At 48.5% G+C, this 115,343-nt stretch carries 104 protein-coding genes and 2 tRNA genes (1 of these 106 cut by a window edge); 58 read left to right on the forward strand and 48 right to left on the reverse strand.

Annotated elements, in window-relative coordinates:
• The 4 genes in view from MJX74_RS16160 to MJX74_RS16175 are tightly spaced (at most 26 nt apart) and all read left to right on the forward strand, a layout consistent with a single transcriptional unit that may run on beyond the window.
• Positions 1–549: the 3' end of an outer membrane beta-barrel protein gene (locus MJX74_RS16160; RefSeq protein ID WP_240224014.1), read on the forward strand. It extends 651 nt beyond the left edge of the window; only the last 549 of its 1,200 coding nucleotides appear in the window; its start codon lies beyond the left edge, outside the window; it ends in the stop codon at positions 547–549.
• Between the two features lie 8 nt (positions 550–557).
• Complete coding sequence (locus MJX74_RS16165) at positions 558–1,079, forward strand: polysaccharide biosynthesis/export family protein (RefSeq protein ID WP_240224016.1); 522 nt, start codon at positions 558–560, stop codon at positions 1,077–1,079.
• A 2-nt stretch (positions 1,080–1,081) separates the two neighbouring features.
• Positions 1,082–3,244 carry a GumC family protein gene (locus MJX74_RS16170; protein ID WP_240224018.1) on the forward strand — a complete coding sequence of 721 codons (2,163 nt, stop codon included), beginning with the start codon at positions 1,082–1,084 and terminating at the stop codon, positions 3,242–3,244.
• Positions 3,245–3,270: 26 nt separating this feature from the next.
• Positions 3,271–4,014 (forward strand): tyrosine-protein phosphatase, encoded by a 744-nt coding sequence (locus MJX74_RS16175; RefSeq protein ID WP_240224020.1) that lies wholly within the window; start codon positions 3,271–3,273, stop codon positions 4,012–4,014.
• Here MJX74_RS16175 and MJX74_RS16180 read toward each other — a convergent pair.
• Entirely contained in the window at positions 4,007–4,837 is an 831-nt protein-coding gene (locus tag MJX74_RS16180; protein ID WP_240224022.1) for a CLCA_X family protein, read from the reverse strand. The two genes, MJX74_RS16175 and MJX74_RS16180, sit on opposite strands and share 8 nt — an antisense overlap.
• Before the next feature lie 164 nt (positions 4,838–5,001).
• Between MJX74_RS16180 and MJX74_RS16185 the strand changes: the two genes are divergently transcribed.
• Positions 5,002–7,683, forward strand: a complete 2,682-nt coding sequence (locus MJX74_RS16185; protein ID WP_240224024.1) for a M14 family metallopeptidase — start codon at positions 5,002–5,004, stop codon at positions 7,681–7,683.
• A 26-nt stretch (positions 7,684–7,709) separates the two neighbouring features.
• Here the strand turns inward: MJX74_RS16185 and MJX74_RS16190 are convergent, their stop codons facing one another.
• Together MJX74_RS16190 and MJX74_RS16195 are read right to left on the reverse strand one after the other, a co-directional pair.
• Positions 7,710–8,231, reverse strand: a complete 522-nt coding sequence (locus MJX74_RS16190; protein ID WP_240224025.1) for a YgjV family protein — start codon at positions 8,229–8,231, stop codon at positions 7,710–7,712.
• A gap of 85 nt (positions 8,232–8,316) precedes the next feature.
• Positions 8,317–9,786 carry a protein adenylyltransferase SelO gene (locus MJX74_RS16195; RefSeq protein ID WP_240224027.1) on the reverse strand — a complete coding sequence of 490 codons (1,470 nt, stop codon included), beginning with the start codon at positions 9,784–9,786 and terminating at the stop codon, positions 8,317–8,319.
• 131 nt (positions 9,787–9,917) lie between these two features.
• Between MJX74_RS16195 and MJX74_RS16200 the strand changes: the two genes are divergently transcribed.
• From MJX74_RS16200 to MJX74_RS16245, 10 genes are all read left to right on the forward strand, one after another.
• Positions 9,918–10,430: a Na+/H+ antiporter subunit E gene (locus MJX74_RS16200; protein ID WP_240224029.1), complete on the forward strand. Its 513-nt coding sequence runs from the start codon at positions 9,918–9,920 to the stop codon at positions 10,428–10,430.
• Positions 10,427–10,708, forward strand: a complete 282-nt coding sequence (locus MJX74_RS16205) for an MrpF/PhaF family protein (RefSeq protein WP_240224031.1) — start codon at positions 10,427–10,429, stop codon at positions 10,706–10,708. Before MJX74_RS16200 ends, MJX74_RS16205 begins: the two co-directional genes overlap by 4 nt.
• A complete protein-coding gene (locus MJX74_RS16210; protein ID WP_240224032.1) occupies positions 10,701–11,012 on the forward strand; it encodes a cation:proton antiporter in 312 nt (103 codons plus the stop codon). Before MJX74_RS16205 ends, MJX74_RS16210 begins: the two co-directional genes overlap by 8 nt.
• Positions 11,009–11,944, forward strand: a complete 936-nt coding sequence (locus MJX74_RS16215; RefSeq protein ID WP_240224033.1) for a hydrogenase subunit MbhD domain-containing protein — start codon at positions 11,009–11,011, stop codon at positions 11,942–11,944. The genes MJX74_RS16210 and MJX74_RS16215 overlap by 4 nt, the downstream gene beginning before the upstream one ends.
• Entirely contained in the window at positions 11,941–12,279 is a 339-nt protein-coding gene (locus tag MJX74_RS16220; protein ID WP_240224035.1) for an NADH-quinone oxidoreductase subunit K, read from the forward strand. Before MJX74_RS16215 ends, MJX74_RS16220 begins: the two co-directional genes overlap by 4 nt.
• Positions 12,276–13,694, forward strand: coding sequence for a complex I subunit 5 family protein (locus tag MJX74_RS16225; RefSeq protein WP_240224037.1), 1,419 nt, complete (start codon positions 12,276–12,278; stop codon positions 13,692–13,694). The genes MJX74_RS16220 and MJX74_RS16225 overlap by 4 nt, the downstream gene beginning before the upstream one ends.
• The gene (locus MJX74_RS16230) at positions 13,691–15,199 is read left to right on the forward strand and encodes a complex I subunit 5 family protein (RefSeq protein ID WP_240224039.1); all 1,509 of its coding nucleotides are present in this window, start codon (positions 13,691–13,693) and stop codon (positions 15,197–15,199) included. The genes MJX74_RS16225 and MJX74_RS16230 overlap by 4 nt, the downstream gene beginning before the upstream one ends.
• Complete coding sequence (locus MJX74_RS16235; protein WP_240224041.1) at positions 15,192–16,727, forward strand: complex I subunit 5 family protein; 1,536 nt, start codon at positions 15,192–15,194, stop codon at positions 16,725–16,727. Before MJX74_RS16230 ends, MJX74_RS16235 begins: the two co-directional genes overlap by 8 nt.
• Before the next feature lie 108 nt (positions 16,728–16,835).
• Positions 16,836–17,102 (forward strand): type II toxin-antitoxin system TacA family antitoxin, encoded by a 267-nt coding sequence (locus MJX74_RS16240; protein ID WP_240224042.1) that lies wholly within the window; start codon positions 16,836–16,838, stop codon positions 17,100–17,102.
• Positions 17,099–17,593: a GNAT family N-acetyltransferase gene (locus MJX74_RS16245; protein WP_240224043.1), complete on the forward strand. Its 495-nt coding sequence runs from the start codon at positions 17,099–17,101 to the stop codon at positions 17,591–17,593. The genes MJX74_RS16240 and MJX74_RS16245 overlap by 4 nt, the downstream gene beginning before the upstream one ends.
• 288 nt (positions 17,594–17,881) lie before the next feature.
• Here the strand turns inward: MJX74_RS16245 and MJX74_RS16250 are convergent.
• Both MJX74_RS16250 and MJX74_RS16255 read right to left on the reverse strand, forming a co-directional pair.
• Positions 17,882–17,958 (reverse strand) — tRNA-Met (locus MJX74_RS16250).
• 53 nt (positions 17,959–18,011) lie between these two features.
• A tRNA-Met gene (locus tag MJX74_RS16255) sits at positions 18,012–18,088 on the reverse strand.
• A 205-nt stretch (positions 18,089–18,293) separates the two neighbouring features.
• On the opposite strand from MJX74_RS16255, the gene rlmKL reads away from it, so the two are divergent.
• From rlmKL to rmf, 5 genes are all read left to right on the forward strand, one after another.
• Positions 18,294–20,408: a bifunctional 23S rRNA (guanine(2069)-N(7))-methyltransferase RlmK/23S rRNA (guanine(2445)-N(2))-methyltransferase RlmL gene (gene rlmKL, locus MJX74_RS16260; protein ID WP_240224044.1), complete on the forward strand. Its 2,115-nt coding sequence runs from the start codon at positions 18,294–18,296 to the stop codon at positions 20,406–20,408.
• Positions 20,409–20,412: 4 nt separating this feature from the next.
• Positions 20,413–20,658 (forward strand): glutaredoxin family protein, encoded by a 246-nt coding sequence (locus MJX74_RS16265; protein ID WP_240224046.1) that lies wholly within the window; start codon positions 20,413–20,415, stop codon positions 20,656–20,658.
• Positions 20,658–22,559 (forward strand): ATP-binding cassette ATPase Uup, encoded by a 1,902-nt coding sequence (gene uup, locus MJX74_RS16270; protein ID WP_240224047.1) that lies wholly within the window; start codon positions 20,658–20,660, stop codon positions 22,557–22,559. The genes MJX74_RS16265 and uup overlap by 1 nt, the downstream gene beginning before the upstream one ends.
• Positions 22,560–22,586: 27 nt before the next feature.
• Positions 22,587–24,335, forward strand: coding sequence for a DUF3466 family protein (locus tag MJX74_RS16275; RefSeq protein WP_240224048.1), 1,749 nt, complete (start codon positions 22,587–22,589; stop codon positions 24,333–24,335).
• 267 nt (positions 24,336–24,602) lie between these two features.
• Positions 24,603–24,785 (forward strand): ribosome modulation factor, encoded by a 183-nt coding sequence (rmf, locus tag MJX74_RS16280; protein WP_068238104.1) that lies wholly within the window; start codon positions 24,603–24,605, stop codon positions 24,783–24,785.
• 80 nt (positions 24,786–24,865) lie between these two features.
• Here the strand turns inward: rmf and fabA are convergent, their stop codons facing one another.
• Positions 24,866–25,378 (reverse strand): bifunctional 3-hydroxydecanoyl-ACP dehydratase/trans-2-decenoyl-ACP isomerase, encoded by a 513-nt coding sequence (gene fabA, locus MJX74_RS16285; protein WP_068238076.1) that lies wholly within the window; start codon positions 25,376–25,378, stop codon positions 24,866–24,868.
• Positions 25,379–25,523: 145 nt separating this feature from the next.
• Between fabA and MJX74_RS16290 the strand changes: the two genes are divergently transcribed.
• The 3 genes from MJX74_RS16290 (at position 25,524) to MJX74_RS16300 (ending at position 27,497) form a co-directional block, all read left to right on the forward strand.
• Positions 25,524–25,781 carry a hypothetical protein gene (locus MJX74_RS16290; RefSeq protein ID WP_068238070.1) on the forward strand — a complete coding sequence of 86 codons (258 nt, stop codon included), beginning with the start codon at positions 25,524–25,526 and terminating at the stop codon, positions 25,779–25,781.
• 83 nt (positions 25,782–25,864) lie between these two features.
• On the forward strand, positions 25,865–26,722 hold the full coding sequence (locus tag MJX74_RS16295) for a 6-carboxytetrahydropterin synthase (protein WP_240224050.1): 858 nt from the start codon (positions 25,865–25,867) through the stop codon (positions 26,720–26,722).
• Complete coding sequence (locus MJX74_RS16300; protein WP_240224051.1) at positions 26,685–27,497, forward strand: M23 family metallopeptidase; 813 nt, start codon at positions 26,685–26,687, stop codon at positions 27,495–27,497. The genes MJX74_RS16295 and MJX74_RS16300 overlap by 38 nt, the downstream gene beginning before the upstream one ends.
• A gap of 9 nt (positions 27,498–27,506) precedes the next feature.
• Here MJX74_RS16300 and MJX74_RS16305 read toward each other — a convergent pair whose 3' ends face one another.
• Positions 27,507–29,279 carry a M61 family metallopeptidase gene (locus MJX74_RS16305; protein ID WP_240224052.1) on the reverse strand — a complete coding sequence of 591 codons (1,773 nt, stop codon included), beginning with the start codon at positions 29,277–29,279 and terminating at the stop codon, positions 27,507–27,509.
• Between the two features lie 102 nt (positions 29,280–29,381).
• Between MJX74_RS16305 and MJX74_RS16310 the strand changes: the two genes are divergently transcribed.
• The 4 genes from MJX74_RS16310 to MJX74_RS16325 all read left to right on the forward strand — a co-directional run bounded on the left by MJX74_RS16310 (position 29,382) and on the right by MJX74_RS16325 (position 32,247).
• A complete protein-coding gene (locus MJX74_RS16310; protein WP_068238102.1) occupies positions 29,382–29,732 on the forward strand; it encodes an HIT domain-containing protein in 351 nt (116 codons plus the stop codon).
• A gap of 110 nt (positions 29,733–29,842) precedes the next feature.
• Complete coding sequence (locus tag MJX74_RS16315; protein WP_068238060.1) at positions 29,843–30,241, forward strand: acyl-CoA thioesterase; 399 nt, start codon at positions 29,843–29,845, stop codon at positions 30,239–30,241.
• 112 nt (positions 30,242–30,353) lie between these two features.
• Positions 30,354–31,436, forward strand: coding sequence for a sensor histidine kinase (locus MJX74_RS16320; RefSeq protein WP_240224054.1), 1,083 nt, complete (start codon positions 30,354–30,356; stop codon positions 31,434–31,436).
• Positions 31,429–32,247: a LytR/AlgR family response regulator transcription factor gene (locus MJX74_RS16325; RefSeq protein WP_068238054.1), complete on the forward strand. Its 819-nt coding sequence runs from the start codon at positions 31,429–31,431 to the stop codon at positions 32,245–32,247. Before MJX74_RS16320 ends, MJX74_RS16325 begins: the two co-directional genes overlap by 8 nt.
• 14 nt (positions 32,248–32,261) lie before the next feature.
• On the opposite strand, the gene MJX74_RS16330 is transcribed toward MJX74_RS16325, so the two are convergent.
• A complete protein-coding gene (locus MJX74_RS16330) occupies positions 32,262–33,251 on the reverse strand; it encodes a 6-phosphofructokinase (RefSeq protein WP_240224056.1) in 990 nt (329 codons plus the stop codon).
• A gap of 207 nt (positions 33,252–33,458) precedes the next feature.
• Here MJX74_RS16330 and MJX74_RS16335 point away from each other — a divergent pair, with 207 nt between their 5' ends.
• The gene (locus MJX74_RS16335; RefSeq protein ID WP_240224057.1) at positions 33,459–34,430 is read left to right on the forward strand and encodes a DMT family transporter; all 972 of its coding nucleotides are present in this window, start codon (positions 33,459–33,461) and stop codon (positions 34,428–34,430) included.
• A 72-nt stretch (positions 34,431–34,502) separates the two neighbouring features.
• Here MJX74_RS16335 and pyk read toward each other — a convergent pair whose 3' ends face one another.
• Both pyk and MJX74_RS16345 read right to left on the reverse strand, forming a co-directional pair.
• Positions 34,503–35,939, reverse strand: a complete 1,437-nt coding sequence (gene pyk, locus MJX74_RS16340; protein WP_240224059.1) for a pyruvate kinase — start codon at positions 35,937–35,939, stop codon at positions 34,503–34,505.
• A gap of 134 nt (positions 35,940–36,073) precedes the next feature.
• Positions 36,074–36,931: a MurR/RpiR family transcriptional regulator gene (locus MJX74_RS16345; protein ID WP_068238042.1), complete on the reverse strand. Its 858-nt coding sequence runs from the start codon at positions 36,929–36,931 to the stop codon at positions 36,074–36,076.
• A gap of 255 nt (positions 36,932–37,186) precedes the next feature.
• On the opposite strand from MJX74_RS16345, the gene zwf reads away from it, so the two are divergent.
• The 14 genes from zwf (at position 37,187) to MJX74_RS16415 (ending at position 53,561) form a co-directional block, all read left to right on the forward strand.
• A complete protein-coding gene (gene zwf, locus MJX74_RS16350) occupies positions 37,187–38,656 on the forward strand; it encodes a glucose-6-phosphate dehydrogenase (RefSeq protein ID WP_240224061.1) in 1,470 nt (489 codons plus the stop codon).
• Positions 38,657–38,659: 3 nt separating this feature from the next.
• Positions 38,660–39,352: a 6-phosphogluconolactonase gene (pgl, locus tag MJX74_RS16355; RefSeq protein WP_240224063.1), complete on the forward strand. Its 693-nt coding sequence runs from the start codon at positions 38,660–38,662 to the stop codon at positions 39,350–39,352.
• 9 nt (positions 39,353–39,361) lie between these two features.
• On the forward strand, positions 39,362–41,194 hold the full coding sequence (gene edd / locus MJX74_RS16360; RefSeq protein ID WP_240224069.1) for a phosphogluconate dehydratase: 1,833 nt from the start codon (positions 39,362–39,364) through the stop codon (positions 41,192–41,194).
• Positions 41,187–42,161 carry a glucokinase gene (locus tag MJX74_RS16365; protein WP_240224070.1) on the forward strand — a complete coding sequence of 325 codons (975 nt, stop codon included), beginning with the start codon at positions 41,187–41,189 and terminating at the stop codon, positions 42,159–42,161. Before edd ends, MJX74_RS16365 begins: the two co-directional genes overlap by 8 nt.
• 1 nt (position 42,162) lies before the next feature.
• Positions 42,163–42,810 (forward strand): bifunctional 4-hydroxy-2-oxoglutarate aldolase/2-dehydro-3-deoxy-phosphogluconate aldolase, encoded by a 648-nt coding sequence (locus MJX74_RS16370; protein WP_240224072.1) that lies wholly within the window; start codon positions 42,163–42,165, stop codon positions 42,808–42,810.
• 161 nt (positions 42,811–42,971) lie between these two features.
• Positions 42,972–44,564 carry an ABC-F family ATPase gene (locus MJX74_RS16375; RefSeq protein WP_240224074.1) on the forward strand — a complete coding sequence of 531 codons (1,593 nt, stop codon included), beginning with the start codon at positions 42,972–42,974 and terminating at the stop codon, positions 44,562–44,564.
• A gap of 190 nt (positions 44,565–44,754) precedes the next feature.
• Positions 44,755–45,222, forward strand: a complete 468-nt coding sequence (locus MJX74_RS16380; protein ID WP_240224076.1) for a Dps family protein — start codon at positions 44,755–44,757, stop codon at positions 45,220–45,222.
• A gap of 191 nt (positions 45,223–45,413) precedes the next feature.
• On the forward strand, positions 45,414–46,259 hold the full coding sequence (locus MJX74_RS16385) for an HDOD domain-containing protein (protein WP_240224078.1): 846 nt from the start codon (positions 45,414–45,416) through the stop codon (positions 46,257–46,259).
• 56 nt (positions 46,260–46,315) lie between these two features.
• Positions 46,316–48,010, forward strand: a complete 1,695-nt coding sequence (locus MJX74_RS16390; RefSeq protein WP_240224080.1) for an NAD-dependent malic enzyme — start codon at positions 46,316–46,318, stop codon at positions 48,008–48,010.
• Positions 48,011–48,106: 96 nt separating this feature from the next.
• Positions 48,107–49,966 carry a DUF885 domain-containing protein gene (locus MJX74_RS16395; protein ID WP_240224081.1) on the forward strand — a complete coding sequence of 620 codons (1,860 nt, stop codon included), beginning with the start codon at positions 48,107–48,109 and terminating at the stop codon, positions 49,964–49,966.
• 97 nt (positions 49,967–50,063) lie between these two features.
• Positions 50,064–50,522, forward strand: a complete 459-nt coding sequence (locus tag MJX74_RS16400) for an ATPase (RefSeq protein WP_240224083.1) — start codon at positions 50,064–50,066, stop codon at positions 50,520–50,522.
• Between the two features lie 81 nt (positions 50,523–50,603).
• On the forward strand, positions 50,604–51,170 hold the full coding sequence (locus MJX74_RS16405) for a type 1 glutamine amidotransferase domain-containing protein (protein WP_240224085.1): 567 nt from the start codon (positions 50,604–50,606) through the stop codon (positions 51,168–51,170).
• A gap of 202 nt (positions 51,171–51,372) precedes the next feature.
• Positions 51,373–52,674, forward strand: a complete 1,302-nt coding sequence (locus MJX74_RS16410; protein WP_240224087.1) for a ribonuclease J — start codon at positions 51,373–51,375, stop codon at positions 52,672–52,674.
• A 65-nt stretch (positions 52,675–52,739) separates the two neighbouring features.
• Positions 52,740–53,561 (forward strand): MipA/OmpV family protein, encoded by an 822-nt coding sequence (locus tag MJX74_RS16415; RefSeq protein ID WP_240224089.1) that lies wholly within the window; start codon positions 52,740–52,742, stop codon positions 53,559–53,561.
• Between the two features lie 54 nt (positions 53,562–53,615).
• On the opposite strand, the gene yghU is transcribed toward MJX74_RS16415, so the two are convergent.
• Positions 53,616–54,455 carry a glutathione-dependent disulfide-bond oxidoreductase gene (gene yghU / locus MJX74_RS16420; RefSeq protein WP_240224091.1) on the reverse strand — a complete coding sequence of 280 codons (840 nt, stop codon included), beginning with the start codon at positions 54,453–54,455 and terminating at the stop codon, positions 53,616–53,618.
• Between the two features lie 245 nt (positions 54,456–54,700).
• Here yghU and kynU point away from each other — a divergent pair, with 245 nt between their 5' ends.
• The 3 genes from kynU to MJX74_RS16435 all read left to right on the forward strand — a co-directional run bounded on the left by kynU (position 54,701) and on the right by MJX74_RS16435 (position 58,097).
• Positions 54,701–55,954, forward strand: a complete 1,254-nt coding sequence (kynU, locus tag MJX74_RS16425) for a kynureninase (protein WP_240224093.1) — start codon at positions 54,701–54,703, stop codon at positions 55,952–55,954.
• The gene (locus MJX74_RS16430) at positions 55,955–57,127 is read left to right on the forward strand and encodes a GNAT family N-acetyltransferase (RefSeq protein WP_240224095.1); all 1,173 of its coding nucleotides are present in this window, start codon (positions 55,955–55,957) and stop codon (positions 57,125–57,127) included.
• Positions 57,128–57,224: 97 nt separating this feature from the next.
• Positions 57,225–58,097: a transporter substrate-binding domain-containing protein gene (locus tag MJX74_RS16435; protein ID WP_240224097.1), complete on the forward strand. Its 873-nt coding sequence runs from the start codon at positions 57,225–57,227 to the stop codon at positions 58,095–58,097.
• An 11-nt stretch (positions 58,098–58,108) separates the two neighbouring features.
• On the opposite strand, the gene MJX74_RS16440 is transcribed toward MJX74_RS16435, so the two are convergent.
• Positions 58,109–58,714, reverse strand: coding sequence for a DUF938 domain-containing protein (locus tag MJX74_RS16440; RefSeq protein ID WP_240224098.1), 606 nt, complete (start codon positions 58,712–58,714; stop codon positions 58,109–58,111).
• Positions 58,715–58,730: 16 nt separating this feature from the next.
• Positions 58,731–59,372, reverse strand: coding sequence for a DUF481 domain-containing protein (locus tag MJX74_RS16445; protein WP_240224100.1), 642 nt, complete (start codon positions 59,370–59,372; stop codon positions 58,731–58,733).
• Between the two features lie 145 nt (positions 59,373–59,517).
• Between MJX74_RS16445 and MJX74_RS16450 the strand changes: the two genes are divergently transcribed.
• Both MJX74_RS16450 and MJX74_RS16455 read left to right on the forward strand, forming a co-directional pair.
• The gene (locus MJX74_RS16450) at positions 59,518–60,165 is read left to right on the forward strand and encodes a hypothetical protein (protein WP_240224102.1); all 648 of its coding nucleotides are present in this window, start codon (positions 59,518–59,520) and stop codon (positions 60,163–60,165) included.
• 204 nt (positions 60,166–60,369) lie between these two features.
• The gene (locus MJX74_RS16455; RefSeq protein WP_092793675.1) at positions 60,370–60,636 is read left to right on the forward strand and encodes a hypothetical protein; all 267 of its coding nucleotides are present in this window, start codon (positions 60,370–60,372) and stop codon (positions 60,634–60,636) included.
• 5 nt (positions 60,637–60,641) lie between these two features.
• Here the strand turns inward: MJX74_RS16455 and MJX74_RS16460 are convergent, their stop codons facing one another.
• From MJX74_RS16460 to gyrA, 10 genes are all read right to left on the reverse strand, one after another.
• Positions 60,642–62,366, reverse strand: a complete 1,725-nt coding sequence (locus MJX74_RS16460) for a potassium/proton antiporter (protein WP_240224103.1) — start codon at positions 62,364–62,366, stop codon at positions 60,642–60,644.
• A 17-nt stretch (positions 62,367–62,383) separates the two neighbouring features.
• Positions 62,384–63,088, reverse strand: a complete 705-nt coding sequence (gene pyrF / locus MJX74_RS16465) for an orotidine-5'-phosphate decarboxylase (protein WP_240224105.1) — start codon at positions 63,086–63,088, stop codon at positions 62,384–62,386.
• A 15-nt stretch (positions 63,089–63,103) separates the two neighbouring features.
• Complete coding sequence (locus MJX74_RS16470; RefSeq protein WP_240224107.1) at positions 63,104–64,240, reverse strand: N-acetylglucosaminyl transferase; 1,137 nt, start codon at positions 64,238–64,240, stop codon at positions 63,104–63,106.
• Positions 64,241–64,243: 3 nt separating this feature from the next.
• On the reverse strand, positions 64,244–64,486 hold the full coding sequence (locus MJX74_RS16475; protein WP_068237964.1) for a LapA family protein: 243 nt from the start codon (positions 64,484–64,486) through the stop codon (positions 64,244–64,246).
• 41 nt (positions 64,487–64,527) lie between these two features.
• Positions 64,528–64,812, reverse strand: coding sequence for an integration host factor subunit beta (ihfB, locus tag MJX74_RS16480; RefSeq protein WP_068237962.1), 285 nt, complete (start codon positions 64,810–64,812; stop codon positions 64,528–64,530).
• A 64-nt stretch (positions 64,813–64,876) separates the two neighbouring features.
• Entirely contained in the window at positions 64,877–66,553 is a 1,677-nt protein-coding gene (rpsA, locus tag MJX74_RS16485) for a 30S ribosomal protein S1 (RefSeq protein ID WP_156420357.1), read from the reverse strand.
• 110 nt (positions 66,554–66,663) lie between these two features.
• Positions 66,664–67,353: a (d)CMP kinase gene (gene cmk / locus MJX74_RS16490; protein WP_240224108.1), complete on the reverse strand. Its 690-nt coding sequence runs from the start codon at positions 67,351–67,353 to the stop codon at positions 66,664–66,666.
• 145 nt (positions 67,354–67,498) lie between these two features.
• Complete coding sequence (aroA, locus tag MJX74_RS16495; protein ID WP_240224110.1) at positions 67,499–68,779, reverse strand: 3-phosphoshikimate 1-carboxyvinyltransferase; 1,281 nt, start codon at positions 68,777–68,779, stop codon at positions 67,499–67,501.
• Positions 68,776–69,858, reverse strand: coding sequence for a 3-phosphoserine/phosphohydroxythreonine transaminase (gene serC / locus MJX74_RS16500; protein ID WP_240224112.1), 1,083 nt, complete (start codon positions 69,856–69,858; stop codon positions 68,776–68,778). The genes aroA and serC overlap by 4 nt, the downstream gene beginning before the upstream one ends.
• A gap of 145 nt (positions 69,859–70,003) precedes the next feature.
• A complete protein-coding gene (gyrA, locus tag MJX74_RS16505) occupies positions 70,004–72,622 on the reverse strand; it encodes a DNA topoisomerase (ATP-hydrolyzing) subunit A (protein ID WP_240224114.1) in 2,619 nt (872 codons plus the stop codon).
• A gap of 187 nt (positions 72,623–72,809) precedes the next feature.
• Here gyrA and ubiG point away from each other — a divergent pair, with 187 nt between their 5' ends.
• The 5 genes from ubiG (at position 72,810) to MJX74_RS16530 (ending at position 78,749) form a co-directional block, all read left to right on the forward strand.
• On the forward strand, positions 72,810–73,520 hold the full coding sequence (ubiG, locus tag MJX74_RS16510; RefSeq protein WP_240224116.1) for a bifunctional 2-polyprenyl-6-hydroxyphenol methylase/3-demethylubiquinol 3-O-methyltransferase UbiG: 711 nt from the start codon (positions 72,810–72,812) through the stop codon (positions 73,518–73,520).
• A 341-nt stretch (positions 73,521–73,861) separates the two neighbouring features.
• Positions 73,862–76,147 carry a class 1a ribonucleoside-diphosphate reductase subunit alpha gene (nrdA, locus tag MJX74_RS16515; protein ID WP_240224118.1) on the forward strand — a complete coding sequence of 762 codons (2,286 nt, stop codon included), beginning with the start codon at positions 73,862–73,864 and terminating at the stop codon, positions 76,145–76,147.
• Between the two features lie 70 nt (positions 76,148–76,217).
• Positions 76,218–77,348 carry a class Ia ribonucleoside-diphosphate reductase subunit beta gene (gene nrdB / locus MJX74_RS16520; RefSeq protein ID WP_240224120.1) on the forward strand — a complete coding sequence of 377 codons (1,131 nt, stop codon included), beginning with the start codon at positions 76,218–76,220 and terminating at the stop codon, positions 77,346–77,348.
• Between the two features lie 8 nt (positions 77,349–77,356).
• The gene (gene yfaE / locus MJX74_RS16525; protein ID WP_240224122.1) at positions 77,357–77,611 is read left to right on the forward strand and encodes a class I ribonucleotide reductase maintenance protein YfaE; all 255 of its coding nucleotides are present in this window, start codon (positions 77,357–77,359) and stop codon (positions 77,609–77,611) included.
• A 70-nt stretch (positions 77,612–77,681) separates the two neighbouring features.
• Positions 77,682–78,749, forward strand: coding sequence for a tetratricopeptide repeat protein (locus MJX74_RS16530; RefSeq protein ID WP_240224124.1), 1,068 nt, complete (start codon positions 77,682–77,684; stop codon positions 78,747–78,749).
• A 19-nt stretch (positions 78,750–78,768) separates the two neighbouring features.
• Here MJX74_RS16530 and MJX74_RS16535 read toward each other — a convergent pair whose 3' ends face one another.
• The 5 genes from MJX74_RS16535 to MJX74_RS16555 form a co-directional block, all read right to left on the reverse strand.
• Positions 78,769–79,338 carry a YceI family protein gene (locus MJX74_RS16535; protein ID WP_240224126.1) on the reverse strand — a complete coding sequence of 190 codons (570 nt, stop codon included), beginning with the start codon at positions 79,336–79,338 and terminating at the stop codon, positions 78,769–78,771.
• Positions 79,339–79,352: 14 nt separating this feature from the next.
• The gene (locus tag MJX74_RS16540) at positions 79,353–79,901 is read right to left on the reverse strand and encodes a cytochrome b (protein ID WP_240224128.1); all 549 of its coding nucleotides are present in this window, start codon (positions 79,899–79,901) and stop codon (positions 79,353–79,355) included.
• 166 nt (positions 79,902–80,067) lie between these two features.
• A complete protein-coding gene (gene trhO, locus MJX74_RS16545; RefSeq protein WP_240224129.1) occupies positions 80,068–80,982 on the reverse strand; it encodes an oxygen-dependent tRNA uridine(34) hydroxylase TrhO in 915 nt (304 codons plus the stop codon).
• 95 nt (positions 80,983–81,077) lie between these two features.
• Positions 81,078–81,608 carry a YaeQ family protein gene (locus tag MJX74_RS16550; RefSeq protein ID WP_240224131.1) on the reverse strand — a complete coding sequence of 177 codons (531 nt, stop codon included), beginning with the start codon at positions 81,606–81,608 and terminating at the stop codon, positions 81,078–81,080.
• 45 nt (positions 81,609–81,653) lie between these two features.
• Complete coding sequence (locus MJX74_RS16555; protein ID WP_240224133.1) at positions 81,654–82,250, reverse strand: LysE family translocator; 597 nt, start codon at positions 82,248–82,250, stop codon at positions 81,654–81,656.
• A 219-nt stretch (positions 82,251–82,469) separates the two neighbouring features.
• Here MJX74_RS16555 and MJX74_RS16560 point away from each other — a divergent pair, with 219 nt between their 5' ends.
• Complete coding sequence (locus tag MJX74_RS16560) at positions 82,470–84,836, forward strand: TonB-dependent receptor (RefSeq protein ID WP_240224135.1); 2,367 nt, start codon at positions 82,470–82,472, stop codon at positions 84,834–84,836.
• 40 nt (positions 84,837–84,876) lie between these two features.
• Here the strand turns inward: MJX74_RS16560 and MJX74_RS16565 are convergent, their stop codons facing one another.
• Positions 84,877–86,214, reverse strand: a complete 1,338-nt coding sequence (locus tag MJX74_RS16565) for an NAD(P)/FAD-dependent oxidoreductase (RefSeq protein WP_240224136.1) — start codon at positions 86,212–86,214, stop codon at positions 84,877–84,879.
• Between the two features lie 14 nt (positions 86,215–86,228).
• The gene (locus tag MJX74_RS16570) at positions 86,229–86,795 is read right to left on the reverse strand and encodes a GNAT family N-acetyltransferase (RefSeq protein ID WP_240224138.1); all 567 of its coding nucleotides are present in this window, start codon (positions 86,793–86,795) and stop codon (positions 86,229–86,231) included.
• A 219-nt stretch (positions 86,796–87,014) separates the two neighbouring features.
• On the opposite strand from MJX74_RS16570, the gene MJX74_RS16575 reads away from it, so the two are divergent.
• Entirely contained in the window at positions 87,015–89,591 is a 2,577-nt protein-coding gene (locus MJX74_RS16575; RefSeq protein WP_240224140.1) for a TonB-dependent receptor plug domain-containing protein, read from the forward strand.
• Positions 89,592–89,670: 79 nt separating this feature from the next.
• Here the strand turns inward: MJX74_RS16575 and ydiJ are convergent, their stop codons facing one another.
• From ydiJ to ribA, 3 genes are all read right to left on the reverse strand, one after another.
• Positions 89,671–92,709: a D-2-hydroxyglutarate dehydrogenase YdiJ gene (ydiJ, locus tag MJX74_RS16580; protein WP_240224142.1), complete on the reverse strand. Its 3,039-nt coding sequence runs from the start codon at positions 92,707–92,709 to the stop codon at positions 89,671–89,673.
• Positions 92,710–92,789: 80 nt separating this feature from the next.
• A complete protein-coding gene (locus tag MJX74_RS16585) occupies positions 92,790–93,257 on the reverse strand; it encodes a YehS family protein (RefSeq protein ID WP_240224144.1) in 468 nt (155 codons plus the stop codon).
• 93 nt (positions 93,258–93,350) lie between these two features.
• Positions 93,351–93,932 (reverse strand): GTP cyclohydrolase II, encoded by a 582-nt coding sequence (gene ribA, locus MJX74_RS16590; protein ID WP_240224146.1) that lies wholly within the window; start codon positions 93,930–93,932, stop codon positions 93,351–93,353.
• 296 nt (positions 93,933–94,228) lie between these two features.
• On the opposite strand from ribA, the gene MJX74_RS16595 reads away from it, so the two are divergent.
• On the forward strand, positions 94,229–96,076 hold the full coding sequence (locus tag MJX74_RS16595; RefSeq protein ID WP_240224148.1) for an ABC transporter ATP-binding protein: 1,848 nt from the start codon (positions 94,229–94,231) through the stop codon (positions 96,074–96,076).
• A gap of 103 nt (positions 96,077–96,179) precedes the next feature.
• Here MJX74_RS16595 and MJX74_RS16600 read toward each other — a convergent pair whose 3' ends face one another.
• From MJX74_RS16600 to ppsA, 7 genes are all read right to left on the reverse strand, one after another.
• Entirely contained in the window at positions 96,180–96,908 is a 729-nt protein-coding gene (locus tag MJX74_RS16600) for a carbonic anhydrase (protein WP_240224150.1), read from the reverse strand.
• A gap of 65 nt (positions 96,909–96,973) precedes the next feature.
• Positions 96,974–98,017 (reverse strand): sensor histidine kinase, encoded by a 1,044-nt coding sequence (locus tag MJX74_RS16605; RefSeq protein ID WP_240224153.1) that lies wholly within the window; start codon positions 98,015–98,017, stop codon positions 96,974–96,976.
• Positions 98,014–98,715 carry a response regulator transcription factor gene (locus MJX74_RS16610; RefSeq protein ID WP_240224252.1) on the reverse strand — a complete coding sequence of 234 codons (702 nt, stop codon included), beginning with the start codon at positions 98,713–98,715 and terminating at the stop codon, positions 98,014–98,016. Before MJX74_RS16610 ends, MJX74_RS16605 begins: the two co-directional genes overlap by 4 nt.
• 137 nt (positions 98,716–98,852) lie before the next feature.
• Positions 98,853–99,200 (reverse strand): BON domain-containing protein, encoded by a 348-nt coding sequence (locus MJX74_RS16615; protein WP_240224155.1) that lies wholly within the window; start codon positions 99,198–99,200, stop codon positions 98,853–98,855.
• A gap of 170 nt (positions 99,201–99,370) precedes the next feature.
• Complete coding sequence (locus MJX74_RS16620; protein ID WP_240224157.1) at positions 99,371–100,888, reverse strand: alanine/glycine:cation symporter family protein; 1,518 nt, start codon at positions 100,886–100,888, stop codon at positions 99,371–99,373.
• 82 nt (positions 100,889–100,970) lie between these two features.
• Positions 100,971–101,657, reverse strand: coding sequence for a glutathione S-transferase (locus MJX74_RS16625; protein ID WP_240224159.1), 687 nt, complete (start codon positions 101,655–101,657; stop codon positions 100,971–100,973).
• 144 nt (positions 101,658–101,801) lie between these two features.
• Positions 101,802–104,192 (reverse strand): phosphoenolpyruvate synthase, encoded by a 2,391-nt coding sequence (ppsA, locus tag MJX74_RS16630; protein ID WP_240224161.1) that lies wholly within the window; start codon positions 104,190–104,192, stop codon positions 101,802–101,804.
• Positions 104,193–104,329: 137 nt separating this feature from the next.
• Between ppsA and ppsR the strand changes: the two genes are divergently transcribed.
• Positions 104,330–105,139 carry a posphoenolpyruvate synthetase regulatory kinase/phosphorylase PpsR gene (ppsR, locus tag MJX74_RS16635; protein ID WP_240224163.1) on the forward strand — a complete coding sequence of 270 codons (810 nt, stop codon included), beginning with the start codon at positions 104,330–104,332 and terminating at the stop codon, positions 105,137–105,139.
• On the opposite strand, the gene MJX74_RS16640 is transcribed toward ppsR, so the two are convergent.
• The 3 genes from MJX74_RS16640 to MJX74_RS16650 all read right to left on the reverse strand — a co-directional run bounded on the left by MJX74_RS16640 (position 105,136) and on the right by MJX74_RS16650 (position 108,186).
• Positions 105,136–106,203, reverse strand: coding sequence for a 2-dehydropantoate 2-reductase (locus MJX74_RS16640; protein WP_240224165.1), 1,068 nt, complete (start codon positions 106,201–106,203; stop codon positions 105,136–105,138). The genes ppsR and MJX74_RS16640 overlap by 4 nt on opposite strands.
• A 22-nt stretch (positions 106,204–106,225) precedes the next feature.
• On the reverse strand, positions 106,226–107,575 hold the full coding sequence (locus tag MJX74_RS16645; RefSeq protein WP_068237865.1) for a class II 3-deoxy-7-phosphoheptulonate synthase: 1,350 nt from the start codon (positions 107,573–107,575) through the stop codon (positions 106,226–106,228).
• 146 nt (positions 107,576–107,721) lie between these two features.
• Positions 107,722–108,186 (reverse strand): low molecular weight protein-tyrosine-phosphatase, encoded by a 465-nt coding sequence (locus MJX74_RS16650; protein ID WP_275692814.1) that lies wholly within the window; start codon positions 108,184–108,186, stop codon positions 107,722–107,724.
• A 135-nt stretch (positions 108,187–108,321) separates the two neighbouring features.
• Between MJX74_RS16650 and MJX74_RS16655 the strand changes: the two genes are divergently transcribed.
• A complete protein-coding gene (locus MJX74_RS16655; RefSeq protein WP_240224169.1) occupies positions 108,322–108,999 on the forward strand; it encodes a helix-turn-helix transcriptional regulator in 678 nt (225 codons plus the stop codon).
• On the opposite strand, the gene MJX74_RS16660 is transcribed toward MJX74_RS16655, so the two are convergent.
• The 5 genes from MJX74_RS16660 to MJX74_RS16680 all read right to left on the reverse strand — a co-directional run bounded on the left by MJX74_RS16660 (position 108,972) and on the right by MJX74_RS16680 (position 112,539).
• Positions 108,972–109,748 (reverse strand): CsgG/HfaB family protein, encoded by a 777-nt coding sequence (locus MJX74_RS16660; protein ID WP_068237856.1) that lies wholly within the window; start codon positions 109,746–109,748, stop codon positions 108,972–108,974. The genes MJX74_RS16655 and MJX74_RS16660 overlap by 28 nt on opposite strands.
• Positions 109,749–110,132, reverse strand: coding sequence for a curli assembly protein CsgF (locus MJX74_RS16665; protein WP_240224170.1), 384 nt, complete (start codon positions 110,130–110,132; stop codon positions 109,749–109,751). It abuts the gene before it with no gap.
• A gap of 11 nt (positions 110,133–110,143) precedes the next feature.
• The gene (locus MJX74_RS16670) at positions 110,144–110,524 is read right to left on the reverse strand and encodes a curli production assembly/transport protein CsgE (protein WP_068237849.1); all 381 of its coding nucleotides are present in this window, start codon (positions 110,522–110,524) and stop codon (positions 110,144–110,146) included.
• A 51-nt stretch (positions 110,525–110,575) separates the two neighbouring features.
• Positions 110,576–112,054, reverse strand: a complete 1,479-nt coding sequence (locus MJX74_RS16675) for a hypothetical protein (RefSeq protein WP_240224171.1) — start codon at positions 112,052–112,054, stop codon at positions 110,576–110,578.
• Positions 112,055–112,137: 83 nt separating this feature from the next.
• Positions 112,138–112,539 carry a curlin subunit CsgB gene (locus tag MJX74_RS16680; RefSeq protein ID WP_240224172.1) on the reverse strand — a complete coding sequence of 134 codons (402 nt, stop codon included), beginning with the start codon at positions 112,537–112,539 and terminating at the stop codon, positions 112,138–112,140.
• 287 nt (positions 112,540–112,826) lie between these two features.
• Here MJX74_RS16680 and MJX74_RS16685 point away from each other — a divergent pair, with 287 nt between their 5' ends.
• Entirely contained in the window at positions 112,827–115,316 is a 2,490-nt protein-coding gene (locus MJX74_RS16685) for a S8 family serine peptidase (RefSeq protein WP_240224173.1), read from the forward strand.
• Positions 115,317–115,343 lie beyond the last annotated feature (27 nt).

The raw sequence follows: 115,343 nt of genomic DNA on the forward strand, positions 1-115,343 counted from the left end.
GAAATCAGCCGTTTACACACCCGGTACGATAATACCGATATCAGCGGCAGCCGGGATAGCGACACAATGAATTACCGTTTGGGCGCGCGCTGGCAACCCAGTGAGCTAACTTCCGCAGAGCTACGGCTTGGCTACCAGAACCGCCAGTTTGATAACCCGCAACGCCAGGATTTCTCTGGCCTGGCCTGGGAGATGGCCGTGCAGTGGGCGCCGCTGAGCTATTCACGTTTTAATCTTAGTACCGGCCGTCAGTCAAAAGAGCCTGATACTCAGGGTGATTTTGTCAAAGAAACCCATTACAGCCTGTTCTGGACTCACCAGTGGCAACCGTTGCTCAGCAGCAGTCTTGGCGTGAAACGGACAAACGACGACTATACCGGCTTTGACCGGCGTGACAGGCTAACCAGCTACCAATTAAGTGGCAAATACTCGCTGTTGCCGCAATTGCTGCTTAATGCCGGTATCCGGCTACACCGTAACAATTCTTCAGTGGCGAACATTGAATTTGATAAAAATGAAGTGTTTTTCGCTGTGCAGTTCGCGTTATGAGGATCAAGATGTCAAATCGTGTTATTGCCGCGGTATTACTGTGTTTGTTTATCGGCTGGCCGTTAAGTGCACAGGAGCAATATGTGTTGGGGCCTGGTGATCTTGTCGTCATTAAAGTGTACGGGCAGGATGATCTGGAGCTGGAAACCCGCTTAACCGACAGCGGCACAATAAACTATCCGTTTCTGGGTAAGTTGCAGCTAAGCGGAAAAAGCATCAAACAGGTTGAAACGTTAATTTATCAGGGCCTCAAAGGCGATTATCTGGTTGAACCTAATGTGTTTGTTGGCATGGTAGAGTACCGGCCGTTTTATATTCACGGTGAAGTAAAGCAGCCCGGCGCCTATCCGTACCAGCCGGGAATGACGGTAAACCAGGCCATTGCGCTGGCTGGCGGCATGACAGAGCGTGCATCCAAAGAAAAAATCCGCATTTCACGTGAAGGTGACAAAAACCAGCACGAAAGCGGCAGCCTGAGCAGCCGCATTCTGGCGGGTGATACTATTACTATCGAACAGAGATTTTTCTGATTATGGCTGTATATTCGAATGAAAAACCGCTGGCATCCGGTGAGCAACTGGTTGATGTCAGTAAGCTGTTTGGCGTAATTGGCCGCTTTAAATGGCGTATATTAATACTGGCCGTTAGCAGCGCAATTTTAGCCGCCAGCATTGCGCAAAATATGACACCAATATACCGCTCTACTGCCACCTTACTTATTGAGGCACAGCAGGCCAGAGCGATAAAAATTGAAGAAGTATACGGCTTTAACTCGGCGCAGCAGGAATATTACCTGACACAGTTTGAAATTCTAAAATCACGCTCTATAGCTGAACGGGTATTTGATGAGCTGTCACTGGCCGGACATCCTGCACTGCAGGGCAAACCGTCGTTGAGCAACAAAGCCAAAGCCTATATTACATCGCTGTTAAGCCCGCCAAAAGTAGCTCCGGTTGACAGTGAGCTCAGCAGCGCTTTAACGCATAAGCGCAGGCTGGACAAATTTAGCAGCGGTATTCAGATTAACCCGGTACGTAAAACCCAACTGGTAAACCTGAGTTATCAGTCGTCTGATCCACGCCTGGCGCAGGCTGTGGCCAATGCTATTGGCGATGCCTATATTGCCAGCCAGCTTGATGCCCGCCTGGGTATTACGCAAAAAGCCAGTAGTTGGCTGGGTGGCCGTATTGGTGAGCTGCGTGAGCGGTTAGAGCAATCAGAAACCCGGCTTGAAGCGTTTCGTGCACAACATAATCTGGTTGATGTAGAAGGCGTAACTGCGCTGGATGCCCGCGAGCTGGAGCGGCTAAACGAAGAGCTGACAGATGCGCGGTCAAAAAAAGCCAAAGCTGAAGGCTTTTTAGCGCTGGTGCGTCAGTTTGACCAACGCGATGTATCGGGCCTGGAAAGCCTGCCTGAGATCACCTCGCACCCGTCGGTACAAAACGTTAAGCGTGAGGTTATGGCGGTAGAGCGTAAGTATTCTGAGCTGAATAAGGTGTACGGGCCTAAACACCCGAAAATGATTGCCGTACAAGCCGAACTGCTAACGGTAAATAACAGCCTGCGCCAACAAATAAACCGCCTGATTGAAGGTATCGAGAAAGAAGCACAAAGCGCGGCGAGGCGTTTGTCTTCGCTGGAGCAGCAATTTAGCCGCACCAAAACGGCGTTTTCCAGCCTGGGCTCGGTGGAATCAGATTATCGCCGGTTACAGCGTGAAGTAGAAACCAATCAACTGCTGTTTGACAGCTTTTTCGCCCGGCAAAAAGAAACTGAAGTAACCGGCGATTTCGACGCGCCTATCGCCCGCTTTACTGACCGTGCCGTATTACCGTCTGAGCCGGTTAAGCCGAATAAAAAGCTGATAGTAATGCTAACTTTTATCACAACGTTATTGCTTGGCGCCATCATCGCTTTATTGCAGGATATGTTTAACGACACCATTAAAAATACTGCAGACGTAGAGCAAGCACTAGCCCAATGTGCGTTGGGTTACTTACCTAAAGGCCATAAAAAGAAAAATGTTCAACAGCGCAGCCTGGCGTATTTTGATCCGAAACAACGCCGTTACAGTGAATCGGTGCGTAATATCCGTACTGCCTTATCATTAATGGCCCTGGATAAACCTTTACAGGTGATTGAAATTACCTCGTCGCAGCCGCAGGAAGGTAAAACCACCGTGAGTATCAATCTGGCGTTTGCTTTTGCTGCGCTGGAGCGTGTGCTGTTAATTGATGCCGATTTGCGTAAGCCTTCAGTGGGATCACGGTTTAATTTACCACTATATCAAAGTGGTTTGGCGAATATATTGTCGCGCACCGCAACACTGGACGAATGTATTGTTAAAGATGTGCAGGAAGGCGTTGATGTTATGCCAGCTGGCGCCATACCGTTAAACCCAATGGAGCTACTGGCGGGAAATGGCTTGCAAAGCTTGCTGACAGAGCTAAAAGGGCGCTACGACAAAATTATTATTGATACCGCACCGGTTCAGGCAGTTAGCGATCCGCTGCTGGTTGCACCGCACGCTGATGCCGTGGTGCTCGTAGTCAAAGCAGATCATACCCGCATTCCGCTGGTGCAACATACGCTGGGACAATTACATCAGGCACATGCAAGGGTGTATGGTGTAGTGTTAAACCAGATGAAAATGAATAAAGCCGAGCCTTATTATGCAAACTATGGTGTCTAAACACCTTACCGGCAGGCGGTATGATTATGTTTGATCTGCATAACCATATATTGCCTGGCGTTGATGATGGTGCCAAAGATATGACAGAAGCGCTGGCTTTGCTGCAACTGGCACAGCAGCAGGGTATCAGTCATATGCTGGCGACTCCGCACCTGCATGCCGGGCGTTATAACAACAGTGCTGCCTCGATAAACGAAGCCATAGCCGCGCTGCAACAGGCTGCAAGTGAGGCAGGTATCGACATAACGCTGGCTGCTGCTGCCGAGGTTAGGATCGGTGCAGAAATATTGCCATTGATAGAACAGCAACAAATGCCTTTTATTGGCCGTTATCAGGGTAATAAGGTGCTGTTACTGGAGTTGCCGCACAGCCATATTCCGGCGGGGAGCGATAAACTTTTGGCATGGCTGGCACGGCACGATATTACAGTTATGCTGGCACACCCGGAACGAAACCGCGATTTGCTGGCCGCACCGGATAAAATTAAGCCCTTTATTAAAGCCGGTTGCCTGTTTCAGTTAACCGCGGCAGCGCTTGACGGTGATATGGGGCAGGATGTTAAAGCCTTAGCGCAGCAATGGCTAAAGCAGGGCATTTATCATGTTATTGCCAGCGACGCTCACTCTGTTAAACGCCGCCCGCCTAAACTACAGCAGGCATACCAGCACAGTTGTCAGCTGGTGGGTGAAGAACAAGCCCGGCAATTATGTATGCTTAACCCGGCACAACTGGCAGAGCCGGTATTTGCTGCCGGTATCTTGCTTAACTAAAATGTCCATCTGCACTAACTGTTGTTGCTGAGCTTTTCTGGCGCAGCCCTTGCCCCAACAACCGAAAGTATTGCAGCCATAAACTGGCAAGTTCAGTGCTAAGGGCATCGTCAGGATACACCCCCAGCTCTGCAGCTTTGCTTTTTAGCGTACCAGAAACCAGAAAACTGTTTTTCAGGCTTTGCATTTGCAGCATTTTTTCAAAGGCTCTGGCCGCCATTTCCTCCGGCATCGCCAGGTACAGGCGGTTGCGGCTGGAGTCCAGTTGCCGGCAATGGGCAAAAAATGTGCTTTCATTTTTACCGTCTGCCGATAAGAACAACATTTGGTAGGCTGAGCTTAGTAACTCATTGAGATAATGCGTAATTATAGGCTGGCTTTGCAGCCAGGCTGAACTGGAAAACTGGTTACGCGTAGCTGTCTTGTCAAACATTTTGCTGGCAATATAATGATCAAAGGCATGAAACCACTCGTGCGCCAGGCTGCCGCCACCGGCGTTTTTAGCTAAAGCCAGAATTCGGCCCTGCGGCTGATAATGCGCACAGACACCTGGCTGGCCACCAATGCCAAAAGTCAGCGCTAAGCTGCCGTTTAATGATATGACCTCTGGCGGTACCTGCAGTAATTGTTGTAAATCGCAAAAGGCATCGAAGAATAAATTAGCTGCCAGTTGCAGCTCTTCGGTGTTTACCCAGCGGCCAATATGAATACTGTTAAAACCAAAAATTTTTACCAAGTCAGCAAAGCTGACGTCGGCGCCACCGCGATGTGGCGGGCCATTACGATAGTATTGACGCTGAATACGTGGGACGGACATAGGCATTCGCCGATCATAACGATAATTACGTCCGGACGAAATAGCCGGTGGTAATCAAACCGGCGGTAAAAATCGGTGTTTAGTCGCAGCAATGTTGTCAGTACATTGCCAAGCTGGCAGAGCCGAGGTAGTTTGCCACTATAACAATATATAAAAATAATGGGAGCAACATGCGCAGTAATATCCATCGGACATTTATTCTCAGTACCATTTTTACCGCTTTAGGCAGCAGCTTTGCTGCTTCAGCATTGCCGGAATTTCCAGGCAGCCAGTACAACGCCAGCGTACCCGATACCCAGCAAGTGTTGGGTTATAAACTGGGTAGCCGTATCTCCGAGCCAGCGGCAATCCTGCAGTATTTTACCACCCTGGCAGCGCAATACCCGCAGCAGCTAAAGCTGGTGCCTTACGGTGAGAGCTGGCAGGGACGGCAGCTGTTTTATGTGGTTATAGGCTCAGAGCAAAATATCTCCCGCTTAGATCAGCTTGAACAGAATATGCGCAAACTGGCAAATCCGCTTAATACCAGCGAGGCAGACGCAAAAGCCCTGATTGAACAACAACCGGCATCGGTATGGATTGCTAATACCCTGCACGGTAATGAATTAAGCCCGGCAGAGTCCTCAATGGCGCTGGCCTGGCATTTACTGGCCGACCAAAGTGAGTTTACCCGCAATATTCTCTCTAATACGCTGGTATATATTGACCCGTTGCAAAACCCGGATGGCCATCATCGTTTTGTCAGCCGCTATTATGCTACTGCCGGTATGGAGCATTCAGATGATCGCTTATCAGCCGAGCAAAACGAGCCCTGGCCCAATGGTCGCAGTAATCATTATTTGTTTGATATGAACCGCGATTGGATCAGCTTAACCCAGCCGGAAAACCGCGGCCGTGTTAAAGCGCTGCAGAATACCTATCCGCTGTTGTACGTGGATTCGCATGAAATGGGCGGCGATATGACATACTATTTCAGCCCGGAAGCAGAGCCTTACAACCCACATATTCAGCAGGCACAGCGTGAAGTGTTAAACTGGGTGGGGCAAAACAATGCAAAATGGTTTGACCGCTTTGGCTACCACTATTTTACCCGCGAAATTTTTGATGCCTTTTATCCCGGCTACGGTGCCAGCTGGCCGTTGTATCAGGGCAGCATTGCCATGACCTATGAAATGGCCTCTGCCCGCGGCCATCATTACCGCCGCAGCGACGGCACAGTTGTCACTTTTTCCGATGGAATTCAGCGTAACTTTGTTGCCTTTATGGCTACACTGGAAACCGCCAGCCAGCGCGCCAAACCCTTGCTGCAGCGGTTTTATCAGTACCGTAAAGATGCCGTGGCACAAGGCAGCAAAGCCAAAACCCGCAGCTATATTTTCCCGGCCAGCCGCGATAAAGCCGGGCATCAGCGTTTAACCGCATTGTTAACAGAGCAGGGCATCAAGGTTACTCAGGCAACAAAAGCATTTAGTGCCTGTGGTACGGATTACCAAAGCGGGGCTTATGTTATCGACAGCGCTCAGAGCACCTACCATTTACTGCGCACTTTGCTGGATACCGACGTACCCATGGACCAGCCATTTATTAAGCAGCAGGAAGCATTGCGGGCAAATAACTTACCGGATCAGATATACGATGTAACGGCCTGGTCATTGCCTCTGATGTTTAATCTGGAGATGAACGAATGCCGCGCCAGTGTAAAAGTAGAAGGCGTAACAGTAACAGACCAACGCATTTTACCCGGTAGCCTGACACGACCTGATGCGACCTATGGCTTTATTCTGCCCTGGGATGGTATGGATGCCGCCCGGTTTGCTGCCGAAGCGTTAAAAGCCGGTGTAGTGATGCGCAGCAGTGACTTGCCTTTTACCCATCAAAACGGTACGCGTTACCCATCGGGCAGTTTAATTATTGCCAGAGCGGATAATAATAATGAGCTTAATCAAACGCTTGAAAAAGTTGCTACGCAAAGCGGTGCTGTGCTGCAAGGTGTAGACAGCAGCTGGCATACCGATGGGCCTAATGCCGGCTCTGCCAATATGGTGGCGCTGCAACCGGTAAAAGTGGCCATGTTATGGGATGAACCCGCCAGCAGCTTAAGTGCCGGTAGTGTGCGTTTTGTGCTGGAGCGTGAGCTTGGCCAACCGGTAACGGCTATCCGGCCGGCGCAGTTAAAGCAGGCCGATTTAAGCCGCTATCAGGTATTGCTATTGCCAGCGAGTGCTGGTGGCAGTTACCAGCAGGCGCTGGGGGAAGCTGGTTATAACAATATTCGCCACTGGACAGAGCGCGGCGGCGTATTAATTACGTTAGGTAACGCAACTAACTTTGTATTAAGCGGTGAAGCGCCAATGCTGGCCAGTAAGCGGGAATACAAAGCCGGCGATGAACCCGCCGCTGATGCCAGCGACAAAGAGCAGGTTGCCGGCACAGTACTCAATACTGAGCAGTATCAGCAAATGGTGAAAGCCAAGCAGGCACGGCCGGATTGGGTGCCGGGCTTTCTGGCAAAAGCAGAGGTGGATCAGTCGCACTGGTTAACAGCAGGCTTACCGGCCAGCGTGAATACGGTGTACGTTGGTAACGAGATTTATCAACCGCTGGCCATCAATCATGGCCGTAACCTGCTGAAATTTGCTGCAGCTGATGAGGTAAAAGCCAGTGGTTTTGTCTGGCAGGATAATCAGCAGCAGATAGCGCATAAGCCGCTGTTAATGTGGGCACCACAGGGGAATGGCATGGTAATAAGCTTTACGCAGGAGCCTAACTACCGCGCTTATGTGAACGGCCTGCATATCGCATTGGCCAACGCCGTATTACTGGCCCCGGCGCACAGTGGTGCTGTGCGCTAACATATTCAGTTAATGATTGTTGCCACTTAATGATTTGCCGCAGGTAAGCGTTGCCTGCGGCTTCTGATATAACCCACCAGATTACTGCTTAAAAATGCCAGTTCCATTAATACCGCCACCGGAGAGCCCACCAACAGATTATGCACAACCCAGGACGTAGCACCGACGGCCATCAGTGCCCGTACCAGTATTACGTTTTTCTGGAAACTGCCGATAGTCCCAACCACAGCGGCTAAGTAGGGTAACAAGTTAACCGGGCTGGTATAGCTAACTACAATTAACAGCGTTGATAGTGCCAGAAAACAATACATCCAGCGCTGACGCGGGCTTAGCGCTGCTACCAGAAAACGCACCGCAGTTAAGCCAACAAAGCATGCAGCTTCATACTGGCCTAACACAGCAAAATGGCTGGCATTGAGCAGGGCCGAAACAAACCAGAATTTCAGCATACTGGCCCTGTCATAGCGCTGAAAAGCCACAATGCCACTGATAAAGGCCATCGCAGCTAAACATTGAGACAAAGCAAAACTGAGGGTGATGTCAGGCAAGGAGCTGGCTCTGTGTTATCGAATAAGATGGCTAGTGTACCGAATTTAACTGCCATCTGCCTGTCGTAGATGGCATAAGTTATAATCAGGTGCCGCAAAAAGTATTCTTAATAAGCTGCTGTGGCTGCGGTGGCACGGCAAAATCAGCATTAGCTTCTGACAAGGTGTAAGGCGTTGCCAGTGCCTGGTGCAGGCGGTTAAACAGTGTTAAATCGGCTTGCTCTGTCGCCTGCGTAATAGCGGCAGCAACTAAGTGGTTGCGCGCTATAAGCGCCGGATTGGTATTATCCATTTGCTGGCTTACCTGTAGCGGATCAATACCCTGTGCAGCAAGGCGTTGTTGCCATTTTGCTGCCCAATCGGCCCAACCTTGTTTGTCTGCAAATAACGCTGCGGCACCGGCCGCTGTGTCGCTTACCGAGCGGCTAAGCAAACGAAAGCTCTGGCTAAAATCGGCCTTATTTGCGCTCATCAGGTTAAGCAAATCGCGGATTAACACTTCGTCAGGGTCGGTTGCAGTAACAATACCAATTTTCGCCGCCATCAGGCGCAGAAATTCGGCTTCGTTCTGGCCGTTAAAACCTTGCAGTACCTCTGTAGCAAGCTCTACCGCCTGTTCGGGTTGTTCAGTTAGCAGCGGCAGCAGGGTTTCAGCAAAACGTGCCAGGTTCCAGCTGGCAATGCGTGGCTGGTTGCCCCAGGCGTAACGGCCTTGCGTATCAATAAAGCTGTATACCTGCGCCGGGTTAAAGCTGTCCATAAAAGCGCAGGGGCCGTAATCGATAGTTTCGCCACTAATGCTCATATTGTCGGTATTCATTACGCCATGAATAAAACCCAGGCTCATCCACTTAGCAATCAGTTTTGCCTGTGCTGCAACCACAGCAGCAAGCAAAGCCAGATAAGGATTCGCTTCGCTGGCACACGCCGGGTAGTGTCGGCTAATTACATAGTCGGCAAAGGTTTTCAGCTGGCCATGATCACCTTTGGCTGCAAGGTACTGAAAACTGCCAATACGAATATGGCTGCTGGCCACCCGGGTAAGTATGGCTCCCGGCTCCGCGGTTTCGCGCTGTATCCAATCGCCGGTTAGTACTGCTGCCAAAGCGCGGGTAGTGGGCACACCCAACGCATGCATGGCTTCACTGACTAAATATTCACGCAGCACCGGCCCCAGTGGTGCGCGGCCATCGCCACGGCGGGAAAACGGCGTTTGGCCGGCGCCTTTAAGCTGAATATCAAAGCGCTGGTTATCTGCGCTGATAACTTCCGCCAGCAGCAAAGCCCGGCCATCGCCCAGTTGCGGTACAAAATGGCCAAACTGATGGCCGGCATAAGCATGCGCCACCGGATTTGCCCAATCCGGCACGGTATTGCCGCTAAACACCGCCAGACCGTCATCTGAGCGCCAATACTGCTGTGGTAAGCAAAGCTCTGCGGCCAGTTCAACATTAAACGCCAGCCACTGCGGCGCCGGCACTGGGGTAGGGGGGCAAGGCACAGAGAAAGGCGCACCTAAATCAGCCAGGCTGCGTTGTACGGTAAAATTGCTCATATCTCAGCTATTAGTAGAAGTGTTGTGTTAGCTTAGTGTACAGAGCTGCAACTGGAGATACAAAAACACTTTTTTGAAATTTTCAATACTATTCAATACTATTAACCCAGTGATTTAATTCAGGAGTTGCTATGGCAATGCCCACTCAGGGGGCAGTTTTTATCCGTTACGCTGCGCTTGGCGCAGCGTTTTCGCTATGCTGGGCGGCGCTGACCGGGGGGCGGGGCTGGTGGTTTTTTCTGCCTCTGTGTTTACTGCTACTGCTTTGGTGCTATTGGGATAAATTAAGCCTGCCGCCGGTTCGGTTTAAAGCCGTGCCGGGTTTTTTGCTGTTTTTTTGCAGGCAGTTAGTACTGGGGGCATGGGATGTTGCCTGGCGGGCGCTGGCACCAGGAAAAAAGTGGGCGCCACAATGGCAACGTTATGACGTAAGCATGACCCAACCCGCCAGCCAGCGTTTACTGGCCAGTATGGTGAGCCTGTTACCCGGAACCTGTGCGGTAAATATTGAAACTGGCCAGCCGGATGTTTTGCTGTTGCATGTGCTGGATGGCGATGCCGACTGGCGCAGTGGTGTAGCTGCATTGGAACAACAGCTGGTAAAACTGTTGTGCAATGAGCAAAGGCAGGGAAGCACACTATGATGATGTTAGCTGTTGCCTTGCTGTGTACCGTGTTATTGGGGCTGTGGCGGGTGATTAAAGGCCCTACCTTGTTAGACCGTTTATTGTCAGTGCAATTATTCGGCACCACTGGCGTAGCGCTGTGTTTGGTATTGGCTCAAGCGTTGGGCCAAAGTGCACTGCGTGATGTGGCACTGGTGCTGGCGGTATTGGCGGCAGCCGCCCCCGTTGCACTGGTTCAGCGTTTAATGCAGCAAAAAATAGTGTCACCGCAAACTTCAGAGGATAAGCATGACTAATAGTGCTGAGCAGTTGTCTGCTTTAAGTATTTTACTCAGTAGCCTGTTGTTACTGGTGGGCTTATTTTTCTTTATTGCCGGCAGTATTGGCATGCTGCGTTTTCCCGATAGCTTCAGTCGTTTGCATGCGGTTACTAAAGCGGACTCGTTAGGCTTGGGCTCAATCGTTGCCGGGCTGATGTTTTACGGTGATCTGTGGCAAAACCTGTTGCTGTTGCTGATCTGGTTATTGGTAATGGCTTCGGGCTCTGTATCCTGCCAATTGTTAGCCCGTTTTGCCAAAACACAGCAGGATAAAGCATGAGTTTACTGCTCTTTGATACAGCATTGTGCTTGCTGTTGTTAGCGTTAGCTCTGGCCAGTATGTTAAGCCGTCAGTTAGTCAATGCGGTAATGTTGTATATCGCCTTTGGTCTGATGATGGCGTTGGCTTGGGCCCGCTTGGCCGCACCTGACTTAGCCCTGGCCGAAGCAGCCATTGGTGCCGGGCTGACGGGGGCGTTGTGTTTCTCAGCGCTGGCAAGGCAGCAATTGGATATTACCGCTGCTGCACTAAGTTGGCCGCAGCGACTATGGCCTGCAACATTTGTGGTGTTGATGCTCGGTGGCATTCTGGCGGCTTTACTACAGTTACCGTCTGTTGCCAGCCCGCTGGTTGCTGTAGCGCAGGCTGAGCTTATCAACAGTGGTGTCAGTCACCCGGTTACAGCAGTACTGCTGAACTTTCGTAGCTGGGATACCTTACTGGAATTAGTGGTATTGTTGCTGGCACTATTAGGTGCTTTGCCGGTAGCCCCAGCAGAAAAATCAGCAACCAGTTGGTCGCTTGGCCTTAGCTGGAGCCGGTTACTGGCGCCTATGGTGATCTTATTGGCCGGTTATCTGCTATGGGCAGGGGCCAGCCAACCAGGTGGTGCTTTTCAGGCCGGTGTATTGCTGGCTGCCGGCGCTGTGGTGCTGCGGCTTAATCAACAACTTAACTGGTTAAGCTGGTGCAACTTTTGGGTAAGGCTGTTGGTGGTAGCCGGGATTGCTGTATTTGTGCTGGTGGCTTTGCTGGCACTGTGGCTTACGCCAGCTAATGTTGATGCAGTCTGGCTTAGCTGGCCGCCACTGCTCGCCGGCGGCATTATTTTGCTGATCGAAGTTTTTGCCACTTTGGCTATAGCCTCGACACTAACATTGTTAGTGGTGGGTGAGCCTGCTCCGCAGCATAACCGCACGGAGAGCGTATGACAGAGCTCAGCATGACAGAGCTTAGCCCGCAACTGCTACTGTATATCGCCACAGCAGCTTGCCTGTTTGCTATAGGTGTTTATGGTTTTATTGTCGGGCCGCAAACACTGCGGCGTATTTTGGCGCTGAATATTATAAGTGCCGGCATTTTTATGCTAATGGTTGTGCTGGCGTATCGCGGGCTTGCAAATGGCCAGGCCAGAGCATCGCCGGATCCGGTATTACATGCGCTGATCTTAACCGGGCTGGTAGTGGCGGTGAGTGCAACAGCTTTTGCGTTGGCATTATTGGGCCGGCTAAAGCAAACCCAGGCATCCCCGGAGCATCAACCATGATGGTATTGCTATTGGTGCTGCCGTTACTGGGCGCCTTACTGATGCTGCTTTGGCCAAAAGTTGCGCCGTTACTGACACTGCTCACAGCTGCTGTCTGCAGCCTGGTGGCGCTGCAGTTAGTGTCGCGGGTTAGTGAGCAGGGTAGCCTGCAGATATTACTAGCAGGCTGGCCCTCGGGGTTAGCTATCAGCCTTGAAGCTAACAGCTTAAGCAGCTTACTTATTTTACTGACCACGGTGTTGCAGTTGCTGGTGGCGTTATATGCCGTTGCAACTTACCGGCGCGATAAGCTGGGCGCCGGTTTTTGGCCGCTTAGCAGCCTGCTGCAACTGGGTTTAACCGCGTTATGGTTATCGCGTGACTTGTTTAACCTCTATGTGTGTCTGGAGTTACTTGGCATAGCAGCTGTAGCGCTGGTTAGCTTATCGGGTGATAAAGCGATTAAACCGGCGCTGAATTATCTGTTGTTATCTCTATTCGGTTCGCTGTGTTATTTGCTGGGTGTAGCAATGCTTTATGGCGCTTATGGAGTGCTGGATATCAGTGCTTTGGCGCTGCAGTGGCAAGCCAATTTACTCAGTAGCGCGGCACTGGTTTTGATGACTCTGGGTTTAATGCTAAAAGCAGCGCTGTGGCCACTGCACGCCTGGTTACCTGCGGCACATGCGGCAGCACCGGCCCCGGTAAGTGCGCTGTTATCCGCTTTGGTAGTAAAAGGCCCGTTATTTATTCTTTGTCTGTTATGGTTACAACTGGCTGCCACTACTCAGGCTCAGGCAATGGCACCGCTGTTTAGCTTCTGTGGTCTGGCGGCCTTGCTGCTGGGCGGCATTGCGGCGCTGCGTACGCCGTTGGCCAAAAACATGGTGGCGTATTCCACTGTCGCGCAACTGGGTTATGCCACGCTGGCGTTAGGGTTACTACTGCAGTTTAATCAGCCGCTATTTGCTGCAGCACTGTGGTTATTTGTCCTGGCACATGCGCTGGCCAAAGCCGCCTGTTTTCTGGCGATAGGTGAGATGACAGCAACCTTAGGTGGGAAGCGGTTAAACACATTAAAAGGTGCCAGCCAAACTATGCCACTGGCGATGTTTGCCTTTGCCGTGGCCGGTGGCAGTTTAATCGGTTTGCCACCCAGTGGCGGCTTTCTGGCCAAATGGGCGTTACTGCAAGGGCTGTGGTTACAAGGCGATCAACTGCTTTATCTGCTGGCAATAGTAGTGGTGACCTTACTGTCGGCCGCTTATGTTTTTCGAGTGGTAGCGCTGGCATTTGACCGTGCAAAACCGGTGAAGCCGGACTTTGCGCCGCATATAGTACCGCAGTGGCTGGCTTTACTACCGGCACTGGCCGTATGGGCCATGACGTTATACAGCGAGCCACTGTTGCGGCTGTTAAAGCAGGAGGGCTTATGAGCCCGTTTTGGCAGCAATATTTACCGCTGGCCATTATTCTCAGCTCATTATTACCGGGGCTGATTATTTTTACGCTGAAAGAAACTCAGGTAAAGCTGCGTATCAGCCTGAACCTGTTGGGCGTCAGTATAAAGTTGGTATTAGTACTGTTAATGTGGCAGGCAGTAAAAGCTGGCCAGCAGTTTTATTTTAGTCTGCCGTTTTTACCCGGTGCCGATTTGGTGCTGCAGGGCGATGCCTTATCGTTGCTGTTTGTCGTGTTATCGTCGGTATTGTGGTTAGCCACTACCATTTATGCCATCGGCTACCTTGAACATTCCCCGCTGCGCTCACGCTTTTTTGGCTACTTCAGCCTCTGTGTCAGTGCTACGGTCGGCCTGGCGCTGGCCGGTAATCTGGTTACTTTCCTGTTGTTTTATGAGCTGTTAACGCTGGCGACTTTTCCGCTGGTGGTGCATCGCGGCACGGCAGAGTCACTGGCAGCCGGGCGCAAATACCTGGCTTACACCCTCAGCGGCGGTGTGATTTTAATGCTGGGTGTGGCGCTGCTGCATTCGCTGGTGCAAAGCCCTTTATTTACGCCCGGCGGCTATGTGGCAGCAGTGTTAAGCGGCAATGAAGGGCTGTTAATGCTGGCTTTTGCGCTAATGATCACCGGTTTGGGGGTTAAAGCGGCCTTACTACCATTACATGGCTGGCTGCCGCAGGCGATGGTAGCACCGGCGCCGGTCAGCGCCTTATTGCATGCTGTGGCCGTAGTGAAAGCCGGTGCTTTTGGCATTATCCGCCTGGTGTACGATGTTTTCGGCGTAGAGAGCATGTATGCACTGCAGTTGGCGCAGCCGTTAATGCTGCTGGCGGCAGCGACTATTTTGTATGGCTCCTGGCGCGCGCTGGCGCAGCAGGACATCAAGCGGCGGTTGGCCTATTCGACTATCAGTCAGGTATCTTACATTACGCTGGGCGTGGCGATGCTGGGGCCATTGGCAGCAGTTGGCGGCCTGGTGCACCTGGTGCATCAGGGGGTGATGAAAATTACGTTGTTCTTTTGTGCCGGTAACTTTGCCGAAACGCTGGGCATTCATAAAATCCGTGAACTAAATGGTGTAGGGCGGCGCATGCCAATAACAGCCATGGCCTTTACGCTGGGAGCCTTAGGTATGATAGGCGTACCGCCCACTGCAGGGTTTATCAGCAAGTGGTATTTAGGGTTAGGCGCAGCCGAGGTGGAGCAACCCTGGCTTATTCTGGTATTCGCGCTGTCAGGTTTGATGAATGCAGCGTATTTTTTACCTGTGATATATCGCATGTGGTTTTTACCGCAAAGCGGGCCATGGCCGGCAGAGCAACGCTTATCCAACCGGTTTGAAACGCACTGGATGTTATTATTTCCCGTCATTTTTACCGCCATACTGCTGGTGTTAATGGGCGTGTTTGCCGGCACTGAACTGAGCCCGCTAAGCTGGGCACAGTTGATTGTTGAACGGGAGTTTCGCCATGATTGACCTTAGCAACTGGCTGTGGCCTGGTGCCGCTTTGGGCTTAGGTGATGAGTTTACCCGACCCTGGTGGTATTTCAGTTTACTGTTATGGTTGCTGTTTGGCGGGTTTAGCCTGTTGTCGCAGCGGCATGACCCGCGCGCCGTGCGCTATTGGCTGTTTTTTGTGCTGTGTTTTGCTGGCAATATGCTATTGATAGCTGCGCTGGACGCGGTGAGTTTTTATCTGGGTTTTAGTTTGCTGAGTTTATCGGCCTATGGCCTGGTGATCCACAGCAATACCGCTAAAGCCAGACGCGCAGGCCGACTTTACCTGCAATTGGCGGTGCTGGGCGAAATTCTACTTTTTAGTGGCTTAATACTGCGGGCATCGGCTGCTGACGGGCGGTTTGACTGGCACAGCTGGCAAACTGTGCCGCTGGAGCCATTAACATTAACGTTGTTACTGCTGGGGCTGGGTTTAAAAGCTGGCTTTTGGCCATTGCACTGGTGGTTGCCACAAGCTCACCCGGTAGCACCGGCACCGGCCAGTGCACTGTTATCCGGCGTAATGATTAAAGCCGGCCTGCTCGGCATGCTGATGTTTTTACCCGCTACTGATACGTTAATGCAGCAGTGGGCGCCATTGCTACTAGTTATTGGCCTGATCTCGGCCTTTTATGGCATATTAGCAGGCTTACTGTACACGCAGCCGAAAGTCATTCTGGCGTATTCCTCTGTTAGTCAAATGGGTTATTTATTGCTGTTGTTTGCGCTTTTGAGTTTAACCGGCGTAGCAGCATTGCCGGTATTGCTGGCCTATGTAGTACACCACGGCATGGCAAAAGGTAGTTTGTTTTTATATGCCGGTATGGCAGGTGAAGCGGCAGGGCGCATATGGCGCCAGGCGTTGTTTTGGTTGGCTGCACTATCTATGATGGCACTACCGCTAAGCAGTGGTGCTCTGGTAAAAACCGGCCTGAAAACCCAATTGGCAGCGGCCAATTTACCTGCCTGGTTAAATGGCGGTGCACTTAGCCAGTTATTAACCATGGGCGCTGTGCTTACGGCGTTACTGTTATTGCATTTGGCAGCACAGCTACGTGCACCTAATAACAAGCAAAGCAACCATACAGCTAAAGCTTCTGCTGTTAATAGTGCCGGGCGCTGGGCATTCCTTACGCTATTAGTCAGCGCGCTTTGGCTGCTGCCGTGGTTTATGGTGCAACAGTGGCAACTGGCTTGGCCAACACTGGCCCAATACGCCGGGTTGATATGGCCATTACTGCTGGCACTGCTGCTGCGGTGGCTGTGGTATAAACTTGGCTGGCAGTTACCGGCATACTGGTACAACCGTAATGCCGCGGTACTTTACTACTCGTTAAGGTTAAAGCGGTTATACCAACCGGTTAGCCAGCAGCAACGGCAGTGGCCTGCGTTTAGCCTGCGCCCGCTGGAGCGGCGGCTAAACCGCATGTTACAACTGCTGGTGGTAGCCACCACAGCGCTGCTATGTTGTCTGATGTTTGTAGCGTTGATATTTAGCGCTGTGTAGACTAGTTGCTACAGTTACATTCAGTAGCAATTAGAAGCTCGTGTTGACAATAGCTACACGCAGGCCTAGGATCTGTATAGCTATTGTATTTACATATAGGGTTTTATTATGCGTGACGCCGCCATTAATTTACGTGCCTTACCGGAGCAGCGTGATCTTATTGATCAGGCCGCTAAAGTGCTGGGCAAAAACCGCTCTGACTTTATGTTAGAAGCTGCCTGTGAGCGGGCGCAAAGCGTGATGTTAGATCAGTTGCATTTTGCCCTGGACCAGAGCAAGTTTAACGACTTTGTCGCCTTACTTGATGCGCAGCCGCAACACAATGCTGGTCTGGAACGTTTGCTGGCAGTGCAGGCGCCGTGGCATAAAGCATGAGTATTGAGCTTGTTGCACCGCAGCCGCTAAAAGCAAACCATCTGCTTGATAGCTTTAGTTGCGGCGAGGCGGAATTAGACAACTGGCTAAAGCGGCGGGCGATGACAAATCAGTTACGTGGTGCTAGCCGCACTTTTGTTGTTACCGACAGGCAAAATACTGTGCTGGGTTATTATGCGCTGGCGGCAGGAGCGGTGGCGTTGCAGGCGGCTAGTGCGAACGTACGGCGAAACATGCCAGACCCGATGCCGGTGTTAGTATTGGCTCGTTTAGCGGTCGACACCCGTGCTCAGGGCATGAAGGTAGGAGCGGGGTTGTTACAGGACGCTTTGCAGCGTGCGGTAAACGTATCGCACAACACTGGTGTCAGGGCCTTATTGGTGCATGCACTGAATGAACCGGCAAAGCAATTTTATCAGTATTATGGTTTTCAGCAGTCGCCTGTAAATCCTTTGGTGTTGATGCTGCGTTTAACCAGCGCAAAACCTTAATGTGTTGTAAAAAGAAAACCAACGACCTTTGGGATATTGAATTTTTGGCACAAAAAAAACTACATTAAAGTAGGCTTAGATGTTGGTTACGGGAGCCCTGTTCTTTATGAAGAGCGAACCGACGACCTTCGGGTTGTTGAATTTCGGGCACAAAAAAACCTACGTTAAAGTAGGCTTTTAAGTTGGTTGCGGGAGCCGGATTTGTGACCTTCGGCCCCGTGGTTATAAAGAGGAGCCCGACGGCGAATAACAGGCACAAAAAAACCAGCACTTGGCTGGTTAAGATGTTGGTTGCGGGAGCCGGATTTGAACCGACGACCTTCGGGTTATGAGCCCGACGAGCTACCAGGCTGCTCCATCCCGCGTCCGTGAATTATCCCCGAGCAGTAGAGATAACTATTTAATTTGCAATGAAAGTTGGTTGCGGGAGCCGGATTTGAACCGACGACCTTCGGGTTATGAGCCCGACGAGCTACCAGGCTGCTCCATCCCGCGTCCGTCATTGCGGGGCGCATCTTAGTGTTTTTAACAAAGCCATGCAAGCCTTTATCTGCTTTTATTTTAAAGACGTTGCTTAACTGCTGCTTTGTTAAACAAAGCGCTGTTTTAAGCGGCAATTTAGTGCTTTTACAAAAACTCAAACGGATAAATGCGACATTCTGCTATACTGACGGCCATTTTTGTTAGGGGTTTGGGTAGCATGCTGGAATTCTGGGCGTTAACGTCTAAAGGGGTAGAAGAGCTGTTGGCGGATGAAATTCGCCAGCAGGGTGGCGAAGTGTTGAAAGTGACCATGGGCGTGGTGCGCTTTAAAGCAGAACTGCGTACCGGGTATCAATTATGTTTATGGTCGCGCCTGGCTACCCGTATTTTGCGTTTAATACAGTCTGAGCCGGTTACGGCCGACAGTGATATTTATCAGATTGCGCAGAAAATTGACTGGCCACAGCAAATGTCACTACGTAATACACTGGCGGTAGACTGTGTGGGCAAGCACCCGAAAATCGACAACACCCAGTTTGGTGCTATCCGGTTAAAAGACGCCATTGTTGATCAGTTCCGCGAAGAAACCGGCCACCGCCCGGATGTTGACCGCATGGATCCCGATGTCCGCTTTCAGGTGCGGTTAGATAAAGCTCATTTCCACTTTTTACAGGACTTTTCCGGCCCGTCGTTACACCAGCGCGGTTATCGCGCCGGCCAGGGTGAAGCACCATTAAAAGAGCATTTAGCCGCGGCGTTGTTAAAGCGCTCCGGCTGGCAGGTAGAACAACCTTTATTTGACCCGTTTTGTGGCAGCGGCACTATAGTGCTTGAAGCTGCATTAATTGCCTTGAATAAAGCGCCGGGTTTAAGCCGCGAAAAGTTTGCTTTCGAAGGCTGGCCGGGCCATCGCGATGCTATTTGGCAGCAATTAAAGCAAGAAGCAAAAGCGGCTGAACGCAGTATAGTGCCGACGGTACAGTTTTGGGGCTCGGACTTTGATGAGCGCAATTTGGCCAAAGCGAAGCAAAATGCCGCCCGTGCCGGTGTTGCCGCTTATGTGCAGTTTGATTATGCCGATGCAACAGCGTTAAAAGCGCCGGTAACCAATGTGGCGGGTGTTATTGTTACCAACCCGCCTTATGGCGAGCGTTTGGGCGATTTACCCTCATTAATACCGCTGTACAGTAAGTTTTCCTTAGCGTTAAAGCAGCACTATCAGGGCTGGCGTTTAGCCATTATTACCTCAAACACCGATTTACTGCGGGCGCTGCGCTTATCTAAAAGCAAAAGCTATAAATTTACTAACGGCCCGCTGGATTGTGATTTCACTCTGTTTGATTTAACCGAAAAACAAGTGGCGGTAAGCTCTGATGCGCCGGCGCTGTTTTACAGTGAAAGCAGCTCTTTTGGTAACCGATTGGCGAAGAATCTAAAGCAGTTGCAAAAGTGGGCAAAGAAAGAGGGCCTTAGCTGCTACCGTTTATATGATGCCGATATTCCGGAATATAACGTGGCGGTAGATTGGTACGACGGTGAAGTGGTAGTGCATGAATATGCCGCGCCAGCGACGGTTGATGAGCAGGTATCGCAAAAACGCTTATTCGATGTGGTAAACCAGGTACCGCAGGTATTGGGCATCAGCTCCGATAAAATGATTTTAAAGGTACGCGAAAAGCAAAAGGGCACTTCACAGTATCAGGCGTTAAATAAAGCCGGCCAGTATAAAGAAGTCAGCGAGTACGGCGCTAAGTTTTTAGTTAACCTGCGTGATTATCTTGATACCGGTTTGTTTTTAGATCATCGCATTACCCGGCGGATGATCCAGCAGCAGGCCAAAGGTAAAACTGTATTAAACCTGTTTGCCTATACCGGCAGTGCTTCTGTGCATGCTGCTATTGGCGGTGCCGCCAGTGTTACTACGGTAGATATGTCAAATACCTATCTGGACTGGGCTAAGCGTAACTTTACCGTTAACGGTTTAACCGGTAAGCAATATCAGTTTGAGCAAGCAGATTGCTTACAATGGCTAAGCCGCTGCCGTGCTCAGTTCGATTTAATTTTTGTTGACCCGCCAACCTTTTCTAACTCGAAACGGATGCAGGACAGTTGGGATGTGCAGCGCGATCACGTTAATTTGTTAAACATGCTGACGCCACGCTTGGCACCGGGCGGCAAAGTAATTTTCTCTAACAATAAGCGCCGCTTTAAAATTGATACCCAGGCTCTTAACGATACCGGCTGGCAGGTTAAAGATATTTCCGCCGCCACCTTGCCGGAAGATTATAAGCGTAACCCGAATATTCACGTTTGTTTTGAGTTGACGCGCTAATAGTATGAATAGCGTGCAGCCGGCCTTAACCTTATACAGTACCTGGGGCTGTCATCTGTGTGATGAAGCTGAGCAGTTATTACTACAAGCTGGCCTTGCGGGCCGGTTTCAGGTTACCGATATTGTTGATGATGAACAGGCTTTTGCGCGCTACCGGTTGATGATCCCGGTGCTACGCCGGGGTGATAACGAATTATGCTGGCCCTTCGATGCGGACCAGCTGGCAACATGGCTTAAGGATGTACAGTAGTGGAATTATTACGTTTTCAGCAGGCGTGTTTAGCCTTTGGCACTAACCCGATATTGGATCATGTAGACTTTAGCTTATTCAGCGGCGAGCGCGTATGTCTGGTAGGGCGCAACGGCGCTGGCAAATCGTCAATGCTAAAATTGCTGACCGGACAGCAAAATCTGGATGATGGCCAGATAGTGGTGAATACCGGTGTGGTACTAAGCCGCTTAGAGCAAGACCCGCCGGCCAAAATGGATGTAAAAATTGCCGACTTTATCCGCGAAGGTGCCGGTGATTTAGCCCAAATAGCGCAGCAGTTTTATACTCTGTCAGAAAACTTAGACGGCGCTTCAGATGCCGACTATCGGTTGTTTGAGAAATTACAAAGCGAAATGGATACCCGCGACGGCTGGGGGCTGGAATCCCGTGTTGCTGATTTATGCCAGCAGTTTGAAATGAACCCGGATGCTAGTTTAGCGACGTTATCCGGTGGCTGGTTGCGTAAAGCGGCTCTGGCACGGGCTTTGGCCGCCAGACCGGATATTTTGTTACTGGATGAGCCAACTAACCATTTGGATGTTGCCGCTATCCAGTGGCTGGAGCAGTTTTTACTAAATTTCTCCGGCGCGATCATTTTTATCTCGCACGACCGCGCCTTCATCCGTGCCCTGGCTACCCGCATTATTGATCTGGACCGTGGTTTGTTAACATCACACCCGGGCAATTATCAGGAATACCTGGATCGCAAACAAAAAATGCTCGAAGATGAGCAGCAGCACAATGCGCTGTTTGATAAAAAGCTGGCCGAAGAAGAAGTATGGATCCGCCAGGGCATTAAAGCACGGCGTACCCGTAACGAAGGCCGCGTAAGGGCACTTAAAGCACTGCGTCGTGAGCGGGCAGAGCGGGTAGAAACCTTAGGCAAGGTCGATTTTAATATCGAGCAGGCCGATCGCTCCGGCAAGCTGGTATTTGAAACCAAAGCCATAAGCTGTGGCTTTAATGGCAAAACCGTTATCGACAAACTTGATTTATTGGTAATGCGCGGTGATCGTATCGCCTTGGTTGGGCCAAACGGTGTCGGTAAATCAACCCTGATTAAGCTGTTGCTGGGTGACTATAAACACGACAGTGGTGAGATTAAACGCGGCACCAATATTGAAGTGGCGTATTTTGATCAACATCGTATCGCGCTGGATTTAGAAGCTACAGTGCAGGACAACGTATCTGAGGGTAAACAGGAGATTACCCAAAACGGTAAAAGCCGTCATGTGCTTAGCTACCTGCAGGACTTTTTATTCCCACCAGCACGGGCCCGAACTCCGGTTAAAGCCTTATCAGGCGGTGAGAAAAACCGTTTATTGCTGGCAAAACTGTTTGCCAGACCAAGTAACCTGCTGATCCTCGACGAACCGACTAACGATTTAGACGTAGAAACGCTGGAGCTGCTTGAAGATATTCTGCAGCAATATCAAGGCACCGTATTGTTGGTAAGCCACGACCGGGAATTTGTTAACAATACCGTTACCAGCTCACTGCTGTTTGCCGGTGAGGGGCGTATTATTGAAATTGCCGGTGGCTATGACGACGTTATTGCTTACCAGCAACGTATGCAAACGCCTGCTGTAACAACACAAAAAGTGACAAAACCATCACAGAGCGTAACAGAAGAAATACCACCGCAGGCTTCTGTTAGCAGTGCTAAGAAGTTATCATACAAAGAGCAACGTGAACTGGAACAACTGCCAGCCTTGTTGGAACAGCTTGAAGCAGAGCTTGAGGCGTTACAACAGAAAGTAAATGACGCCGAGTTTTTTAAACAAAGTGCAGAGCAAACGCAAACCACGTTGAACCAACTGCAGCAGATCGAGTCGAAGCTGGCGCAAGCGTATGCACGCTGGGAAGAATTAGACGCATAAGAATTGAAGTATATTTAGGGGCTCCGAATGAAGTTATCACGCATCAGTCTGGCGATATTGCCGCTGTTAAGTCTGTGTTCTGTACAAGCGGCCGTTTATAACGTCGTTGAGATTGGTGAAGTAAGCGAAGTAAAGTCAACTTACGCTTCAGCTATAAATGATAGCGGAGATGCGGTATTTAATGGCGCGATTCGCTTGCAAACAGGTACGAATGCTTCGGGTTTACCAACCTACGATTATCAGTATTTTAATTTCCCCATTAATTTAGATGCGATTGATTTTGAAGATGAAACTGTTCAAGCCTTCTTTACTGATGAACAGTTAGCTGATGTCACCAATGGGAATATCGACAATGCTATTTTGAATATTCTGTTAAATGTTAATTTTGCGGGCCAACCTATAGGTAATGCGATTAACTATCTGAAAACCGGTAGCTTATTGCCACAAAACATACTGCTGCGGGATAGTGCCGAACCTACTCGTGGTAATAGTGAATACCTGTACGACGTTAATAACGCCGGAGTGGCAGTAGGTGTGGCAACTACAACTTTTACTCTACAAAGTTATACTCCCGATGTTACAGACGACGAGTCAGATCCGGAAACAGTTGAATTATGGGTTCCAGAGGCATCATATCAACTGGGTGCTGTAGTGCAGGAAGGGCAGGTCAGAACGATTGCGGCTCCATACCAGGAACTGGGTGGTGGTTATACCGTTGCTCGAGCTATTAGTAATAATGGTTTAATAGCTGGTTTTGGCAGCAGCGGTATGTCGGATGCTACCAAGGAATTAATTGAAGATTCATGTACCGGAGCAACCTCTCCGGTAGCATTGTGTTTGCACAACAGAGCTGTAGCTGGTAGTTACCAGCAACGCGGTATGGTGTGGCAGATACAGGCAGATGGCAGTGTCGCGGCGCCTGAGATATTAGGCTTTTTAGGGGATAAAAATACCGGGACTGCTTTCGATGGTGAAGGTGCCAATGCCATAACTTATTTTAGCGTTGCTAACGATGTAAATGACAACGGTGTTGCGGTTGGTCGTTCATTATACAGTGACTCAGATCGTATGGAGCGGGTAAGGGTGGGTAATCAGGTTGTGGATCGGATTGTCCGGGCCCAGCATGCCAGTTTATATGTTGAAGATCAGGTATTACCGTTGGTTGACCCGCTTGAGTGGTCTATTAGTGATGCTGTGGCCATTAATAATAACAACATTATTGTGGGTTATGGCCAAAAATCAATCAACAGCTCTGCACGCAACAAGATGTTTTACCACGACTATAGCTCAGGCGAAACCCGCTTTGTCGATGGCTTTTTCTCCAGTTCAACCACATTGCCACGAGCCATTAATGACAGTAATCAGGTAGTAGGGCAAGCGGAGGTTATTCTTGGCGGCACCACAACCAGAAGATACCATGGCTTTATGTATGATATAGCTGCTGACAGTTTTATTGATTTAAATACCTTAACTGGCTGTGACTCGCCTTACACTGTGGTTGATGCAGCCGATATCAATAACAATGGCGACATTCTGGCAACAGCGCTGACAATGAAAGAGCGTAAAGACTTGCTGGGAGAAGTCGTAGTTGATGCGCAAGGCAACCCTGTACAGGAAGAGCTGGCGGTTACAATTAAATTGCAGCCGGTTGCCAATGGTGAGCCAGAAGATTGCTCATCAGAAGAGACAGAATATGAGCGTAAAGGCGGAGCCGCTGGTTTTGGTTGGTTAACGTTAAGCGCAGCGCTAGTCTGGTGGCGCCGGCGTAAAGCGTAATGTTAATAAAAAAGCTGCTTCGGCAGCTTTTTTAATGCCTGTAAAGCTGCTGCAGCTTTATAGTTATAAAAGCAGGATGCTTAGTGTAATTTGATATAAATAAAACTGTCATCAAATCTTAAAGAAGTTCAGTCTGTTAGCCCTTGTCAATATTTTAATCTATTCATTTCAGATTGAACCTTTTATCGCTGTCGACTATCAATTAAAGGGTAATCGCAAATTCTTATGCGGTTATTTTTATCAAATAAAGTTGAGGAAGACTGCCGTATGAAAAGACAAAAACGTGATCGTCTGGAACGTGCTCATGCTCAAGGTTATCGCGCCGGTGTAACCGGACGGTCTAAAGAAATTTGCCCTTATCAAGGTTTAGATACGCGCTCACAATGGTTAGGAGGCTGGCGCGAGGCCATCGAAGATCGCAATGTTGGGCTGTTTAATAAAGGTCAGTAATTTTTCCCAGTAAGCTCAAGCATTAAAAAAGCCCCGTCAGGATAACTTGCGGGGCTTTTACCATTTCATCTCAGTGAAAATTAAAAACTGGATGTGTCCTGAAACAGACCAACTTTCAGATCGGTTGCAGCATAAATGTCACGACCATCTACACTAACGACACCATCCCCAATACCCATAAAAAGCTTACGCTTGATAACTCGTTTCATATTTATGGTATAAGTCACTTTTTTGGCTGTAGGCAGTATCTGGCCGGTAAATTTTACTTCGCCCACACCCAGGGCTCTGCCTTTACCCGGGCCGCCGCACCAGCCTAAAAAGAAGCCAACTAGCTGCCACATGGCATCAAGACCCAGACAGCCTGGCATTACCGGATCGCCTTTAAAGTGACAGGCAAAGAACCATAAGTCTGGCGTAATATCCAATTCAGCAATGATCTGGCCTTTACCATACAGACCACCTTCTTCGGAAATATGGATAATACGGTCCATCATCAGCATATTGTCCGAGGGCAACTGGCTGTTGCCTTCGCCAAACAGTTCACCATTGCCACAGGCAATCAAATCTTCTTTTGTAAAGCTATTCTTAGTCATGTATGTTTAATCCAGTGAAAATACCGGGCCACTTTAGCGAACACTTGTACGCCAAACAAGTCCGATTTGTATTAAGTCTTAATTTTACGCATCAATCAGTTAATGGGTTGAGTGTATGACAGTGTTATTGCCAAAGAGTGACATCATGACAAATTCGAGTGGAAAAGCGCTGACCAATGCAGAAAAGCAACTGCGGTATCGTGAACGGCAAAAGCAATCGGGTAAAAAGGAGTTGCGCGGTTATTTAACACCTGAGGCGCTAAGTTGCTATGAAGAGATCCAGAAAAAAACGGAATGGAGCGACAGTGTTTTACTCAGTAATGCTATCCGGCTGATGTATGCCGCACATAAATGTGGTCAGGTGGGTATTTTAAACAGCTGGTTAACCGAGCATAAGCGATGATTTCCCCGCGCTACAGGTGTTGCTGACGTGCGTTCAGCGTTATAATGCCGCCAGAATATGCCTGAGTAACCAGAGAGCTTTTAATGATTTTGTTTGTACGGGATCTAACCGTTATTGATTTTTCTTACCTGTGCGCCAAGCGGGGTATGGTGGGTGAAAGCTATATTGTTGACGTAGAGCTGCACGGCGGTCTGGATCAAACCTCGATGGTGTTGGATTTTGCCAAAGTCAAAAAAGTGATCAAGCAAGCTATAGATCAGCTAGTGGATCATAAACTGGCCGTACCGGCCTTATCTGAGGCACTGACTATTGATAGCTGTGCTGATTTACAGCGATTAACCTTTCAATCAGCACGGGGTCGCATCAGTATGGCGGCACCAGCACAGGCCATTGTGGCGGTTGCCAGTGATGAAATTAATGAGCACAGTATCACCGCATTTTTGCAGCAGCAAATTACACCTTTGCTGCCAGATAATGTGCAACAGCTGATTTTCACTTTAAGGCCGGAAGTCAGCAACAGTTTTTATTACCACTACAGCCATGGCTTAAAGAAGCATGACGGTAATTGCCAGCGTATTGCCCATGGTCATCGCTCAACTATTCAAATATACACTGACGGTATGTTAACGCCTCGCTTAAACAAATACTGGTGTGAGCGCTGGCAGGATATTTATCTGGGCTCTGCTGAAGATTTATGCAGCGCTGACGTTTTACAACATCTTACTGCCGCTGCAGATGACTATAGCTTCCGCTATCAGGCTGCGCAGGGGTGGTTTGAACTGACAATGCCGAAAACCCATTGTGAAATTATACCCTGTGATACCACAGTAGAGTGTCTGGCAGACTATATCGTCGCAGAATTAAAACAACTGGATAGCACGAAACAATATAAGGTAGTGGCTTATGAAGGGGTGGGTAAAGGCGCTATTGCTGTTAGCTAGCGTTAGCTGCACGTTATTTGCTGAACCAGCGTTAGAGTTAGAAGGGCAGCTGACCCAGGGCAGTTTGCTACGGGGCAAGGTGCTACCTGGCAGTAAAGTATTTTTTAATGACATTGAACTGCCATTAAGCAGCGATGGTCGTTTTGTGTTTGGTGTCGGCCGGGATGCACCGCTAAAGCATCAGCTTAAAGTGCAACTGAATGGTGAAGAGCACATAAAGCCGTTAACCTTTACTGCACGTCAGTATGATATTCAGCATGTTAATGGTGTAGCACAAAAATATGTTACACCACCAGCCGAGGTAACCGAACGTATCCGTCGTGACAACCAGCAGGTACGGACAGTTCGCAAAACAGTATCTGGCCTGCCATTTATCTTCGATACCCCCATCATGCCTGCCCAAGGGCGTATTTCCGGTGTTTATGGCAGCCAGCGTGTATTTAATGGCGAGCCACGTAACCCACACTATGGCCTTGATGTAGCAGCTCCGGTTGGAGCCCCTGTCGTCGCGCCGTTAAGTGGCAAAGTACTGTTAGCTGAAGATTTATACTATTCCGGCTTAACACTAATTATTGATCATGGTTTTGGTATCAGCTCTACCTTTATGCATCTAAGCCGGTTTGATGTTGCTGTTGGCGATGAGATTGCGCAGGGGCAGAAAATTGCTGAAGTAGGTGCGACAGGAAGGGTAACAGGCCCGCATCTGGATTGGCGTATTAACTGGCAACAGGTACGACTTGATCCGGCGCTGCTGCCAGGTTTGGTGCTCAACTAAGCCATATCACTACTGAACTGATTGCAGCCAGTAATCACACTTTGGCTGCTCAGCAATCGTCAATATGGCGACCTGTTGGCTTGCTGTAGTTAACGTTAGCTGGCTTTGCAGTAAGCGGTCTTTGCGATAATAGTGCAGTAATAAAGCCTTATCTTTAATTGCCCGCTTTAGCAGCTGAGGAAAACTGCTGGCAGTGATTTTGCGGCCATCCAGCGCCAGTAATTGATCACCGGCCATTAAACCTGACTGATGCGCACTGCCACCATGGTAAACCTGTGTTAATTGCAGCAAGCCATTTACCTGTTTAGTTTGAACGCCAATAAAGGGTAAATTCTCAGCACCGGTTTCACCGCCGAAATCATCAGCATGTTGCATTGGCCTAAGCGTTAATGTTATGCCAAGAGCTGGCAGTAATTCTGCCAGTGGCAATGCCGCAGTTTGTGTCAGCCATTTGTCACTTTGTGTGGCAAGCTCAGTAAAACCAAGTGCGGTAAGTACCTCTTGCAACGCATTATCCGGTGTGCCTGATAACATATAACGTTGCCATAACTGACGGACTATTTCATCAAGGTTGCTATTTTGCCGGCGCAAGCTGGCATCCAGACACAACGCCAGTAAAGCGCCTTTGGCGTAATAACTTACAACCGAATTTACCGCGTTTTCATCCTGTTTATAAAACTTAGTCCAGGCGGTAAAGCTGCTATCTACAAGGCTTTGGCGGTCATCGCTTGGGTTACGTGTAACTCTGGAAATGGTTTTTTCCAGCGTTTTGATGTAGGTTTTACTGTCAATCAGGCCGGCACGTGCCAGCGCTAAATCATCATAGTAAGAAGTAAAACCCTCATATAGCCAAAGCTGGTTGGTGTACTGCTCGGCGGTTAGCTGGTACTGCTGAAATACAGCGGGCTTTAAGCGCTTAACCCACCAGGTATGAAAGTATTCATGGCTGCATAGTGCCAATAGATTCTGATAGTTTTCATCTACCTGAGTTTGTTCAGGTGCTGGTAAGTCAAAACGGCTGCACAATAGCAAAGTAGAGTTCAGATGTTCCAACCCACCATAGCCATCTTCTGTTACCCACAGCAAAAACCAGTAGCTGGTTAAATCAGCCGGTAAGCTGCCAAACACTTTTACCTGCTGCTGGCAAATTCGCGTTAAATCATGGGTAAATCGGCTAAGATCAGTCAGGTTGTCGCCGGTAACCACCAGATAATGACTGATGCCATCAATAATAAACTCGTTAAAGGTAAATTTACCCAGCAAGATAGGGCTATCAATTAACATCTGATAATTTGCTGCACTGTATTGACCAAAGCCAAGAAAGTCAGTGCATTGGCTGCGGGTTAAACCGGTTGCAACCCGCCAGCACTCAGTAACGCGTGACTGAGGTTTGCTAACATTGACCTGATGTGGCAGAGTTTCCAGCCCGCTGACACTTAAACACAGGCTGGCCGGGTTTAACACGGCTACTTCATCGTCAATATAAGCGGCCCGCACTGATAAATCATAAGCATATAACTGATAGCTAACTATTACCGGGGTATTGTTACACTGTAATTGCCAGCGCTGCTTATCCAGCTGTTGCAGCGCGAGTGCGCCAGATTTGTCACTGGCACTTATCGCAACAATGTTTCTGGCAAAATCACGGATCATGTAGCTGCCGGGGATCCAGGCAGGCAATATCAGCTCATGTACTGATGACTGCGGGGTAAAACTGAGCGTTACCGATATCAGGTGTGCACTGACATCAGTTATATCAAGCTGGTACATCACAGATTTCATAGCGTTACTCTTTCTTGCAGGTAAAGGGTTTACCCTTTGCCTGCAGCGTTGTCCCGTATTAAGCTGGTTATTATGCCGCTAAAACCGAACAAGGAAAATGATATGGCAACAGAAACAGTATTCAGTAAAATTATCCGTCGCGAGGCTCAGGCTGATATTTTGTATCAGGATGACTTAGTTACTGCCTTTCGTGACATCCGCCCACGGGCGCCGGTGCATATTTTATTGGTGCCAAATCAGCTTATTCCAACCGTTAATGATGTTGAGCCCAAACATGAAGCCGCGCTTGGCCGGCTGTTTACCGTGGCGCGTAAACTGGCTGCCGAGTACGGTATCGCAGATAAAGGTTACCGGCTGATTATGAACTGCAATGCACATGGCGGGCAGGAAGTTTACCATATTCACTTGCACCTGGTTGGCGGCAGGGCGCTTGGCCCGATGCTAAGCCGGTAACTAAACCTGTCATCAGCCCCTCGGATACCTATTTGTGTGCGATACTGTTGCAATTAGATGCGGCTCTTATAGAATCGCCGCGTCTTTCACTGCTATAACTGAGTATTGCTATGAGTAACGAAGCGTTAATTGCCAAACGGATGGAGCATGCGGTAACACGGGTCACCAAAACGGTATTTCCCGGCCGCACTAATCACCATAACACCTTATTTGGCGGCGAAGCGCTGGCCTGGATGGACGAAGCAGCCTTTATCGCCGCCACGCGGTTTTGCCGCAAGCCTCTGGTTACCGTTAGCTCTGATCGGGTTGATTTTAAAGAATCTATTCCTGCTGGCACTATTATTGAACTGGTCGCCAGAGTTGAACATGTCGGCCGTACCAGTATTCGTGTGCATGTCGATATTTTTGTTGAGCATATGTACAACGATGATCAACATAAAGCGATTTCAGGCAATTTTACCTTTGTGGCACTGGGGCCAGACAGAAAACCGACACCGGTATTGGGTTAAAATATCAGGCTAATGCGATTAATACATATGCAAACACGGCCAGTTAACAGGGCTTTTGGCTGCTATTTAGTTATAATCGGGCAATTACCTTATTGGCCTGCGGGTTATTGTTTTGTATAAGTTATTTGAAGATCGTACCCGCCAGTTTTGGATCTTGCATACATTAGGCTGGTTGGGTTTTGCCATAGTCAATTATCTTGGCTCTCTGATCCAGGAAACGCGCGACGCATACCTGATTATTGTGGCGCTGGACTCTTATATCGGCTGGTTGATTACCATTCCGCTGCGTTACGCATATCAGCGCGCCTGGCACTGGACGCCCTGGAAAATGATTATAACCGTACTGCTGCTGGCATTTTTTGTTGCAGCAATATGGACTGCTGTGCGTAACTTTAATTACTGGGAAATATACCGCCATGGTGCGCGGCCAGACGATTGGCTAAAGTATATCCGTGATACCCCAGTGGCGTTTTATGTCATGTTAAGCTGGAGCGGTTTGTATTTTGGTATTAAGTACTATCAAACATTGCAGCAAGAGAAACAAAAATCGCTTACAGCAACCAACAAGGCGCATGAGGCACAGCTGAAAATGCTGCGGTATCAGCTTAACCCACATTTTTTGTTTAATACCCTTAATGCTATTTCAACACTGGTATTAATTAATGAAGCTGATACCGCCAATAAAATGGTGACCAGGCTTAGTGACTTTTTGCGCTATTCATTGTACAAAGATCCTATTAACAAGGTACCGCTGGAGCAAGAGGTATATGCTGCCCGTTTATACCTTGAGATTGAAAAGGTGCGCTTCTCTGAGCGTTTGTCTGTTATATTCGACCTTGAGCCAGGAACAGAAAAAGCACTGGTACCAAGTTTAATTTTGCAGCCATTAATTGAAAATGCTATTAAGTATGCGGTAGCAAGCCAGATTAATGGCGGTGAAATAGCGATTACGGCGAAAAAGTTTGGCCATGATCTGTTGCTCGAAGTGGCTGACAACGGGCCCGGCATGACCATTACCAATGGTTTGCCAAAGAGCAGTGACAGTGGCGTTGGGCTGGTTAATACCAAAGAGCGGTTATCGGCACTGTACGACAATAACTTTGCCCTGGTTTTAACGCATAATCAGCCACAGGGCTTAAAAGTAAATATCAGAATTCCATTACAACTAGAAAAAACGGAACAGGAACATGCTTAAGGTAATAGTAGTTGATGATGAACCTTTAGCCCGCAAGGGAATGATGGTGCGCTTACGCGAGTTCCCTGAGTTGGAAGTTATCGCTGAATGCACCAATGGCCAGCAGGCCATCGACAGTATTAGCCAGTTAACACCCGATCTGGTCTTTCTTGACGTTGAAATGCCTGGTATGGATGGTTTTGCGGTGCTTAAGCAATTGCAGGCGCAAAAGGCGGCTTTACCTTATATCGTATTTGTTACAGCTTATGACCATTATGCATATAGTGCGTTTGAAGTCAGTGCGCTGGACTATGTTTTAAAGCCGGTTGAACCAGAGCGTTTAAAACAGGCTGTAGAAAAAGTACTGAAAATATATCAGGCACAAGACACGCAAAAACACAAAGGCCAACTGGCTGAAGCGGTAGCAAAACTCACCGGAGATGACACCGGTAATATACTGCAGCGACTGGATAACGCCCAGCCAGTGGTAAATGACCGTTTCCCGGATGCTATCAGCATTAAAGACAGCGGCGAAATTACCCGGGTACCGGTAGCCGCTATTGAATGGGTTGATGCTGCCGGCGATTATATGTGTATCCATACCCGTGATGGCCAAACACATATTTTGCGCCGGACGATGAAAGAGTTAGAGCAGGAGCTGGATCCCAAGCTGTTTGTCCGGGTACATCGATCTGCTATCGTCAACGTACATACTATTGCCAAATTACAAATGCTCGCCAATGGTGAGCACCAGTTAATGCTGACCAATGGCCAGGCCGTCAAAGTAAGCCGCAGCTATAAAGACCGCGTAAAACAGGTGTTTAATCAGTAATTCGCTGTTTACGGTTAATCGCTGGCAATCGTTTGTTGCCAGCGTACCAGATAAGGGTCAATCTGCTTTTGCTTTGCGCCGGTTTCTGAGAGGGGGTATAACACTGCTTGCTGGTTTATTTCACCTGCCATCACTAAATGAGCTCCCTGCATCAGCTGCTCCACAGCATACGCGCCCAATTTAGTTGCCAGAATTCTGTCTGCTCCAACAGGCGAACCGCCGCGTTGAATATGACCAAGAATACAGGCCCGGCATTCAATGCCCAAAGCCTCGCTAAGCGCCTCAGCCAGTGCTGTTGTGCCGCCGGGGTAACTGTTTTCCGCCACGACAATAATGTAACTGCTTTTGCCACGTAATAATTGTGCGCGCTTAACCGGCTCTATCAACGCTTTTAAGTTATCTGGCCGCAAGGCGCCAAACTCGGGGCAAATAATCTGCTCAGCACCACCAGCGATACCGGCAGACAGCGTAATATAACCAGAATGGCGGCCCATTAGCTCAACCAAAAATATCCGCTCAAATGCATCGGCAGTATCACGGATTTTATCTATTGCATCCAGTGCAGTATCTATAGCGGTGGCAAAACCAATAGTGTAGTCGGTGCCATCTACATCGTTATCAATGGTGCCCGGCACGCCGATAATCTGGCCCTGATAATACTCAGCTATGGCTAATGCGCCACGAAAACTGCCATCACCGCCAATAATGATCAGTGCATCCAGTTGCAGGCGATCCAGTACCTGAGCCGCTTGTTTCGCACCTTCAGTGGTCTGTAGTGCCTTGCAGCGGGCGCTTTTTAAAATAGTGCCGCCATGCTGAATAATGTTTTGCACGTGCTGCGGTAACAGTGTTTGATAGTCATCTTCGAATAAACCATTAAAACCGTGGTGAAAACCAGTAACGTCAACGTTGTAGGCTGCAGCTGTCAGTACAACTGCCCGGATTGCCGCATTCATCCCCGGTGCGTCGCCACCGGAGGTCAGTACACCTACACGTTTAATCATTGTTTATCCCTGTTTACTGGTAACACAATACCCAGTATAGGGGCTTACAATGTAAGCAGTGCTTGATATGGCGCAACAGTTAGTCAATTAGTCGATATAACAGCCTAAGCTACAGACAACAGCGGGTGAAATAAGCGAAAATAGCGTTGCTCTGGCTCACACTCGCAACGCCCGCCACTTTATTTATTACACTGGATTACTTACACCATGCACCAAATTACTGGTAAAAGCCTGATTGGGCTATTGTTAGCCTTAACCACTGCTGTTTTATGGGGCATTTTGCCTATAGCACTAAAAATTTTACTCGATGTGCTAACGGCTAACACCATCACGGCAATCCGGTTTTTGGCCGCTGCTGTTATCGTTGGTATTTGGCTGGGCGCGCGGGGCAAGTTGCCCAAAGCAGCATTATTAATTACGCCCAAAATAGCAAAGTTAATGCTGATCGCTGTGGCCGGGCTGTTGTCCAACTACATTATGTATTTAAGTGGGCTAAATTACCTCAGTGCAGAAACCGCACAGGTGGTTATTCAACTGGCACCATTTTTAATGATGGTAGGTGGTGTCTTTATATTTAAAGAGCACCTGTTAAGGTGGCAAAAAGCCGGTGCAGTTATTCTGGTTGCGGGTTTGCTGCTGTTTTTCAATGAGCGTTTGGTACAACTGATATTACAAGCCGGTACAGAAACGCTGGGTGTGTTACTGGTGATTACTGCAGCCATAACCTGGGCTGCTTATGCCCTGGCGCAAAAGCAGTTGCTGGTGCATTACAGCTCAAAGCAAATTATGTATTTACTCTATGTAGCTGGCACCATTGCTTTTATGCCGGTGTCAGATTTTACCGCGTTATTGATGTTGAGCAACCTGCACTGGTTACTGCTTATCTTTTGCTGTTTAAATACCGTGGTGGCCTATGGCGCTTTTGCTGAAGCGCTGCATCACTGGGAAGCGTCTAAAGTCAGTGCGGTACTTGCTGTAACGCCACTGTTTACTATTTTGTTTGCCAATATCGTGGGTTGGCTGTTTCCGGCGTATTTATCAGCACAGCAGCTTAATCTTTGGTCCTGGCTTGGTGCTGCGCTGGTGGTAGTGGGCTCAGCATTAACCGCGCTGGCACCGCAATTTGTGCAATACCATAGCGCACGTAAAATACGTAAGTTACAACGCGATGTGTTTTAAACAGTTTTCCAGGCAGTAAAAAGGGCTCATCTGAGCCCTTAATTTTAACAACTAGCTTTGGCAGTTGCCGTATTATTTTACCTGCACAATTCTGCAGGTATTAGAAGCGCCGATAGTTTCCATAACATCACCATGAGTCATGATCACCAAGTCACCACTTTTTAAACCGGCTTTGACTTTTACCGCTTCAATAGCTGCATCGGCCAGAGATTGGCCTTGTAACGCTGTGCTGTCAAAAAACGCCGGATAAACACCGCGATACAACGCCATTTTGTTCAGCGTTTTGGTATGGCGTGATAACGCAAAAATAGGCTGAGGTGAAGTAATTCGAGACATCAGCTTGGCGGTATAGCCAGACTCAGTCAGCGTAATAATAGCTTTGATGCCTTCCAGATGATTAGCCGCGTACATGGCAGACAATGCGATGGTCTCACTTATTTCAGTGAAGGTAACATCCATACGATGCTTGGAAATTTGCACGCTTGGGTGTTTTTCCGCACCGTCACATACCCGCGCCATTGCCCGCACAGTTTCTGTCGGGTATTTACCGGCAGCGGTTTCAGCGGATAACATAACGGCATCAGTACCATCCAGCACAGCATTGGCTACGTCCATTACTTCGGCGCGGGTAGGCATTGGGCTTTCAATCATGCTTTCCATCATCTGGGTTGCAGTGATCACCACACGGTTTAACTGACGCGAGCGGGCAATAATGCGTTTTTGCTGGCCAACCAGCTCGGCATCTCCAATTTCAACGCCTAAATCACCACGGGCAACCATTACCGCATCAGAAGCGCGGATAATATCATCCAGCGTTTCGTCATCAGCGACCGCTTCAGCGCGTTCAATTTTGGCCATAATACGAGCTTCAGAACCTGCCGCCAGCGCTAAATCACGGGCTAAGCGTAAGTCGTCACCACAACGCGGGAACGATACTGCCAAATAATCAACGTCAATTTCTGCTGCGGTAATAATATCGCGCTTGTCTTTCTCGGTCAGGGCAGGGGCAGTTAAACCGCCGCCCTGGCGGTTAATGCCTTTATTATTACTTAACTTACCACCAACGGTCACAGTGGTATAAACCCTGGCACCTTCTACACGATCTACTGATAACTGAATGCGGCCATCGTCTAACAGCAATAAGTCACCGGCTTTTACATCCTGCGGTAGCTCTTTATAGTCGATACCTACCTGATGCTCATCACCTTCACCTTTTGCCAGCTCGGCATCCAGCACATACGGCATACCTTCTTCGAGTATTACCGCACCGTTTTTAAAGGTAGAAACGCGAATTTTCGGCCCTTGTAAATCGCCTAAAATAGCCACGTGTGCGCCCAGTGCTTCAGCTGCGGCTCGCACCATAGTTGCACGCTCACGGTGATCATCAGCACTGCCATGCGAGAAGTTCAGACGGAATACGGTTGCACCAGCCTTTATCAGTTTTTCAATTGAAAGTTGTGTATTAGTGGCGGGGCCTAGCGTCGCGACGATTTTAGTTCTTCTGTGCATGGTTATTTCCTGCTTGTTGCAAAGAGGGTGTAGTAGCTGGCTGTTAGTTTAATGTAATTTAATTACAGAATACAGCAAAGCGATGAAGAAAAATTACAGGTTGGTGCAGTTGCCGACACAACTGCACCGGATTTTCAGTTGTTGAAATCTTTTTTGTCAAAGCGGGAGCCACGCAGGCTGTCTTTGACTTTCTTCAGGTTCTCCCGAAACTTACTGCCACGGCGCAGTGTAAAACCGGTGGCCAGAATATCTATCAGCACCAGTTGAGCTACACGTGAGGCCATTGGCATATACATGTCGGTATCTTCCGGCACATCCAGCGACAATACCAGCGTACATTCTTTTGCCAGCGGGCTGTCGTAAGCGGTAACACCAATAACAGTAGCATCATTTTCGCGTGCTATTGCTGCTATATCGCACAGGTTTTTTGTCCGACCGGTATGGCTGATACATACCACAACATCGCCTTCAGCACTGTTTATGGCGCTCATTCGCTGCATAACGATGTCGTCAAAACACACCACAGGCACATTAAACCGGAAGAATTTATTCTGCGCATCATGCGCTACAGAAGCAGAAGCACCTAAGCCAAAAAAAGAAATTTTCTTTGCCTGTGTCAGCACATCAACCGCGCGGTTTATTGTGTTAATATCAACCCGCTGCCTTGCTGTATCAAGCGCAGCCATAGTAGATTCAAAGATTTTAGCCGTATAGGCTTCAGGGCCATCTTCTTCTTCTACATGGCGGTTAACATAGGGTGTGCCGTTGGCCAGGCTTTGCGCTAAATGCAATTTAAAGTCAGGGAAGCCCTTGGTATCCAGTCTGCGACAAAAACGGTTGACTGTAGGTTCGCTGACATCGGCCATTTTAGCCAATGCCGCTATACTGCTATGTATAGTGGTTTGCGGGTTAGCCAGAATTACATCGGCCACTTTACGTTCCGATTTACTAAAACTGTTTACGCTATTGACGATTTTTTCCAGCACGTTCATCCGGCAATTCCTGGCTTATAATTAGGCTGATACAGGTTTGTAATAAAGGGTGTAGCCCGTCAGGGCGGTGGTCAAAATAGTGCTAAATTTACTACAAAACCACAGATCCGTTGCTAAGGCTGCCTTATTATATAAGAATAGTCAAAACATTACGCAATCTGTAATTTAATTACAAGATATCTGGTTTACAACCCTGTTATGCTGCGCTAGTATGGCCGAAGTGTTGTAAAATTACATCTAAATCAAGGGTCAGCTATGACGACAACAGCACAAAATTCAGCATGTGATTTAATTCTGTTTGGTACTAAAGGTGATTTAGCACGGCGCAAGTTGTTACCTGCTATGTATCAGCTGGAAAAAGCGGATTTGCTTTGCCCTGAATCACGCATCATCGGCGTTGCCCGCGATGAAATGTCTACAGAAGCTTATGCTGAGCTGGTGTTAACCAACCTGAACAAATTCCTTAAAGAGCCGCTGGACAACGATGTATGGCAGCGCTTGCAGCAAAAGCTGGTTTATGTACAACTGGATTTGGCAAATGAGCAGGATTACAAAAAGCTCACGGCAGTTACTGACATTAATAAGCGCGTGCCGGTTAGTTATTTTGCCACGCCGCCGTCGTTATTCGGCGCTATCTGTAAAGGCTTAGCAGTAGCAGGGTTGGCAGAAGAGCCTGCCCGTGTTGTGCTGGAAAAGCCAATCGGCCATGACTTAGCCTCGTCTAAAGTGATTAATGATCAGGTAGCTGAGTTTTACAAAGAAAGCCAAATTTATCGCATCGACCATTATCTGGGTAAAGAAACCGTACTTAATCTGTTAGCGCTGCGCTTTGCCAACGCCATTTTTGCCGGTAACTGGGATCATAACTCAATTGATCATGTGCAAATAACCGTAGCAGAAGAAGTGGGTGTAGAAGGGCGCTGGAGCTACTACGACGACGCCGGGCAAATGCGTGATATGGTGCAGAACCACCTGTTGCAGGTGTTGACATTAATCGCCATGGAGCCGCCAGCCCGTCTGGATGCCGACAGCATTCGTGATGAAAAACTCAAAGTACTTAAAGCGCTGCGCCGCATTGATATCAGTAACATTCAGGAAAAAACCGTACGCGGCCAGTATGGCAACGGCTTTGTTGCCGGTAAGGCTGCGCCTGGTTATCTGGAAGAAGAGGGCGCAAGGCCAAACAGTAAAACTGAAACCTTTGTTGCAATAAAGGTTGATATTGATAACTGGCGTTGGGCGGGTGTGCCGTTTTACCTGCGTACCGGCAAACGCATGGCATCTAAGCTAAGCGAAGTGGTGATTTGTTTTAAACCTCAACCGCATAATATTTTTCACGCCACTTATAACCAATTGCCGGCTAATAAACTGATTATTCGTTTACAGCCAGACGAGGGCGTAGAAATTCAGGTGCTGAACAAAATACCAGGCCTTGGCGAAAATATGCGCTTGCAGGAAAGTAAGCTTGATTTGAGTTTTGACGAAACCTTTAAGTCGCAGCGCATTGCCGATGCCTACGAACGCCTGTTGCTGGAAGCTATGCTGGGTAACCAGTATCTGTTTGTGCGCCGCGATGAAGTTGAGCATGCCTGGAAATGGGTCGACGGTATTTTGAACGCTTGGAAAACCAGCAACGAGCCGCCAAAAACTTATCAGGCAGGCAGTTGGGGGCCGGTTGCAGCAATTTCTATGCTGGCCCGTGACGAGCGCAACTGGGAAGAATAAGCCATGATGCAATTGAAGCAATTTAGCAATACCAGCGCACTGAATGACGATTTCGCTAACTGGTTAGTCAGCATTTTACAGCAGGCTATCGCGGAGCGCGGCGAAGCGTATTTAGTGGTATCAGGCGGCAAAACGCCTCAGGCACTGTTTAATACCTTAAGCCAGGTTGATTTAGCCTGGAACAAAGTTACGGTGCTGTTGGCCGATGATCGCTGGCTGGATGATCAGCAAACCGATTCTAACGAGCGTTTAGTTAAAGCCACATTATTGCAACACAACGCTAAAGCAGCCCGTTTTATCAGTTTATATGCCGACGTCACTTCGGCTTTTGATGGCGTTGCACAGGTGCTGCCGCGTATTACACCGTTACCGACTTTTGATGCCGTTATACTTGGCATGGGTGAAGACGGCCACACCGCATCGTTATTTCCCTGCAGTGCACAAATTAAAGACGGCCTGGCAGATAACGCGCCAGCTGTACTCGCTGTGCAACCGCAAACCGCACCTTATCAGCGTATGTCTTTAAGCCTGCCACGGCTGTTAAATAGCCGGAATATCTTTTTACATTTGGTTGGCAGCAATAAACTCGCGGTACTGAACAGCGCAATGGCAGAGCAAGACGTGCTTGCCATGCCAATCCGTGCCTTTTTACACCATCCTGTAGCGCAAGTTACGGTGATGTACACCGAAAACTAGGGGATAGTCATGGATCCTGTGATTCAGAAAGTAACGGACAGAATTATTGCCCGCAGCACACGCAGCCGCGATATTTATCTGCAACGGCTGGAAAAAGCCCGCTTAAAAGGCCCGCATCGTGGGGTATTAAGCTGTGGTAACCTCGCACATGGTTTTGCCGCCTGTGATCAGCAGGAAAAAGGCGATTTACGCAGCCTGACCAAAGCGAATATTGGTATCGTATCGTCTTACAACGACATGCTCTCGGCACACCAGCCGTACGAACATTACCCGGCAATTATTAAACAAGCGGTAAAAGATATTGGCAGCGTGGCGCAATTTGCCGGTGGTGTGCCAGCAATGTGCGATGGCGTAACCCAGGGCCAGCCAGGTATGGAGCTTAGTCTGTTAAGCCGCGACATTATTGCAATGTCCGCAGCGGTAGGCTTATCGCACAATATGTTTGACGGCGGTTTAATGCTGGGTATTTGCGATAAAATTGTACCGGGCTTATTTATGGCTGCCCTGAGTTTTGGCCATCTGCCGTTTGTATTTGTACCAGCAGGCCCGATGCCTTCAGGTATTCCGAACAAAGAAAAAGCCCGCATACGCCAGTTATATGCTGAAGGTAAAGTGGGTAAAGAAGAGTTGCTGGCGGCTGAATCGGCCTCTTATCACTCTGCCGGTACCTGTACTTTTTATGGTACCGCTAACTCAAATCAGTTAGTGGTGGAAATTATGGGCCTGCACCTACCGGGTGCGTCTTTTGTCAATCCGGGCACAGAACTGCGTGATGAGCTAACCAAGGCTGCGGCACGCCAGGTTACCCGCTTAACAGACTTAGGCACAGATTACCTGCCAGTAGGTAAATTGGTCGACGCCAAAGCCATAGTAAACGGTATTGTCGGCCTGTTGGCTACCGGTGGTTCAACCAATCATACTATGCATTTAATTGCTATGGCCCGCGCTGCCGGTTTTATTGTCAATTGGGATGATTTCGCCGAGCTTTCAGCCGCCACACCATTGCTAACCCGTATTTACCCCAATGGCCAGGCCGATATTAACCACTTCCAGCATGCCGGTGGTATGGCACTGCTGATCCGCGAATTACTGGACGCCGGTTTATTGCACGAAGATGTGCAAACTGTTGCAGGCCCCGGCTTACGCCGTTATACCCAGCAACCTGTAATGCAAGACGGCAAACTGTTGTGGGTTGATGCACCGCAAACATCGCTTGATCCGGATGTATTGGCTACCGTGAAAAAACCTTTTAAAGCTCATGGTGGCCTTGAAGTGTTATCTGGCAATGTTGGTCGTGGCGTAATTAAAACCTCAGCACTGCGTGAAGGCACCGAGATTGTTAAAGCCCCGGCGGTGGTATTCTCCAGCCAGCACGAGCTGGATGCGGCCTTTAAAGCAGGTGACTTAAACAAAGACTGCATTGTTGTTGTACGGTTTCAGGGGCCTAAAGCCTGTGGTATGCCGGAACTACACAAGTTGACACCCCCACTGGGTGTGCTGCAGGATCGTGGTTTTAAAGTGGCATTGGTAACCGATGGCCGTATGTCAGGTGCTTCAGGTAAAGTACCAGCCGCTATTCATGTCACTCCAGAGGCGGTTGACGGCGGCAATATCGCCCGTATTAAAACCGGCGATATGATGCTGGTAGACGGCAACACCGGCCGGCTTGAAGTGCTGGTATCGGATGCCGAGCTGGCTGCACGTGACGTTGCCACTATGGATATGGCCGAAAGCTACTACGGCATGGGCCGTGAAATGTTCGGGGCGCTGCGCAGTCAGTTAACCGGCGCAGAGCAGGGCGCCTGCAGCTTGTTTACCACGGAGGAACACCTGCATGGCTAAGTTGCCTGCCCACGCTATTGTTGCTGATATAGGTGGCACCAACGCCCGTTTTAGCCGGGTAGAGCTTGCCAGCCTGGCGCTGGACAAGGTTGCAGTTTATCCCTGTGCGGAATTTGCGACTTTGGCTGATGCGTTAACCCATTATCAGCAGCAACAAGGTTTAACTGATATTAAGCATGTAGCTATTGCTATCGCTTGTCCGGTTACCGGCGATCAGATCAGTATGACCAACTTTCACTGGCGCTTTTCAGTTAAAGCCATGCAGCAGCAATTGGGTCTTGAAGCACTGCAGGTGATGAATGACTTTACCGCTGTGGCTATGTGTTTGCCGGCATTAACCGCAGCACAAAAAGTGAAAGTAGGCGCCGGTGAAATTGAGCATGGTAAACCCATGGCAGTGCTTGGTGCCGGTACCGGCCTGGGTGTTGCACATTTACTGCCGGTAAATGATCAGTTTATTCCGCTGCCGGGCGAGGGTGGCCATGTCGATTGGGCCGCTCAAACCGAGCAAGAATGGTTTATTCAGCAGATGCTGGCCAAAGAATATGGCCATGTCTCACCTGAGCGGCTGTTATCCGGCCCTGGCCTTGAGGCTATCTATAAAGCGCTGGCGTTGTACCGTCAAAAACAGATTGCGCCATTAAGTGCCGCCGAGATAGCCCGGCAGGCATTAAACGGCGAATGTGCACTGGCACAAGATACGGTAAAACAGTTTTTTGCCAGCCTGGGCAGCGTTGCCGGTGATCTGGCGCTAACGCTCAGTACCTTTGGTGGTGTTTATATTGCCGGTGGCATAGCCCCGAAATTATTACCTCTGCTTGCTGATAGCGAGTTCAGAGCCCGTTTTGAAGCAAAAGGCAGGTTTAGCGCTTTTAATCGCCAGATCGCCACCTATGTCGTGACTGCAGAGCAACCCGGTTTGGTTGGCGCCGCAGTCTACCTGAAACAATTTTTGGCGAGTAATTAATATGGCATTTGAAAACTGGCAGTTACAACCTGGCGTTTTGTTTGATCAGGGCCCTGTAGTACCGGTAATAGTTATTAAAGATTTAGCAGACGCTGTGCCTATGGCAAAAGCTTTGCTGGCCGGTGGTATAAAAGTGCTGGAAGTGACCCTGCGCACGCCGGTAGCACTTGATGCCATTCGTTTGTTGGCAGCTGAAGTGCCGGAAGCTATTGTTGGCGCGGGTACCGTTACCACCGCGGCGCAGTTGCAACAGGTTGTAGATGCCGGAGCTAAGTTTGCTATCAGCCCGGGTTTAACGCGCGAACTGCTACAGGCCGGTAAAGACGCTGCTATTCCGCTGATCCCAGGCATTGCCAGTATTTCTGAGCTGATGGAAGGCACGGGCTTAGGCTACAGCCACTTTAAGTTTTTCCCGGCCGAAGCAGCAGGTGGCGTAAAAACGCTAAAGTCGATTTACGGTCCTTTTGCCGATATCCGTTTTTGTCCCACCGGTGGCATTAACGAGAAAAACTTCCTCGAATATCTGGCACTGCCCAATGTAAAATGTGTGGGCGGTTCCTGGATAGTACCTGATGATGCTGTTGCAGCCAAAGACTGGCAGCGTATTACCGAGTTGTGTAAAGCAGCAGTTGCGCAAGCTGCCCGCTGATAAAACAGTTGTTGGTAAAAGCGCCAAACGCCCGGTAAATACCGGGCGTTTGTTTTTGAGTTTAAGGGTAAAAACGCGTATAGTAGCGCACTTTTATTCTTAGTTACCTTTTTACCCTTAGCTGTCTTGGCTATTTGTCTTAACTTGTTCTGGAACACACTGTGATATCAACTGCTAACATTACGATGCAATTTGGCGCCAAACCGCTGTTTGAAAACATCTCAATTAAATTTGGCGAGGGTAATCGCTACGGTTTAATCGGGGCAAACGGTTGCGGTAAATCAACATTTATGAAGATTTTAAGCCGTGAACTGGAGCCAAGCGCCGGTAATGTGTTTGTTGAGCCAAACCATCGCGTTGCCAAGTTACACCAGGATCAGTTTGCTTTTGAGCAATACTCGGTTATCGACACCGTTATTATGGGCCACTCTGAGCTGTGGGCGGTAAAAGAAGAACGCGACCGCATCTATGGCAGTGCCGAGATGAGCGAAGAAGACGGTATGAAAGTGGCCGATCTGGAAGTGGCCTTTGGCGAAATGGATGGTTACACGGCAGAATCCCGCGCCGGTGAACTGTTAATTGGTGTGGGTATTCCGGTTGAGCAGCATTTTGGCCCGATGTCGGCCATAGCACCGGGCTTTAAACTACGGGTATTGCTGGCACAGGTACTGTTTGCCGATCCGGAAATTATGCTGCTGGACGAGCCCACCAACAACCTGGATATTAATACCATTCGCTGGCTGGAAAATGTTCTGGCTGAGCGTAACAGTACCATGGTTATTATTTCGCACGACCGTCACTTTTTAAACAGCGTTTGTACCCACATGGCCGATTTAGATTACGGCGAACTGCGCCTGTATCCGGGTAACTACGATGAATATATGTTTGCCGCCACTCAGGCCCGTGAACGTTTATTATCAGACAACGCGAAGAAGAAAGCCCAGATAGCCGAGCTGCAAACCTTCGTTAGCCGTTTTTCTGCCAATGCATCAAAAGCCAAGCAGGCGACATCACGTGCCAAGCAAATAGATAAAATTCAGCTGGAAGAAGTTAAAGCCTCCAGCCGGGTTAACCCCTTTATCCGTTTCGAGCAACAAAAGCAGCTATATCGTCTGGCATTAGAAGTAGAGGGCCTGAATAAGAGTTTTGGCGAGCTATCCTTGCTGAAAAACTTAGGCCTGACCATTGAAGTAGGCGAAAAAGTAGCCATTTTAGGTGCCAACGGTATTGGTAAAACTACTTTGCTTAAATGTCTGGTTGGCGATTTAACACCAGAGTCCGGCATGGTGAAATGGTCTGAAAACGCCAAAATCGGTTACTATGCGCAAGATCACGCCCACGAATTCAGTGACGCGATGACACTGTTTGACTGGATGAGCCAATGGAAGCAGCCATCAGATGACGAGCAGGCAATACGCGGTATTCTGGGCCGTTTGCTGTTTTCACAAGACGAGATAAAGAAATCGGTTAAAGTACTATCCGGTGGTGAAAAGGGCCGTATGTTATTTGGCAAATTAATGCTGCAACGGCCAAATATACTGGTAATGGATGAACCCACCAACCACCTGGATATGGAATCTATTGAGTCACTAAACCTGGCACTGGAGCACTACAAAGGCACCTTGCTGTTTGTTAGCCATGACCGTGAGTTTGTATCCAGCCTTGCCAGCCGTATTATCGAAATTACTGACAAAGATATCCGTAACTTCGTCGGCACCTATGAAGAATATCTGGCGGCGCAAACCGCGCTGTAATACCAACAAAGCCGGTTAAATTAACCGGCTTTGTTTTATCACTTGATTTTTTTGCTATTTATCCCCATGTCTTCTGGAGTTATATTCATTCACGCCCGGTAAGATACTGTTTTAATAGGCAAGGCTGAATTAAACAGCCATTTTTATGCTATGTTGATGCAGTCTCCGTGCTCATTTAAGAGGAAGCGCTATGAAAATTAATATTGGTATTAATGAAGAACAACGTAAAGCTATTGCCGAGGGTTTGTCTGTACTGCTGGCCGATACCTACACTCTTTATTTAAAAACGCACAACTACCACTGGAACGTAACCGGGCCGATGTTTCAGACTCTGCATACCCTGTTTGAAACTCAGTACAATGAATTGGCGCTGGCTGTTGATGAAATTGCAGAACGTATTCGTGCCCTGGGCGAATTTGCGCCGGGTTCATATAAAGAATACGCCAAGCTAACCAGCATTAAAGAAGCCGATGGCATACCCACTGCTGAAGAAATGATTAAAGATTTGGTTAAAGGCCAGGAAGCTATAGCTAAAACGGCGCGCTCTATCGTGCCGGTAGCCGATGAAGCCTCTGATGAAGTGTCACTTGATTTGCTGACTCAGCGTATGACTGTGCATGAAAAAACTGCCTGGATGCTGCGCAGCCTTGTAGCGTAATGCAAACGCACTGGCCCGAAGTGATCGGGCCAGTGCGTTATTTGGCTGATTTCTGAACTATCTGGTACAGAAACTAATCCTCCCGGTAAAAAAAACTAAGATTTTCTGGCCAAAGCTTGTAAAATCGCATGCAGCAGTAACACTTATAGCTGGCTGTAGTACGTCGGTGTCAGCTGGAGGAGAGTCACCTAATGAAAGCGTTGCAGTATGCCCAGAATGTATCCGATCTGTTCGCCCTGCCTGAAGGCTATCTGAGGGTTAAAGAACTGATGGACTCTGACACCGCCAGTCTGGACGAAGTTGCAGAAGTTATTTTACTGGATCCGGTACTCACATCAAAGTTGCTTAAATTGGCTAACAGTGCAATTTACAGTTTGCCTTATCAGGTAGAGAACGTCAGCAAAGCTTTATTAGTGTTGGGAAAAACCCAGGTTTATAACCTTGTGCTAAGTATCGGTATTGCATCAGCCTGCAGTAGAGTTGATACCTCGGCCATTGATCTTGAGCGTTTTTGGGAGCAAAGCATCAACGCCGCGCTTATTGCCAAGCATTTGGCGCAGTGCTGCGGGATTAAACCAACAGACCGCTTTTATGTCGCCGGTTTATTGCACAATATCGGCGAGCTGGTGGTGTTACAAAATAGCGCAGAGCAAGCTCACCAGTGTCAGGATTACAATTCAGAGCACCAGCCCTGGCAATTACAACAAACCAAACTGGATTTTACTTATGCGCAGTGCGGCGCAGAATTATTGCATTTGTGGCATTTACCCGACAGCATTGTCGAACCGGTTGCGCTGCAACACAGCACGCGCTTTGAGCAGAAAAACAAAGCCCAGCTTATTATTTATCTGGCAGTGCGCTTAGCATTGGCAAATCAGCATCCCGAGATCTACTCTACTAAGCAACTTGTTGACCCTTTCGTACTGGAGTTATTAAACCTGACTCAGCCAGACATTATTCGTGCCATCGATTTCTGTAACACCGAAGGCCTGTTTATTTTGTCCGTATTAAACCCCAGGATCAGCACTATTTATTAATTTTTTCTCTCCGGCATAACCTCAGGTTTGCCGGAGCAGTTATCTGGAAGCCATTCATGAGCAGTTCAAGCAAAAAATCTCCGTTGTATACCGCCTATTCCGGCTCAGCATTACTGGAAACACCTTTACTGAATAAAGGCAGTGCCTTTACTGCCGATGAGCGGCTGATGTTTAACCTTGCCGGTTTATTACCACCACGTTATGAAACGATAGAAGAGCAGGTAAGCCGCGCCTACATGCAGTATAAAAGCTTTGATACTGCCATTAACAAGCATATCTATCTGCGCGCTATTCAGGACAACAACGAAACCTTATTCTACCGTTTACTGCAGCAACACCTGGAAGAAATGATCCCCATCATTTACACGCCAACAGTGGGTGATGCCTGTGAGCAATTTTCGGATATATATCGCAGTGCCCGTGGTTTATTTATCAGTTATCAGGACCGGCATCAGCTGGACGATGTATTGCGTAACGCCACCAAGCGTAAGGTGAAAGTTATTGTTGTTACCGATGGCGAGCGGGTATTGGGCCTTGGCGATCAGGGTATTGGCGGTATGGGTATTTCTATCGGCAAGTTGTCATTGTATACCGCCTGCGGTGGCATCAGCCCGGCTTATGCACTACCGGTAATGTTGGATGTAGGCACGAATAACGAAAAACTACTGAACGACCCAATGTATATGGGCCTGCGGCAAAAACGGGTTAACCAGGCCGAGTATGATGAGTTTGTTGACTTGTTTATCCAGGCGGTGAAGCGGCGCTGGCCAGACGCTATTATTCAGTTTGAAGACTTTGCCCAGCCCAACGCTATGCCTTTATTACAGCGTTACCGCGACAAAATATGCTGCTTTAACGATGATATCCAGGGTACTGCAGCGGTAACGGTAGGTTCGTTACTGGCGGCGTGTCGCAGTAAAAATGCAAAGTTGTCTGAGCAAAAAGTGGTGTTTGTTGGCGCAGGCTCTGCTGGTTGCGGCATTGCTGAACAGGTTATCAGTCAGATGGTGGCTGAAGGCATAAGTGAAGCGCAGGCGCGTAGCCAAATCTATATGATTGACCGCTTCGGCTTACTTACCGATACCACACCAGGCTTGCGGGATTTCCAGCAAGCTTTGGCACAAGCCTCAACAGCAATAACAGAATGGAGCTACAGCAGTGAGTTTCCAAGCTTACTGGATGTGATGAATTGCGCCCAGCCGGGCATTTTGATTGGTGTATCCGGCCAGGCCGGTTTATTTACTGAACCGGTAGTACGGGCGATGAAAAAAGGCTGTGCTATGCCAATTATTTTCCCGCTGAGCAACCCGTCGCGCCAGGTGGAAGCCACACCAGAACAGGTTATTAACTGGACTGACGGCGAGGTTATTATCGCCACAGGCAGCCCCTTTGCGCCAGTGGCGTATAACGGCACGCTTTATCCGATAGCACAATGTAATAACAGCTACATTTTCCCTGGCATCGGGCTTGGCGTTATTGCCAGTAAAGCCCGGCTTATCAGTGATGAAATGTTGCGCGAAGCAAGCAAAACACTGGCGGCTGCATCGCCAAAAGCAAACAGCGGCGAGGGCGGTTTACTGCCAGCTTTTACCGAGTTGTCAGCGCTGAGTAAGCAAATTGCGTTTAACGTTGCCAAAGTAGCAATGCAGCAGGGCCTGGCGCTGGAGTTGGACGACGCCATGCTACTGCAAAAAATTGAAGACAACTTCTGGTTGCCACAATACCGACAGTATAAGCGGGTCAGTGCCTGAGCCTGACAAAGGTGCTTACAATTAGTTTTTAGACTAATCATCAGCTTGAGGGTAGGCTGTGTTTTGGTATAACCAAAACTACAAAGGAACCCTCTAATGCATAAGTCTCTTATTGCCCTTGCTGTGGCCGGCATCCTTGCCGGCTGCGGCCCGGCACCGCAAAACAATACACCCAGCCCGACAACTGATGTGGTTGCAGAACAAAAGCAGCAGTCAGAGACTGAACGGCTAAATCAGTGGTTTGAAGTTAAATACGAGCAACAACTACAACAAAGCCCGCTGCAAATGACCTTTCTTGGCCGCAAAGATAAGTATGATCAAATCGACGATACCTCGATCGCCGCGGAAGATGAGCAACTGGCCTGGCTAGCAGCAACAGTAGAAGAGCTTAAAACCAGCTTCGATTACAGCAAGCTTGATATTGAAGCACAAACGTCTTATGACATCTGGGTTTATCAGTATGAACAAGCCAAAGAGGGCGTAGCCTTTCGTAAAAATGGATATGTGTTTACCCAGATGCACGGTATTCATGCCATGTTGCCGCAAATTATGATCAACTTTCATAAAGTTGATACTGCAGAAGATATGCAAGCCTATATCAAACGGATTGAAGGTATCAGCCGGGCTCTGACACAACTGCTGGAACGGGCACAGGCAAATGCCGAGCATGATGTACGCCCGCCACGCTTTGCCTATGATGGTGTTATCGAGCAAATAAATAACCTGATAAGCGGCGCGCCATTTACCGATGCAGAGCAAGACATACCACTGTGGGCCGATGCCAAAAGCAAAATTGACGCACTGGTAACTGCCGATAAACTTAGTGATGAGCAAGCTAAACAACTGGCAGATGACACGAAAAGTGCCCTGCAAACACATTTTTTACCGGCTTATACAGCGCTGAAACAATGGCTACAGCAGGATATTCAGTTTACTGATGAAATTGCTACCGGTGTGGGCAAGCAACAAGGCGGCACAGACTTTTATAATTACAGATTAAAAGTATCTACCACTACCGACTTAACCGCAGAGCAGATCCATCAAATTGGTCTGGACGAAGTTGAGCGCTTAACCAAAGAAATGGTAGCTATTAAAGACAAAGTGGGTTTTCAGGGCGATTTAACAGCCTTCTTTAAGTTTATTAAAGACGACGATCAATTCTACTACCCAGACACCGATGAAGGCCGTGAAGGCTATCTGGAAGATTCCAGGCAGTATCTGGCCTTTATTAATAAGAAACTGCCTGAATACTTTGGCATTTTACCTAAGGCAGAGCTGACAGTGAAACGGGTAGAGCCGTTTCGTGAGCAGCCGGGTGCAGCACAGCATTATTTCCCGGGCACACCGGATGGCGCAAGGCCAGGCATTTATTATGCGCATTTGTCTGACATGCGCTCAATGCCAAAAAATGAAATGGAAGCCATTGCTTATCACGAAGGCAATCCAGGCCATCATATGCAAATTTCTATTGCACAGGAGCTAACCACAGTACCGGTATTCAGAACTCAGGCAAGCTTTACCGCTTATTCAGAAGGCTGGGGCCTGTATGCTGAACAACTAGCCAAAGAAATGGGGGCCTATCAGAACCCATATTCAGATTTTGGCCGCTTGATTACTGAAATGTGGCGCGCAGTGCGCTTGGTAGTAGACACCGGCCTGCACAGTAAAGGCTGGAATGAGCAACAGGCGATAGATTACTTTCTGGAGAAAACGCCGATTGCCCAAGGTGCGGTAATTTCGGAAGTGCGCCGTTATATCGTTTGGCCAGGTCAGGCAACGGCATATAAAATTGGCATGATTAAAATTCTTGAACTGCGTAGCAATGCCCAGAAAGAGCTCGGTGATAAGTTTGATATCCGCGCCTTTCACGATACTGTGCTTGGCGGCGGTGCCTTGCCACTTAGTGTGTTAGAAAAACGGGTTAATAACTGGGTGAACACCGTAAAAGCAGGGTAATCCGATTAAGTCTTAAACCACGTTAAATAAACAGGCCGCAATTGCGGCCTGTTTTTTGCGTGTTATTTACGACTGTAATACTTTTAGAGGATCCCACATGAAAGTTGAATCACTCCGTAGTTTGTTAGATTGGACCTCAGGGTATCACCGGCATTTATCCAATTGTCTGGCTGATTGTGCAAAACATCAGCTAGATGATCGCTGCCAGATGTTGCTGAATTACCTTGCTGACAAAGAAATGAAACTCGCTATTGCCGTGCAAGGTTTCGAGGATGTGGGTGAAGACAAAGCCTTAAATACCTGGTGTACAGAGCATCTAGATCGCCATCCGCTATTAGCCGGTGCGGCTTGTGATGACGCCTTCATCTCTATGACGACTACAGAAATTATTACTGAAATAGAGAATCAACATCAGCAAATCATTTTGCTGTATCAGAATTTGTATGACCGCTCTCAAACACCAAAAATTCAGGAGCTATTAGCACAGGTCCGTGACTTGGAGAAAAATGAGGCCCAGCAAATGATGCACGGTGCTAACAGGTTGGAAGATCTTTAACAGGTTACACCGTTGCAGTTCTCAGACATTAGGTAAACTTTACACTACACCATGTAACATTGAATGATTAGGAGGCATAGTATGAACGCACAATCGATTTTATCAGGTAAAAAAATTGCTGTTCTTGCCACTGACGGCTTTGAGTTCAGCGAACTTACTTCTCCGCGTGACGCGCTAGTTGCAGCAGGAGCAACGGTAGAGGTTATTTCACCACAAGACGGTAGTATCAGAGGTTGGTCAGGTAAAGACTGGGCTGACACTGTAGCAGTGGATAAGACCCTGCAAAATGCCAAAGCAACGGACTATGACGCTTTAGTGTTGCCAGGTGGCTTAATAAACCCTGACACCTTGCGCCAGGACGAAAAAGCTATCCGCTTTATTCAGGCCTTTTTTAGCGATAGCGCCAATAAACCGGTGGCAGCCATTTGCCACGGCCCCTGGTTATTGGCAGAAGCTGGCGTACTTAAAGGGCGTAAAGTTACGTCATATAACAGTATTAAGACTGATTTGAAAAACGCAGGCGCTATCTGGGTGGACGAGCCGGTAGTAGTAGACAATGGCCTGGTAACCAGCCGTACTCCTGATGATTTAGATGCATTTAACAAAAAGCTGCTGGAAGAAATACGTGAAGGGCGCCACACCGCCTGACTTCGCAGTTAACCCTAACTCAGCCATTAGCCACGTGCAGTAATACCAGGACTGGCAAACAAGCAAGGATGCTGTCAAACTGCCTGACAATTGCGCTAAAGGTTGGTAAAAGGAGAGGGTTATCAGTACGCAACACATTGCGGCGATACCAGGTGTTAACGATCTGTGGTTTTTACCACTGGGTGGCACCGGTGAAATTGGCATGAACCTTAACCTGTATGGCCATGCTGGCCAGTGGCTAATGGTAGACTGTGGAGTAACCTTTAACAGCCCTTTATCACCACAATATAATGCGGCTGCCGGCAGCGGCCAAAATGCAGAAATACTGGCAGCCGACCCAACCTTTATCAGCCAGCAAAAAGACAATTTATGCGGTATTGTTATTACCCACGCGCACGAGGATCATATTGGTGCTTTGCCACAATTATGGCAACGTTTTAACTGCCCGGTGTATACCACGCCTTTTACCGCTGAAATTTTACGCCGTAAATTAAGTGTGCTTGGCTTAGCTGACAAAGTACCCGTAATTGAAGTATTAAGCGGTGCCACTATAAATATCGGCCCGTTCTGTTTGCACTGGCTGGCTATTACTCATTCTATTCCTGAACCCCATGCTTTAGTGATTAAAACTGCAGCAGGTACAGTGTTTCATACCGCTGACTGGAAAATGGATGCCAGCCCGATCACCGGCCGTGCTTTTAAAAGCTCGGTGTTTAAGCGCCTGGCGCAGCATAATATTACGGCTATGGTGTGCGATTCTACCAACGCCTTGCGAGAGGGGTTTTCTCTGTCTGAAACAGACTGCCATAACGCCTTGCTGCAGGTAGTTAAAGCCGCCACAGGCCGCGTAGTGGTAACAGGGTTTAGTTCTAACGTGGGCAGGCTGATCTCGCTGGCCCGCATAGCGGCTAAAACCGGCCGTTATCTGGCACTGCTTGGCCGCTCGCTGGACAACATGGTGGGCGCAGCCCGCGCTACCGGCTATTGGCCAGACGAGTTAACAATAGTAGACGCCTACCATATCGGTTATCTGCCAAAGGACGAAGTGCTGGTTATTGCCACCGGCTCACAAGGAGAGCCACGTGCTGCACTTAACCGCCTTGCCGATGATAATCATCCGTTGTTGTTACTGGAGCAGGGCGACCTGGTTATTTTCAGCTCTATTATTATTCCAGGCAATGAAATGCTGATTAGCCGCCTGGTAGAGAAATTTAACGCCCGTAATATTCAAACTCTGCAAGCCCATGATACCGAGCTGCCTATTCATGTGTCCGGTCATCCAAACAGGGGCGAGCTGGATTTACTCTACCGTTGGGTGCAACCGCAAATTGCCGTGCCGGTACATGGCGAAGCCGCGCATTTAGCCGCGAATGCCGACGTGGCTAAAGCCGCCGGCGTGCCGCAGCAACTTACCGGTTTAAACGGCGATTTGTTTGTGCTGGCCCCCGCACCGCGTTTATGGCCCGGTTTTGCGAAGGCCGGGCGAATAGCTTTAGTGCGTTGATGTTTAAACTCCTGCTAGCTTGAACAAAGCTGTGTTTTAGCCACCCGAACAACCCCGAGGTATAAATGACAGTTAAGTTTGCTCCTATTATGATATGCAGCCTGCTTTTAGCCAGTCCGGTGTTGGCAGATCAACCCGCACTACCGCTGTGGGAAGCAGGTTTAATTGGTATTAATGTCAATCAGTTGGCATATCCGGGTTCAGATCAGCTGGTACGGCGCAACTTTGTACTGCCGTATCTGATTTACCGCGGCGATATACTGCGGGCAGATCGTAACAACGTTGGTTTGCGTGCCTTTAAAACCGACGCTCTGGAGCTGGATCTGGGGTTTGCCGGTTCGCTGGGATCATCTGATGACGATATTGCCGTGCGCGAAGGGATGGACGACCTGGGTATTTTGGTCGAGGCTGGGCCGCGGCTGCGCTGGACATTAAGCGAAGACTTTTTTGGTGCCAGAATACGGGCTGATTTTCCGCTGCGGGCAGTGTTTGATCTGGACGACAGCCTGCGTTATAGCGGCGTGAGCTTTGAACCCGGCTTAAATGCCGATCTTATTACTGCGGCACAGACGTTTTACACCTTCGGAGTTAGTGCACTGTTTGCCAGCGAGAAATTAAGCGATTATTTTTATCAGGTATCAGAAGCCGATGTTACTGCGCAGCGGCCGTTTTACGATGCTCAAGCCGGTTTAATTGCCCTTAGGGGCTCGGCCAGTGTTGGTAAAAAGTTTTCTGATAAATGGCGCGGCTTCGGCTTTGCCCGCTATGAATGGACACAGGGCGCTAAAAATGCCAACAGCCCGTTGCTGGTGCAAACGGGGGGCTGGTCGTTTGGTGTCGGTATCACCTATATCTGGACAGAATCGGCACGTAAAGTAACGAATTAAACAGAAACTAAGCGGCCTGCCGGTAGGTATTCAGCAGGCCGCATCAGCTTATGCTCAGAGATTAAACTGCGCGAAATCTTCGCTGCTGTGCCGCTCTGGCAACTGCGGGCCGTCACCAAAGTTGCGGTTAACAATATAACCGCGTTTAACAGCAGGGCGCTCATCAATCTGTTTTGCCCAGCGCATCAAGTGTTTATAACTTTGGGTATCTAAAAATTCTGCGGCATTGTAAGCCCGGTTTAGCGCTATACCACCATACCAGGGCCATATTGCCATATCGGCAATGCTATATTCATCGCCGGCGATAAATTCATGCTGTGCCAACTGCTTGTCCAGTAGATCCAACTGGCGCTTGGTTTCCATCGCATAGCGGTTTATCGGGTACTCATACTTTTCCGGTGCGTAAGCATAGAAATGACCAAAACCACCACCGACAAAAGGTGCACTGCCCATTTGCCAAAATAACCAGTTCAGCACCTCAGTACGTTTGGCGCTGTCTTTGGGCAAAAAGGCGCCGAATTTTTCTGCCAGATATAACAAAATAGAACCGGATTCAAAGACTCTGGTACCGTTGCTGGTATCCAGCAGCGCCGGAATTTTTGAATTGGGGTTGATCTCAACAAAACCACTGCCAAACTGGTCGCCATCTTTAATGCTGATAAGCCAGGCGTCATATTCAGCGCCGCTGTGGCCAGCAGCCAGCAGTTCTTCGAGCATAATGTTTACTTTAACGCCGTTGGGTGTGGCCAGTGAGTATAGTTGCAAAGGGTGTTTGCCTTTGGGTAACACTTTATCGTGGGTAGCACCGGAAACAGGGCGGTTAATATTGGCAAACTGGCCGCCATTTTCGACGTCCCAGGTCCAGACTTTGGGTGGGGTGTAATTTGTACTCATTATCGCTCCTTATTATTGGCAGATAGCAGAACCAAGCCAGAAAACTTAAGTATGATGTTGATATGGGTAAAGTGGAGCAAAAATACAAGCTGACAGACTGATCCGGGCAGAGCTTTTGCGACTAAGCCATAGCAAATAAGCATAACGCGCCAGGCAGCACTAACTTACACTGCAACGTTAGCAATAATTATCAAGCTAAGTTTATGATTAAACGTTTAATAACAGCTACAGGAGCAGTATGCCAAGTGACAGATCACGCTAAATTAAGTCGTGCAGCGTTGCAACAACACGATGTCAACGATCCACTGTCGGCAAAACGGGCTGCCTTTTACCTGCCGGACAACACCTTGTATCTGGACGGTAATTCGCTCGGTGCTATGCCAAAGATCGCGGCAGAGCGTGCAGCAGAGGTGGTCAGCCAGCAGTGGGGGGAAGGTCTTATTACCAGTTGGAACCGCCATCATTGGATAGATTTGCCTTTTAGCGTTGGCGATAAGATTGGCCATTTAATCGGTGCAGCGCCAGGGCAAGTAGTATGCTGCGACTCCACTTCGGTAAACCTGTTTAAAGTGCTATGCGCGGCCTTATCATTGCAGCCGGCGCGTAGCAAGGTGCTTTCCGTTAGCGGTAATTTTCCGACCGATTTATATATGGTTGAGGGGCTAAGCGCCCTTACTGGTAATAACCACTGCCAGTTACAGTTGGAGGATGAGTCTGAACTGGAGCAGGCAATCACCGGGCAGGTTGCGGTATTACTGCTAACGCATGTAGATTTTCGTAGCGGCCGTTTATTTGATATGGCAAAACTGACCCGGCTGGCACAGGATCAAGGCGCGTTGGTCATTTGGGATTTAGCCCACAGCGCCGGAGCTTTGCCGTTGGCGTTAGATGAATGTCATGTCGATTTTGCCGTAGGCTGTGGCTACAAATATTTAAACGGTGGCCCGGGCGCGCCGGCTTTTATCTATGCGGCAAAGCGGCATCATGCCATGCTTCAGCAACCATTAACCGGCTGGATGGGGCATAAAATGCCGTTTAGCTTCAGCACACAGTATGAAAAATCCTCCGGCATTGCGCAGTTTCTAACCGGCACACCAGCCGTAATATCGTTGAGTGTGCTGGATGCGGCGCTTGATGTATTTGCTGATGTCGATATGGCGCAGTTGCGGCAAAAATCGCTGGCACTGAGTGATTGCTTTCATCAGTTAGTTAGCCAGAATGATTGTTTAAATGAACTTGAACGTATTACGCCCTATGCCACTGCTGAACGTGGCAGCCAGTTAGCCTATCGCCACCCGCAGGCTTATGCGCTGTGTCAGGCGCTGATTAAGCAGGGCGTTATTGCAGATTTTCGTGCGCCGGATATTCTGCGCCTGGGCTTCACACCCCTGTATTTACGCTACATTGATGTTTGGACAGCGGTAGAAATTCTGGTTGATGTAATGCACAGTGGCGAGTATTTAAAGGCCGGGTACCAGATAAAACAAAAGGTTACTTAATTGCTGACAATAAAGTGGCTACATAGCTTAAGTGCGGTAAGCGCCGCTCAGTGGGACGCGCTATTTACAACGGATAACACCGCAGCGGCTTACCCGTTTTGCCGGCATGCGTTTTTACTGGCACTAGAGCAGGGCGGTAGTGTCGATGCTGCCAGTGGCTGGCAAAGCCAGCATCTCACGCTATGGCAGCACGATAACCTGATTGGCGCCGTGCCAGGTTACCTGAAACAGCACTCTTACGGTGAATATCTGTTCGACTGGCAGATTGCCGAAGCGTACCAGCAGCATCAACTGGTTTATTATCCCAAATGGGTAGCCGCTATTCCGTTTACACCAGCAACAGGGCCACGGCTTGGTGTACTCCCGGCATTGCTTGTTGACCCGGCACTGTTTGATACGGTGCTGACACTTATCTGCGATACCTTAAAACAGGCCGTCGCCAGCCAACAGTTTTACAGTGTGCAGTGGCTTTACACCGGCAATGCGTTACATGAAAAACTGCTACAACAAGGCTTTTTAGCACGCCACGATGTGCAGTTTTTGTGGCATAACAAGGCCTACCAAGAGTTTGACGATTACCTGAACCAGCTTAATTCGCGTAAGCGCAAGCAAATCCGCCAGGAGCGCAAAGCTGCTGCCGGTTTTAGATTGGCCACGCTGACTGGCAGCGAACTTAGCGCTGAGCACTGGCAAGGCATTATCCGCTGCTATCAGGCTACTTATTTAAAGCGCTCCGGCCATCCGGGGTATATCAGCACGCAAAGCTTTATTACGTTGGCAACAACGATGGCTGACAACATAGTGGTATTTGCTGCTTTTACCGACAGCAATAATATGATTGCCGCCGCCCTGTGTTTTAAAAGCGCTGATACTTTGTACGGCCGTTACTGGGGCGCGCTTATCGACGCTGAGCATCTGCATTTTGAACTGTGTTATTACCAGGGTATTGAGTATTGCATCAGGCATGGTCTGCGCTATTATGACGCTGGCGCTCAGGGCGAGCATAAGCTTAAGCGCGGCTTTGAACCGGTAATGCGCAATGGCAGTTACCTGTTTGCTGAAACGCTGTTAAGCGGCGCGATAACAGCGTATTTTCAGCAGGAAACCGAACACCTTAAAGCCTATAGTACGGCAGCGATGCAGGCTTTACCGTACAAAAAATATAACGTTTAGTGCGCTATGCTTGCCTATACTGACATCAACATCATTGTTGCCTGTATGGCAACAGCCGATCATGGTTTGCCTTTTTACAGCAAAATTTAAGGTGGTTATGACACTCTCGTCATTAGCAGCATTGTTTACCCTGATTGTCACTGCCATACCACTTAATGCTGCTGCCAAGCCGTTATGGCTTACCGACATGGATGAGAGTGCGCTGGTTTATAACAGTGTGCCAGGCATTAATATTAACGCCGTCACGCGGCAGTTGTTACTGGAACATATGCCTGAGCATCAGGACAGCGTCACTATTGTTAATAATGAACGTGCCTTTCAGATGCTAAAAACAAACACTTTGGCTTGCACCGGCAACAAGGTACGCAATAGCGAACGCGAAAGCTTTGCCTATTTCAGCGATATACCACAGCTTATTTTCCCGGGCCTGCGGCTATATATGCTAAAAGCCACAGCAGAAACCGCTGGCATAGCCCGGCTACAATATGACAAACGCCATTCTTTTGCCGATATCAGCACCAGACTACCGCGCAGCCGTATCGGGGTAGTGGGAGGGCGTAATTATGGTGAGCCGTTGCAAGCCATTTTTGAACAACTGGCCAGCCGCAACCGCATTTATACCCGCACCGGCAATAATATGAGTGCTGGGCCTATATTAGACATGCTTGTAAACGGCAGGGTAGATCTGGTAGTGGAGTACCCTAACGTGGTGCAGCATTACAGCGAAGCGCTGCACCACTCGACAGAACTGGTTAGCGTAGAGATTAGCGAAGCGGCTGAGTACACTGGCGGCTACATTATGTGCAGTAAAAATGAGCAAGGTAAAAAGCTGGCACAGGCTTACAGTAACGCCATACAACTTGCCAGCAAGGATAAACGCTATCTGCAGGCGCATTTACGCTGGTTTGACGTTAGCTCACACCACAAGGTTACCGCTTTATATAACAAGGTGTATAACACCACGTTTTAGCCTGAAATGTATTAATCGCCGCTACGCAAAAACTGCAGCAAGCGGTTATTTGCCGGCATACTGTGATCCTGTTGTAAGCTAAAACCGGCTGCGCCGGCCAAAGCCGTCACAGCTGCTATATCGCGGATACCCATCGCCGGATCGCGGCTTTTAAGTGACAGATCAAATGCTCTGTTGCTATCGCTGGTAAAGCGGCCGTTATAGTTAAAAGGTCCGTAAATACAAAGCGTTGCCTGTTCACTGAGCAACTCATTTAAGCGGCTGAAAAACTGCTCAACCACCGGCCAGGGCATAATATGCAGCGTATTGGCGCTAAACACTGCATCAAACTGCTGCTCAGGCAATGCATCGGCGCTGATATCCAGTTGCAACGGCAAGGGCAGGTTAGGCAAAGCTGCCCGTCGCAGCCTCTCGGTTAAATCAGGCAAATACAGCGCCTGATCCGACGCCTGCCAGCGTAAATGTGGCAAAGCAGCAGCAAAATACACCGCATGCTGGCCGGTACCACTGCCTACTTCCAGCACCTTACTGCAATTGGCAAACGCCTGTTGCAGTACCGCTAAAATCGGCGCTTTGTTGTTTTCACAAGCCTGAGAGAAGGGCAGATCGCTTTGCATTAATTTGGTCACCTTGTCAGAAATTCAGTGCAACGCCGGTGCCCAGTAAAGATGCATCACTGTCGAACTGATAGCTGATATATAAATCAATCATTGGTGTTACGCTATAACGCGCAGAAATATCGCCAAAAGTGCTACTATCAGTGTCAGAGCCGTCGTTATAACGCAGCGCAGCTGCTAACTCCAGATTTTGCACTATCAGGTAACGAAAACCGCCGCTGGCCTGAAAGCCATTAGAGGTGCTTTTTTCAAAACCCACAACTTCAGTTTCTGAGCGCACATAGCCTGCCTCAAAAAACGAATCGATGTTCTTAGCCACTGCCTGGCGCAGGCCCAAACCTACAACTAATTCAGACGCTTCCAGCTCAAGCCCCATAATATCATCCATGCCAACATCACCTGATACATCATAGTAAGAAGCATGCAGGTACAAGTTCTCAGACAGTAAATAACGGGCGTTTAGCTGATAACCATCAAGATCTACGTCGTCATTGCCTATATTTTTAAGAGTGGCTTTGGCGTAGCCAGCACTGACGTAATTCCAGTTAATATCAGACTTAGCAGCCTTATTCCAGCCCATATTTGGCGTATTGGCTTGTGCAGTAAAAGCAGAGCAGCCTAAAGCGGTCAGAGCCAGGCCAGCGATAATTGACTTCATAAAACCTCTGTTGTGATCTAAGGGAAATAAACGCCAACAGAGTAGCATCTTTGCAGCAAATAAGTGAAATTATTCAATAAAGTATTGTAGTATCAACGTTATGCCACAAGCAGGCTTAATGTGGTACGGTTGATAAAGGAGAGTTATGAATAACCCCCGGCAATGCGACGACAATATTGACGAAGTTAGAGACGTCTTCGACGTTATTGAACGCTTTTCTAATCAAAGCAAAACTCCAATAATTAAAAACACACATGCCTGGGAGCAGATAATAGGCGGCGCGTTTTTATTAACTTTGGTTGTTTCACTTGTCACGCTGGTAATAGCACCAGAATGGTTGGTTTATACGGGCGTTGTTTCTTTGCTTGCAGCATTTGCTTACGCTATAGCGCAAATCCTCAGTTTTGGCATTTTTTATAATCAACCGTTATCAGGTTACAGCAAACTGGCCAGTATAAGAACTCTCAATAGAATGGACTTCGTAGATTATCTGGCGTCATTTTCAGAGGAATCACTGAATGAAGTTAAGCGTACCATCGAGAAGGACTTTGAAACGATCGATAAGCGAATAGGCTTTTTGATTGGCGTGATTGATAAGACTGGGCTAGTACCGGCAGCAATAGCACTGATTTTTGCAATCCAACAACAAGGAGGCATTTTATCGGGCATCTTATATGGAACAGCGATAGCAATGTACGCCACAGCTATTTTAGGCAAACGGGCAATTGAAGTAATGAAGTTTAATGCTCAATGTATAGAGCTAGCGCTGAATTTGCAGAAAGAGGAGCAATAGCAGACAAGCGCTTAATTAATTAATTATAAATCAAATTTAACATAATATACATTATGGGATATAAAGTTATAGTTGGTAAAGCCGCTATTGAAACCATAAAACCCGTGTGTCAGTTCTAATTACCTTCATATGCACCCAATAGACTTCCCATTTTAACTCAGCGCTGTAGAATGCTGTCATTCGGTATTTTTTCAGGTTTTATCTATGGCAATTACCATTCGCCCCAATGACGAGCAACTGGCTATTTTAGCCAAAGCACAGCGTATGACGGCTGAGCTTACTTACTCAAAAGCTATCTTTAAAGGCCTTGCTGAATATGTGCAACTGAAAAAAGACTTTGATGAGCTGGAAAAAAAGCATAACGCACTGCTAAGTGCACATGCTGAATTAAAAGACACAGTAACCATGTATGTTATGTCTAAAACCAAACTGGAACGCATGCTACAAAACGATGCCAAAGCGCAGGATTAACTGCGCTAATCAGCTACCGGTTTAATACCAACCTGAGTTGCTTCGCCGGCGTCGTTTACCTGGCGCACTGTTAATAACAGTTTGTCCAGCTGCACCTGGTCACCAATAACCACCCGGCGGTGAAAACGCTGGGTGATATAGCCAGCCAATGTTTGCTGCTTGTCCTGATCTTCAATGTTGATGGTGTAAAACGCATCTAAATCGCTAAGGCTGATGCTACCGTTAAGCACAAAATCACCGAAGAAACTGCTTTGGCTTATTACTGATTTCTCTGCGTCTTTGGCCAGCACTTCACTTATTTGCCGGGCATGTTTAAGCTTAGTTAGCACCATTATGGTGTCTTTGCTGGTAAACACCGGCGTTTTTGCCGGCAATATCCATTCACCATCGCGCACAACACCTAAAAAATGTACCGGATGTTTAAACTGTAAATCCGCCCAGCTGGAAGCTAACACCGGTGAGGTGTCGGTTACTTTAAATGCCAGCACTTCCATTACATCGTTACTGGGTACCGCATCGAGCGGCATCACTTGATCGGGTGTCAGCTCGGCCGGTACTTCCAGTTTTAGCCAGCGCGCTACCGGCACTATGCTCCAGCCTTGCACCACTAAAGATACAATAACAACCACAAAGGCGACGTCAAAATACAGATGTTCATCCGGCATGCCGGCAAGCCAGGGAAACAGCGCCAAAATAATGGGAACCGCACCGCGCAGCCCAACCCAACTGATAAAAAGCTGATCGCGTGCCGGGAAACGAAATGGTATTAAACTGAAAAATACGGCTATCGGTCTGGCGATAAAAATCAGCACTGCAGCCAGCAATAATGCCGGTACCAGATGATTCATTAAGTTGCTGGGCACAACCAGTAAGCCTAACATCAGAAACATACCAATCTGGCTGATCCAGGCCAGGCCGTCATGCATGCGCAAAATATGAATAATCTGTGGTAAGCGTGCATTACCGACAAGATAACCCATTAAATACACGGCTAAAAAACCGCTACCACCAAAAGAGTTGGTTGCCGCATAAATAAAGATACAGCTGGCAACGGCCAATAAAGGGAAAAAAGCGAAGCTAAGCGGTAATTTACGGCACAAAAATACAAACACGCGCCCTGCTCCATAGCCCATTAACGCACCTACTACCGCTTGTTGTAAAAATACAAAAGCGACCGACCAGCTTACAGGCTCCCCCTGCGCCAGAATACCAACCAGAGTAAGGGTTAAAATAACAGCCATGGGATCGTTACTGCCCGACTCTATTTCCAGCGTTGAGGCCACCCGATCTTTAATACGCAGGCCTTGTGACTGGAAAATAGAAAACACCGCTGCGGCATCGGTTGAGCTTAGAATAGCGCCCAGCAGTAAGCCCTGCAGCAAGGTCATATCTAATAAGTAAGCCGCAGAAATACCGACAATACCGCAGGTAAGCATTACACCAAGTGTTGCCAGCATAGATGCCGGAGCCAAAGCCACCCGAAAACGTTCCGGATGGGTGCGCATACCGCCGTCAAACAGAATAATAACCAGCGCGATAGAGCCAATTAAAAACGCAACTTGCGGGTTATCGAACTTAATGCCAACCAGGCCTTGTTCGCCTGCCAGCATGCCGATTATAAGAAATACCAATAGCATGGGCGCGCCAAGGCGCGCTGAAATAAGCGTAGCTATGATACTGATAACAAAAAGAAAACCGCCAACTAATATCGCGAGGTTTATGCCATCCACCCTAACCTCCTGATTAATTAGGCGTTTGATATCTCCTGAACTATAGCATTCAATGCTTGCAGTGGGTGCTCGGCTTTCGTGATCGGGCGCCCGATCACCATATAATCAACACCTGCACAGAGCGCCTGAGCCGGAGTCATTACACGCTTCTGGTCGTCCTGGCTACTGCTGGCCGGGCGAATACCTGGTGTAACCAAACAAAAGTGTTTGCCAAATTGTTGTTTTAATAATGCCGCCTCTTGTGCTGAACACACCACGCCATCTAAACCCACCTGGTGTGTCAACGTTGCCAGCTTAAGTACCTGCTGCTCTGGCGTTTGATTAATGCCCAGCTCAGTTAAATCGCTTTGTTCCATGCTGGTTAACACAGTAACAGCTATAAGATAAGGTTTGTCAGCACCGTAAGTTGTCAGTGCTTCACGCGCAGCATGCATCATTTTACTACCGCCGCTGGCGTGTACGTTTACCATCCACACACCCAAATCAGCGGCCGCTTTTACCGCTTTAGCTACAGTGTTGGGTATGTCGTGGAATTTTAAATCCAGAAACACATCAAAATGGCGCTGCTGCAGCTGTTGCACAAACTGTGGGCCAAAGTGGGTAAACATTTCTTTGCCGATTTTCAACCGGCACAGGGTTGGGTCTAACTGACTAACTAAATTCAGTGCATCTGCTTTTTGTTCAAAATCAAGAGCCACCACCACAGGAGTGTTACACGACATGCTTTTTTCCTTTAACTAACGACCATCAATGCCGCTGATAGGCTCTACAGTTTCCCACTGCTGACAAGATGGACACAACCAATAATGTTTACGGGTTTTAAAACCACAGTTACGGCAACTGTATAACGACTTTTTATCCAGATAGGCGTTAACCAGCTCTTCAACTGAAGACAATGCTTCTGCGGCCGGTGCCGATTGCTGCTGCCTGATCTGCAGTAATTTCTGAAACAACCGGATACTCGGTTGCTGTTTTAATTTATCCAGCAAAAATTGCTCAGCTGCCGTGGCTGAACCATGCTGTGCCAGCCAACTGGCCAGCAGTACTACTGCACTGATATTATGCTGTTTATTGGCAAGCTGGCTTAGCAACTGATACCACTCTTCGTCAGTCAGCGCGCATTGTTGCAATAAAGGCAGGATATCGGCACTCCACTGCGGCTTATGTTCAACAATATAAAGCAAAGCTGACTTGGCAAGCGCAGTATGCTGATCGGCAAGTGCCCGTTGAGCCAGCTCATACTTAGGCCGCACAGCCGCCGGGTAACGTGATGCCAATTCCAACAAGGGTTCGGTGCTGTATTGCGGTTGTTGTTTTAAAGCTTCAATTTGCATATTAGCCTGAGCAATTCGCAATGAACGTGACTCGGTATGATCAACCACAGCACTGTACTGCTCAGCTTTGTGCCACTCGTGTGTAGCAATAAAAATACTGAACAATTGCTTGAGTGCAGCTTCTCCAAGCACCGGTGACTTAACCAGATTAACCAATAATTTTTCCGCTCTGTCATACAAGCCGGCTGAAAAGTAATCTTTGGCCAGTTCAAACTGAATTTGCTGAGCTTGCGGTTTGGGTAATTTAAGCTGATGCAGCTTTTCGTGAATACGAATGGCTTTGTCCCAGTCGCCTTTGCGGCGAAACAGATTGGCTAACGCCAGATAAGTTTCAATAGTGGCGGCTTCAATATCAAGCAGCTCTAATAACTGCTCAATAGCTTTATCTTCCTGATCGGTTAATAAGAAGTTTAAACCAGAAGATAAATTGCGGGTAATGCTGGCACGGCCTTTAAGTTCTTTATGTGTAACGCTGTTGCGTCCCATAAACCAGCCATAGGCTGCAGCTACCGGCAATAACAAAAACAGCAGCTCTAACATAGGCTAGCTGTTTTCCGTTGATTTACGCAGCCAACCCTTTGCTTTACGTTGCAGCGAATACAACAGGGCTATCATCAGGCCAAGCACAATGCCCAGCAGCAGGAAAATCAGCGCAATATCAACAACTCTTAAGCGTGCGCTGACAATAAGAAGATTTAAATCAGCCAGTTGCTGATTAATGGAACCAAACAGCACCCCTATAACAATCAGGGCTACTATTACTGCGATATAAAGTAGTCTGCGCAAGGGAAACTCCGTTTACGCCTGCAAACTCAATGTATTGAGGCTCAGGTGTTGTCTTTTACCCGGTCACGTAATTCTTTACCAGGTTTAAAATGCGGTACATGCTTACCGTCCAGTTCAACCTTGTCACCGGTTTTAGGGTTACGCCCTACCCGTGGTGCACGGTAATGCAGAGAAAAACTACCAAAACCACGAATTTCAATGCGTTCGTTGGCGGCTAAGGATTGCGCCATCTGCTCGAGGATTTCTTTAACTGAAGCTTCAACATCCTTGACCTGAATATGCGGGAAATCAGTAGCTAATTTTTCAATTAATTCAGACTTGGTCATAGCCCCTCCGGCGAACTTGAGTTTGGATAAAGCAGGAGGCTTAAGCCCCCTGCTTCGTTAGCAATTAATCCTGCTTCTGAGCAGCTTTAAATGCTTCGGCCATAGCGTTACCACCAAAATCAGCTTCTTGTTGCTTGCTGTTGACAGTATCCATAGCTTCTTTTTCTTCAGCTTCGAATTTCGCTTTGATTGACAGGCTAATTACGCGGTTTTTGCGATCAACACCCATTAAACGAGCTTCAATTTCTTCGCCTACTTTCAGTACCGTAGTGGCATCTTCAATACGCTCACGCGCGATATCAGATACACGAACATAACCTTCTACAGCACCTTCTAACATCACAGTAGCGCCTTTAGCGTCAACGGCAGTTACTTCACCTTTAACGATAGCACCTTTTTTGTTGTCAGCAAGGTAGCCGTTGAACGGGTCTTCGTCCAGCTGCTTGATACCTAAAGAAATACGCTCGCGCTCTGGGTCAACTTGTAACACAACTGCGTGTACTTCGTCGCCTTTCTTGAATTCACGAACTGCTTCTTCGCCAGTGGCGTTCCAGCTGATATCTGATAAGTGAACCAGACCATCGATGCCGCCATCTAAACCGATGAAGATACCGAAGTCAGTGATTGACTTGATCTTACCGCTTACGCGATCACCCTTGTTGAAGCCCTTAGCGAACTCTTCCCATGGGTTAGCTTTACACTGTTTCAGGCCTAAAGAAATACGACGACGTTCTTCGTCAATTTCCAGAACCATAACTTCCACTGAATCACCTAAGTTAACGACTTTAGATGGGTGGATGTTTTTGTTGGTCCAGTCCATTTCTGAAACGTGTACTAAACCTTCAACGCCTTCTTCGATTTCTACGAAGCAGCCGTAATCAGTCAGGTTAGTTACGCGACCAGTGATGCGGGCACCTTCTGGGTAACGTGATGCGATAGCGGCCCATGGATCTTCACCCATTTGCTTCAGACCTAAAGATACACGTTGTTTTTCGCGGTCGAATTTCAGTACTTTTACTGGAATTTCGTCGCCAACATTAACGATTTCGCTTGGGTGCTTAACGCGCTTCCATGCCATATCAGTGATATGCAGTAAGCCGTCTACGCCACCTAAGTCTACGAATGCACCGTAGTCAGTCAGGTTCTTAACGATACCTTTAACTTCCATGCCTTCTTCCAGCGTTTCTAACAGCTGGTCACGTTCATGGCTGCTTTCTGATTCAATAACGGCACGACGTGATACCACCACGTTGTTACGCTTCTGATCCAGCTTGATAACTTTGAACTCAAGTTCTTTGTTTTCCAGGTGCAGAGTGTCACGCACCGGACGTACGTCTACTAATGAACCAGGCAGGAATGCACGAATGCTGTCAACTTCAACTGTGAAACCACCTTTAACTTTACCAGTGATAACACCGATAACAGTTTCTTTATCTTCACAGGCTTTTTCCAGACGTACCCATGCTTCGTGACGTTTAGCTTTCTCACGAGACAGTTGGGTTTCACCGAAACCATCTTCAATGGCGTCTAACGCTACGTCGATGATGTCGCCAACGCTTACTTCGATTTCGCCGTTCAGAGATTTGAACTGTTCAACCGGGATAGCGGCTTCTGATTTCAGACCTGCGTCAACCATAACAACATCTTTCAGAACAGCAACAACTGTTCCTTTGATGATAGAGCCAAGGCGTGTTTCAGATTTAAAGCTTTCTTCAAGTAGTTGTGCAAAATTTTCAGTCATAGTCACTTTTTCAGTTAAGTGCTCCACGCCGCGTCGTGCGTTGTGGGGTTGCTAAATTTACCTGTTTAAATCCATTTAACAGGCTGTCCAAAATGCGGTTTTGGCCTGGTTCACACTAAGGCTGGTATTTTCATACCCGCGTAGTTCAGTACCTCTTCCAACACTTGTTCAATCGTTTTATTGGTCGAATCCAGTATGTAGGCGTCAGCAGCCGGTTTCATTGGCGCAGTAGCACGGTTAGTATCGCGCTCGTCTCTTGCCTGTATTTCGCTCAAAAGGTCGCCGATGTTAACATCAAAGCCCTTTTCTTTCAACTCTAAATAGCGCCGTCTGGCGCGCTCTTCCGGGGTGGCTGTTAAAAATATTTTAACCGCAGCCTGTGGAAATACCACAGTACCCATATCACGGCCATCGGCCACTAAACCGGGCTCTTCAGCAAAGGCACGCTGACGACGTAGCAATGCTTCTCTTACCCGTGGCAAAGAAGCAATTTTTGATGCTAAATCAGCGACTTCTTGTGTACGAATGGTATGCGACACATTTTCGCCTTCGAGGGTTATGCGTATATTGCCTTGCTCATCGCTGCTAAACTGCACATCCAGATGCGCAGCCAGCGGCTGCAATGCTTCTTCGTCATCACAAACAATCTGATGATGCATCGCGGCCAGAGCCAGCACGCGGTAAATAGCGCCACTGTCGAGTAATTGCCAGCCTAAACGCTGGGCCAGTAAACGGCAAATTGTGCCTTTGCCGGAACCGCCGGGGCCATCTATGGTAATTACTGCTGCAGAATGTGGCATCCTACCCCCTTTCAAACTACTGGTTAATCGGATTTAAAAACGGCGGTATTATACAGCTTTTTGCGACAAGATCTGTGTTTAATTGCGCTAAAGCGAAGGAAAGACGCGCAGTTGGAAGGCTACGCGTCTGGATGCATTTCGTTATTTAACAAGCCAGTTGGGCAAATAAACTAAAGTAATTCGGGAAGGTTTTAGCAGTGCAATCCGGATCTTCAATCGTTACCGGAGTGTCACTTAAAGCAACCAGCGAGAAACACATCGCCATACGATGGTCATTGTAAGTGGCAATGCTAGCGTGCTTAAGCGTAGCCGGTGGTGTCACTTTAATATAATCGTGGCCTTCTTCTACCTCTGCACCGACTTTTCGAAGCTCAGTCGCCATAGCGGCAAGCCGGTCGGTTTCTTTTACCCGCCAGTTATACACATTGCGGATAACCGTAGGACCTTTGGCGAATAGTGCTGTAGTAGCAATGGTCATGGCCGCATCGGGTATCGCATTGTAATCGCGATCTATACCCTTTAACGTGTTACGCGTTACTTTAATGTAGTCATCGCCCCACTCAACATCAGCTCCCATGGCTTGCAGTGCGTCAGCAAAGTGAATATCACCCTGTACCGCGTGTTTACCAATGCCGGTCACTTTTATGCTACCGCCTTTAATCGCTGCGGCCGCCAAAAAGTAAGAGGCTGATGATGCATCACCTTCTACCAGCCATTGGCCGGGCGAGCGGTAAAGCTGATTACCCTTGATGCTAAAACGCTTGTAGTCATGGTTTTGCACGCTAACACCAAAACGCTGCATCAGGGCCAGGGTAATATCAATATAGGGTTTGGATACCAGCTCACCAATGATGTCTATTTCGCTGTCACCGTTTAGCAGCGGTGCAATCATCAAGGCGGCGGTTAAAAACTGACTGGAAATACTGCCGTCGATTTGCATCCGCCCACCGTTAAGCGGCTTGCCTTTAATTTGCAGCGGTGGAAAGCCATCTTGCTGCAGATAAGTGATATCCGCCTGCCACTGGCGCAATGCATCTACCAGATGTCCGATAGGACGCTCGTACATGCGTGGCTCGCCGGTCAGAGTCACATCGACGTTAGACGCAGCCAGTGCCGCGGTTAACGGCCGCATCGCCGTGCCGGCATTACCGAGGAATATTGTCAGCGCCTGTGGCTGGTCAAACAAACCACCAATCCCCTGTACTTCGCACTTAGTACGACATGCTGATAACGTATAGCTTACACCCAACGCGGTTAAAGCGTTTAGCATATGGCGTACATCGTCACTGTCGAGCAAATTAGTGATCTGTGTTGTGCCTTGTGCCAATGCCGCCAGCAGCAATACACGATTAGAGATACTTTTCGAGCCGGGCAAATGCACTTCACCGGCAACCTTGGCAATAGGGTTAAGGGTTAATGTTTTCATCCGTGTACCCGCTCAAATTCCTGCATAAAACTGACTAAAGTTTGCACACCTTCCAGCGGCATAGCGTTATAAATACTGGCACGCATACCGCCCACCATACGATGGCCTTTAAGTGCCAGTAAGCCATGTGTTTCAGCCTGGTCGACAAACATATCGTTTAACCGCTCATCACTTAAGAAAAACGGCACATTCATCCACGACCGGTACGCCGGATCGACGTCATTGCTATAAAAATCACTTTTATCAATATAATCATACAGCAAGCTGGCTTTAGCCTGGTTACGCGTAGCCATCGCGGTAACGCCACCCTGCTGTTTTAGCCACTTAAATACTAATGCAGCCAGATACCAGGCAAAGGTAGGCGGAGTATTAAACATGCTGTCGTTTTCTGCGGCTAAACGGTAATCCAATACCGACGGAATAACCGCATCTTTGCCGGGTAACAAATCTTCGCGCACTATGGCCAACGTTAAACCTGACGGGCCGATATTTTTCTGTGCGCCGGCATAAATTACGCCGTAGCGGCTAACGTCAATTGGTCGCGATAAAATAGTCGAAGATAAGTCAGCAACGATTGGGCTGTTGGTTTGCGGTAAGGCGGTAAACTCGATGCCATCAACGGTTTCATTCGGGCAGCAATGTACATAGGCGGCGCCTTTGGTTAGCTGCCAGTTATTTGGTGCTACAACAGTACGAATACCGCCCGGGCTTTTTTGCCGGATATCCTGCGTTTTAATGTCGCCGAATTTTACCGCTTCTTCCACCGCCGATTTTGACCAGGCACCAGAGACAATATAATCGGCACTTTGGCCAGGCTTTAACAAATTAAGTGGCACTGCCGAGAACTGGCCTCGGCCACCGCCATGCATAAACAACACTTTATAATTTGCCGGAATACTGAGTAAATCGCGTAAATCCTGCTCAGCTTCTGCGGCCAGGCGAATAAAGGGTTTGCTACGGTGGCTCATTTCCATTACGGAACAACCATGTTGTTGCCAGTTAATAAATTCTTGTTGTGCCTGCTGCATTACCTCTACCGGCAACATTGCCGGGCCGGCACAAAAATTAAAGGTTGTCATTTTTACTGCTTACTCCTGATTTAGCGCATCTATTCAACTGGCCTGGTCGTATTTACTGCTGCCGGCTTAATACCGATCTTGCTGTTTTAATTTTGATACAATTAAAAGCAAAACGAGCGCATAAGCGCCCGTTTTGTATTTGGTGTTACTCTTCTTCATCCTGGGCTAACTGGGTATCCGTCAGTACAGTGCTGGCCGCCTTTTCTGCCTCGGCAGCGGCTAACTCTTCCGCATCCTGAATTTCGTCAACTTTAGCCACACCAACCACTTTTTCGTTGTCGGCTGTTCGGATCAGGATCACGCCCTGGGTATTACGACCCACTTCAGATACTTCATTAACGCGGGTGCGTACTAAGGTGCCTTTGTTGGAAATCATCATAATTTCATCCAACTCGTTCACCTGCACCGCACCTACCACCAGACCATTACGTTCGGATACCTTAATTGATACCACGCCCTGGGTAGCACGGCTCTTTGCCGGATATTCGGTTAATGAGGTACGTTTACCGTAGCCGTTTTCCGTTACGGTAAGAATTGGCCCCTCACCATTTGGAATAATTAACGACACCACTGAGCCGCCTTCGCGCAGCTTGATACCACGCACACCGGTAGCGGTACGGCCCATGCCACGCACCTGATCTTCAGTAAAGCGCACTACTTTACCGTCATCAGAGAACAGCATAATTTCACTGCTGCCATCAGTAATACCCACACCGATTAAACGATCACCGTCGTTCAGGTTAACAGCAATAATGCCGTTTGAACGTGGCCGAGAGTATTCCACCAGGGACGTTTTCTTCACGGTACCGTTAGCAGTGGCCATAAACACATATTTATCGGCTTCGTACTCACGTACTGGCAGAATAGCGTTAATACGCTCGCCTTCTTCCAGCGGCAGCAAGTTCACAATCGGCTTGCCACGGGCAGTACGGCTGGCCAGTGGTAACTGATACACCTTCATCCAGTACAGACGGCCGCGGTTAGAGAAACACAAAATGGTATCGTGGGTGCTGGCTACCAACAGCTTATCAACGAAGTCTTCATCTTTTACGGTAGTGGCCGCTTTACCTTTACCACCACGGCGCTGTGCTTCGTAATCAGACAATGGCTGATACTTGGCATAGCCTAAATGCGACAACGTCACTACCACATCTTCTTCAGTGATCAGGTCTTCCATATTGATATCCAGCATATTGTCCTGAATATCTGTACGCCGCGTGTCACCGTATTGCGCTTTTATTGCTTCGAGCTCTTCGCAGATCACTTCCATTAAGCGCTCCGGGCTACCCAGAATATGCAGTAACTCGGCAATCAGCTCTAACAGTTGCTTGTATTCGTCGAGAATTTTCTCGTGCTCAAGGCCTGTCAGCTTATGTAAGCGCAAGTCCAGAATCGCCTGTGCCTGTTGCTCAGTCAGGAAGTACATGCCATCACGAATACCGAAGTGCTCTTCGAGCCACTCTGGCCGCGCCGCATCTTGTCCGGCACGTTCCAGCATGGCGCTGACGTCGCCTAACTGCCAACCACGCTCGACTAAACCGGCTTTAGCTTCTGCCGGGCTGGCAGATTGCTTAATTAAATCAATAATATCGTCGATATTGGCCAGCGCTATGGCTAAGCCTTCAAGAATATGCGCACGGTCGCGGGCTTTACGCAGGTCGTACACGGTGCGGCGGGTAACCACTTCACGGCGGTGCAAGACAAAGCATTTAAGCATTTCAATTAAGCTAAGCAGCTTTGGCTGGCCCTGGTCCAGGGCTACCATATTGATGCCGAACACCGTTTGCATCTGGGTGTTGGTATACAGCTGGTTTAGCATAACATCGGTAGACTCACCGCGTTTCAGCTCAATAACAATGCGCATACCGTCTTTGTCAGACTCGTCGCGCAGTGCCGAAATACCTTCAATGCGTTTTTCTTTTACCAGCTCGGCAATTTTTTCAATTAAACGGGCTTTGTTAACCTGGTATGGAATTTCATTAACGATAATGGCTTCACGGCCGGTTTTTTCGTCGGTCTCTACCATGGTTTTGGCGCGGATATACACCTTACCACGGCCGGTACGGTAAGCTTCTTCAATACCTTTGCGGCCGTTAATAATAGCCGCAGTCGGGAAATCCGGGCCCGGAATGTATTGCATTAACTCGTGCAGCTCGATATCCGGGTTAGCAATTAATGCTAAGCAGCCGTCAATAACTTCAGTTAAGTTATGCGGCGGAATATTGGTGGCCATGCCCACGGCGATACCGCTGGAGCCGTTAATCAGCAAGTTAGGTAACTTGGTAGGCATTACTGCCGGAATTTGCTCAGTGCCGTCGTAGTTTGGCACAAAATCGACAGTTTCTTTGTCTAAATCGGCCAGCAGCTCGTGCGCAATCCGCGCCATCCGCACTTCGGTATAACGCATTGCTGCTGCGGAGTCGCCGTCGATAGAACCGAAGTTACCCTGGCCATCTACCAGCATATAACGCAGTGAAAATGGCTGCGCCATCCGTACTATAGTGTCGTACACAGCACTGTCGCCGTGCGGGTGGTATTTACCGATAACGTCACCTACCACACGGGCAGATTTTTTATAGGCTTTGTTCCAGTCATTGCCCAGTTCCTTCATCGCGAACAGCACGCGGCGGTGTACCGGCTTTAAGCCATCCCTTACGTCCGGTAAGGCGCGGCCAACAATGACGCTCATTGCGTAATCGAGGTACGAATTCTTTAATTCGTCTTCGATATTAATAGGAACTATTTCTCTGGCCAGATCTGTCATAAAACGCTAATTTCCCTTAAATCAGATAGATAACTCGCTTTTGTCGATGTTATAAAGCGCGAGACAACGCAGGATTCTAACACAGAAAATCACGCTTGCCATGCCCCAAATGCAACGCAAAGCACGCTTCGCCATTGCTCAAATGGATCAAGGCTTTATAATGCGCAAAAACTAACGAGCATCCAATATGACTGCAGATACTAATGTTGATCCGGGCGAAATCGCCAAGTTTAACGATATTGCCTCACGCTGGTGGGATCCAAGCGGCGAATTTAAGCCACTGCATTTACTTAATCCGGTACGGTTAAGCTACATTAGCGACGAGCTGCAGGGCCTGTTTGGTAAAACCGTTATCGATATCGGTTGTGGTGGCGGCATTTTAGCAGAAAGCATGGCGCGAAGCGGTGCCATAGTAACCGGGCTGGATATGGCCAATGATTCCCTTAACGTAGCGCGGCTGCACGCGTTGGAAGCCGGTGTTGAAGTAAATTATCAGCAGGTTACTGCCGAGCAATATGCGCAAAGCCATGCGGCACAGTTTGACGTGGTGACCTGTATGGAAATGCTGGAGCATGTACCACAGCCGATGTCGGTTATTCAGGCCTGTGCCGATTTAGCCAAACCCGGTGCCACACTGTTTTTCTCTACACTGAACAAAACCTGGAAAGCCTATCTGCTGGCCATTATTGGCGCAGAGCAGGTATTAAAACTGGTGCCCAAAGGTACGCATGAATTTAGTAAGTTTATCCGCCCATCCGAGCTGATGCGTTTTATCGAACAAGCCGGGCTTGAAGTAACCGACGCTACCGGGCTGCACTTTAACCCGATTAACGAGAGCTTTAAAACCGGCCCCGGTGTAGACGTAAACTATATCGTCGTTGCCCGTAAGCCAGCCTGAGACATCAGGCTGGTGATTTTTCCAGCGTCTAAATAGCCGCTGGCTATAAAAAAAAATATTGATAGAATAAATAAATTTAACCAGAGAAAAAGCTTGCGTTGTTCCGGTATATCTTTGCACACTGGCGGGGCGGTTAGCAGCTACTAACCCCAACCTTAGCGGCGGTATTTTTCCTCAGTGTTAAGCCTTGCAAAAAATCAAAATACACACTATCTTGTGATCACTTTCAAAAAAGCACCTATATGTTGTGTAATTAAGCAACAATGGCTGCTGGTAAAATAGCCGTGCGCTACATGGCTGACTATAACCATTAATTACAACTGAAATGGAAATCTGCAGCAATGACTCAATCTCTTTTCGTCACTAAACGTGATGGCCGCCGTGAAGCCTTAGATCTGGATAAAATTCACCGCGTTATTACCTGGGCCGCCGAAGGTTTGTCGAATGTATCGGTATCTCAGGTTGAGCTAAAGTCTCATATTCAGTTTTACGATGGTATTAAATCTGAAGATATTCATGAAACCATTATTAAGGCTGCGGCAGATCTGATCTCAAAAGACTGCCCGGACTACCAGTATCTGGCCGCCCGCCTGGCAGTGTTTCATTTGCGTAAAAAGGCCTACGGCCAGTTTGAACCACCACACCTGTATGATCAGGTTGTCAAAATGGTGGAAGCCAAGCGTTATGATCAGCATATTCTGGCCGATTACAGCCGTGATGAGCTGGAGCAAATGAACAGCTTTATCGACCACAGCCGTGACTTAAACTTCAGCTACGCTGCAGTAAAGCAGTTGGAAGGTAAATATCTGGTGCAAAACCGTGTAAGCGGTGAGATATATGAAAGCGCGCAGTTTCTTTATATGCTGGTTGCCGCCTGCCTGTTTGCAACTTACCCTAAATCGACCCGTTTAACCTATGTGCGCCGCTTCTACGATGCTTGCTCATTATTTAAATTGTCACTGCCAACCCCAATCATGTCGGGTGTGCGTACCCCTACCCGTCAATTCAGCTCTTGTGTGCTGATCGAATGCGGTGACAGCCTGGATTCTATTAACGCCACCTCAAGCGCCATTGTTAAATATGTTAGCCAGCGTGCAGGTATCGGTATTAACGCCGGCCGTATTCGTGCACTGGGTAGCCCAATCCGTAACGGCGAAGCTTTTCATACCGGCTGTATTCCATTTTACAAACATTTTCAAACTGCCGTTAAAAGCTGCTCGCAAGGTGGCGTCCGTGGTGGTGCTGCAACGTTATTCTATCCGCTGTGGCATTTAGAAGTTGAATCTCTGCTGGTGTTAAAAAATAACCGCGGCGTAGAAGAAAACCGTGTACGGCATTTGGATTATGGCGTGCAGTTTAACCGCCTGATGTACACCCGGTTAATTAAAGATGATTACATCACCCTGTTCAGCCCATCAGATGTGCCCGGCCTGTACGATGCCTTCTTTGAAGATCAGGAAAAGTTTGAAGAACTGTATGTTAAATACGAAGCCGATACGTCTATCCGCAAAAAGCGCTTAAAGGCACTGGAGCTGTTTACGCTATTTATGCAGGAACGCGCCAGTACCGGTCGTATTTACCTGCAAAACGTTGACCACTGCAATACCCACAGCCCGTTTAACCCGAAGTTAGCGCCGGTACGTCAGAGCAATCTGTGTCTGGAAATTGCCCTGCCAACCAAACCAATGAACGATGTAAACGATCCGGAAGGCGAAATTGCACTTTGTACGCTGTCAGCGTTTAACTTAGGCGCTATTGAAAACCTGAACGAGCTGGAAGAGCTGGCAGAACTGGCGGTGCGCTCACTGGACAGCCTGCTGGACTATCAGGACTACCCTATTCCGGCTGCTTTTCATGCTTCTATCAGCCGCCGTACCTTAGGTGTGGGTGTGATTAACTACGCCTATTATCTGGCGAAAAACGGCGTGAAATACTCTGACGGTTCAGCTAATGGTTTAACACACCGCACTTTTGAAGCCATTCAGTATTATTTACTCAAAGCGTCGAACAAGCTGGCACAGGAATTTGGCGCCTGCCCTAAATTTAATGAAACAACCTATGCTCAGGGCATACTGCCAATTGACAGCTACAAGAAAGATCTCGACAAAGTGTGTAGCGAGCCGCTGCTGCTGGACTGGGAGCAACTGCGCAAAGACATCCTTAATCATGGCTTGCGTAACTCAACATTGTCAGCATTAATGCCGTCTGAAACGTCGTCGCAAATCTCCAATGCCACTAACGGCATTGAACCACCGCGCGGCCATATCAGCGTTAAAGCCAGTAAAGACGGTATTTTAAAGCAGGTGGTGCCAGAGTATGAGCGGCTGAAAAACCAGTATGAGTTGTTGTGGGATATCCCGAACAACACCGGTTATATCTCTCTGGTGGCCATTATGCAGAAATTTATCGACCAGACCATTTCTGCTAACACCAACTATGACCCCAATAAGTTTGATGGTGGCAAAGTACCCATGAAGCTGTTGCTGCAAGACTTACTGTCGGCGTATAAGCTGGGGGTAAAAACCATGTACTACCACAATACCCGTGACGGCGCTTCAGACATACAGGAAGACATTAAACCTGAAGTGGAAGATGACGGCTGCGCAGGCGGTGCCTGTAAAATTTAATTCCGGACTAAACGGGCTACTTCGGTAGCCCGTACTTTGTAATGACACCCTATTAGGACGATAAGCGGCAATGGCGTACACAACCTTTAACCGACAAATTAACGATCAAATGAAAGAGCCAATGTTCTTCGGTAATCCGGTGAATGTTTCGCGCTATGATCAGCAAAAATACGGCATTTTCGAAAAACTAATCGAAAAACAGCTGAGCTTTTTCTGGCGGCCGGAAGAAGTTGATGTCAGTAAAGACAGGATTGATTACCAAAACCTGCCGGATCATGAAAAGCATATTTTTATCAGCAACCTGAAATACCAGACACTGCTGGATTCCGTACAGGGCCGTTCGCCCAATGTTGCTTTTCTGCCTATTGTTTCTTTGCCTGAGCTGGAAACCTGGATTGAAACCTGGGCCTTTAGTGAAACTATTCACAGCCGCAGCTATACCCACATAGTACGTAACATTAGTGCCGAGCCGCACAAAGTGTTTGACGATATTATGCTGAACGAAAAAATTCTTGAACGCGCCGACGATGTTACCCGCTACTACGACGACCTGATAGACGGCATTAACCTGTATCAGCGCTGTGGTGAAGGCACGCACACTATTAATGGTGAAACACTCAGCATCAGCCTGTACGAGCTTAAACGCCGGTTGTACTTGTGTGTCATGTCGGTAAACGTGCTCGAAGCGATCCGTTTTTATGTTAGCTTTGCCTGCAGCTTTGCTTTTGCTGAGCGCGAGTTAATGGAGGGTAATGCTAAAATTATCCGTCTGATAGCCCGCGACGAAGCGCTGCATTTAACCGGCACCCAGCATATGCTGAATATTATGGCCGCCGGTGAAGACGATGCCGATATGGCCAAAATAGCTAAAGAATGTGAAGAAGAAGCTTATGCTATTTTCCGTAAAGCCGCCGAGCAGGAAAAAGACTGGGCTCAATATTTGTTTAAAGACGGTTCAATGATTGGCCTGAATAAAGATATTTTATGCCAGTATGTCGAATACATTACCAACAGCCGGATGCAGGCTATTGGCATGAAAGCCATTTTTTCGACCACGCAAAACCCTATTCCGTGGATCAACACCTGGCTGGTATCTGACAATGTGCAGGTCGCGCCACAGGAAGCTGAAATCAGCTCTTATCTGGTTGGCCAGATTGATAACGAAGTTGATGGTGGCGACTTCGGCGATTTCGACCTCTAAGCCTGTTTATGCCTAGCGTTAAGCTTAGCAATGGCGTTGTGATCAATTTTGATGGCAGCGCCCAAACCTTGCTTGAGGCACTGGAGCGCAAAAAACTAGAGGTAAACTTTCATTGCCGTGAAGGTTATTGTGGTGCCTGCCGCTGTAAATTAGTCAGCGGCGAAGTAAATTATATAAATGAGCCGCTGGCTTTTGTGCGTAAAGGTGAGTTTCTGCCGTGCTGTAGCGTTCCGGTTACAGATATAGAAATTGAAATCCCCTGAACTGATGGTAATTTCCAGCGTATTCCCGCAGACTATTGATAATACTCGTTGATCTTTAAGGAGATCGATAATGAAAGCCTTATTGTTTTTGCTCGCAGGTGCCCTACCCAGCAGCAATGTAGCCCAGTACGAAACATTGCTGGCTAAATCTCAGTTTAGCGAACTTGAACACCAAATTTTACAACAAAGCGACTACAAGCAGCATGGTGATGTACTGGTGGTGTATGCCCGGGCATTGATTGCACAGCAGCGGCTGGAGGATGCGAACACCCTGCTTAACTTCGCCGTAGAGCAGTTTCCGGGTAACAGCGAGCTGAACTATCTGGCAGGCTTGGGCAAAATCCGTTTAGCAAGTGATGGTAACGTATTTTCGGCTAAAGAACGGGCGGCACGTGGGGTAGAACTACTGCAAAAAGCCGTGATTATAAAGCCCGATCACTACGCTGCGCGCCAGGCTCTGATTGATTTTTACAGCGTTGCACCTGCCAATGCCGGTGGCGACAAAGAATTAGCCCTCGCCATGACAGAGCAACTGGCTAAAGAAAACCCAGCTCAGGCATTACTGGCACAAAGCCGTATTTTACTCAATGAGAATAAACCAACAGAAGCTCTGGCATTGCTGGAAACCATGATGCCTGATCCACCTAATGCCCGTTTACTGGCACGTAAAGCACAAATTCTCGCTGAGCTGGAAGAATACGATGCCGCCTTTGTAAACTATAAACTGGCAGCAGAGCAAGCTACTGATCTAACTGATAAATATAATGCGCTGTATCATATTGGCCGTCTGGCAGTAGTAGCGGATCAGGACGCCATGATGGGCATTACCGCATTACAGCAATATCTGGAGTTTTATCAGGATAGTGAAAACAAAATATTGCCCTGGGCAACTTTACGTCTGGCGCAGTTAATGTATCGTACCGGTGATAATTTTGAAGCCACATTGCTGGTAGGCAGCCTGACGCATGCCCGGGTTGCAGATGAAGAATTTAACCTGATTTTGCTAAGCTTACTCAGTGCGTTAAAAGCCAAAACCGCGCCTGCCGTTATTGAGCAACCAGAGGCGGCCACAGAGCAACCCAGCGAAGAGTCGAAAAATAACCAACAAAACCAAACCGAAACAAAACAGGAGATCTGATGATCTCCTGTTTTATGCCTTACTTCCGAACACCTTCTACCGTTAAATCCAGCTGCACTGTGGCAGATGCCGGACCTAAATCAGTATTAATAGCAAAGTCTTTTAATGTCAGGGTTGTAGTACCGGCAAAACCTGCACGGTAACCACCCCAAGGATCTTTACCCTCTCCCAGTTTTTCAGCAGCGATAACAACCTCTTTGGTAACACCGTTTAATGTAAGGTTGCCGTGTAAATCGAAGCTTTCACCAGCTTTTGGTACAATTTTAGTGCTGACGAAAGTGGCTTTAGGGTGCTTACTAACATTTAAAAAATCACCGCTGCGTAAGTGCTTATCACGCTCAGCATGGTTAGAGTCCACACTGTTAGTGTCAATAGTCAGCTGAATTTTAGAGGCTTCCAGTTTGTTAGCATCGTAGCTGAAATCACCGGAAAACGTATTAAAGCGGCCATACAGCCAGCTGTAACCCAGGTGGCTTATTTTAAACTGTACGAAGGCATGAGCGCCTTCTGTATCAATTACATAATCAGCTGCTTGAGCCGGTATTGTCATCATTGCGGCCATTGAGGCAGCCAGTAATAGTTTTTTCATAGTGATCTCCAAAGTTAAGGTTTACGCCCAAACATGCGTTTTAGCGTATTGTCTTTATCAATAAAATGATGCTTTAACGCCGCCAGGCCATGCAGTACAGCCAAGGTTATTAAACTGTAGGCGACATATTCATGCACCAAGCCTGCTATATCCGCCTGGTTGGCAAACAACGCCCCCAGCGCAGGGACATCGAACCAGGTAAATACCGCTATTGGCCGGCCATCTTCAGTCGAGATCAGATAGCCACTTAACACCAATATAAAAATACCTAAATACAAACAAAACTGTACTACGGCCGATGTACGTTTCTCCCAACCTTTATGCGAAACCAACGCTCGTGGCGGCGGGCTGAAATAACGCCATAAAACGCGCAGTAACATTGCTATGGCCAGCAAGATACCAACACTTTTATGCCAGTATGGCGCCGTTCGATACCATTCGCTATAGTAGCTCAGATCTACCATCCAAAAACCTACACCAAACAAGCCAAATACTGTTAATGCTACCAGCCAGTGCAGTACTACACTGATTAAACCATAATGGGATGAACTATTTTTCAGCATACTGAGCTCCTATAATTTCTTGATAATATAGCAATTTCATTAAAGTAAAATTGCAATATTCATCAAAGATAATTCTATTTATTAGAAAGGTTGGCCGGTGTCATTTTTATAACGGCGCAAAAAAGCCAGCATTAAGCTGGCTTCAGATCATAGCTAACAGCGATATTTACTCAAATTTACCATCACGAATATGTTTATCACCGCGCTGCTTGGCCAGCTCTACCTGGCGCTGGCGTTCGGCAAAAGCGGCCTTTTGCTCGTCTGTGGTTTTATCATGACAATGCGGACAGCTTAAGCCTTTAACATAGTGCTCAGATGCCATTTCAGCTTGGGACAGCGGCATGCGACAAGCATAGCACTGATCATAACTGCCCTGCTCCAGGCCATGTTTAACCGCAACACGCTGATCAAACACAAAGCACTCGCCCTGCCATAAGCTGCCTTCCTGTGGCATTTCCTCTAAATACTTTAAAATACCGCCGTCGAGGTGATACACCTCATCAAAGCCCTGCTCTTTTAAAAAGGCAGTGGATTTTTCACAGCGGATACCGCCGGTACAAAACATCGCGACTTTTTTATGTTTGGTTTTATCCAGGTTTTCTGCGGCCCACTGCGGAAATTCACGAAAGGTGGTGGTGTTAGGATTGACCGCATGTTTAAAGGTGCCGATAGCCACTTCGTAATCATTGCGGGTATCGATCAGGATGGTATCAGGATCGCTGATGAGTGTGTTCCAGTCATCACCTTTAACATAGCTGCCGACAATGTGCGCCGGGTTGATACCCTCAACGCCCATAGTGACAATTTCTTTTTTCAGTTTTACTTTAGTGCGGTAAAACGCCAACTCATCAGACAGCGATTCTTTATAGCTCATGCCAGCAAAGCGACCATCGGCATCCAGCCAGGCTTTAACCGCGTCCACGCCTTCGCGTTCACCACAGATGGTGCCGTTAATGCCTTCTTCGGCCAGTAACAATGTGCCTTTAACTTTGTTGGCCACCATGCAATCGTACAAGGTATCGCGCAGCGTAACGTAATCAGGTAAACGGACAAACTTATATAAAGCAGCAACTACATACATATTTCACCTCTTGCAACGTCGGATCGTAAATCCGCAGCAATATTAAAAATCGCGCGTATTATAGCGTCCGCTGTAATTAAGGCAAGGCCACAACATTAATGTGGTTTTTCCAACAGGGCCGTAAGATTAAGTTGTAATAAATGCTCACCGTCGGTGATGGATAACAGCGGCTCTTCACGCCAAACACTGAGTTTCATATGGCTTTTCAACATCAGGCAGAACTCTGCCAACTGCGCAGAGCTAAGGGTGAAAATGCGTTGATTAGCCGGGCAATCGTTATGCTGTGCTTTTGTAGTTTCCTGCTCGTCTAATACCAGTAACAGTTGATCCGCCAGGTGCGAGGCGCGCAGCAGACGTTTTTCGGCTACTAACTCCAGTTGGCACCAGAGCTGAAAATGCTGTTGTTGATCCTGAATAAACAGGTCAGGCGCTTTACCGCCTGAGTCGTCTTTAGCAAAGCTGGGATGTTGCTCATACAAGCTAAGATAAGCCAATAAACGTTTGGCAAAATGTTCGGCGCTCTCGCCCTGCCAGGGCGAGACATAATGCCGTTGTTGCTGATAAGCATGGCTGGCTTCGCAACTGTATTGCAGATCCAGCGTTATTACCTTGCTGGCCATTTGCATGATAGCAACCCCACTAAACCAGACTCTGCCTGGCGTAAGCAGAGTTTAGCTGTTAATACTGGTCACTACCAAATGCATAGCCAGTGCCAACAATAACAAACCCATTAAGCGGTCAAACCAGTAGCCCTTTAACAATAAAAAACCTCTTACTTTAGTATGGGTTAACACCACAGAGAGCATACAGAACCAGGCTGCAGTAGCGATGGACATATAAACGCCGTAGATAATTTTGTAAGAAAGTGGCGTAAGCGGCGAAATAATGACCGCAAACAACGATAAAAAGAACAACGTTGCTTTCGGGTTTAAACCATTGGTAATAAAACCGGCAATGAAGGCTTTACGCGCCGACGGCACTTTATCCGCGCTGCTGCCGGCTATCGCCTGTTCAGGATGCGCCGGCGCCTGGCTTCTTAGTGCCATTACACCGATATAAAACAAATAACCCGCTGCGGCAAAGCTCAGCACTTTAAACAGCCAGGGCGTAGTTTGAATAAGTACGGCGATGCCCACCAGTGACCAGGTAACATGCAGTAGTATTGCAGCACCAATGCCAATGCTGGCAGCAATCGCTTGTTGGCGACCAAACCGCACGGCATAACGCAGCACTATGGCAAAATCAGGCCCCGGGCTTGCTACGGCCATCAGGTGCACTAGCGCAATTAATAAAAATTCTGGCCAAAAACCTGTCACATAAACCTCAGCTGCAAAAAGCCATTATTCTAATAACTTCTGCCGCTGTTGTACCAGCGTTTAATCGCTCAGCGTTGCAACTTAGTCGTTTCAGAGGGTACAACCCTTGCTGGCATATAATAAACCTGTAAAATGTTACAATATCACGCTAATTTATTGAGAGAATACAAGATGCGCCGTTCCTCTGCTTTGCAACGTTACAGCCTGTTAGCGGTATTTGTCAGCCTGGCATTTAATGTTGCAGCACAAGAGCCATCACAGCGCTATACCGGCGTTGTAACCGATACCCAGGGCAAGCCGTTAAAAAACGCCCGGGTGCACATTCATGGCCGCCAGCAGTATGTGTATGCCGATGAACAAGGCCGGTTTAGTATTCAGGCGCCGGCCAAAGCTGAGCTGCATATCTCTGCCGCCGGTTATGGTGACAGCTTTGTTACTGTAACGCCGGCGCAACAACAACTGAATATCAACTTAGCGCCGGGCGGTATAGAGCGTATTGTCGTAGCCGCTTCTGGTATTCATAAATACAACCTGGAAATGGCTACACCGGTATCGGTATTAACCGGTGAAGAGCTAAGCCGTCGCACCGAGCCTACCATTGGCGAAACACTGAAATATGAACCCGGTGTGCACGCAAATTACTATGGCCCTGTGGCATCAAGCCCGGTGATCCGCGGTTTGGACGGCCCGCGTGTACGTATTTTAAATAATGGTTTAGACACAGCTGACGTGTCCCGTGTCGGGCCAGACCATGCTATTACCGCCGATGCAATTACCGCACAACAATTAGAAGTGCTGCGAGGCCCCGCTACGTTGTTGTATGGCAGTGGTGCAATTGGCGGTGTTATTAATGTGGTAGATAACCGTATTCCGCGCCAGTTACGCGCCAGCAGCGAAACCAAACTGGAAACCCGCTACGTTGATGTATCCGATGAAAAAACCGTTGCGCTGAACCATGAAGGCAGTAGCGATAATATTGCCTGGCATTTTGATGGCTTTAACCGTGATGGTTCAGACTATGATGTACCACTTTTTAGCAACGACGAAGGCGAAAGCAGTCACACTCTGGAAAACTCCTGGATCCAAAGCAAAGCCGTTAATGGCGGTGTCAGCTACATTGGCGATCGGAGCTTATTTGGCATCAGCATTGGCCGGTTAGAGTCTGACTATGGCATCCCAGGCCATCATCACCACGCAGATGAGCACGAAGAAGAACATGATGATGAGCACATGCATGATGAGGAAAGTGTTTTTGCTAAATTAAAGCAAAACCGTGTCAGCCTGGCTGGCGAATGGTATACCCCATTTAGCGGTATTGAAACGCTGGCGTTTAATACCGCCTACACCGATTATCAGCATCAGGAAATTGAAGCCGGCAGCATTGGCACCACCTTTAAAAATAAAGCACTGGAAAGCCGTATTACGCTGGAACATGAGGCAATTGGCGGCTGGCACGGGCTGGTGGGTTATCATTTACAGCACTCTGATTACCAAGCCTTTGGCGAAGAAGCTTTTACGCCAGACAGCAAGACATTAACGCACGCCTTATTTCTGTTGGAAGAAAAACAGTTCGGTAATTTGTCCGCTCAGTTGGGGGGCCGTATCGAACGGACCAAGCATGGCGCCGGCACACTGGCGCTGGGCCATGATGGTGCCTTAATCAATGGTATTTCTGACAGGTTCGCCGCTGTCAGTGCATCGGCCGGTGTGGTTTGGGAATTTGTACCGGGTTTCTCCTGGGCACTGGCGGTTAGCCGCTCAGAGCGCGCGCCAAGCGCAGCCGAGCTGTATTCTAACGGAGCCCACATCGCTACCAGTAGCTATGAGCTCGGCCTGATGTACCAGCTACAAGATGGCGAGCTGGAATTATCGGAACATAAAGCAAAAAGAGAGACGGCAAATAATATCGATATCACCTTTCGCAGTTTTAAAGGTGATCTGAGTTTTACCTATAACTTTTTCTATAACAAGGTACATAACTATCTGTATCTGGCAGATACCGGCCTGACAATGGAAGATCTGGAAGCGGGCCATGAGCACGACACGGGTGAAGAAGATGCTGCAGAGGAAGAGCACCACCACGACAGCTTTGGCCTGTATCAGTATCAACAACAGGACGCCACGCTATATGGTGCCGAATTTGAGGCCCGTTATCAGTTAGATCATGCCCAATCACTAAATGTGTTTTTTGATGCAGTGCGCGCCAAACTGGACGGCGGCGATTACCTGCCACGTATTCCACCGTATAAAACCGGTTTGGGCTATCAGTATAAAGGTATAAGCTGGAGTGCTGATTTGGGTGTGACGCGTTACGCAAAACAAAACAAAGTGGCCACAAACGAAACCGTTACCAAAGCCTACACTCTGCTTGATGCCAGTGTAAATTACGATTTCAGCTTGTCGCAGTTAGATATGAGCGTATTTTTACGCGGTACTAATTTAACCAACGAGCTGGGATTTGTGCACAGCTCTTTTATCAAAGCAGACGCGCCATTACCGGGCCGGGCAATAACGCTGGGCCTGCGGGCAACCTTTTAATATTTACGCCCGGTTTAGCCGGGCTTTTTATTGCGGATTATTACAGAAAACGATCTTTAAAACGGCCCCACTGATAGTAACCCTGCTGGCCAAGCCGCCTGAACGCCGGTAACGGAAATGGCGCCAACCGGCTTTGATAGATCGGCAACGGCGGTACAGCAACACCTGAGGCCTGTTCTGCCAGCCGGACACCGGCCAGGGTGCTGAACGACACTCCACTACCGCAATAACCGGCAGCGTAAAACAGCCCGGGTTCAGCTTCACATACCCGCGGTAAGTCGTCATAGGACACTGCCACCCACCCGCTCCAGTGGTAGTCACAACGTAAATCGGCCAACATCGGAAAACAGGTTTTTAATGCCGCCAACAGACGAGCCGGGTACACGGCTTTTTCGGCATCTTTGCCGTACACCGCACTGCGCCCGCCAAATAAAATGCGGTTATCCGGTAATTTACGGTAGTAGTATTTCAACGCCCGTGTATCCATCACCAGCTGCGTATGCTGTAAACCGCTTTGCTCAAGTTGTGCCTGCGTGAGCGCTTGAGTAACAATAATACTGCTGAGCACAGGCAAACAGGCGCGGTTTAACGCCGGATACAGGCCTTTGGGTGTATAGCCATTAGTGGCCAGCACCAGGTGTTTACAGCGCACTCTGGCGCCCGGAGTTTGCAGTAAAAAACCGCCATCCGCTGTTCGCTGCCAATTTTGCAACGGTGAGCCGGTGTAAAGCTTAACCCCGCTTTGTTGCACCATGGCCGCATAGCCCTGCGCCAAAGCCAACGGGTTTACACCAAAACAATCAGGGAATTTAATCGCACCATAGGCTTGCGTATTGTGCATGTAGTCGCGCTTTAGCTGCTGTGCCGACAGATACGCGGCCTGATAACCAAACTGACGTTGTAAAAAAGCTGCCTGGTCTGGCAGATCTGCCGCCATGGCGGCGTTATGCGCTACTTTTAAATACCCTTCCGGCTGGCTGTCACAGCGGATATTACCAGCCGATATCATCCGCTTAACCTGTGTAATAGCCTCGCCATATTCCTGATGAAATAAGCCAGCGCACTCTGCGCCAAAACGCTGTGTCAGTTGCGCCAGCCCCAGCCGCCCGGTGCCACGCAGCACAAAACCGGCATTGCGCCCGCTACAGCCCCAGCCGGTCTGATGCGCTTCTAATACTATAACTTCGCGGTTAAAACGCTTTGCCAACTGATAGGCGCAGCTTAGGCCGGTATAACCGGCGCCAACTACCACAACGTCAGTACTTTGATCCGCTGTAATTGCTTTAGTACTACCGCTGTTTTGTACTTGTGCAGCCCAGTAAGAAGACGGATAAACCGCCCCCTGCCCAATATCATGCTCAACCAGCGGATCATACATAGCGCACTCCTGAGCTAGCCGGCACTAAAGGTTAATACCATTTCTGCTGCACTACAGTTACACAATGCACCGCATATTGGGCAATAGTAACCTGCCGTTTCAGACAAATGCCGCCAGCGCTGTGGGTGAACTTTTACTAAAACGGCCCCGGCATAGCTAAAATAACGCTGTGCAGCATTACCCGGGCTTTCACGCCAGATATGCGCCAGTCCGGCTGTTGCCCCCTGGCGGCGAAGTGCGGCAACAGAGGTGTTCAGCAAAGCTGACGCAACGCCTTTGCCTCGCTGTTCCTCGCTTACGCCCACCGATTTAAAATATGCCATCTTTGCCGCTTTAACCGGCCACAGCGCTTCGCTGCACCACTTATCCGGCTGCCACTGCCCGGCAGCAAAACTCAAACGGTAGCCCACAACCTGCTGTTGTGCATTCAGCGCAACAAAACTGGCATTAACGTCTTTTACTATCCCTTGCTGATGCATTGCAGTCAGACTGGCGTGGTTAAGGTAATTATCGCCATGAATAGTATTGGCCAGGCTGACGACTGCGGGGAAAAAAGCCGGGGTAAGTTCGCTGATCTGCACGTTGCTGTCCAAACAAAAAAGGTAGTGCAGTTTATAAATCAGGCAACCGGTTAGCTGCAATCTATTTTTATTCCTGCAAACGAATGCAATTACCGATTAGAGCGACGAAATAACATAAATATGCGATAGACAACCAGCAAATTATCCAATAAGGTTAATAGGACGCAACAAAAACAACATAAGCGTCTGGTAGATAGAAAAATAATCCAGGAAAAGACTATGAAAACCCATAACGACTATCATCCGGTTGCCCGCGCAGTTAAATTTGCACTGGCAGCATCACTTTCTTTTGGTATCACCTCAACCGCAGCGCTGGCACAGGACACGCCATCCACTGGCGCCGCAGAAAAGTCGATTGAGAAAATTGCCGTTGTCGGCAGCCGTTCTGCACCGCGTTCTATAGGCGACTCGCCGGTGCCGGTAGATATTATTGGCGGTGAAGAACTGAATAAAAACGGCAATTCAGACATGCTGAATCTGATCAGCACAACAGTGCCGTCTTTAAACGTACATGCCCAGCCTATCAGCGATGCGGCTTCGCTGATCCGACCTATCAACCTGCGGGGGTTATCGTCCGACAGTACGCTGGTGCTGCTAAATGGTAAACGCCGGCATCGCTCTTCGGTTATTTCATTTCTGGGCGGCGGTATAAACGATGGCGCTCAGGGGCCTGATTTATCTGTTATCCCAGGCATTGCCATGAAACAGGTAGAAGTATTACGTGATGGTGCAGCAGCCCAGTACGGCTCTGACGCCATTGCAGGTGTTATTAACTTCGTACTGAAAGACGCAGCTGAGGGTGGCACTATTGAGGTTAAGCGCGGCGAGTATTATGCCGGTGATGGCGCCTCAACTGAAGTGGCTGCCAACGTGGGCATGCCGCTAACCAAAGACGGCTTTGTTAACGTTAGTATGCAGTACAAAAATGTTGATGCCACCAGCCGCAGCGTGCAACGGGGTGATGCTCAGGGCCTGATAGACGCAGGCAATACCTTTGTAGCTAACCCGGTGCAGGTATGGGGAGCGCCTGAAATTAACGACGATATTACGTTGTTTGCCAATGCTGGCCTTGATTTAGGCAACGGTGGCGAAGCCTATATGTTTGGTAACTACTCTGAACGTGATGTGCGCGGTGGCTTTTATTACCGTAACCCTACCAATCGGCCGCAGGTATTTTCTAATGACGACGGCGAATCTTTATTAGTAGTTGATTTAACCGACGTGGGTAACGGTGGTGTTGGCGGTTGTCAAAACATTGCGTTAAGTGGGTTGGACTATCAGCAAATTGATGCTGCTGTACAGGCATTGCCGGATAACTGTTTTACTTTTTTCTCGATGTTCCCCGGCGGTTTTACCCCTAACTTTGGTGGCAATATTACTGATACTTCACTTGCTATAGGCACTAAAGGTGAGTTTAAAAACGGTTTTGCCAGTGGCATCATGTACGATTTCAGCGGTGTTGTTGGCCGCAGTGAATCCACATTTCAGTTATTTAACTCGGTCAACGCGTCTTTAGGCCCGGAAACCCCTACTGATTTTGAAGCTGGCCGGTATATCCAACTGGAAAAAACCTTCAGCGCTGACTTTGTAAAGTTTGTCCCTGCTGGTTTATATGAAGACTTAACAGTAGCTTTTGGTACTCAGTGGACTGAAGAAAGCTTTGAAATTGTCGCCGGTGAACAGGCATCCTGGGAAATTGGCCCTTATGTCGATCAGGGGCTGAGTAACGGCTCTAACGGTTTCCCCGGCTTTCAGCCACAAACGGCCGGTATCTCCACCAGACGTAACTATGCGGCGTACGTTGATGTTGAAGCCGAGTTTACCGAAAAACTGTTAGGTGCGGTGGCACTGCGGTTTGAAGACTATGACTCTTTTGGCACCACCACTAACTATAAATTGACCGGCCAATACCGCATTAGTGACGATTGGGCACTGCGGGCCTCAACCAGTACCGGCTTTCGTGCCCCTACTGTTGGTCAGGCTAACGTAAGCAATGTACGTACTGAAGCTAATCAGGGCGTATTGGTAGATATCGGCGTTTTACCCCCCACTAACCCGGTTGCACAGTTAAAAGGTGCCACCGAGTTAGAACCGGAAGAATCAACCAGTTATGCGTTTGGTTTGGTTTACACCGGGTATGACTTCTTTGTTACTGCCGATTATTACCGTATCGAGGTAGAAGATCGTATCAGCCAGTCTGCTGCTATTCCGGTTACGCCTGAGGATATCGCCGAGCTAAAAGCCGCCGGTGTGCGTGGTATTGATTCATTAACCAGCATTACTTACCTGACAAACGATTTCGACACTCGTACCCAAGGTATTGATATTGTGGCTAACTACGCTACGGATCTGTACGGTGGCCGTAGCAGTTTTGCCCTGGCCTATAACTGGAATGATACCGAAGTTACCCGCTTTACCGATATTACCGGCGAGTTTCGCGTATCACGGCTGGAAGATGACTTACCCAAGCATCGTGCAACCTTTACCTGGACGCAAAGCTGGGATGACTGGTCAGCTTTCCTGCGTACTAACTATTACGGTACTTACCAGGGCGTACATGCGGATGATCCAAGCCGTACCACTAACGCGAGCTGGAAAGTAACCTTGGATGCTGAAGTCAGTTACTACATCAACGATAGTTTTATTGTCTCTGCCGGTGCGCAAAACTTACTGGATAATGATCCGGAAGAATTGCCAGATGCCTGGAAAGCTGAGCTGGGCGGCAAGTACTATGAAACCTCGCCGATGGGCATTAACGGCGGCTACTGGTACTTAAAAGGTACTTATAAGTTCTGATAATCAGCGCTTAACAGCTGCAAAATAAAAAATCCGCTTCGGCGGATTTTTTATTTTAAGTTTCGCGGATTAAAAACGGTTATAACGCTGCCAACAATGCCTGTAGCGGATGTTTGGGCTTATCGCCAACCAGCCGTTTTACCTGGCTGCGACAGGAAAAGCCGGTAACCAAAATTTGATCTGTACCAAATTGCTCAACCGGTGCGCGCCAGCTCATATCAAACAAAGCTTTGCTGTTATCCAGATTTTGCGCTTCATGGCCATAAGTACCGGCCATGCCGCAGCAGCCCACGCTCACCGGCTTTAAGCTTAGTCCTGCGCTGCTAAATATTTGCTGCCAGGCTTTTTCTGTCGCTGGTAAGGCGGTTTTCTCCGTGCAATGCGCCAGTAAAGCAAACTCAGCAGTTTTACTTACTTTTGGTAAGCTTTGCTGTACCAGCCATTCATGCAGTAATTGCACGTTAAAATCACCGCGCTTATCACCCAGGGCTTTGTTGTACTCGTCGCGATACACCAGTACTAATGACGCATCCAGCCCCAGCATCGGTAAGCCCAGTTGTTGCAGCTGGTTTAAAAACTGTGCCGCAGTGGCCGCAGTTTTGGCAAATTCGCGTAAAAAGCCTTTTACATGCTGCGGCTTACCATTGGGTAAAAACGGCAGTAATACCGGGTTAAAACCAAGCTTTTGCAGTAAATTTAACGCATCAGCTACCAGCTCTGCTTCATAAAAGCTGGTAAAAGGGTCTTGCACCAGCAATACCGTGCGCGCGAGCACCTCGGCAGGTAATTGCTGTAATGCCACTAAATCGAAACGATACTGCTCACCAATCTGCTGCGCCAACGTGGGCACCGATAGCAACGGCGTATCGACATAGCCGACGGTCTTTTCAAGCAGCGTGGCAGTAATGCTGCGTTTTAGTACAAAGTTAACCAGTGTCGGCGCTTTGGCTAATAACGGCGCTGTACGCTCTATATTGCCGACGATATAATCTTTCGCCGGGCGTAAATAACGGCTGTGGTACAGCTGTAAAAACCGCGCGCGAAACGACGGTACATCGACTTTTATCGGGCACTGGCCGGCGCAGGCTTTACAGGCCAGACAACCTTCCATAGCGTCCATCACCTCGTGCGAAAAATCTCCTTCGCCCTGACGCTTTGCCAGCGTATTTTTTATACGCTGCCATAAACCATTGATACCGGATGATTTATTTAGTAACTGCTGCTCTTTTGCCAGTACATCCAGACCTTGCAATTCGGTTAGGCGTAACCATTCACGCATTAAACCGGCCCGGCCCTTAGGGCTGTGGCGCCTGTCTTTGGTGACTTTGCTCGACGGGCACATCGGCGAGTTTTCTTCGTAATTAAAACACAGGCCATTGCCATTACAGTTTAAGCTGCTGTCAAAGCTGTCTTTCACCGCTACCGGAATTTGCCGGTCAAAGTAAGCCCGCTTTACACCATCTACCGACACTAAGCTGTCGGCACTGTTAAACGGCGTGCAAATTTTACCGGGGTTTACTCTGTTGCGTGGGTCAAAAGCCGCTTTAATTTTACGCAGTTCATTAAACAGCTCGTCACCAAAAAACGCCGGGCCATACTCACTGCGATAACCTTTACCATGCTCGCCCCACATCAGGCCGCCGTACTTGGCTGTTAGCGTCACTACCTGATCGGAAATGGTGCGCAGTAATTGCTCCTGCTGTGGGTCGCATAAATCCAGCGCAGGGCGCACATGCAATACACCGGCATCAACATGGCCAAACATGCCATATTGCAGGCCGTGGCTGTCGAGCAGTGCGCGAAATTCCATAATAAAATCGGCCAGATTCTCCGGTGGCACGGCAGTGTCTTCAGTAAAAGGAATGGGCTTTTGCCGGCCTTTAGCATTACCCAGCAGCCCGACGGCCTTTTTGCGCATGGCGTAAATATTGCCAATAGCGGCGTTATCATAGGTAAGCTGGTAGCCAATAATGCCATCGGTTTTATCTGCTATTGCGCCGTCCAGCCGTGCCGTTAGTGCAGCAATTTTTTGCTCTATCTCTGTTTGGTTTTCACTGTTGTATTCCACCATATTCAGCCCTTGCATCTCAATGCCGGGCACATCGGTGATTAAGTCTTTTACCTGGTGCCAGATAATATCGGCGCGGGCTAAATTCAGTACTTTGCTGTCAACGGTTTCAACTGATGTCGCTTCAGCCGCAACCAGAAACGGAGCGTTACGCAGCGCGCTTGCAAAACTGTCGTATTTAACATTAACCAGACATTTGTATTTGGCAATCGGCGTAATATTCAGTTTAGCTTCTGTTACAAAACCAAGTGAGCCTTCAGAGCCGGTGATAATGCGCGATAAATCAAACTCGGTTAAATCGTCATTAAACACATGCTCTAAATCATAACCGGTTAAAAAGCGGTTTAACCGTGGGAATTTGGCTAAAATTTGTGGCCGGAAAGTACGGCAGCTATCCAGCACCTGCTGGTAAATACGGCCAATGCTGTTTGGCATCTGGGCACGATGCTCGGCTTCAAAGGTCGCCATTTTGTGGGTATTTAATATATTGCCATCTATCAGCACCGTTTTTAACGCTAACACGTGATCGCTGGTTTTACCGTACACTAATGAGCCTTGCCCTGAGGCATCGGTATTTACCATGCCGCCGATAGTGGCGCGATTTGAGGTGGATAAATCCGGTGCAAAGAAAAAGCCGTAAGGTTTTAAAAACACGTTCAGCTGATCTTTAATTACTCCGGCCTGCACCCGCACCCAGCGCTGCTCGACGTTAATCTCCAGAATGTTGCGCATATGGCGCGATAAATCGACCACCACATGCTCAGTAAGTGCCTGGCCATTAGTGCCGGTACCACCGCCGCGCGGGCTAAATTTAATATGCGAGAAACTGGACGTTTGCGCCAATGACGTAAGAATAACCAGATCGTCGGTGCTTTTGGGTAGCAACACGGCCTGTGGTAACGCCTGATACACGCTGTTATCAGTAGCAACGGCTAAACGGCTGCCATAACTGGTTTCGATATCGCCGTTATAGCCAGCGGCAACTAAGGCTTTGCTGAAAGCAACAATGCTGGCATCCAGCGCGAGTTCGGGATTAAGCTTTGGGATCATAACTGCAGACACTCGGCAATAAGTGCCTGCAGTATAACATTAACTTGATGGCAGATTTAACTGCAATTGCGCGGTAAAAACTAACTGACTGCCGGACGTATTTTCTGCTGCAAGCCGCGTAAGAAATAACGCAGAACCTGCTCCTGGCAGGCACGGTAGTGTTTATGATCCGGGCGGCGGAAAAACGCACTGAGTTCATGCTTGCTTAAACGGAACTCTGCACCCTCTAATAAGGCTAAAATGTCATCGTCTTTTAAATCAAAGGCAATTTTGAGTTTACGCAAAATAATATTGTAATTCAGCTTAGTTTCCGGCTCTGGAATAACGTCGTCTTTGGCACCGCGACGCTGAATAATCACGCCATTAAGAAACCCGGCCAGCAATACGTCGCTAATTAAGGCAAAATCTTCACTTTCGTCAGACTCCAGCCAGGCCATCACCTGCTCTTTCGTCACTGTGACATTGGTTAAGGCAAAAATGGCAATCATGCCGTGGTTAGGTGCATTTAGCGTGTAACGCAGGCTGCGCAGTACGTCGTTGTTGGTCAAGATAATATCCTGTAGCAAAAGTCTGATGAAAAACGGCGGCTATAATACCACAGCCGCCGTTAAATCCGTATTTTGCTGCAATAGCACTACAGCTTAAGGTAAATGCCCCAACTTGCTGGCTTTGGTGGCCAGATAGCGGTGGCTGTGCGCCGAGGTTTTTACCCGGTGCTGTACTCTTTCTAATATGTTAACACCGGCATCGGTTAACGCTTTAAGCTTACGTGGATTATTGGTAAGCAGGCGTATTTGCCCAATACCCAGCTGTTCAAACATTTGCGCCGCTATATCGTACTCACGCATATCGGGTAAAAAACCCAGAATTTCATTGGCTTCTACCGTGTCTAGCCCTTTGTCCTGCTCAGCATAAGCGCGAATTTTATTGATAAGGCCAATGCCCCGGCCTTCCTGGCGTAAATACAAAATGCAGCCGCGGCCCAGATCAGCAATTTTACGCATCGCAGCTTCTAACTGCGGGCCACAATCGCAGCGCAGGCTAAACAGCGCATCTCCGGTTAAACACTCCGAATGCACCCGCGCCAGTACAGGCTCGTCTGTTGTGACATCGCCCAGCGTTAATGCGACATGCTCTTTACCATTAGGTGCTTCAAAACCATGCAGGCGAAATTCAGCAAAAGGGGTGGGTAACAGTGTTGAGGTTACAAGTTTTAGTTTCATCATGACTTCTCAGATAACGGCCGCACTTAATACAGCACAAGCTTTATTGGCTAAAGCGCAAGCTTTCATTGGGCCTTAATTGGGCCATAGTGCCGTTAATTCAAGTAGACCCAAAGCCGGTATTATAGCAGCGTTCGCTGTCACATAAGCAGATAAATTGTGATAATATCACAAAGCAATACGGCGAAATGTGTCCACGACTAACACCGTTAAAAACCGGTGAATTGCCGCAGCAGCCATGCAATTTTTATTAAACAGGTTACAATAGCCGCTGTTTTTACTACTGGTTATTCTTCATGCTACGCTTTTTTGAACGCCTTACCAAACCCTTTCCAGCAGCCGAGCCAGGCCAACCGCCACGTGGCTTACTGGCTTTTTGTCGTCACTATACCAAGGGCATGGAAACATCGTTGTTATTTATGTCTTTATCTTCAGCCATTTTAGCCGTACTGGAAGTGTCGCTGTTTAGCTTTATGGGCCAGTTAGTTGACTGGCTGGTAGCTAATGATCCGGAAAACTTTTTTACTGACGAGCGCGCTACGCTGATTTGGATGGCGCTGGTAACCCTGGTGTTACTGCCGTTAATGACTTTTATTCACTCAGCAATAGTGCATCAAACTTTATTGGGTAATTACCCGATGTCGATCCGCTGGCTGGCCCACCGTTATTTATTGCGCCAGAGTGTCAGTTTTTATCAGAATGACTTTGCCGGCCGTATTGCAACCAAGGTTATGCAAACGGCGCTGTCGGTGCGGGAGACAGTAATGAAGTTGTTGGATGTGATGGTATATGTGCTGGTGTATTTCAGCGCGATGCTGTTTTTTGTTGCTGATGCCGATGTACGCTTAATAGCCCCAATGCTGATTTGGTTAGTGTTTTACATCGCGCTGCAGTTTTATTTTGTACCACGCTTGAAACGCGTCTCCACTGCGCAGGCGGACGCCCGTTCAGAAATGACCGGCCGTATTGTTGACAGCTATACCAATATTGCCACCATTAAGTTGTTTTCTCATACTAACCGCGAAGAAAGCTATGCCAAAAACAGCATGGATGTCTTCCTACAGCCGGTATACCAGCAAATGCGCCTTGCCACCGGGTTAAGTGTGTCGGTGCAAACCCTTAACTACTTGTTGGTATTTAGTGTGGCGGCATTGTCGCTATATTTGTGGGCGGGCAGTGCTATTACAGTGGGCGCTATTGCGATAGCGATCAGCCTGGCGCTGCGTTTAAACGGTATGGCACAGTGGATTATGTGGGAAGTTAGCGCCCTGTTTGAAAATATCGGAACTGTTGCCGATGGTATCGCCACCTTATCGCGGCCGATTGAAGTAAAAGATGCCGAAAATGCCGCTAAGCTAACCGTGCCGCAGGGCCAGATTGAATTTCAGCAGGTTAGTTTTAATTATGGCAAAGCCCCAACCGAAGACGGTAAAGCCGCGATACTACAACAACTGAACCTGAGCATAAAACCGGGCGAAAAGGTCGGTTTAGTTGGCCGCTCCGGCGCCGGTAAATCCACGCTGGTAAACCTGTTGCTGCGTTTTTATGATATCGAGAGCGGTAAAATCCTCATAGATGGCCAGGACATCAGCCAGGTAAGCCAGGAAAGCCTGCGTCAGCATATCGCCATGGTAACGCAGGATACTTCCCTGCTGCACCGCTCAGTACGTGAAAATATTGCTTATGGCAAACCAGATGCCAGCGAAGCTGAATTACAGTTAGCCGCAGAACAAGCCGAAGCCAGTGATTTTATCCGTGATCTAACTGATCCTAAAGGTAACAGTGGTTTTGATGCCCAGGTCGGTGAGCGTGGCGTTAAATTGTCCGGCGGTCAGCGCCAGCGTATCGCTATCGCTCGTGTACTGTTGAAAAACGCGCCAATTTTAATTCTGGATGAAGCTACCTCTGCACTGGATTCAGAAGTGGAAGCCGCGATTCAGGCCAGTTTAAATACACTGATGGATGGTAAAACTGTTATTGCTATAGCTCACCGTTTATCTACCATCGCGCAGATGGACCGGCTTATTGTGCTGGATCAGGGCAATATCGTCGAGCAAGGCAGCCACAGTGAGCTGATTGCCAGCGGCGGTATATACGCTCAGCTGTGGGCGCATCAAACCGGTGGTTTTATTGGTGTGGAATAAAGCAAGGCGTTAAGCCATTCTTCCCCCCCCCAATGTAGAAAAACGCCGACAATTAGTCGGCGTTTATATTTGATAGATGCGGGACAGCATTTTTACCACAATGTTACTGCAACACTACCCTGTCATTAACAGGCTGCACCGGCCGATTATTGTGATGATGCATCACATGCAAAAACTGCGTGATCTGCTCTGGTGCAGCAAACACCGGTTGTTTCATTACCAGCCAGCGCACCCCTTCCGAACAAGGAGGTGTGGTAAGCGAGCCCTCAAAACGGTAGTAAGCATGATTCTCCGGCAAAATATCCAGCGCCGAAATATCTGCCGTCATTGGCAGCGTTTCACCCAGTTGCGGCATCTGCGCCCAGGCTTTGCCCAGCACATTGTTAGTGGCGCCTTGGGTAAACATAACGGCAACAACGGCTAAATGCCCTGCTTTGTCAGCATGCACTAAATGGCCTTCCATCGGAAAAGATTCGCCATTAATCAGGTTTTCACTGGGTACATGAAAATGAAATTGCTTTAATTCAAACTCAATACCATCAACAGTAATAGTGTTACCCGGTAGCATGTTTACCTGTACGGTATGGCCGTTATTAATAATGCTTGCACTTCCACTGGTATAGCTAAATTTAATCGGCTCCAACTTGCCATCAACGAAGCTGCTAAGGTTGATTGGCGATTGATGACTACCCGAGCAGCTACTGTATTCCGGGCTAAGTTTTACCCATTGCTCAGGTCCGGTGTCGCCGCTATAGTCCCAGGCGGCGCCCTCACCTGCGCATGCAATGCCTGACGTCAAAAAGATACCCATTGCAAGTAAAGTACGTTTCATGTGTTTCCTCTTAACAAGCTGATAAACCAGAGCAACAACATAAACCAGCCAGCGTTAAGATTGCGTTAAGACGATAAGATTACAGCCTGCGGCGGAAAATTCAGCACAAAGCGGGTACCACCTGTGGCCGGAGTTTCAAGTTGTATGTCCCAACCGATATGTTCAACCACGCGTTTAACAATAGATAAACCCAGCCCCATACCTTCATGCGCCGGGTTATCGTCACCATGCACAAAGCGTTCAAACAGCCGCGCGCGAACTACAGCAGAAATGCCTACACCGCTATCCTCTACTATCAATTGTCCGGCGCGAAGCTGAACCAGAATATAACCCTGCTCAGTATGGCGACACGCATTACGCAGCAGGTTGCCGATAACAATTGCCGCCAGTTCGGGGTGTACTTTGGCCAATACCGGCGCCTGCCATTGTAGTTTGCATTGCACGGTTTTGCCGTACAGCAACGGCTGACACTGCTCCAGCTCAGACTCAACAACAGCATTTAGCGCTGTATCGGGGGCCTCGCTGCCTTCAGCCCTCGCCAGCAACAGTAAAGCACTGATGCGCTTTGCAGTTTCAGCGGCCACCCGCCGGATACGCTCTGCGCTGGTGTATTGTGCCGACTGTGCAGGTAATTGCACGGTAAGCACCTCTGCCGCACCTAATATTACCGTTAGTGGTGTACGTAATTCATGGCTGACATCGGCAGTAAACATTTGTTCGCGCTGTAAAAATTGTTGCAACTCGTTGGTTCTTTTGGCAAAAGCCCGTGCCAGTACACCTATTTCATCTTGGGCAAAACGTGATGGCAACTCAGTTACCGCTGCATTGCGGTTAACCGCGTCGGCCAGCGCCGCAACCGGCGCAATAACACGACGCACGCTCCAAACTCCCAGCCCTGCAGCTAATATCACACTGACGACAAATCCCACAGCCAAAGAGAGTAAAATCACCAGTTCAGTTTCTTCCAGCCCCCCCGGAGCGTCGACAATCTGATCTTCAATAATTTTTATCGAAATATAGCTAACCAGGCTAAAAGCCCCGGCAACCACAACAGCCAGCAGAATATAGGTCAAAGTGAGATGGTGTTTGAGCGAGAGTCTGGGTTTCATTGCGGCCCTTCATTACGCTCTTCATTGCAAAGCATCAGGCGGTAGCCGATGCCAGGCAGCGTTAATAACACCGGGTAAGAAAATGGTTTGTCCAGTACCCGCCGTAGCGTATGAATGTGGGTACGCAGCGCATCGCTATCGGGCGGTTCATCACCCCACACCTGACGCTCTAATGCCTCACGTGTTATAAGCTTTGGCGCTACACGCATCAGCGCGCTGAGGATACAGTATCCTGTGGGTGTCAGATCCAACGTTTGCCCGGCGCGGCTAATACGGCCAATACCGGCATCAAGTTGCAGCTCACCGAACACCAGCACCGATTGCACATGCTCATTGCGTGCGCGGCGCACCAGAGCTTTTAGCCGTGCGTCCAGCTCGGCCAGAGAGTATGGCTTTACCAGGTAGTCATCAGCGCCCGCCGCAAAGCCTGTTACTTTGTCTTGCTCGGTGTCACGCGCAGTTAGCATCAGGATTGGCATTGTCAGTTGATATTGTTGGCGTAACTGGCGGCATACTTCGATACCATCCATAGCCGGTAGCGACAGATCCAGCACTATAGCGTCGTGCGCAGATGTCGTCGCAGCTAATACACCCGCCTTACCACTTCGCGCTACATCCAGCTTATAGCCCAAGGGTTCCAGGTAGCTGTACAAATTAGCGATAATATCGGCATTATCTTCAATAATTAATAAATGCATCAAATCTGTCCACCGGGCCGCGATGGCCGCTTATAGGTAACAGAAAGTGTATCCTAAGGCAGCTTTTTAACAAAGCGGCTAAGGTGAGCCGCCGGTTTTAGCTCTAAGGCGGGCTAAAACCGGTTTGATGCAGGTTATTATTTCACTTCCAGCTGATTATTAACCGAATGCACACCTGAGGTTGCTGCGGCAATTATCTCAGCTTGTTCGCGCTGTGCCTGAGTTTCAACCTGGCCCCAAAGCTTGACATCACCTTTGCGGGTTTCTATCTGGATATCTAAATGCTGCAACTGTGGATCTGCCATCAGGGCAGTATTAACCGCAGTGCTGATATTAACATCGTCACCACTGCCGTCTTCGGTTGTTACGCTAATATCCGGCGCACCGGTTTGAGCATTAACATTGCCGCGCTCACAGCTACTAAGCAGCAAACTGCCGGCCAGCACTACACCAGCGGTAACAAAGGTACGTTTTATTACTTGCATCATTAGCTCCTTCACGCTGCGAAAGTGCAGAGTCAAAACCATCATGGCGTAACAACAGTCCGGTATCTGTGCGCTAGCAGACATAGCGTGTGTGCCGCTTGTTAATCCGGCAGATAAAAAAGCCCGGCACTTAGGCCGGGCTGCTATTAGGTTTTACCGATTCGGTTAACTTATTTCTGCTCTTGCTGCTGTTTAGCCAGCCGCTTTTCCCAGAACGTCGCGTTTTTGATACCCAGTTTTACCGGGTCAAAGCTAATGGGGCCACAAGCCTTTTTCTGCTCTTCAAAATCGCGCAGGCAACGCATAGTAGGCTTATACATTAAGAATATTACCAGAATACCAACCACATTAACCCAAGCCATTAAGCCGACGCCTATATCACCGATATTCCAGATATAGCCTGCACTGTTTACCGTGCCATAAGCCACCATAAACATCAGCAACAGCTTAAACACGATATTGGGTAGCTTGTTATTAAACACCCGGTTTAAATAAGCCACGTTAGTTTCAGTAATGTAGTAGTACGCCAAAATGGTGGTAAAAGCGAAGAAGAAAATAGCTAAGCCGGCAAACACCTGGCCGAACTGACCAAACACACTTAACAACGCCATTTGCGTAAAGGCCGGTGAAGCTACTTCGGTGGCAGCATCAACGTTCTGCAGGATCATGGTGCCAACACCAGTGGCGGCATTAAAGTTCTCGGTTTGAATATTGTACTGCTGCGTAATTAAAATCATTAATGCTGTAGCGGTGCAAACAAACAGGGTATCAATATACACAGAAAACGCCTGCACTAAACCTTGCTGTGATGGATGGTCTACTTCAGCCGCAGCTGCTGCGTGCGGGCCGGTGCCCTGGCCTGCTTCATTCGAGTAAATACCCCGTTTTACGCCCCAGCCAATGGCAGCACCAAAACCAGCCTGCGCACTAAAGGCATCGGTGAATATCATGCCAAACACGCCTGGCACTTTGTCCAGGTTAAGAAATACTACGATCAGTGCCAGCACAATGTAGCCAAGCGCCATAAAGGGCACAACAATCTGGGTAAAGTGGGCAATACGCTTAATACCGCCGAAAATAATAAACGCCAGCACGATAAGGATCACTGCCAGCGCAATCAGCTTATGGGTACCCACTTCTCCAAAACTGGTAACCACCATATTACCGTCGCCAAAAACCTGTGTTACAGCATTGCCCACAGCATTGGCCTGCACCCCCGGTAAGAAGATACCGCAGCCAATAATGGCCGAAATAGCAAACAAAATACCCAACCAGCGCCAACCAAGGCAACGCTCAAAATAGTAAGCCGGGCCACCGCGATACTGGCCGTTTTCTTCAACTTTATAAATTTGTCCCAGCGTAGATTCAACATAGGCCGTGCTGGCGCCTAAAAATGCGACAACCCACATCCAGAACACCGCACCAGGGCCACCAAAGCCAATAGCGGCGGCCACACCGGCAATATTACCTACACCAACCCGGCCAGATAACGACACGGCCAGAGCCTGAAATGACGAGATACCTTTGTCTGATTCAGTATTGTTCAGCAGCAGTTTGCACATTTCTTTAAAATGGCGAACCTGAGCAAACCGGGTCAGTATTGAGTAAAATAAGCCAGCGCCAAGACACAAATAAATCAGCGCCGGGCTCCAGATAATGCCGTTTAGCGCACTAATAAAGCCTTCCATTTCCCTTCCTTATAATTATTTTTAAGCACATTTTGTTATACGCCGCTTAATTTGCCACAGCAAAACCAGAATTGCTACGCCGTTAGCTGGTTTGCCGCTGATCTGCGATAATTTGCCCGGCAGCGGCGATTTCATCATCATGCGCCTGATCAACCCAAGGCTCTGCTAACGCCTGCTTGTACCAATCCTGCATTGCCGGTAACGCTAACAAGTGTTGCAGATAGCTGGTGGCGACTTTACTAAACGGCAAACCATAGCTTTGCATACGAAATGCCACCGGCGCAAAAAACGCATCTGCAGCACAAAACGCTTTACCGGCTAAAAATGGCCCGCCAAAATGCCGGATCCCCTGCTCAAATAATTCGCTTAAGCGGTCAATGTCCAGCAAAAGAGCCGGCGTTACCTGATGCAACTTTACCCGGTGACCACAGCTCATGCCGCAAGTATTGCGCAGTGTACTAAAGCCAGAGTGCATTTCTGCCGCAGCGCAGCGGGCGAATGCCCGGGCTTTTACATCTTTTGGCCATACGGTCGGGTATGTTTCATACAGATATTCAGCAATGGCCAGCGAATCCCATACCACGATGTCTTTTTGCACTAAACATGGCACTTTGCCAGAAGGTGAAAAAGTGCGGAATTTTTCAAAGTTGCCCTGCTGACTAAAAGGCACCAATTGTTCAATAAACGGAATATTCAGCTGGTGCATTAACACCCAGGGCCGCAATGACCAGGAAGAATAATTTTTATTGGCAATATAGAGTTCACGCATCATTGGATCCTTCGTGGGGTTAAGCTATTTACTATGTGCTGAAGTGATACAAATCACAATCAGCTTTTGTATCAAAGTGATGCCATACCGTGCAGCAGGCATAAAAAAGCCCCTGTTTAGGGGCTTCGTCTGCGAAAAAACAGATTATTGTTTACCGTGTTGTGAGCCATACTTCTCGGCCAGATATAGCCAGGTTTCCAGCACGGTATCCGGGTTCAGCGATACACTGTCGATGCCCTGCTGCATTAACCAGGCAGCAAAGTCTTCATGATCAGACGGGCCCTGGCCACAAATACCAATGTATTTCCCTTTGGCTTTACAGGTTTTAATGGCCATTTCCAGCAATTTGTAAATCGCCGGGTTACGCTCGTCAAACAAGTGAGCTATCAGGCCGCTGTCTCTGTCCAGCCCCAGAGTTAACTGGGTTAGGTCGTTCGAACCAATTGAGAAACCATCGAAGTATTCTAAAAACTCCTCTGCCAGCAAGGCGTTAGAGGGAAGCTCGCACATCATAATCACGCGTAGACCGTTGTCGCCACGTTTTAAACCGTGCTCTGCCAATAAATCAATTACGCTGCTGGCTTCGCCCAGGGTGCGTACAAACGGGATCATCACCTCTACATTGGTAAAGCCCATCACATTGCGTACCCGTTTTAATGCCTCTACTTCTAAGGCAAAGCAATCGCGGAAATCTTTAGAGATATAGCGCGAGGCGCCACGAAAGCCGATCATCGGGTTTTCTTCGTGCGGTTCATACTGGCGTCCACCAACTAAGTTAGCGTATTCGTTTGATTTAAAATCAGACATCCGCACTATCACTTTTTGCGGCGCAAAAGCACAGGCTAAAGTGGCAATGCCTTCAGTCAGCTTGGCAATGTAAAATTCGACCGGGTCGGCATAACCGGCAATCATCTCACTGATGGTTGCTTTAAGCTCGGGGGTCTGCGCATCAAAATTCAGCAATGCCTTAGGGTGCACGCCAATCATACGGTTAATAATAAACTCCAGCCGTGCCAGACCAATACCGGCGTGCGGCAACTTGGCAAACGAGAATGCCCGCTCAGGATTGCCGACGTTCATCATTATTTTCAAATCCAGCTTTGGCATTTGATCAACGCGGCTGCTGACGACTTTATATTCCAGTTTACCGTCATAGATAAAGCCGGTATCGCCTTCGGCACAAGATACGGTAACCTGCTGACCGGTTTTAATTTTTGCCGTAGCATCGCCACACCCCACTACTGCCGGAATACCCAGCTCGCGGGCAATAATGGCCGCATGGCAGGTACGGCCACCGCGATTGGTAACAATAGCCGACGCCCGCTTCATGATCGGCTCCCAGTCCGGATCGGTCATGTCAGTTACTAACACATCGCCCGGCTGAATTTGGTCCATCTGCTCTATGCCTTTAAGCACCTTAGCAGTACCGGCGCCAATACGCTGACCGATAGCACGGCCCTCGACCAACACCGGCGCTTTCGCCAATAGTTGGAAGCGTTCCATGCTGTTGCTGTCTTCGCGGCTTTTTACCGTTTCCGGCCGCGCCTGCACGATATACAACTTGCCGTCGTTACCATCTTTGGCCCACTCAATATCCATCGCGCGGCCATAGTGCTTAGCAATAATAACGGCTTGTTTGGCCAGCTCTTCTACTTCGGCATCAGTTAACGAGAACTGCCGGCTGCGCTGTGGTTCAATATCCACCACCTTAACCTGCTTGCCATGGCCTTGCTCGCCGGAGTAAATCATCTCGACTTTCTTACTGCCTAAATTGCGTTTTACCACCGCCGGCCGGCCGGCCGCCAGTGTCGGTTTGTGCACATAGAATTCGTCCGGGTTAACGGCGCCTTGCACTACCATTTCACCTAAGCCGTAAGAAGAAGTAATAAACACCACTTCTTTAAAGCCCGACTCAGTATCAATGCTGAACATGACGCCTGATGAGGCTAAATCAGAGCGCACCATTTTCTGTACGCCAGCTGATAACGCCACACCACGGTGGTCATAGCCCTGATGCACACGATAAGAAATGGCGCGGTCGTTAAATAACGAGGCAAACACATGTTTAATAGCAATGATCACGGCATCATAGCCGCGCACGTTTAAGAAGGTTTCCTGCTGGCCGGCAAAAGACGCATCAGGCATATCTTCGGCGGTTGCTGATGAACGTACGGCAAAAGACACATCCTGCGCTGCGTCCGGGTGCAGTTGTTGGTAAGCCTGGCGAATGGCCTGCTCTAACTCCGGTTGAAACGGTGTATCGATAACCCATTGGCGTATTTGGGCACCAGCTTTAGCCAGTGCAGTTACATCGTCGACATCCAGGCCGTCGAGCAGTTGATAAATGCGCTCATTAACGCCGCTTTGTTCAAGAAATTGGTTAAAAGCGTAGGCTGTGGTAGCAAAGCCACCCGGTACCTGTACCCCGGCATTAGCCAGATTACTGATCATTTCACCCAGTGAGGCATTTTTGCCCCCCACCCGGTTTACATCGTGCATTCCCAGGTTTTCATACCAAATCACAAATTCTTGCACAGTTCGTCTCCAATTTTTGTCGTATGGCGTGTAAGCTTACATCCAGCATTACAGGGCCAGACGATTTTACACTGGCGTCAGGGCTAATTAAAACCTTAATTTCAATGTAATTTTATAACAACAAAACGGAGTTTTCGGTGCGTACAGCCTTTTATATTTCAGATGGAACCGCCATTACCGCAGAAGTGTTTGGCCACGCCTTACTTACTCTTTTTCCTGCACAATTTGAGCATGTTACCATCCCGTTTGTTGAAACTGCCGATATGGCGGAGCAGGTAAAACAGCGTATTAACGATCGTTATAAAACAACGGGGCAACGGCCATTAATCTTTCAAACCTTTGTTGATGACCGGTTACGGCAGATTATTAACAGCAGTAATGGCGTCTGTTATGACTTCCTCAATACCTTTGTCGAGCCAATCCAGCGCGAGCTTGGCGTGGCACCGGTGCCAAAAACCCACCGAACTCACAGTATCCATGAACAAAGTTATGATTTCCGTATTGATGCGGTTAATTTTGCCCTGGCCAATGATGATGGTTCTAACCTGAAAAATTTTGATCAGGCCGACATTATTCTGGTGGGCGTAAGCCGCTCAGGCAAAACCCCGACCAGCCTGTACCTGGCACTGCAATACGGTATTAAAGCGGCAAACTACCCGTTTGTGGAGGAGGATATGCAGCAACTACATTTGCCCGAGGTGTTAAAGCGTAACAAGAGTAAGCTGTTTGGCTTAACCATTACCGCAGAGCGCTTAAGCCAAATTCGCGAGCAGCGCCGTGCCAATAGCCGCTATGCGTCACTGCGTCAGTGCCAGCTGGAGCTGGCCGAGGTAGAAAACTTATATCAGCGCGAACAAATCCCGTTCTTAAACTCCACACACCTGTCGATTGAAGAAATATCAGCGAAAATTATCGCCAAGACCGGGCTTAAACGGCATAAATATTAACTGTGCCGCCCAACCTGCTGCAGCATTTCATGGATCGAAAGCGGCTCAGCTTCGCCGCTTTCCAGCCGTTTTATTTGCTCAACCAGTAAGGTATTCACCGGCGTGGGTAGCTGAAAAAGCTGGCCCATCCGCACCACTGCACCATTTAAAAACATGATTTCTGTGCGCTTTTTCGCCTGAATATCGTCCCACATTGACGAGCGCGCTTGTTCATCCATCGCCAGCATCTTAGCGGCAATGCGGCGGAACAATATGGTCGGCAAACGTAATAACCAGGGCAGCATAGCGTTAGGCAATCTGGTGTACGGCACCGGCCGGATTTTTGCTTTACTGCATATCGCCAACCATTCCTGCATGGCCATTGCAAGTAGCAAACGGCAGTCTGTGTCCAACAGCTGCTGTTTCAGCGGGACATTACTGATCGCATTTAGTGCGTTGTTAAGGTTAAGCAACAGTTTACCGTATTCGGCAGCCGTAATATCTGTGGTCAGTTGCACCGGTAACTGCAAATGATTAAACACGCTAATGACGTAATTTACCGCTGTATGCTGGCTTTGCTGCCAGACAATGTTACCCGCGGTGGCGCGATGAAACTGACCAGCGCGGTTTTTTACTACGTTAAACGGCACTATGGCGCGCAATACCGGATTAGCCAAATCCTGAGTTAACATTTCACCAATGCCAATACCGTTTTGCATTGCGACCACCGGTACTTCAGGGCGTAAAAAACGTTTTAGCTGGGTCAGCATCGGCACTAATGCGGGGGCTTTTACTGTCAGTAGCACCACATCGCACTCAATAAGGCTGTTAAGTGAGCTATAAAATGCGACGGGCTGGGCAAAATAGGCCTGATGATCACAGGAGGTGGCGCTTAAACCATTAGCGGCCAGTTCCAGTGCCATGGTTTCGCGACCGAAAAATTTAACATCCAGCGCACTGTCCTGGCATAAGTAAGCACCAAGATAGCAGCCCACACTGCCTGCCCCCACTATGCCGATACAATAACGCTGGCCAGCAGTAGAATACTGGCCAGCGTCATCCTGAGCTTGTTGTCCTGATAACACTTACGCTCCTTTGAGCGCGTGATTATTTACGCGCAGTGCGTAGAGTATCGGCAATCAGGAAGGCTAATTCCAGTACCTGATCAGCATTTAACCGCGGATCGCACTGGGTGAAGTAGCGTTTACCCAAATCGTGCTCACTCAAGCCATAAGCACCGCCGGTACATTCGGTTACATGCTCACCGGTCATTTCCAGGTGGATACCGCCGGCATGGCTGCCTTCTGCTTTGTGCACCGCAAAGAAATTACGGATTTCGCGTAAGATGGCTTCAAAATCACGGGTTTTGTAGTCGTTGCTCGCTTTTACCGTATTGCCGTGCATCGGATCTGAACTCCACACCACTTTACGGCCTTCCTGCTGCACTTTACGTACTAAAGCAGGTAATTTATCAGCCAGTTTGTCGGCGCCCATACGGGTGATCAGGGTTAGGCGCCCTGCGACATTGTTCGGGTTAAGTGCATCAATTAAGCGGATCAGATCGTCCGGTTGCATACCCGGGCCCACTTTTACGCCAACCGGGTTGTGAATGCCACGGAAAAATTCAATATGCGCATGATCCAACTGACGCGTACGCTCGCCAATCCACACCATGTGGGCCGAGCAGTCATACCAGTCACCGGTTAATGAATCACGCCTTGTCAGCGCTTCTTCGTAGTTTAGCAACAAGGCTTCATGCGATGTATACAACTGGGTTTCACGGATAGATGGCGAATTTTGTCCGGTAATTCCGCAGATTTCCATAAAGCGCAGCGCTTCCTGAATACGCTGGGCGACATCCTGATAGCGATCTTTTAGCGGGTTAGACTCAACAAAGCCCATATTCCACTTACTAACCTGATGTAAATCGGCCAGACCGCCCTGAGCAAAAGCGCGTAGTAAATTCAGCGTAGCAGCTGAGTGATGATAAGCCGTGGTTAACCGGTTTGGGTCTGGCAACCTCGCAGCTTCAGTAAACTCAAAGCTGTTAACGATGTCTCCGCGGTAGCTTGGCAAAGACACACCATTAATCGTTTCCAGATCACTTGAACGCGGCTTGGCATATTGCCCTGCCATACGGGCGACCTTTACTACCGGCAAACCACCGGCAAACGTCAGTACCACCGCCATTTGCAGCAGTACTTTAAAGGTGTCGCGAATTTTAGGTGCGTTAAAATCGTTAAAGCTTTCGGCGCAGTCGCCACCTTGTAATAAAAAACCCTGACCTTCAGCAACCTGACCGAGCTGGCTAAACAGATCCCGCGTTTCCTGGGCAAACACCAGCGGCGGATATTTATGTAATTGCTGTTCAACACGGTGTAGCAAATCCTGATCCTTATAGCTTGGTTGCTGTTGGATGGGTAAGCTGCGCCAGCTTTGAGGCGTCCAGGTGGTCACGATGATTTTCCTATGTCTGATGAATTGCCATGCAAGTTATAGACTTCTGGACGTAAATTCAATGCTGAACATGGCATAATTTATGACAATTTTATCTGCGGGTGAAAAACTGCTGTTGTTTTGCTCAGTTACATCAAGCCAAAGCGTTAATCTGCCAGAAAGTCCACCAAGCCATCACAACCTTGTTCAATCAGCTGCAATACCAGCTCAAAGCCCCGGCTGCCGCCATAATAGGGATCAGGTACTTCAGTTATGGCCGGAAACTCTGGGTGGTATTGCAAAAATAACTGCAGCTTATGCTGCTGCTCTGGCGGGCAACGACGGCTTAACTCCTGTAAATTGTCCTTATCCATTGCCAGGATCAGGTCGTAATAGGCAAAATCCTGTTCTTTTACCGGCCTGGATGTTATGCCGTTAAATTTATAACCTTTCGCCTGCCCCTCCCGCACACTGCGCGGGTCTGCAGCTTCACCACGATGGGAGGCGCTGGTGCCCGCCGATTCTATTTCAACCGCCATGGCATATTGAGCCGCTTTATAACGCATAACCGCATGAGCTGTGGGCGAACGGCAGATATTCCCTAGACAAACAAATAAGATTTTCCTTGGCATAACAACTCCCTGTAAGTCAATTTTGCTATGCTAGCACGCTTTGAGCTGAACGTTAAATGGTTGCATAATGCTAAACACAGGTTCAGTATGACGTTTGCTGACGGGAGAATTTGATTGTTTTTCGGAGAGAAGTAAATGGATAAGTTTGTCAAACTTATCGTGCTGACGGAGCAGGAAACTGTACACAATATTTCACTGCTGGCACAGTCTGTCGGCATTAAAGTGCAACAACAAAGTCGTTCAGATGTATTACAAATGCCGCAACTTAAAGGCGGCACCTTACTGGCCTGCCCTTACCATGGTATAGATTTAAATAAAAAAGGCATGTCAGTAGAACTGCAATGTTTGCTGCAAAAAGCGCCTTTATTCTTTTTTCAGGCTGAACGTGCCTTGCTTAACCCCACCCAGGCATTAGTTAACGGTATTCGTGGTGCCATATACCGCGACGAGCAGTTAGACCGGGTACTAACCGCCTTGAAAACCATGATGGACGGCCAGTTATATTATGCCCGGCCGGTGATGTCCGAATTGCTGGATGAACTCTTGTTGCAAAAGCTGAACACCAATGCCGGGCAACGCCATGTAACAGACAGTAGCCTGTTAACCAGGCAAGAAAAACGTATTATTCAACTGGTGGCTGAAGGCTCGCGTAATAAAGAAATTGCCGACAACCTTAATATCAGTGCTCACACTGTAAAAGCCCATATGTCATCTATTTTCCGTAAAACGCAGGCCAGAAACCGTGTAGAGCTGCTGCGCTGGCTGCAGCAGCCCGGTAGGAATGATCACCCTTCGCTGGTAAGGCCAGCCTGAGTATCTGCCCGCCAAAACCCACGTTGCTGGCCCTGGCTTATCAGTTCAGCAACGGCGGTTTCAATAGCCTGCTTCACACAGTACTGCACCGGCTCGTTGGTTGAGTAACCGCCTTCAGCTTCCAATAAACGATTTAATGAGACATAACGAAATAGCCCAGCCCGCAGCTCCTGCGAAAATACCTTCTTATTACTGGCAACAGACAACAGCACCTGGCCGGTATGCACATCTACTGCACGCAGATAAATGGTGACCTGATCTTCCCGGTATAGCTCAGACGCGCCAACACCAAAGTATTCCGCGCCAATACCGCCGGTAGTCAGGTTGGTTTCATAACTGATAATACCGCCTTCAAACAGTAAACGGGCTTCTTTTAGCGGTGGCAGTTCAGCCGCTTTTTTATTCGAGCCATGAATTTTGCGCTCTGTCAGCAGGTTTTGCAGCCCTTCACGCTCAAGCGGTGCAAACCAGCCACTGTCCAGTAAGGTTTGAGTCAGTATCGAGGTTGCGCCCTGAGTGACGGCAGTTGAGAAACTGGAAACATTTGCCTGAGGCTTATATTGCCCGGTTTGATCACGAAAGGTGTATACCGACACCGGAATAGCCAGCCTGGGTCTGTTACCTTGCTGTAACTCCTGCATCAAGGCACTTGGTGCGTCAATGCTGGCAGCAGAGATATTAATTGCCGGTTTGGGTAATAACGAACAGCCGCTAAGCAAGGCAACGGTAAGGAAAAATACTGCTTTCATTTATCCTCCAATTACCGGAATAGTAATAATGGTCACTTCACCGCTATCAAGGTTGGTAATATTAACTATTACACTGCCGTCGGTGTCGGTAACAACTTCAACCAGAAACTCGCCAGTATTATATACCCCTTCGACCAGCTCGCCGTCGGCTATGCGCCGGGTAAGCGAGTTAATAATATTACGCTCTAAAGCGTCACGAAACTTATCAACAAAAGACTGGCCCGGATTAGCTGCAGTATGGGCATTTTGGCTTTGGGCTTTTTGCAGTAAAAAATTACCATTTAATGCATTACCGCCAAAACTCGGGTTTATCGGTGTATATACCAGTTCAGTTGCCTGAATACCGGCGCTTAGCATGAATAACAGCAGAAATATCCACTTCATTTTTAATCCTTTCACAGCTCATTGCTCTGTGGGTCACCCAGCATACGCGCAGTTTGTATATTGGCTAACTCGTTAATACTTAAAAGAATGGCTTGTTCAGCCATTTGTTTGACGTCGTTATAGCGCCGGCCGAAATAGGTCTGATATACCCGGCTCTGGTTCATTTCTACCCACAAGAACGTGCCGGCTTGCGGGTATACCTGTTCATAAACCACCACCGTAATACCATCAGTTCCCGGCATATCGCGCCAGTAACCGGCATAGTAATAGGTAAAGTCTTTACCAAAACGCGAAATGGTGCGATCAAGCACCAGTCCTTCCAGCTCAATATCGGCAGCGGCCAGCGGCAAGCTCAGGCCGCAGGCCAGCAACAGAATAAAAAGTAATTTCATAGCAGGCTTAATAAAGCGGGCTCAGACAGCCAGGCCGCCTGAGCCAAGGCCTTAGTTTTGTACTACGATGGCGGTATTGAAATCGCCATTTTGCGTGACGCTCATCAGGTTGCCCTGGCCTGACTGGCTGCCCAGCACCAGGTTGTCATTGCCGTTCTGGGTAATAGACACCAGGCCGTCGTTACCACCTAAGGCAAAATAACCGTTATCACCGGCTACCCAGTTGCCACTGCCTGATTGTAATATATCCAGTGTGTTGGCATTACCGGCAATTAACACGTCAACCAGGTTAATATCGCCGCTTTGCTCTACGTTTGCGCTGTTACCATTAACAGCTACATCGCTGGTTATCAGCAACTCATTGGCAGAACCTGACTGATCAATGTAAAAATCGTTGTCATCACCCAGCACGTCAACCACAGCAAAGTTGGTATCACCTAATTGCTGTATATCTGCACTATTGCCAGCACCACCTAAGCCTGCAGCGGCAATATTATCGTCGCCCCGGCTGTAAATTGTAGCGCTGTTATCACTACCTACCAGCGCCAGTTCAGCGGTGTTACCGTCGCCGCGCTGAATAACTTCTACGTTATGGCCATCGCCATCAGTAGCAAATAAAGCGGTGTTAAGATTACCGTCTTGCCAGATATCAATTTGGTTGTCGTTACCTACTAAGCCAAGCGGTGCTTCAATAAGGTTGCCATCACCACGCTGATCAATTAGCACCAGATTTTGCTCGCCCTGTAACGGGTCAAGCAGAAACTGGTTAGCGTTACCATCCTGATACACGTCAATCAGATTATCATCGCCCGTCAGATTAGACAGGATAAAAACGTTTCCGTCGCCTTGCTGCTGCACGAAAGTGCTATTGTTGTCGCCGCTTACACCCACAATACCGCCAACGTTAGCATTACCGGTTTGTTCGGCTTCAAAAGTATTGCGGTTACCGGCCAGATTAAACATACCGGCTTCGTTGTTATCGCCAACCTGTACACTGAACAAGCTGTTGTCATCACCACTGAAACCGGCATTGGCCCAGTTAGCATTACCTTCCTGGCTTGTTTCGACCAGGTTGCTGTTACCGGTAATGTTGATAAAGGTTTCATTTAACTCGCCAAGTTGTAACACGGCGGCATCATTGATATTGCCGGTAATAACCGCTTCAGCAACATTGTAAAAGCCATCTTGCGTCATGCTTACGGTATTTTCATCGCCAACAATATCTATATAAGCGATATGCCAGTCAGTTAACTGTTCGGTGCGGGTTTGGTTATCATTGCCGCTAACAAAGTGATAAGCCTCCAGCCAGACACCATCCTGGGTAGCACTGGCCGTATTGATGCTACCGTTTTGGTCAATAACAGCAAGGCTGACTTCGCCGCTTTGTGTCACTTCAGCCAGGTTGCCTTCAACCGCTGCTGCCGATGTCTGGTTAATAATAACTTCATTGCTGACAGCCATTGCCGGTGCTGACATTGCCAGCGCAACCGTAAGGCCAAGTATATGTTTACGTGAAATTAGACCTTTCATCTGATTCTCCCTAACTCATTGTTGTTTATTAATTTATTTTTTCATTTTTAATTGGGTAGTGTTACTGCAACAGTGCAGCGTTGTCAGTACTGGACGATAGAAATACGCTCTCCCACACCGCTTTGCTCAATGGACAACTCTCTGTTGCCCCACTGCTCTACCCGGATCAGATTGCTTTCACCACTTTGAATGATGTTGGCAATGTTATTGTTGCCGGTTTGCATCAGCTCAGCCTGATGGCCATAACCGGTTTGCTGCAACAAAATTTGATTCAGCACACCTTGTTGCAACAGCACGGCATAATGAGCCTGGCCTGACTGAGTAACATCGGCCACATTCAAATCCCCCAATTGCGTGATATCAACACCGCTTGCCAGTGCCCGTCGCTCAAGCAGAGACGTCATTTGCAACGAGATATCTGCATGCACGCTGCCGCTTATCAGCAACAAACTCACTAACGCCAGCTTTTTGTTAACACTATGCAAAATATCCACCTCAAATCGTTACGACGAAAGTTAGGCTAAAGCACCACGAAAAAGGCGCAATAGGAATAAAGAGCTATTTTTACAAACATTTAAAACACAACTAAAAACAAAATAAATATTAATAAACAAACATATATGAAATATCATTTACAACTACCCCACCTATTAACCTAGTTAATTTGGCTTATTTTTGTATAAATTGTTTAATAGTTGTTGCATTGCGTGCTATTCCTAGTTGGTGCTAAAAATAAGCATATTTTTCACAATTAATTAATCTGGGGACAGTTATGACTAATAAAAAAATGATCACATTGGCTGTAGCGGCAGCCTTGTTATCAGCAAATGCACTGGCTGACACAACGGTAAACTCAGCAGACAATGCTGTATTGGTGATGTTTAAACATGGCGTATCCAAACAAGAGCGTGAAACTGTAATTCAACAACATGGCGCCAGCCTGCGTCAGTTGGATGCACAGGGCCGCGATATGAAAATGCGCTATGTTGCAGATGGTCGTATTGTTAAAGTTCAGGTGCCCAAAGGAGTGAACCGCGATCATTTGATCAAAAAACTGGCATCAAACCCGGCCATTGAAGTAGCTGAACCGGATTATCCGTTACATGCCTTGGCAGTGCCAAATGACCCCAGCTTCGGTGATTTATGGGGCCTGCAAAACACAGGTCAAAACGGCGGCACTGCAGGTGCCGATATTAAAGCGGTTGATGCCTGGGATATCTCTACCGGCAGCCATGACATTATTATTGGTGTAATCGACAGCGGTATGGACTATACCCACCCGGATCTTTTAGACAACCGCTGGGTAAACCCGGGTAATCTGCCAGGCAGCACCTATGGTTATTCAACGTTAAATGCTGAGCAAGATCCTATGGACAGCGACAGCCATGGTACTCATGTAGCGGGTACTATAGGTGCATCAGGAAATAATGGCGTTGGCATTACCGGCGTAAACTGGAGTGTAACCTTATTACCTTGTCAGTTTTTGGGGCCTTTGGGCGGTAGCACTGCAGGTGCCATCGAATGTATTGACTATTTTACTGATTTAAAACTAAACCACGGTGTTGATATTAAAGCAACCAACAACTCCTGGGGTGGCGGTGCTTTTTCTGAAACCTTAAGGGCTGCAATTCAGTCGGGTGGCGATGCAGGTATTCTGTTTATTGCCGCAGCAGGCAATGACGGCGCAGATGCAGACAGCACGCCAATGTACCCGGCGGCTTATGATCTTGATGTTATCGTATCTGTTGCATCTACCGACAGAAATGACGATCTATCTATTTTTACCAATGGCGCCTCTAACTATGGTGCCACTTCGGTGGATCTTGGCGCTCCTGGTTCGGCCATATTATCTACCGTGCCCGGTGGCGGCTACGCCAGCTACTCAGGTACTTCTATGGCATCGCCTCATGTGGCAGGTGTGGCAGCATTATTGTGGTCAGTTAACCCTGAAATCACACCGCTGGAAATGAAAGCTATTTTGATGGACTCAGGCGACAGCCTGCCAGCGTTAGACGGTAAAACCGTATCCGGCAAACGACTGAATGTATCCAGTGCGATGGTTGAAGCCGATCCTACTCCGTCATTTAAGCTGTCTATCAGCCCGCGTACTCAGCAAATTACCGCCGGTGATGCCGCACAATACACGCTGGACGTTGGCAATATCGCGGAATGGACAGGCGAAGTAGCCCTGACTGTAGATGTAGAACCTGCATTAGATGGTGTCAGTTTATCTGCCAGTACGGCACAGCCAGGTGATACTGTGACGCTGGACGTTGCAACCTCAGCTGATACCGACTGGGGTAGCTATCAGTTTACCGTGACTGGCGTCGACAGCGCGACCGGTGAGCTGGTGAAATCGGTCAATGCCAGCCTGAATATATTGCCGCAAGGCTTGCAGGATTATTCATTCAGCAACAACGCTGCTGTGGCTATTCCGGATAATGATGCTAACGGTATAGAAAGTGTTATCAATGTGCCACAAACCGGCGTTGTATTCGGTGCTGATGTAGGTGTAAACATTACCCATACCTGGCGTGGTGATTTACTGGTTAAACTGCGCTCACCTGAGGGTTCAGAACATACTCTGCATAACCGTACCGGTGGCAGTGAAGATGATTTGGTACAAAGCTGGCAAGTGGACAGCTTTAACGGCGAAAGCATGCAGGGCGACTGGACACTGGTTGTGTCTGATAACGCAGGCCTGGATACCGGCACCCTCAATAGCTGGACACTGACACTGAGCGCCTTGTCTGACGATGATACCCCACCCGGCCCTGTGGCACCGGTAGCTGATTTCAGCTTTGTTGCTTCAGGTTTAACGGTTAACTTTACCGATCTTTCCACCGATGCAGATAACGATATCAGCAGCTGGAGCTGGGATTTTGGCGACGGCAATCAGGCCGATACTGCCAGCCCAAGCCATACCTATGCCAGCAGCGGCAGTTACAGTGTCAGCTTAACCACCACTGACAGCACCGGCCTGAGCAACACCGCAGAGAAAACAGTCACCGTAACCGACAGCACCATTGCACTTACCCTGCAACGCTCTGTGCGCACCCGCACCGGTTCAACCATTGTTGATCTGCGCTGGACAGGTGCATCCGGTGAGGTAGATCTGTTCCGCGATGGTCAGTTGGTAGAGACTATTGATAATAGCGGCAGCTACCGTGATCGTTTTAACTCACAGGCCGCCACGGTAACGTACAAGATTTGTCTGGCAGGCACAGACGCTTGTTCGGCAGATTTAACTGTTAACTTCTGATAGTAAGCTCAGAGTGTTCTGCAGGCG

The sequence above is a fragment of the Rheinheimera hassiensis genome (assembly GCF_022436675.1).
Classification (GTDB): domain Bacteria; phylum Pseudomonadota; class Gammaproteobacteria; order Enterobacterales; family Alteromonadaceae; genus Alishewanella; species Alishewanella hassiensis.

Coding starts and splice junctions, on each gene's coding strand:
- MJX74_RS16165 (WP_240224016.1), top strand. CDS start 558: ATGTCAAATCGTGTTATTGCCGCGGTATTACTGTGTTTGTTTATCGGC.
- MJX74_RS16170 (WP_240224018.1), top strand. CDS start 1,082: ATGGCTGTATATTCGAATGAAAAACCGCTGGCATCCGGTGAGCAACTG.
- MJX74_RS16175 (WP_240224020.1), top strand. CDS start 3,271: ATGTTTGATCTGCATAACCATATATTGCCTGGCGTTGATGATGGTGCC.
- MJX74_RS16180 (WP_240224022.1), bottom strand. CDS start 4,837: ATGCCTATGTCCGTCCCACGTATTCAGCGTCAATACTATCGTAATGGC.
- MJX74_RS16185 (WP_240224024.1), top strand. CDS start 5,002: ATGCGCAGTAATATCCATCGGACATTTATTCTCAGTACCATTTTTACC.
- MJX74_RS16195 (WP_240224027.1), bottom strand. CDS start 9,786: ATGAGCAATTTTACCGTACAACGCAGCCTGGCTGATTTAGGTGCGCCT.
- MJX74_RS16200 (WP_240224029.1), top strand. CDS start 9,918: ATGGCAATGCCCACTCAGGGGGCAGTTTTTATCCGTTACGCTGCGCTT.
- MJX74_RS16205 (WP_240224031.1), top strand. CDS start 10,427: ATGATGATGTTAGCTGTTGCCTTGCTGTGTACCGTGTTATTGGGGCTG.
- MJX74_RS16210 (WP_240224032.1), top strand. CDS start 10,701: ATGACTAATAGTGCTGAGCAGTTGTCTGCTTTAAGTATTTTACTCAGT.
- MJX74_RS16215 (WP_240224033.1), top strand. CDS start 11,009: ATGAGTTTACTGCTCTTTGATACAGCATTGTGCTTGCTGTTGTTAGCG.
- MJX74_RS16220 (WP_240224035.1), top strand. CDS start 11,941: ATGACAGAGCTCAGCATGACAGAGCTTAGCCCGCAACTGCTACTGTAT.
- MJX74_RS16225 (WP_240224037.1), top strand. CDS start 12,276: ATGATGGTATTGCTATTGGTGCTGCCGTTACTGGGCGCCTTACTGATG.
- MJX74_RS16230 (WP_240224039.1), top strand. CDS start 13,691: ATGAGCCCGTTTTGGCAGCAATATTTACCGCTGGCCATTATTCTCAGC.
- MJX74_RS16235 (WP_240224041.1), top strand. CDS start 15,192: ATGATTGACCTTAGCAACTGGCTGTGGCCTGGTGCCGCTTTGGGCTTA.
- MJX74_RS16240 (WP_240224042.1), top strand. CDS start 16,836: ATGCGTGACGCCGCCATTAATTTACGTGCCTTACCGGAGCAGCGTGAT.
- MJX74_RS16245 (WP_240224043.1), top strand. CDS start 17,099: ATGAGTATTGAGCTTGTTGCACCGCAGCCGCTAAAAGCAAACCATCTG.
- rlmKL (WP_240224044.1), top strand. CDS start 18,294: ATGCTGGAATTCTGGGCGTTAACGTCTAAAGGGGTAGAAGAGCTGTTG.
- MJX74_RS16265 (WP_240224046.1), top strand. CDS start 20,413: ATGAATAGCGTGCAGCCGGCCTTAACCTTATACAGTACCTGGGGCTGT.
- MJX74_RS16275 (WP_240224048.1), top strand. CDS start 22,587: ATGAAGTTATCACGCATCAGTCTGGCGATATTGCCGCTGTTAAGTCTG.
- rmf (WP_068238104.1), top strand. CDS start 24,603: ATGAAAAGACAAAAACGTGATCGTCTGGAACGTGCTCATGCTCAAGGT.
- fabA (WP_068238076.1), bottom strand. CDS start 25,378: ATGACTAAGAATAGCTTTACAAAAGAAGATTTGATTGCCTGTGGCAAT.
- MJX74_RS16290 (WP_068238070.1), top strand. CDS start 25,524: ATGACAAATTCGAGTGGAAAAGCGCTGACCAATGCAGAAAAGCAACTG.
- MJX74_RS16295 (WP_240224050.1), top strand. CDS start 25,865: ATGATTTTGTTTGTACGGGATCTAACCGTTATTGATTTTTCTTACCTG.
- MJX74_RS16300 (WP_240224051.1), top strand. CDS start 26,685: ATGAAGGGGTGGGTAAAGGCGCTATTGCTGTTAGCTAGCGTTAGCTGC.
- MJX74_RS16305 (WP_240224052.1), bottom strand. CDS start 29,279: ATGAAATCTGTGATGTACCAGCTTGATATAACTGATGTCAGTGCACAC.
- MJX74_RS16310 (WP_068238102.1), top strand. CDS start 29,382: ATGGCAACAGAAACAGTATTCAGTAAAATTATCCGTCGCGAGGCTCAG.
- MJX74_RS16315 (WP_068238060.1), top strand. CDS start 29,843: ATGAGTAACGAAGCGTTAATTGCCAAACGGATGGAGCATGCGGTAACA.
- MJX74_RS16325 (WP_068238054.1), top strand. CDS start 31,429: ATGCTTAAGGTAATAGTAGTTGATGATGAACCTTTAGCCCGCAAGGGA.
- MJX74_RS16330 (WP_240224056.1), bottom strand. CDS start 33,251: ATGATTAAACGTGTAGGTGTACTGACCTCCGGTGGCGACGCACCGGGG.
- MJX74_RS16335 (WP_240224057.1), top strand. CDS start 33,459: ATGCACCAAATTACTGGTAAAAGCCTGATTGGGCTATTGTTAGCCTTA.
- pyk (WP_240224059.1), bottom strand. CDS start 35,939: ATGCACAGAAGAACTAAAATCGTCGCGACGCTAGGCCCCGCCACTAAT.
- MJX74_RS16345 (WP_068238042.1), bottom strand. CDS start 36,931: ATGAACGTGCTGGAAAAAATCGTCAATAGCGTAAACAGTTTTAGTAAA.
- zwf (WP_240224061.1), top strand. CDS start 37,187: ATGACGACAACAGCACAAAATTCAGCATGTGATTTAATTCTGTTTGGT.
- pgl (WP_240224063.1), top strand. CDS start 38,660: ATGATGCAATTGAAGCAATTTAGCAATACCAGCGCACTGAATGACGAT.
- edd (WP_240224069.1), top strand. CDS start 39,362: ATGGATCCTGTGATTCAGAAAGTAACGGACAGAATTATTGCCCGCAGC.
- MJX74_RS16365 (WP_240224070.1), top strand. CDS start 41,187: ATGGCTAAGTTGCCTGCCCACGCTATTGTTGCTGATATAGGTGGCACC.
- MJX74_RS16370 (WP_240224072.1), top strand. CDS start 42,163: ATGGCATTTGAAAACTGGCAGTTACAACCTGGCGTTTTGTTTGATCAG.
- MJX74_RS16380 (WP_240224076.1), top strand. CDS start 44,755: ATGAAAATTAATATTGGTATTAATGAAGAACAACGTAAAGCTATTGCC.
- MJX74_RS16385 (WP_240224078.1), top strand. CDS start 45,414: ATGAAAGCGTTGCAGTATGCCCAGAATGTATCCGATCTGTTCGCCCTG.
- MJX74_RS16390 (WP_240224080.1), top strand. CDS start 46,316: ATGAGCAGTTCAAGCAAAAAATCTCCGTTGTATACCGCCTATTCCGGC.
- MJX74_RS16395 (WP_240224081.1), top strand. CDS start 48,107: ATGCATAAGTCTCTTATTGCCCTTGCTGTGGCCGGCATCCTTGCCGGC.
- MJX74_RS16400 (WP_240224083.1), top strand. CDS start 50,064: ATGAAAGTTGAATCACTCCGTAGTTTGTTAGATTGGACCTCAGGGTAT.
- MJX74_RS16405 (WP_240224085.1), top strand. CDS start 50,604: ATGAACGCACAATCGATTTTATCAGGTAAAAAAATTGCTGTTCTTGCC.
- MJX74_RS16410 (WP_240224087.1), top strand. CDS start 51,373: ATGAACCTTAACCTGTATGGCCATGCTGGCCAGTGGCTAATGGTAGAC.
- MJX74_RS16415 (WP_240224089.1), top strand. CDS start 52,740: ATGACAGTTAAGTTTGCTCCTATTATGATATGCAGCCTGCTTTTAGCC.
- yghU (WP_240224091.1), bottom strand. CDS start 54,455: ATGAGTACAAATTACACCCCACCCAAAGTCTGGACCTGGGACGTCGAA.
- MJX74_RS16435 (WP_240224097.1), top strand. CDS start 57,225: ATGACACTCTCGTCATTAGCAGCATTGTTTACCCTGATTGTCACTGCC.
- MJX74_RS16440 (WP_240224098.1), bottom strand. CDS start 58,714: ATGCAAAGCGATCTGCCCTTCTCTCAGGCTTGTGAAAACAACAAAGCG.
- MJX74_RS16445 (WP_240224100.1), bottom strand. CDS start 59,372: ATGAAGTCAATTATCGCTGGCCTGGCTCTGACCGCTTTAGGCTGCTCT.
- MJX74_RS16450 (WP_240224102.1), top strand. CDS start 59,518: ATGAATAACCCCCGGCAATGCGACGACAATATTGACGAAGTTAGAGAC.
- MJX74_RS16455 (WP_092793675.1), top strand. CDS start 60,370: ATGGCAATTACCATTCGCCCCAATGACGAGCAACTGGCTATTTTAGCC.
- pyrF (WP_240224105.1), bottom strand. CDS start 63,088: ATGTCGTGTAACACTCCTGTGGTGGTGGCTCTTGATTTTGAACAAAAA.
- MJX74_RS16470 (WP_240224107.1), bottom strand. CDS start 64,240: ATGTTAGAGCTGCTGTTTTTGTTATTGCCGGTAGCTGCAGCCTATGGC.
- ihfB (WP_068237962.1), bottom strand. CDS start 64,812: ATGACCAAGTCTGAATTAATTGAAAAATTAGCTACTGATTTCCCGCAT.
- rpsA (WP_156420357.1), bottom strand. CDS start 66,553: ATGACTGAAAATTTTGCACAACTACTTGAAGAAAGCTTTAAATCTGAA.
- cmk (WP_240224108.1), bottom strand. CDS start 67,353: ATGCCACATTCTGCAGCAGTAATTACCATAGATGGCCCCGGCGGTTCC.
- aroA (WP_240224110.1), bottom strand. CDS start 68,779: ATGAAAACATTAACCCTTAACCCTATTGCCAAGGTTGCCGGTGAAGTG.
- serC (WP_240224112.1), bottom strand. CDS start 69,858: ATGACAACCTTTAATTTTTGTGCCGGCCCGGCAATGTTGCCGGTAGAG.
- gyrA (WP_240224114.1), bottom strand. CDS start 72,622: ATGACAGATCTGGCCAGAGAAATAGTTCCTATTAATATCGAAGACGAA.
- ubiG (WP_240224116.1), top strand. CDS start 72,810: ATGACTGCAGATACTAATGTTGATCCGGGCGAAATCGCCAAGTTTAAC.
- nrdA (WP_240224118.1), top strand. CDS start 73,862: ATGACTCAATCTCTTTTCGTCACTAAACGTGATGGCCGCCGTGAAGCC.
- nrdB (WP_240224120.1), top strand. CDS start 76,218: ATGGCGTACACAACCTTTAACCGACAAATTAACGATCAAATGAAAGAG.
- yfaE (WP_240224122.1), top strand. CDS start 77,357: ATGCCTAGCGTTAAGCTTAGCAATGGCGTTGTGATCAATTTTGATGGC.
- MJX74_RS16530 (WP_240224124.1), top strand. CDS start 77,682: ATGAAAGCCTTATTGTTTTTGCTCGCAGGTGCCCTACCCAGCAGCAAT.
- MJX74_RS16535 (WP_240224126.1), bottom strand. CDS start 79,338: ATGAAAAAACTATTACTGGCTGCCTCAATGGCCGCAATGATGACAATA.
- MJX74_RS16540 (WP_240224128.1), bottom strand. CDS start 79,901: ATGCTGAAAAATAGTTCATCCCATTATGGTTTAATCAGTGTAGTACTG.
- trhO (WP_240224129.1), bottom strand. CDS start 80,982: ATGTATGTAGTTGCTGCTTTATATAAGTTTGTCCGTTTACCTGATTAC.
- MJX74_RS16550 (WP_240224131.1), bottom strand. CDS start 81,608: ATGCAAATGGCCAGCAAGGTAATAACGCTGGATCTGCAATACAGTTGC.
- MJX74_RS16555 (WP_240224133.1), bottom strand. CDS start 82,250: ATGGCCGTAGCAAGCCCGGGGCCTGATTTTGCCATAGTGCTGCGTTAT.
- MJX74_RS16560 (WP_240224135.1), top strand. CDS start 82,470: ATGCGCCGTTCCTCTGCTTTGCAACGTTACAGCCTGTTAGCGGTATTT.
- MJX74_RS16565 (WP_240224136.1), bottom strand. CDS start 86,214: ATGTATGATCCGCTGGTTGAGCATGATATTGGGCAGGGGGCGGTTTAT.
- MJX74_RS16575 (WP_240224140.1), top strand. CDS start 87,015: ATGAAAACCCATAACGACTATCATCCGGTTGCCCGCGCAGTTAAATTT.
- ydiJ (WP_240224142.1), bottom strand. CDS start 92,709: ATGATCCCAAAGCTTAATCCCGAACTCGCGCTGGATGCCAGCATTGTT.
- ribA (WP_240224146.1), bottom strand. CDS start 93,932: ATGAAACTAAAACTTGTAACCTCAACACTGTTACCCACCCCTTTTGCT.
- MJX74_RS16595 (WP_240224148.1), top strand. CDS start 94,229: ATGCTACGCTTTTTTGAACGCCTTACCAAACCCTTTCCAGCAGCCGAG.
- MJX74_RS16600 (WP_240224150.1), bottom strand. CDS start 96,908: ATGAAACGTACTTTACTTGCAATGGGTATCTTTTTGACGTCAGGCATT.
- MJX74_RS16605 (WP_240224153.1), bottom strand. CDS start 98,017: ATGAAACCCAGACTCTCGCTCAAACACCATCTCACTTTGACCTATATT.
- MJX74_RS16610 (WP_240224252.1), bottom strand. CDS start 98,715: ATGCATTTATTAATTATTGAAGATAATGCCGATATTATCGCTAATTTG.
- MJX74_RS16615 (WP_240224155.1), bottom strand. CDS start 99,200: ATGCAAGTAATAAAACGTACCTTTGTTACCGCTGGTGTAGTGCTGGCC.
- MJX74_RS16620 (WP_240224157.1), bottom strand. CDS start 100,888: ATGGAAGGCTTTATTAGTGCGCTAAACGGCATTATCTGGAGCCCGGCG.
- MJX74_RS16625 (WP_240224159.1), bottom strand. CDS start 101,657: ATGCGTGAACTCTATATTGCCAATAAAAATTATTCTTCCTGGTCATTG.
- MJX74_RS16650 (WP_275692814.1), bottom strand. CDS start 108,186: ATGCCAAGGAAAATCTTATTTGTTTGTCTAGGGAATATCTGCCGTTCG.
- MJX74_RS16655 (WP_240224169.1), top strand. CDS start 108,322: ATGGATAAGTTTGTCAAACTTATCGTGCTGACGGAGCAGGAAACTGTA.
- MJX74_RS16660 (WP_068237856.1), bottom strand. CDS start 109,748: ATGAAAGCAGTATTTTTCCTTACCGTTGCCTTGCTTAGCGGCTGTTCG.
- MJX74_RS16665 (WP_240224170.1), bottom strand. CDS start 110,132: ATGAAGTGGATATTTCTGCTGTTATTCATGCTAAGCGCCGGTATTCAG.
- MJX74_RS16670 (WP_068237849.1), bottom strand. CDS start 110,524: ATGAAATTACTTTTTATTCTGTTGCTGGCCTGCGGCCTGAGCTTGCCG.
- MJX74_RS16675 (WP_240224171.1), bottom strand. CDS start 112,054: ATGAAAGGTCTAATTTCACGTAAACATATACTTGGCCTTACGGTTGCG.
- MJX74_RS16685 (WP_240224173.1), top strand. CDS start 112,827: ATGACTAATAAAAAAATGATCACATTGGCTGTAGCGGCAGCCTTGTTA.